At 58.6% G+C, this 115343-nt stretch carries 97 protein-coding genes, 8 pseudogenes and 2 riboswitches (1 of these 107 running past the window's edge); of the genes and pseudogenes, 51 read left to right on the forward strand and 54 right to left on the reverse strand.

Features of this window, described 5'->3' with window-relative positions; all coding sequences use genetic code 11:
* Window positions 1-20 precede the first annotated feature (20 nt).
* On the reverse strand, window positions 21-1400 hold the full coding sequence (locus IFT57_RS11400) for an MFS transporter (protein WP_122797578.1): 1380 nt from the start codon (window positions 1398-1400) through the stop codon (window positions 21-23).
* Between the two features lie 154 nt (window positions 1401-1554).
* Window positions 1555-2745 carry a mandelate racemase/muconate lactonizing enzyme family protein gene (locus tag IFT57_RS11405; RefSeq protein WP_192051345.1) on the reverse strand — a complete coding sequence of 397 codons (1191 nt, stop codon included), beginning with the start codon at window positions 2743-2745 and terminating at the stop codon, window positions 1555-1557.
* A 186-nt stretch (window positions 2746-2931) separates the two neighbouring features.
* Between IFT57_RS11405 and IFT57_RS11410 the strand changes: the two genes are divergently transcribed.
* From IFT57_RS11410 to IFT57_RS11420, 3 genes are all read left to right on the forward strand, one after another.
* Window positions 2932-3621 (forward strand): GntR family transcriptional regulator, encoded by a 690-nt coding sequence (locus IFT57_RS11410; RefSeq protein WP_192051347.1) that lies wholly within the window; start codon window positions 2932-2934, stop codon window positions 3619-3621.
* A 544-nt stretch (window positions 3622-4165) separates the two neighbouring features.
* Window positions 4166-5338: a cystathionine beta-lyase gene (metC, locus tag IFT57_RS11415; protein ID WP_122797581.1), complete on the forward strand. Its 1173-nt coding sequence runs from the start codon at window positions 4166-4168 to the stop codon at window positions 5336-5338.
* Window positions 5339-5433: 95 nt separating this feature from the next.
* The gene (locus IFT57_RS11420) at window positions 5434-6321 is read left to right on the forward strand and encodes an EamA family transporter (RefSeq protein WP_192151440.1); all 888 of its coding nucleotides are present in this window, start codon (window positions 5434-5436) and stop codon (window positions 6319-6321) included.
* A 20-nt stretch (window positions 6322-6341) separates the two neighbouring features.
* On the opposite strand, the gene IFT57_RS11425 is transcribed toward IFT57_RS11420, so the two are convergent.
* Both IFT57_RS11425 and IFT57_RS11430 read right to left on the reverse strand, forming a co-directional pair.
* Window positions 6342-6917: a TetR/AcrR family transcriptional regulator gene (locus tag IFT57_RS11425; RefSeq protein WP_192051353.1), complete on the reverse strand. Its 576-nt coding sequence runs from the start codon at window positions 6915-6917 to the stop codon at window positions 6342-6344.
* A gap of 222 nt (window positions 6918-7139) precedes the next feature.
* Window positions 7140-7727: an acyl carrier protein phosphodiesterase gene (locus IFT57_RS11430; protein ID WP_192051355.1), complete on the reverse strand. Its 588-nt coding sequence runs from the start codon at window positions 7725-7727 to the stop codon at window positions 7140-7142.
* Between the two features lie 191 nt (window positions 7728-7918).
* Here IFT57_RS11430 and IFT57_RS11435 point away from each other — a divergent pair, with 191 nt between their 5' ends.
* Window positions 7919-8167, forward strand: a complete 249-nt coding sequence (locus tag IFT57_RS11435; protein WP_192051357.1) for a CsbD family protein — start codon at window positions 7919-7921, stop codon at window positions 8165-8167.
* A 236-nt stretch (window positions 8168-8403) separates the two neighbouring features.
* Here the strand turns inward: IFT57_RS11435 and IFT57_RS11440 are convergent, their stop codons facing one another.
* The gene (locus IFT57_RS11440) at window positions 8404-8952 is read right to left on the reverse strand and encodes an SH3 domain-containing protein (protein WP_342030343.1); all 549 of its coding nucleotides are present in this window, start codon (window positions 8950-8952) and stop codon (window positions 8404-8406) included.
* Window positions 8953-9609: 657 nt separating this feature from the next.
* Here IFT57_RS11440 and IFT57_RS11445 point away from each other — a divergent pair.
* On the forward strand, window positions 9610-10419 hold the full coding sequence (locus IFT57_RS11445; protein ID WP_192151441.1) for a hypothetical protein: 810 nt from the start codon (window positions 9610-9612) through the stop codon (window positions 10417-10419).
* Between the two features lie 212 nt (window positions 10420-10631).
* Here IFT57_RS11445 and IFT57_RS11450 read toward each other — a convergent pair whose 3' ends face one another.
* Both IFT57_RS11450 and IFT57_RS11455 read right to left on the reverse strand, forming a co-directional pair.
* Window positions 10632-11597, reverse strand: a complete 966-nt coding sequence (locus IFT57_RS11450; protein ID WP_192151442.1) for an endonuclease — start codon at window positions 11595-11597, stop codon at window positions 10632-10634.
* Between the two features lie 121 nt (window positions 11598-11718).
* Window positions 11719-12015, reverse strand: a complete 297-nt coding sequence (locus IFT57_RS11455; protein ID WP_192151443.1) for a hypothetical protein — start codon at window positions 12013-12015, stop codon at window positions 11719-11721.
* 1092 nt (window positions 12016-13107) lie between these two features.
* On the opposite strand from IFT57_RS11455, the gene IFT57_RS11460 reads away from it, so the two are divergent.
* The gene (locus IFT57_RS11460; RefSeq protein ID WP_192151444.1) at window positions 13108-13476 is read left to right on the forward strand and encodes a histone-like nucleoid-structuring protein, MvaT/MvaU family; all 369 of its coding nucleotides are present in this window, start codon (window positions 13108-13110) and stop codon (window positions 13474-13476) included.
* A 56-nt stretch (window positions 13477-13532) separates the two neighbouring features.
* Here IFT57_RS11460 and IFT57_RS11465 read toward each other — a convergent pair.
* Window positions 13533-14358, reverse strand: a pseudogene (locus IFT57_RS11465) (inositol monophosphatase family protein).
* Window positions 14359-14637: 279 nt separating this feature from the next.
* Here IFT57_RS11465 and IFT57_RS11470 point away from each other — a divergent pair.
* Window positions 14638-17265, forward strand: coding sequence for an ATP-binding protein (locus IFT57_RS11470; protein WP_192151445.1), 2628 nt, complete (start codon window positions 14638-14640; stop codon window positions 17263-17265).
* A gap of 82 nt (window positions 17266-17347) precedes the next feature.
* On the opposite strand, the gene IFT57_RS11475 is transcribed toward IFT57_RS11470, so the two are convergent.
* From IFT57_RS11475 to IFT57_RS11485, 3 genes and pseudogenes are all read right to left on the reverse strand, one after another.
* Entirely contained in the window at window positions 17348-18595 is a 1248-nt protein-coding gene (locus IFT57_RS11475) for a hypothetical protein (RefSeq protein WP_192151446.1), read from the reverse strand.
* Between the two features lie 143 nt (window positions 18596-18738).
* Window positions 18739-19197, reverse strand: a pseudogene (locus tag IFT57_RS11480) (TIGR02391 family protein).
* Window positions 19145-20068, reverse strand: coding sequence for a bestrophin family protein (locus IFT57_RS11485; protein ID WP_192151447.1), 924 nt, complete (start codon window positions 20066-20068; stop codon window positions 19145-19147). The pseudogene IFT57_RS11480 and the gene IFT57_RS11485 overlap by 53 nt, the downstream one beginning before the upstream one ends.
* Window positions 20069-20329: 261 nt before the next feature.
* Between IFT57_RS11485 and IFT57_RS11490 the strand changes: the two genes are divergently transcribed.
* On the forward strand, window positions 20330-20734 hold the full coding sequence (locus IFT57_RS11490; RefSeq protein ID WP_192151448.1) for an NUDIX domain-containing protein: 405 nt from the start codon (window positions 20330-20332) through the stop codon (window positions 20732-20734).
* Between the two features lie 189 nt (window positions 20735-20923).
* On the opposite strand, the pseudogene IFT57_RS26985 reads toward IFT57_RS11490, so the two are convergent.
* Both IFT57_RS26985 and IFT57_RS11495 read right to left on the reverse strand, forming a co-directional pair.
* Window positions 20924-21181: pseudogene (locus IFT57_RS26985) on the reverse strand (hypothetical protein); the annotation flags it as partial.
* A gap of 33 nt (window positions 21182-21214) precedes the next feature.
* A complete protein-coding gene (locus IFT57_RS11495; RefSeq protein ID WP_192151449.1) occupies window positions 21215-21610 on the reverse strand; it encodes a DUF6957 family protein in 396 nt (131 codons plus the stop codon).
* Between the two features lie 159 nt (window positions 21611-21769).
* Between IFT57_RS11495 and IFT57_RS11500 the strand changes: the two genes are divergently transcribed.
* The 3 genes from IFT57_RS11500 to IFT57_RS11510 all read left to right on the forward strand — a co-directional run bounded on the left by IFT57_RS11500 (window position 21770) and on the right by IFT57_RS11510 (window position 24139).
* Entirely contained in the window at window positions 21770-22225 is a 456-nt protein-coding gene (locus IFT57_RS11500; RefSeq protein ID WP_192151450.1) for a helix-turn-helix domain-containing protein, read from the forward strand.
* 269 nt (window positions 22226-22494) lie between these two features.
* Complete coding sequence (locus IFT57_RS27260) at window positions 22495-22620, forward strand: DUF4113 domain-containing protein (protein WP_446731188.1); 126 nt, start codon at window positions 22495-22497, stop codon at window positions 22618-22620.
* 178 nt (window positions 22621-22798) lie between these two features.
* Complete coding sequence (locus IFT57_RS11510; RefSeq protein WP_192151451.1) at window positions 22799-24139, forward strand: hypothetical protein; 1341 nt, start codon at window positions 22799-22801, stop codon at window positions 24137-24139.
* A 1347-nt stretch (window positions 24140-25486) separates the two neighbouring features.
* Here IFT57_RS11510 and IFT57_RS11515 read toward each other — a convergent pair.
* The 3 genes from IFT57_RS11515 to IFT57_RS27265 all read right to left on the reverse strand — a co-directional run bounded on the left by IFT57_RS11515 (window position 25487) and on the right by IFT57_RS27265 (window position 29724).
* Entirely contained in the window at window positions 25487-27709 is a 2223-nt protein-coding gene (locus tag IFT57_RS11515) for a hypothetical protein (RefSeq protein WP_192151452.1), read from the reverse strand.
* Window position 27710: 1 nt separating this feature from the next.
* On the reverse strand, window positions 27711-28868 hold the full coding sequence (locus tag IFT57_RS11520) for an ATP-binding protein (protein ID WP_192151453.1): 1158 nt from the start codon (window positions 28866-28868) through the stop codon (window positions 27711-27713).
* 463 nt (window positions 28869-29331) lie between these two features.
* Window positions 29332-29724, reverse strand: a complete 393-nt coding sequence (locus IFT57_RS27265; RefSeq protein WP_446731189.1) for a DUF7693 family protein — start codon at window positions 29722-29724, stop codon at window positions 29332-29334.
* Window positions 29725-29774: 50 nt separating this feature from the next.
* On the opposite strand from IFT57_RS27265, the gene IFT57_RS11525 reads away from it, so the two are divergent.
* The 5 genes and pseudogenes from IFT57_RS11525 to IFT57_RS11545 all read left to right on the forward strand — a co-directional run bounded on the left by IFT57_RS11525 (window position 29775) and on the right by IFT57_RS11545 (window position 31754).
* Window positions 29775-30029 (forward strand): hypothetical protein, encoded by a 255-nt coding sequence (locus IFT57_RS11525; protein WP_192151454.1) that lies wholly within the window; start codon window positions 29775-29777, stop codon window positions 30027-30029.
* Between the two features lie 25 nt (window positions 30030-30054).
* Window positions 30055-30560: pseudogene (locus tag IFT57_RS11530) on the forward strand (hypothetical protein).
* Window positions 30550-30936 (forward strand): hypothetical protein, encoded by a 387-nt coding sequence (locus tag IFT57_RS11535; protein WP_192151455.1) that lies wholly within the window; start codon window positions 30550-30552, stop codon window positions 30934-30936. The pseudogene IFT57_RS11530 and the gene IFT57_RS11535 overlap by 11 nt, the downstream one beginning before the upstream one ends.
* A gap of 91 nt (window positions 30937-31027) precedes the next feature.
* Window positions 31028-31396 (forward strand): histone-like nucleoid-structuring protein, MvaT/MvaU family, encoded by a 369-nt coding sequence (locus IFT57_RS11540; protein WP_192151456.1) that lies wholly within the window; start codon window positions 31028-31030, stop codon window positions 31394-31396.
* 142 nt (window positions 31397-31538) lie between these two features.
* Window positions 31539-31754 carry a hypothetical protein gene (locus IFT57_RS11545; protein WP_192151457.1) on the forward strand — a complete coding sequence of 72 codons (216 nt, stop codon included), beginning with the start codon at window positions 31539-31541 and terminating at the stop codon, window positions 31752-31754.
* Window positions 31755-32104: 350 nt separating this feature from the next.
* On the opposite strand, the gene herA is transcribed toward IFT57_RS11545, so the two are convergent.
* The 4 genes from herA to IFT57_RS11565 form a co-directional block, all read right to left on the reverse strand.
* Window positions 32105-33868: an anti-phage-associated helicase HerA gene (herA, locus tag IFT57_RS11550; protein WP_192151458.1), complete on the reverse strand. Its 1764-nt coding sequence runs from the start codon at window positions 33866-33868 to the stop codon at window positions 32105-32107.
* Window positions 33865-35115 (reverse strand): DUF4297 family anti-phage-associated protein, encoded by a 1251-nt coding sequence (locus IFT57_RS11555; RefSeq protein WP_192151459.1) that lies wholly within the window; start codon window positions 35113-35115, stop codon window positions 33865-33867. Before IFT57_RS11555 ends, herA begins: the two co-directional genes overlap by 4 nt.
* A 343-nt stretch (window positions 35116-35458) precedes the next feature.
* Window positions 35459-36154 carry a hypothetical protein gene (locus tag IFT57_RS11560; RefSeq protein WP_192151460.1) on the reverse strand — a complete coding sequence of 232 codons (696 nt, stop codon included), beginning with the start codon at window positions 36152-36154 and terminating at the stop codon, window positions 35459-35461.
* Between the two features lie 113 nt (window positions 36155-36267).
* Complete coding sequence (locus IFT57_RS11565) at window positions 36268-36690, reverse strand: hypothetical protein (protein WP_192151461.1); 423 nt, start codon at window positions 36688-36690, stop codon at window positions 36268-36270.
* Between the two features lie 232 nt (window positions 36691-36922).
* On the opposite strand from IFT57_RS11565, the gene IFT57_RS26990 reads away from it, so the two are divergent.
* Both IFT57_RS26990 and IFT57_RS11570 read left to right on the forward strand, forming a co-directional pair.
* The gene (locus IFT57_RS26990) at window positions 36923-37141 is read left to right on the forward strand and encodes a hypothetical protein (protein ID WP_244657299.1); all 219 of its coding nucleotides are present in this window, start codon (window positions 36923-36925) and stop codon (window positions 37139-37141) included.
* Between the two features lie 269 nt (window positions 37142-37410).
* Window positions 37411-37980, forward strand: coding sequence for a hypothetical protein (locus tag IFT57_RS11570; protein WP_244657300.1), 570 nt, complete (start codon window positions 37411-37413; stop codon window positions 37978-37980).
* Between the two features lie 158 nt (window positions 37981-38138).
* Here the strand turns inward: IFT57_RS11570 and IFT57_RS11575 are convergent, their stop codons facing one another.
* From IFT57_RS11575 to IFT57_RS11615, 9 genes and pseudogenes are all read right to left on the reverse strand, one after another.
* Window positions 38139-38333: a hypothetical protein gene (locus tag IFT57_RS11575; RefSeq protein ID WP_192151462.1), complete on the reverse strand. Its 195-nt coding sequence runs from the start codon at window positions 38331-38333 to the stop codon at window positions 38139-38141.
* Window positions 38334-38556: 223 nt separating this feature from the next.
* The gene (locus IFT57_RS11580; protein WP_192151463.1) at window positions 38557-39159 is read right to left on the reverse strand and encodes a hypothetical protein; all 603 of its coding nucleotides are present in this window, start codon (window positions 39157-39159) and stop codon (window positions 38557-38559) included.
* Window positions 39160-39174: 15 nt separating this feature from the next.
* Window positions 39175-39468, reverse strand: a complete 294-nt coding sequence (locus IFT57_RS11585; RefSeq protein ID WP_192151464.1) for a hypothetical protein — start codon at window positions 39466-39468, stop codon at window positions 39175-39177.
* Window positions 39469-41052: 1584 nt separating this feature from the next.
* On the reverse strand, window positions 41053-41610 hold the full coding sequence (locus IFT57_RS11590; RefSeq protein WP_192151465.1) for a hypothetical protein: 558 nt from the start codon (window positions 41608-41610) through the stop codon (window positions 41053-41055).
* Entirely contained in the window at window positions 41610-43493 is a 1884-nt protein-coding gene (locus tag IFT57_RS11595) for a site-specific integrase (RefSeq protein WP_192151466.1), read from the reverse strand. Before IFT57_RS11595 ends, IFT57_RS11590 begins: the two co-directional genes overlap by 1 nt.
* A 25-nt stretch (window positions 43494-43518) precedes the next feature.
* Window positions 43519-45681 carry a hypothetical protein gene (locus IFT57_RS11600; protein ID WP_192151467.1) on the reverse strand — a complete coding sequence of 721 codons (2163 nt, stop codon included), beginning with the start codon at window positions 45679-45681 and terminating at the stop codon, window positions 43519-43521.
* On the reverse strand, window positions 45681-46850 hold the full coding sequence (locus IFT57_RS11605) for a tyrosine-type recombinase/integrase (RefSeq protein WP_192151468.1): 1170 nt from the start codon (window positions 46848-46850) through the stop codon (window positions 45681-45683). Before IFT57_RS11605 ends, IFT57_RS11600 begins: the two co-directional genes overlap by 1 nt.
* 1042 nt (window positions 46851-47892) lie before the next feature.
* A pseudogene (locus IFT57_RS11610) lies at window positions 47893-48261 on the reverse strand (endonuclease); the annotation flags it as partial.
* A gap of 4 nt (window positions 48262-48265) precedes the next feature.
* Window positions 48266-48508: a DUF1654 domain-containing protein gene (locus tag IFT57_RS11615; protein WP_122478175.1), complete on the reverse strand. Its 243-nt coding sequence runs from the start codon at window positions 48506-48508 to the stop codon at window positions 48266-48268.
* Window positions 48509-48787: 279 nt separating this feature from the next.
* Between IFT57_RS11615 and IFT57_RS11620 the strand changes: the two genes are divergently transcribed.
* Genes IFT57_RS11620 through IFT57_RS11635 form a run of 4 tightly spaced genes read left to right on the forward strand, consistent with a single transcriptional unit; the run spans window position 48788 to window position 52487 of the window.
* Entirely contained in the window at window positions 48788-49669 is an 882-nt protein-coding gene (locus IFT57_RS11620) for a TauD/TfdA dioxygenase family protein (protein WP_192151469.1), read from the forward strand.
* 13 nt (window positions 49670-49682) lie between these two features.
* On the forward strand, window positions 49683-50564 hold the full coding sequence (locus tag IFT57_RS11625) for an ABC transporter ATP-binding protein (RefSeq protein WP_192151470.1): 882 nt from the start codon (window positions 49683-49685) through the stop codon (window positions 50562-50564).
* Window positions 50565-50588: 24 nt separating this feature from the next.
* Window positions 50589-51455 carry an ABC transporter permease gene (locus IFT57_RS11630; protein WP_192151471.1) on the forward strand — a complete coding sequence of 289 codons (867 nt, stop codon included), beginning with the start codon at window positions 50589-50591 and terminating at the stop codon, window positions 51453-51455.
* 30 nt (window positions 51456-51485) lie between these two features.
* A complete protein-coding gene (locus IFT57_RS11635; protein ID WP_122797667.1) occupies window positions 51486-52487 on the forward strand; it encodes an ABC transporter substrate-binding protein in 1002 nt (333 codons plus the stop codon).
* A gap of 65 nt (window positions 52488-52552) precedes the next feature.
* On the opposite strand, the pseudogene IFT57_RS11640 reads toward IFT57_RS11635, so the two are convergent.
* A pseudogene (locus IFT57_RS11640) lies at window positions 52553-54491 on the reverse strand (mechanosensitive ion channel family protein); the annotation flags it as partial.
* A 202-nt stretch (window positions 54492-54693) separates the two neighbouring features.
* Here IFT57_RS11640 and IFT57_RS11645 point away from each other — a divergent pair.
* The 7 genes and pseudogenes from IFT57_RS11645 to IFT57_RS11675 all read left to right on the forward strand — a co-directional run bounded on the left by IFT57_RS11645 (window position 54694) and on the right by IFT57_RS11675 (window position 60216).
* Window positions 54694-55845, forward strand: a complete 1152-nt coding sequence (locus IFT57_RS11645) for an MFS transporter (RefSeq protein ID WP_192151472.1) — start codon at window positions 54694-54696, stop codon at window positions 55843-55845.
* A 72-nt stretch (window positions 55846-55917) separates the two neighbouring features.
* Window positions 55918-56417, forward strand: a pseudogene (locus IFT57_RS11650) (GFA family protein).
* 128 nt (window positions 56418-56545) lie between these two features.
* Window positions 56546-56878 (forward strand): hypothetical protein, encoded by a 333-nt coding sequence (locus tag IFT57_RS11655; protein ID WP_446731190.1) that lies wholly within the window; start codon window positions 56546-56548, stop codon window positions 56876-56878.
* A 29-nt stretch (window positions 56879-56907) separates the two neighbouring features.
* Window positions 56908-58053: a PQQ-dependent sugar dehydrogenase gene (locus tag IFT57_RS11660; RefSeq protein ID WP_192151473.1), complete on the forward strand. Its 1146-nt coding sequence runs from the start codon at window positions 56908-56910 to the stop codon at window positions 58051-58053.
* 107 nt (window positions 58054-58160) lie between these two features.
* Window positions 58161-58811, forward strand: coding sequence for a glycosyltransferase (locus IFT57_RS11665; RefSeq protein ID WP_192151474.1), 651 nt, complete (start codon window positions 58161-58163; stop codon window positions 58809-58811).
* 15 nt (window positions 58812-58826) lie between these two features.
* Window positions 58827-59672 (forward strand): glycosyltransferase family 2 protein, encoded by an 846-nt coding sequence (locus IFT57_RS11670; protein WP_199868835.1) that lies wholly within the window; start codon window positions 58827-58829, stop codon window positions 59670-59672.
* Between the two features lie 85 nt (window positions 59673-59757).
* Complete coding sequence (locus tag IFT57_RS11675; RefSeq protein ID WP_192151475.1) at window positions 59758-60216, forward strand: REP-associated tyrosine transposase; 459 nt, start codon at window positions 59758-59760, stop codon at window positions 60214-60216.
* Window positions 60217-60472: 256 nt separating this feature from the next.
* Here IFT57_RS11675 and IFT57_RS11680 read toward each other — a convergent pair whose 3' ends face one another.
* The 7 genes from IFT57_RS11680 to IFT57_RS11710 form a co-directional block, all read right to left on the reverse strand.
* On the reverse strand, window positions 60473-62452 hold the full coding sequence (locus IFT57_RS11680) for a response regulator (RefSeq protein ID WP_192151476.1): 1980 nt from the start codon (window positions 62450-62452) through the stop codon (window positions 60473-60475).
* Window positions 62442-63317 (reverse strand): sensor histidine kinase, encoded by an 876-nt coding sequence (locus tag IFT57_RS11685; RefSeq protein WP_192151477.1) that lies wholly within the window; start codon window positions 63315-63317, stop codon window positions 62442-62444. Before IFT57_RS11685 ends, IFT57_RS11680 begins: the two co-directional genes overlap by 11 nt.
* Entirely contained in the window at window positions 63310-64326 is a 1017-nt protein-coding gene (locus tag IFT57_RS11690; RefSeq protein WP_192151478.1) for an ATP-binding protein, read from the reverse strand. Before IFT57_RS11690 ends, IFT57_RS11685 begins: the two co-directional genes overlap by 8 nt.
* Window positions 64317-64721 (reverse strand): anti-sigma regulatory factor, encoded by a 405-nt coding sequence (locus IFT57_RS11695; protein ID WP_049859585.1) that lies wholly within the window; start codon window positions 64719-64721, stop codon window positions 64317-64319. Before IFT57_RS11695 ends, IFT57_RS11690 begins: the two co-directional genes overlap by 10 nt.
* A complete protein-coding gene (locus IFT57_RS11700; RefSeq protein WP_122478154.1) occupies window positions 64718-65080 on the reverse strand; it encodes an STAS domain-containing protein in 363 nt (120 codons plus the stop codon). The genes IFT57_RS11695 and IFT57_RS11700 overlap by 4 nt, the downstream gene beginning before the upstream one ends.
* Before the next feature lie 4 nt (window positions 65081-65084).
* Window positions 65085-65936 carry an STAS domain-containing protein gene (locus IFT57_RS11705; RefSeq protein ID WP_192151479.1) on the reverse strand — a complete coding sequence of 284 codons (852 nt, stop codon included), beginning with the start codon at window positions 65934-65936 and terminating at the stop codon, window positions 65085-65087.
* A 136-nt stretch (window positions 65937-66072) separates the two neighbouring features.
* Window positions 66073-66435 (reverse strand): YkgJ family cysteine cluster protein, encoded by a 363-nt coding sequence (locus IFT57_RS11710; RefSeq protein WP_192151480.1) that lies wholly within the window; start codon window positions 66433-66435, stop codon window positions 66073-66075.
* Between the two features lie 213 nt (window positions 66436-66648).
* Between IFT57_RS11710 and IFT57_RS11715 the strand changes: the two genes are divergently transcribed.
* The 5 genes from IFT57_RS11715 to IFT57_RS11735 all read left to right on the forward strand — a co-directional run bounded on the left by IFT57_RS11715 (window position 66649) and on the right by IFT57_RS11735 (window position 75381).
* Window positions 66649-67389, forward strand: coding sequence for a FadR/GntR family transcriptional regulator (locus IFT57_RS11715; protein ID WP_192151481.1), 741 nt, complete (start codon window positions 66649-66651; stop codon window positions 67387-67389).
* A gap of 325 nt (window positions 67390-67714) precedes the next feature.
* Window positions 67715-69076: an MFS transporter gene (locus IFT57_RS11720; protein WP_122478149.1), complete on the forward strand. Its 1362-nt coding sequence runs from the start codon at window positions 67715-67717 to the stop codon at window positions 69074-69076.
* Window positions 69077-69163: 87 nt separating this feature from the next.
* A complete protein-coding gene (gene garD / locus IFT57_RS11725; RefSeq protein WP_192057108.1) occupies window positions 69164-70717 on the forward strand; it encodes a galactarate dehydratase in 1554 nt (517 codons plus the stop codon).
* Between the two features lie 148 nt (window positions 70718-70865).
* Complete coding sequence (pgm, locus tag IFT57_RS11730) at window positions 70866-72506, forward strand: phosphoglucomutase (alpha-D-glucose-1,6-bisphosphate-dependent) (protein WP_192151482.1); 1641 nt, start codon at window positions 70866-70868, stop codon at window positions 72504-72506.
* A 484-nt stretch (window positions 72507-72990) separates the two neighbouring features.
* On the forward strand, window positions 72991-75381 hold the full coding sequence (locus tag IFT57_RS11735; RefSeq protein ID WP_342030344.1) for a UvrD-helicase domain-containing protein: 2391 nt from the start codon (window positions 72991-72993) through the stop codon (window positions 75379-75381).
* A gap of 1 nt (window position 75382) precedes the next feature.
* On the opposite strand, the gene IFT57_RS11740 is transcribed toward IFT57_RS11735, so the two are convergent.
* From IFT57_RS11740 to IFT57_RS11750, 3 genes are all read right to left on the reverse strand, one after another.
* Window positions 75383-77410, reverse strand: a complete 2028-nt coding sequence (locus IFT57_RS11740) for a response regulator (protein WP_192151483.1) — start codon at window positions 77408-77410, stop codon at window positions 75383-75385.
* A 2-nt stretch (window positions 77411-77412) separates the two neighbouring features.
* A complete protein-coding gene (locus IFT57_RS11745) occupies window positions 77413-78897 on the reverse strand; it encodes an ATPase domain-containing protein (RefSeq protein WP_192151484.1) in 1485 nt (494 codons plus the stop codon).
* A 134-nt stretch (window positions 78898-79031) separates the two neighbouring features.
* A complete protein-coding gene (locus IFT57_RS11750; RefSeq protein WP_192151485.1) occupies window positions 79032-80087 on the reverse strand; it encodes a tetratricopeptide repeat protein in 1056 nt (351 codons plus the stop codon).
* 174 nt (window positions 80088-80261) lie between these two features.
* Between IFT57_RS11750 and IFT57_RS11755 the strand changes: the two genes are divergently transcribed.
* The 9 genes from IFT57_RS11755 (at window position 80262) to IFT57_RS11795 (ending at window position 92947) form a co-directional block, all read left to right on the forward strand.
* Complete coding sequence (locus IFT57_RS11755) at window positions 80262-81923, forward strand: MFS transporter (RefSeq protein WP_192151486.1); 1662 nt, start codon at window positions 80262-80264, stop codon at window positions 81921-81923.
* A complete protein-coding gene (locus IFT57_RS11760; RefSeq protein ID WP_122715348.1) occupies window positions 81920-83092 on the forward strand; it encodes an HlyD family secretion protein in 1173 nt (390 codons plus the stop codon). Before IFT57_RS11755 ends, IFT57_RS11760 begins: the two co-directional genes overlap by 4 nt.
* 219 nt (window positions 83093-83311) lie before the next feature.
* Entirely contained in the window at window positions 83312-84340 is a 1029-nt protein-coding gene (locus IFT57_RS11765; protein ID WP_192151487.1) for an ABC transporter substrate-binding protein, read from the forward strand.
* Window positions 84337-85377 carry a FecCD family ABC transporter permease gene (locus IFT57_RS11770; RefSeq protein ID WP_122797648.1) on the forward strand — a complete coding sequence of 347 codons (1041 nt, stop codon included), beginning with the start codon at window positions 84337-84339 and terminating at the stop codon, window positions 85375-85377. Before IFT57_RS11765 ends, IFT57_RS11770 begins: the two co-directional genes overlap by 4 nt.
* Window positions 85374-86129 carry an ABC transporter ATP-binding protein gene (locus tag IFT57_RS11775; protein ID WP_122797647.1) on the forward strand — a complete coding sequence of 252 codons (756 nt, stop codon included), beginning with the start codon at window positions 85374-85376 and terminating at the stop codon, window positions 86127-86129. Before IFT57_RS11770 ends, IFT57_RS11775 begins: the two co-directional genes overlap by 4 nt.
* Window positions 86130-86160: 31 nt before the next feature.
* A riboswitch (cobalamin riboswitch) is annotated at window positions 86161-86356 on the forward strand.
* 90 nt (window positions 86357-86446) lie between these two features.
* Window positions 86447-87511: a cobalamin biosynthesis protein CobW gene (cobW, locus tag IFT57_RS11780; RefSeq protein WP_192151488.1), complete on the forward strand. Its 1065-nt coding sequence runs from the start codon at window positions 86447-86449 to the stop codon at window positions 87509-87511.
* A 3-nt stretch (window positions 87512-87514) separates the two neighbouring features.
* A complete protein-coding gene (gene cobN, locus IFT57_RS11785) occupies window positions 87515-91267 on the forward strand; it encodes a cobaltochelatase subunit CobN (protein WP_192151489.1) in 3753 nt (1250 codons plus the stop codon).
* Between the two features lie 13 nt (window positions 91268-91280).
* Complete coding sequence (locus IFT57_RS11790) at window positions 91281-92291, forward strand: ATP-binding protein (protein ID WP_192151490.1); 1011 nt, start codon at window positions 91281-91283, stop codon at window positions 92289-92291.
* Window positions 92216-92947 carry a VWA domain-containing protein gene (locus tag IFT57_RS11795; RefSeq protein ID WP_192151491.1) on the forward strand — a complete coding sequence of 244 codons (732 nt, stop codon included), beginning with the start codon at window positions 92216-92218 and terminating at the stop codon, window positions 92945-92947. The genes IFT57_RS11790 and IFT57_RS11795 overlap by 76 nt, the downstream gene beginning before the upstream one ends.
* A gap of 2 nt (window positions 92948-92949) precedes the next feature.
* On the opposite strand, the gene IFT57_RS11800 is transcribed toward IFT57_RS11795, so the two are convergent.
* Complete coding sequence (locus tag IFT57_RS11800; RefSeq protein WP_192151492.1) at window positions 92950-93642, reverse strand: DUF421 domain-containing protein; 693 nt, start codon at window positions 93640-93642, stop codon at window positions 92950-92952.
* Window positions 93643-93896: 254 nt separating this feature from the next.
* Here IFT57_RS11800 and IFT57_RS11805 point away from each other — a divergent pair.
* A pseudogene (locus tag IFT57_RS11805) lies at window positions 93897-94784 on the forward strand (sigma 54-interacting transcriptional regulator); the annotation flags it as partial.
* A gap of 7 nt (window positions 94785-94791) precedes the next feature.
* Here the strand turns inward: IFT57_RS11805 and IFT57_RS11810 are convergent.
* Both IFT57_RS11810 and pnuC read right to left on the reverse strand, forming a co-directional pair.
* Window positions 94792-95319: an AAA family ATPase gene (locus tag IFT57_RS11810; protein WP_192151494.1), complete on the reverse strand. Its 528-nt coding sequence runs from the start codon at window positions 95317-95319 to the stop codon at window positions 94792-94794.
* Complete coding sequence (gene pnuC / locus IFT57_RS11815; protein WP_192151495.1) at window positions 95316-95879, reverse strand: nicotinamide riboside transporter PnuC; 564 nt, start codon at window positions 95877-95879, stop codon at window positions 95316-95318. The genes IFT57_RS11810 and pnuC overlap by 4 nt, the downstream gene beginning before the upstream one ends.
* 242 nt (window positions 95880-96121) lie before the next feature.
* On the opposite strand from pnuC, the gene IFT57_RS11820 reads away from it, so the two are divergent.
* Window positions 96122-96952 carry an undecaprenyl-diphosphate phosphatase gene (locus tag IFT57_RS11820; RefSeq protein WP_122800918.1) on the forward strand — a complete coding sequence of 277 codons (831 nt, stop codon included), beginning with the start codon at window positions 96122-96124 and terminating at the stop codon, window positions 96950-96952.
* Between the two features lie 52 nt (window positions 96953-97004).
* Window positions 97005-97382, forward strand: coding sequence for a DUF1294 domain-containing protein (locus IFT57_RS11825; RefSeq protein ID WP_342030345.1), 378 nt, complete (start codon window positions 97005-97007; stop codon window positions 97380-97382).
* A gap of 20 nt (window positions 97383-97402) precedes the next feature.
* Here the strand turns inward: IFT57_RS11825 and IFT57_RS11830 are convergent, their stop codons facing one another.
* Window positions 97403-98176, reverse strand: coding sequence for an OBAP family protein (locus IFT57_RS11830; RefSeq protein WP_192151497.1), 774 nt, complete (start codon window positions 98174-98176; stop codon window positions 97403-97405).
* 231 nt (window positions 98177-98407) lie between these two features.
* On the opposite strand from IFT57_RS11830, the gene IFT57_RS11835 reads away from it, so the two are divergent.
* Entirely contained in the window at window positions 98408-99445 is a 1038-nt protein-coding gene (locus tag IFT57_RS11835) for an alpha/beta hydrolase family protein (RefSeq protein WP_192151498.1), read from the forward strand.
* On the opposite strand, the gene IFT57_RS11840 is transcribed toward IFT57_RS11835, so the two are convergent.
* A complete protein-coding gene (locus IFT57_RS11840) occupies window positions 99439-100620 on the reverse strand; it encodes an MFS transporter (protein WP_192151499.1) in 1182 nt (393 codons plus the stop codon). The genes IFT57_RS11835 and IFT57_RS11840 overlap by 7 nt on opposite strands.
* A 669-nt stretch (window positions 100621-101289) precedes the next feature.
* On the reverse strand, window positions 101290-101721 hold the full coding sequence (locus IFT57_RS11845) for a DUF1810 domain-containing protein (protein WP_192151500.1): 432 nt from the start codon (window positions 101719-101721) through the stop codon (window positions 101290-101292).
* 170 nt (window positions 101722-101891) lie between these two features.
* On the opposite strand from IFT57_RS11845, the gene IFT57_RS11850 reads away from it, so the two are divergent.
* Window positions 101892-102035, forward strand: a complete 144-nt coding sequence (locus IFT57_RS11850) for a hypothetical protein (RefSeq protein ID WP_192151501.1) — start codon at window positions 101892-101894, stop codon at window positions 102033-102035.
* A gap of 21 nt (window positions 102036-102056) precedes the next feature.
* Here IFT57_RS11850 and metH read toward each other — a convergent pair whose 3' ends face one another.
* A complete protein-coding gene (metH, locus tag IFT57_RS11855; RefSeq protein ID WP_192151502.1) occupies window positions 102057-105749 on the reverse strand; it encodes a methionine synthase in 3693 nt (1230 codons plus the stop codon).
* A 274-nt stretch (window positions 105750-106023) separates the two neighbouring features.
* Between metH and IFT57_RS11860 the strand changes: the two genes are divergently transcribed.
* Window positions 106024-107046: an acyltransferase family protein gene (locus IFT57_RS11860; protein ID WP_122715363.1), complete on the forward strand. Its 1023-nt coding sequence runs from the start codon at window positions 106024-106026 to the stop codon at window positions 107044-107046.
* 77 nt (window positions 107047-107123) lie between these two features.
* Entirely contained in the window at window positions 107124-107708 is a 585-nt protein-coding gene (gene nfuA, locus IFT57_RS11865) for a Fe-S biogenesis protein NfuA (RefSeq protein WP_122715364.1), read from the forward strand.
* An 89-nt stretch (window positions 107709-107797) separates the two neighbouring features.
* Here the strand turns inward: nfuA and IFT57_RS11870 are convergent, their stop codons facing one another.
* Genes IFT57_RS11870 through IFT57_RS11890 form a run of 5 tightly spaced genes read right to left on the reverse strand, consistent with a single transcriptional unit; the run spans window position 107798 to window position 110906 of the window.
* Window positions 107798-108805, reverse strand: a complete 1008-nt coding sequence (locus IFT57_RS11870; RefSeq protein ID WP_192151503.1) for a GlxA family transcriptional regulator — start codon at window positions 108803-108805, stop codon at window positions 107798-107800.
* 5 nt (window positions 108806-108810) lie between these two features.
* Window positions 108811-109557, reverse strand: a complete 747-nt coding sequence (gene cobM / locus IFT57_RS11875; protein WP_192151504.1) for a precorrin-4 C(11)-methyltransferase — start codon at window positions 109555-109557, stop codon at window positions 108811-108813.
* Window positions 109558-109591: 34 nt separating this feature from the next.
* Complete coding sequence (locus IFT57_RS11880) at window positions 109592-110017, reverse strand: cobalamin biosynthesis protein (RefSeq protein WP_192151505.1); 426 nt, start codon at window positions 110015-110017, stop codon at window positions 109592-109594.
* A gap of 5 nt (window positions 110018-110022) precedes the next feature.
* The gene (locus IFT57_RS11885) at window positions 110023-110700 is read right to left on the reverse strand and encodes a CbtA family protein (protein WP_192151506.1); all 678 of its coding nucleotides are present in this window, start codon (window positions 110698-110700) and stop codon (window positions 110023-110025) included.
* An 11-nt stretch (window positions 110701-110711) separates the two neighbouring features.
* Window positions 110712-110906 (reverse strand): CbtB domain-containing protein, encoded by a 195-nt coding sequence (locus IFT57_RS11890; RefSeq protein ID WP_122478101.1) that lies wholly within the window; start codon window positions 110904-110906, stop codon window positions 110712-110714.
* 129 nt (window positions 110907-111035) lie between these two features.
* Window positions 111036-111259: riboswitch (cobalamin riboswitch) on the reverse strand.
* A gap of 105 nt (window positions 111260-111364) precedes the next feature.
* Here IFT57_RS11890 and IFT57_RS11895 point away from each other — a divergent pair.
* Window positions 111365-113188, forward strand: a complete 1824-nt coding sequence (locus IFT57_RS11895) for a monovalent cation:proton antiporter-2 (CPA2) family protein (RefSeq protein ID WP_192151507.1) — start codon at window positions 111365-111367, stop codon at window positions 113186-113188.
* 3 nt (window positions 113189-113191) lie between these two features.
* On the opposite strand, the gene IFT57_RS11900 is transcribed toward IFT57_RS11895, so the two are convergent.
* Entirely contained in the window at window positions 113192-114316 is a 1125-nt protein-coding gene (locus IFT57_RS11900; protein ID WP_122715370.1) for a mechanosensitive ion channel family protein, read from the reverse strand.
* A gap of 77 nt (window positions 114317-114393) precedes the next feature.
* Window positions 114394-115343: the 3' portion of a GlxA family transcriptional regulator gene (locus IFT57_RS11905; protein ID WP_192151508.1), read on the reverse strand. The gene runs 73 nt beyond the window's last position; only the last 950 of its 1023 coding nucleotides appear in the window; the start codon falls outside the window, past its right edge — the gene reads right to left on this strand; the stop codon is at window positions 114394-114396.

A 115343-nucleotide genomic window follows, 5' to 3' on the forward strand; every position in this document is an offset into this window, starting at 1 on the left:
TGTCTTGGCACTGCACGATTTCAGTGGGTCTGCCCCGCGTGCAAATTTCTACCTACAGTAGCTTGAAAGTCTTTACGCGGTATCAGTGCTGCAGGAATGCCCTTCAACAAGAGAACAGCTCCGCATGCAAGTACAGCTGAGAAAATGCATAGGCCGTAGTTTATGGATCCGGTAGTGATCTTGATCCAACCGATCACAGCTGGACTGGTGAAACCGCCCAGCAAGCCAATGGAATTAATTGCGGCGATTCCACCTGCTGCCGCAGAACCGGACATGTAGGAGGTTGGAATTGTCCAGAAAACGGGCATCGCAGTGAGTATGCACGTAGCTGCTAGCGTGATCGCGCCCAAAGAAACCACCAAGCTTTGGCCGAACCACACAACCATTAAAAGCCCGATGCAACCACCGAACATACACACAGCCAAATGCCAACGGCGCTCCTGTTTCTTGTCAGAGTGTTTGCAAATCAAGATCATTCCAATTACGCCTACGATATAGGGTATTGCAGTCAGCAGGCCTATATTTACTGCGTCGGAAATTCCGTGCTCTCGAATCAGAGACGGCAACCAAAAGCTTATAATGTACAAGCTAGCCGAGATAGAGAAGTAAACAGCGCCGAGAATATAAAGTCGATAATCCTTCAGTGCTGCACCAAAATGATGAGTCTTCCCTTTATCACTTGAGTTCTCTTCCGCCAAGGCGTCAACAACAATGCTCTTCTCGCTGTTACTGAGCCAGCTGGCTTCGTTAGGACTATTCGAGAGCACAAAGAATACAGAGATACCCAATATAAGAGTGGGGATTGCCTCAATCACGAACATCCACTGCCAGCCCCGGTAGCCGAGCACACCATCCATGTGGGCTAGCAGCCAACCCGAAACGGGCCCGCCGATGATTCCTGCAACTGCGATTGCGGACATGAACATCGCAATGATTTTTCCCCTCATTGCAGACGGATACCAGAATGTCAGGTAAAGGACGATTCCTGGGAAGAACCCAGCCTCAAACGCACCTAGAAGAAATCGTGCAATATAGAATTGCATTGGTGTCTGGATAAACGCAAAGCTGCCCGAGATTAGTCCCCAAACAATCATGATGCGCATTAGCGTAAGCCGGGCGCCAATTTTCTCCAGAATCAGATTGCTAGGTATTTCGAACAGAAAATAGCCTAGGAAGAAAATTCCAGCACCCAACCCGTATACAGCGTCTGAAAAATTCAAATCCTGTTTTATATGAATGGCCGCAAATCCGATGTTCACACGATCAAGATAGGCGAAGACGTAACATATAAAAAGAAACGGAATTAGGCGGAGCGTGATTTTTCTGTAGATATCGGGCGCCTGCACGCAGCCATCCGCGTTACATTTCTCTTGGCCGCTCACAGCATTTGATTTATTCATGATGATGCCCACCTGAACCGAAAGGCATCAAAGAAGAGTGCGGTTTTGAGTTCGTAGGCTTGAAGATTCTTGTCGCTGTAAATTGAGAGGTTGTCATTTTTATTCTCCCGTTAGTTTGATTGCGAGGAGTGATCCCCCTCGCTTTAATTAGCTGTTACAAGCCTAGGTATCCTTTAAAAGCTCGAGCAGGGCGGGCTCGCATCATGTCTTCGATTGGATCACATCCCCAACCTGGAGTGTCAGGCACAACCATTGCGCCATTTTTGATCTCCGGTATATAACTAAAAAGATCCTTGTCCCACGCCAAGCGATCAATATCATGCTCCATGATCCTGAGGTTCGGAACCGCAGCCGCGAAGTGCACGTTCATCATTGTTGCTTGATGGCTATAAAAATTATGAGGCGCGACATTTACGTCTAGTGCATCGGCCACATGCGCAATCTTCATGGATTGCCACACTCCATTCCAAACTGCATCAATGATCGCAACGTCAACGGCTTGAGCTTGTAGATACGGTAGGAACTGACGTATGCCGAACAGCGTTTCGCAGGCTGCGACTGGTGCGTGGCTTTGCGAGCGTATGTATGCGAGGGCTTGGGGATTATAACTGTCCAGTTCTATCCAAAAAAAATCATAGTCACGCAGCGCTTTGATGATCTTCACGAACCCTTCAGTTTTGAAGTTGAAGTTTAAGTCGATCAAGAGCTCCGTGTCTGGGCCCGCACCTGCTATCAAGGCATCAAGGTGGGAGCGCACACTCGTGACCAGCTTCTTATCCAGGTTCAGGGAAGGCTCGTACGGGGCCGCGAATCCTGGCATCCACTGCCGAATACCGCGCTCGTCATGGACGAACAAATTTGTCTTAACCGCCGGGACTCCCAGCTCGCGTGCGTCCACGCCAGCCTGCGTAACCCCACTCAGATCGGTGATGACCGGACTGTAAAATTTTGGATGGTTGATGCGCCAGGTAGCGCAATGCGACCAGTACACAGGGATGCTATCTCTGTGCTTTCCGCCCAGAAGCTCGTAGCACGGTACTCCCAGCGCCTTCCCTTTGAGATCAAGAAGCGCATTCTCGAAAGCCCCGAGAGCTTCTGCCGCCAGTCCGTGGGGAGCTGGTCTCAAGGTCGCAGCAAGTGGGCCAATCACCGCTTCGTGACCCAAAACTGACTGCCCTATAAGTCTGGGCGCAATTTTTTCGATCACGCCAGTGAGGCCAGCGGGCCCGAATGCTTCATCGTACTCGGCCCACCCTACAGTCCCATCGTCAGCAACGATCTTGAGGTAATGGTAATTCCGCCAACCTGCGTCACAAGCAATAGTTTCGATCTGTTCAATACGCATTTTTATTGTTCTCCAAGGCCATATCGTCCAACAGTTAATTGTTAACAATCGACGAAATCGATCCTAGGCCCAAAGCTTTGGCTCGTCAACACCCTCTCGATGATCCCCATTCCCAGCGGGGACGGATGCTAGAAAAGCGAATTGTTAACTGTTGACAGCCACCACCTCGGTTGCCACTATCGTGGCATGAACCAGAAAAATGCCCTGTCCATTTCCGGCGAAAATATCGACCGCCGCAGCCTCGACCGTAAAGCAGCAGACTGCATCCGGGATGCCATAATTTCTGGACAGCTTCCCCTTGGGTCTCGTCTTACCGAGATCGGCTTGGCGACACAGGTCGGCCTATCCCGCTCGACGATACGAGCGGCTTTGCACCGGTTAAGCGGAGAAGGATTGGTGGTTCAGCACGCGTATACGGGGTGGGAGGTGTTTTCGCTCTCATCTCACGATGCGCGCGAACTGTACACCCTGCGGAGCTGCCTCGAAGGTCTGGCTGCCAGGCTTGCTGCGGAAACTATCGATGCGGTCGGTAAGACCACCTTGCTGGCAGCACTCAAGACTCTTGAGGTCGCAATTGAAGTCAAAGACTGGCGCGGGATTGCTGAGGCAGATCTGGCGGTGCACAAGCTGATCGTATCGATTGCCGGCCATCGTCGGCTTCTCGAACAGTACGCGCTGATCATTGATACAGTGTTACTCTATATCCTCCACACCAACAGGATGGTCGAGAGTGCAGAGTCGATCTACCCAGAACACAGGGCTTTAGTAGACGCAATTGTGTCTGGTGACAGCATTTTGGCTGAGCGCTTAGCGGCAGACCACGTCACTTCCCACGGACAAAGGCTTGCGAAATCCTTGGAGGCTACCGGGCATTGAGCTTGCCCTGCGTAGCTCTGAAGATCGAAATGTAACTGTGGCTTCTGGCCCTCTAACCGGTTTCATGCTGCGAGCGGAACTCACTGTCACCATAGACCGACCATCAGACTAAAAGCGCCAGCAGATCTCCGTTCAGGATTGCGTAACCAGCAACGCCTTATTGGATTGGCATCGAATCACGTGTAAAAGCTCACGGCCCCCTAGGCGAATCCTCGACTTCCTCTAGCCACCCCATCGTAATTTCAGATCGATCCTCCGCTCCCTCATTCCCTGACATCGAGTCAGGAATACCCGAGTTCATATCCAGTTCCGCCGTGTGGGCTACGTTCATCACGAACCAACCTGCCCAATCCGCCGAAGCATGCTCCACATCACCGCGTGCCCACCAACCCATCGCCGAAGCGCTGCCGAGGATGAACTTAGTCAAAAGGCGCTAAAAGACTACCTAATGGTAGACATTTAAAAAATGTAGATTAGTATGCGAAGGAAGCGATAGGAATCTCAGCCGACACTCACCCACAATCGTGGTCATCCGGAAGCTCGTATGAATACCTACAAGAATGCATCAACCCTTTTGGCCCACGCGTCAATTGACCCGGAGCAGCATCACGGTTTTGTGAATACACCTGTCTACCGAGGCTCCACCGTCGCGTTTCCCACATGTGAATCGATGCGTGAAGGGCGTCAGAAATACGCCTACGGACGCTGGAACAATCCCTCTACCGAGGCTCTCACCCAAGCCATCCAGCTTTTGGAAGGGGCAGAAGGCACTGTTCTATGCCCTTCAGGGCTCTCGGCTTGTACAACTGCCATACTTTCAGTAGTGGGAATGGGTGATCATATTTTGATCGCTGACAACGTGTATGCTCCTATCAGAGCCTTTTGTAAGCAGGTGGGTGAGCGTATGGGGATCGAAGTGTCGTTTTACGACCCCACGATAGGGTCAGGCATCAATGATCTCCTTCGATTCAATACTAGAGCCATCTACCTTGAATCGCCAGGCTCACTGACGTTAGAAATACAGGATATCCCAGCGATAGCCAAAGTTGCTCATGACAATGACATTCTCGTCATTGCAGATAATACATGGGGCACGCCGCTTTACTGCCAATCGTTAGAGCTTGGCGTAGACCTATCAATCATGGCAGCAACCAAATACATCGTTGGCCACTCAGACGCAGTTCTTGGCACCGTGTCCGCATCCAAACGTGCATGGGAGAGTCTTAAGCAATACCATTTCAGCATGGGTTTATTTGCTAGCCCTGACGATGTGACGCTAGCTCTTCGGGGAATGAGGACGCTTGATGTGCGACTGGAGCGACACTATATAAATGCAACAATAGTAGCCAAGTGGCTGGAGAGCCGAGAGGAAGTAACCGGGGTCTATTATCCTGCATTGGAGTCTCATCCCCAACACGAATTGTGGAAGCGAGATTTTAAAGGGGCATCTGGTTTGCTGTCGTTTACGACAACGCCTTCTTCGCAGTTAGCTGCTGACGCTATCCTGGACAGCCTATCGCTGTTTTCAATTGGTTACTCCTGGGGTGGCTTTGAAAGCTTGGCAATGATGGCAGATCCAAAGCCTGTCAGAAGCGCTACACGCTGGGAAATTGATGGTCATTTGATCCGACTCCACATTGGCCTTGAGGATCCATACGACCTTATCGCGGATCTTGAGAATGGCTTTGCGCAATTTAACAAGTTGCGTAATCAGTAGTAGCTGATATTTCTTGAAAAGTGCATCAGGCACAGTTTCAACCGGACTGCGCTCCAAGACAGGTAATACCGTATTCGTTCAGTTAGGAGCGTTTGGTGCCGCAGCAAACAATTAAGAAGTTTTCTTTCAATGGCACCAGAAAAGTAATTCCCCTTACGATTCTGGCCATGCTAGCCTTTGCAGCCAACTCGCTACTATGCCGACTTGCACTCCGTCACACTGAAATAGATCCTACATCTTTTACACTGATACGGTTATTAAGCGGGGCTGTTATGCTCTGGGTCATTGTAGCAATTAAAGGTGTTCGCGCCCGCCGCTCTGGAACTTGGCTTGGTGCCTTCACATTATTTGTCTACGCTTTCGCTTTTTCATACGCGTACGTACATTTGGAAACTGGAGCAGGCGCACTCCTGCTGTTCGGTGCAGTACAACTCACCATGCTAGGATACGGGTACTACAAAGGCGAAAGGATGCAAGCCGTAGCGATTCTGGGCCTCGTACTCGCCATAGGAGGGCTGGTTGCCTTACTGCTCCCAGGAGCGACATCGCCTGCACCGGCTAGTGCTGCACTAATGGCGCTTTCAGGTGTTGCATGGGCCATCTACTCCTTAATTGGCAGGCAATCGAATGACGCGCTCGCTTCAAGCGCATGGAACTTCCTGAGATCCATCCCCTTCATGCTTTTGGCCTCAACACCTTTCCTAGGTCACCTGTCCATCGATCTTACAGGTGTTCTTTGTGCGATTGGTTCAGGCGCGATTGCTTCGGGACTAGGTTATGCGATTTGGTACGCAGCCTTGCGTACGCTTTCCTCATTCCAGGCCGCCTCCATCCAGCTGAGCGTTCCTGTATTAGCATCGCTGGCGGGAGCTCTAGTTTTAAACGAAAGCCTCACCTCTCGTTTAGTGATCACATCACTTGCCGTACTGGGAGGCATCGGTCTAATACTGAGCGGTAAACGTTCAGCGGAATCACGCCGGTGAAGAGCCTGCCAATAAGGCTCTCAATGCTTAGATTGAGGAGCTAAAAGCCCGGCCAGAATCAAATCAAACCCAGAAGACTTCTGATAATCATCGTTCATGGCCCACGAGACAAAGCTTGCACCCTCAAGAGTGTTCAGCATGAACCTCGACACCTTCGTAACATCCAGATCGGCTTTGAACTCACCCAACGCTTGGCCATGAGCAAGGTTCCCTTGGAGCCAGGTGAGATGGATTTCAAAAAAATCCTTGGTCAATGTCCGTAGACTTTCCGGCAGGGCCAAAAGCTCTGCGGCCAAAGCACCACAGAGGGGAAGCATTCCATTCTCACTGCTATTCGAGAACATCAAGGCAAAGGCTTTAAGTCGGTCGACGACGCAGGTATTTTCGTCATTGATAGCGTCTAGCTGATTTTTGAAACGAAACAGGTAGCTTTCGACGATGGCAACCGCCATGCCTTCCTTGGTAGGAAAGTGGTGGTGAATACTTGCCTTCTTGATACCGATGTCTTCTGCCAGATCGGCATAGCTGAAGGCCGCATAGCCCTTTGTGCGCAACAGGATTTCAGCGCTGGTCAAAAGGTCTGAACGTGTACTCATGATGCGGCATCCGAATTTGTCATCCGGACATCATAAATTAGTCACTCCTCATAAGACAGCTTTCGCAATGAGCAGCACCGCGCTACCTGATGTGTGAAGCGCTCTGAAATGCCAGCCACAACAGGTTAGCGGCTGTGAGCGTTCATTGCTGGCCGAGATCATCAAGCGATGTCGGTCGCCCAAGCTCCGCTTTGAAGAGACTGCTCGCTGCCCCCAGCGTCCTCACATGACTTTTGCGTCTCCAGGCACACGCGTAAAAGCTTGGAGTGCTGGGTAAAAATCGCTGAAGTCTGCGCTCAGCAGCTCATAGTTACCTTCTAGATGTTCGAACAACCCATCAAGGCCCTCTGGTCTGGAGAGGCGCTTCGAGATTACGCCCAGGCCATATCCAATCATTTCAATGTCTCTGTAGGCGCACAGCCAGTCCTCCGAGATCATCAAGGGCTCGACCTGCGCCAGTGACGAAGGAAGGTTAGGCTCTGCCTCCAAGATCCCGTAGATCTGCTGCGCGAAGTCATCCAGCGGGACGTTAGAGTATTGCTCCCAATCGCGCGCGAGGCAGTGGTCAAAAAACATATCGAGAGCGATCCCGGCATAGCGCCTTTTCTCGCTGGGAAATCGTGACAGCGCTCGCTTGACGACCCGGTGGGCGTCAGTGAATGCATCAATCGTGCGATGCAGCTGAATCGCCGCCTCAATTTTAGGAGAAAAGCGCCCTGCGAGTGGGCCTTTAACAAAGTCCCCGTAAAGGCTACCCAGGAGCTCGTCAGACGACTGCCCCCCAAGGTGCAGATGAGCCAAATAATTCATCCAATGCCCCTCCATGCAGGTAGCGGTCGACAGTCAAGATAGCAGACTCGCAAATGTCCTATCTACTAGATGGGTACGTCCCAGGGCTTTATCAACTTTGAACGTATTTTGAAGCTCATCCCCCTAAAGCTCTGCACATCGCCGCTAGCTCAGCTGAATCTGAGCTGCTCACTCACGAAGGTATTGAAATCATGAAAAGCGAACAGGTTGAAGGCGTTATAGAGAAGGTTGCCGGCAAAGCTCAAAGCGCAGTGGGAAAACTACTGGGTGATTCGAAGATTGAAGCCGAAGGTGCGGGACGCCAAGCTGCTGGCCAGCTGACTCAAACCTATGGCGATGCGCTTGATAGCGTGTCCAAATTCGCGAAAGAAAAACCAGTGGCTGCAATCGCGATTGGTGCAGTAGCCCTGCTGGTACTTAACCGGCTCCTGCGCCGCTGATCCAGGTTGATTCAGGCAGAAAGGACTCTCCAATAGAGAGCTGCCTCCTGCGCTCATCCTCCCGCCCGTTGATCCTGCCCATCGGTCGGCAACGGGGGCGGTTGTACCGATCCAAAGCCAATACCCCGTGATCGGCAGGGAAGTTTATCGTGACGTTACAGCATGATCTATTGGGCGCTCTGCCAACGGGTCTGCGAAATCACTGATCTTCGTGAAGACCGTCATCAGATAATGGCTCAAACGCCGTAGCGTTTGTTTCCTCCCGACGTTATGCAGTACCGACCACCGCGAGGCCCGATGCACACGTTGCCCGATGAACAAGGACAGGACGAGCCGTACGCGGGAATCTTTTGGCGAGAAGGCTGTACTGGCTGAGTCACTGGTTTGGGTTTCGAAACTACGTAGCAGCCCGACCCGCTGCAAAGGCTTTTCAACGAAAGCCATTGGGAAGACTGACTATCAGTGCTGATGCGCGCCCATTCATTCCGGGTCTCGAAGACCTGAACCTTTTCCCCACGCTTCAGCTTCGAGACGACCTTACCGCCTGGTTGATCCCGGACATTGAGATTATCAGCACTTACAAAGTGCTCAGTCGCAGAGGCAAGAGCCGGCGCAGAGGACTGAGCTGGCGAAATTGACGTTAGCGTATTTGGCGTGCTTGGGACGCTCGGTTGTACCGGCGCAGGAGGGGCGTCTTTCTTCCCCATTCCCCACAGAACCGCAAAAAGAATCAGAAGCGGGACAAACCATGGTTGGGACTTCTTGCGCATATCCATTGCTCTCATTCAGCACGTGTTACACAGCTGTCTTCCTGACCAACCTGACGTCATCAGCTATTGCGAGCTTAGCCAAGCTTCCACTTTTTGCAGCCTGTCCAGTTCCGAAAGCTTGGGCTTGCCAAGATCCAGTAATTCAAGTAGCCGACTTCTCGCCTCAAGGGATGGAAACCATTCGACGACCTCCACGTTGCGGTGCCTTGAATCACTGATCGCCCGTTTCACTACCGTGTCTGCTGCGCGGACAATGTCTCGGTCGAGATAGATGTGGTGAGCGCTCTAACTGGCGATATGACTGTCTGGCGCTATTACGGGACGAAAGGGATTGGGAACCCTCGAAGGTCACAGCTGCAGAATTTCCTACGGGAGCCGGTAGCAGGATTTCTGGCATCGGTCTTATCGCTTGGCACCTGGTGTTATGGGGGCATCGGCACAACGCCTGTCGGCTATATGGCCGCAGGTCGTGATTTCGGAGTATGGCTCACTGGTTAGAAAGTCAGCCCCCCATTTGACCCGGATCTTCATAAACATCTCTTTCACAGTGAGCGATATCTAGACAATGATCTTGGCAACTGGACACATTACGGCATAGCCGGTTTGGCCGTTCGCGACTCAAGCTCTAGCTGTCTGCGCCGATACCTACGTAAACATCATGGTTTTTAAAGCATGCCGAAACGTACCCGTTTGTTAGTGAGCCTCCTTGGCCTGAGCCTGTTGCTTTACCTGTCGCTCAAGGTTGATTGGTCAGCCCCCGGTCGTTACTACCGCGATTATCAGAAACTGAACGCTTTGGCGAGTAGGAAGGATCAAATTGACCTTGCAGTGTCTAGATTGCAGGAACGCTATGGTAAAAATGCCGGCATGACCTACAGCGTTAGTAGCAATTTCAATGGTAGCTTTAGTCAAACTTTGCAGGTGACGCGCAATTGCGGGCCGCTAGACAGTGGAAAGCTTTTGGACGATGCGAAGCAGTTTTTTCGCGAGGTTGGACTCGGCAAAGTCGACCGCATCGAATACCTCTACGCGTGTGATTCTCCGCTTCCATTTGGAATGGTCGTGGATGCTTTCAATCAGGCGTTCAATGACGCACTTCATGAGCATCCTTGGTGTCGAAAGGTTGCTACTACATCTAGCATCGACATACCTGGTTCGGTGACTCAAATATGGGCAGACCGGGCCGCTGGGGCATCCGCTAAGTTGAGCCTTGACGAAGAGGGCCTCATTACCAAAGGCAGATGGCTCGACGCATCCCTAGCTTCGGCAGAGAAAAAGTATCAGTACCAGATAATGGTCTGCATGACTCGCAGCGCAATTCGGGTTCTTGAGCCATCGATAAGCAGCGACGAGATGAAGTCATTAATGAGGAAGATCTGGTTCAGCCCCACGAAAAGTGCTACGACGGACGTCGGCCGCTATACCTTCGACAGCCAGAAAAACCCTCTGAGCCTTTCGGTTACTCGGGTGCGCAAAGATTAAATTTGCCCGATAACCGCTCTGCTGAGGGTGACTGAGCAATCAGCTGCAAGCGGAGCGCGCATGCTGAAGGCCGACAGACAGGAGGATGGACGCCCGCAGAGCCAAGACAACGGCGCTACCGTTGACTTGAATCACGACAGCCGTTCCCGCACGTCGCCTTCAGATAGCCCCAGACACCTAGATCAAGAACTGCATGTACAGTTAGCCTCTGTCTACTTGCAATTACCCGCCTTCCGGAACCCAGCAACCTCTGCTTCTGACTCCGACCTGAACGTCACTCTGTTCTTAGCAGACACTTTGTCATAGCTGGGGCATCCGCTAGGTAGGTGGTACACAAGGCTATCGCTGTTGCCAATGATTACCCCTGCCGAAGCCGTACTGGTGATCTGAGACACTGGCGGCAATTTCGCAGCCCTCTGCGGGATCGGACTCACTATCCCATCACCAGAAGGCTTGTATCCGGGAGTCCATGAACGCTGTCCGGTCACGAACGGGTTCGCATGCCCCATGATGGCCGCAATACGCTTGTTCCGCTCAGACTCCCAAGGCGTTACCGGAAACTGTTTGTTCCATGCCATGAGCAGCTGTTGCTGCTGTCGCGACATGTTGAGTCGATACCGATCGAACATGTAGAAGGTCGTTCGGGCGACAAGGCCTTTGACCTCATCTCGAGGTTCGGCAGCACGCTGATCGAAATCTACCTTCGTCTTGCATTGGCCATACTGTGGCGCCACACCCGAAGCCATGCCGTAGTTAAAGTTGCTTCGATCACCGTTCACCTCACCCACAGACGGATAGAGATTGAATAGGTCTGCTTCCATGGCGCGAAATACAGGATCGTCGTCTACACAGTGTTTTCGACCGCCGTTCTGCCAGCACTGACGCTGGTGTCCAAACGTCCATGCTGGAACGATGTGCTCCCACTCTGTCCGCTCAGCACGTGTCTCCTGTTTTCTAGCCTGGAGGCCGCAAGAGTCCGCATCGATACGGCCACCTGATTTGCCGACCCATTTCCACTTGCAGCCGCAATACAGCTCGCCCATCGAGCTGTTGGCTTGGTCGAGATAAACCTGTTGTTTGGCGACGACTTTGGCTTCAGAGAAGGTTGCGGGCGGTGAGGCGAAGGCGGGCAGGGTGATAGAAGAAAAGAGGGCTAAAGCGGCGAGTATTTTTTTCATGTGGAGTGGCAGTGGCAAAGGAAGCGGCAGATTGTACCGATGCCGGCTACCATTGCCGAACCCTTAAGGTGGATGAATCTGTATATTTTCCGTGGCGCATACATGTCAAAGGAGAACAAGGCTACTCCAGCCTGATCTCGCTGTTGACCCGTCGATCGGCATCGGGATTGCCAATAACGTTTTTGCCATCCCAGTAGGAGCGGGCTGCCCATTCCTGGGTGAAGCGCTTTGACGCGCGTGCCTTGAAATTTGAGCACTCCATTTGTGTCCACGCCATGCGGTTGGGTTCGCATTCAGGTGCCTGGATGAAGACTGACTCAAACTTCGTATGGATGATGCTGTAGTTATAGGGCGCGAGCGGGATCGCGACTGCAGGTGCCGAAGCCAGAAGTAGCAGAATAAGAGGTAGAGCTTTCATATCAGTCCCAGGAAAAATCATCAATCTGCTGCAGCTGGAGCAGGGCCACTTAGTGACGTAGATACCTCACGATCAGCTCCCACATGTATCGTCACTGGAAATGAAAGCTTAAGGTAGCAGCGGCCTTTTCGGTAGAGCTTTCATATCAGTCCCAGGAAAAATCATCAATCTGCTGCAGCTGGAGCAGGGCCACTTAGTGACGTAGATACCTCACGATCAGCTCCCACATGTATCGTCACTGGAAATGAAAGCTTAAGGTAGCAGCGGCCTTTTCAGAGGATGGCGCCTCACTGCCTTACCGGGATGGGCAGTGCCCGAATATCCATTGACTATCCGCACACATGATTCCTTGCAGACCCTATGACTGAGCTCCCACCATTCTTCATCGACTCCGAAGCCTCTGACATAGCGCCTGATAGCTACCCAATCGAAGTAGTGGTGGCTTCCCTGGGTGGGATCTACCAGTCGTTGCTTCGACCGGCGAGGTACTGGACGCTTGAGCCACAATGCTCAGGATATGCATAGCCTCACCCAGGAACAACTGCACGCCACTGGTTCTACACAGCTGGCTGTGCCTGAAAGCTTGAACGTACTGTTTTCTGGCAAATCTCTGTGCTGTGACGACTCTGCGGAATGTTTCTGGCTGAATGTGCTATTCGAGGCCGCCGGTATCGAGCCGACCTTCACTCTGTCGCCGCTTGAGTCTTTCGTAGGGCGAAGCACCCACCGCGATTCTGTGCAAGATGCCGGCACGAAAAGATCATCAAGCGATCGCCGATGTCATAGCGCTCAAGGCTGCCGTCGATAACGCTAGGTGATTTGTCCAACCGCGTGCTGCAGCGCTTTTACCGCTGGCTATGAGTCATCAGGTCTGAGGGTTAGGCGCGAGCTGCAGTAAATGGGTGTTAATAGGTATGTATTTGGAGATCGGGCCGGTGACACTCCTATCAAATGAGGTTTAGTTGACCCGGATCTTGTGCTCCCTAGCTCGTCGAATAGGCGCTCTGACCATAAAAGGTTAGACAGCGCCGCAGAACCTTGTGGTCGTATAAGCAGTCCGAATAGTTATGTCCTTGACTCAATGGAGCGCTCATGTCACGCCTCGCGGAATATCGTCAGCTCGAAGAACGCATTGCCCAACAAGCCGCTAATCTAGAATCCCGCAGGAGCGACCCTGGCCTCAAAAGGGAAATCGAGTTTGAAACCAAATTGCAGGGGCTGCTTGCGCAATATGGGAAGAGCCTGAAAGACATCATCTCGATTATTGAGCCTGGTCGCGGGCGCGCGGCAGTCAGTTCCAAGCCTGAGAAGCGCACCAGGCGCGCGCGACAGGTGAAGGTCTACCGTAACCCTCTGACCGGCGAGATTGTTGAAAGCAAAGGCGGTAACAACAAGCTGTTAGGGGCATGGAAGGCGCAGTTTGGACATGACGAGGTTGAGTCATGGGTGAAGTCTTCCTAGGCAGCTCGGCGGTTATTTTGCTCCATGGATTGTTCGCCCTGCGCGTAAAGCGTCCGTTACTCCTCCACCTGATTGAAGACTTTGCTCCAGTGGCGCTTGGCCAACTGCTCGGAGGCGCCTGGAGCCCCTCGAAAGCAAAGTTCCGAGATCTTGAGCATATTGGCCTCAGTTAGCGTAGTGGATAGGCTTACCTTTCTCGTCGATGAGTATGCCTTTGGAGCCAATAAGTAAGGCATGGCCCGCCACGACATCGTGAGCCGACACCGGGTAAAGCGAGACGCCACAAACCCCATCACCAGCTGCGATCTTGGCCAACCGGTATGCAATCGAGGGCATTGCGTAGAATTCACTTGGTGCACACATTTGCTGATTGACCAAAGGCTTGTTTATAGCTGCCGCGCTAACCATGACCGTGTCGCCATCTGAAAGGACTCGCTTGGAAAGATCAACAGCTATGACGCTTCCATTTCGTAGCAGGTGATCCATCCCCTCAGCCCACGCTATCAGGTCTGGCGTACCGCTAGGCGTGACAGGTGCGTATACAACCTCGAGCACTGGTTGGTTATTATGAAGCAATCCCACTGACACTGCAGAGCCTTTAAGTCCGTTAAGGAAATCACTCGTACCGTCGTTGGGGTCGACGACCCAGCACCATGCATCACCGGTGAGCACATGGCCTGTCTCTTCCCCCCGCCAGTCGCAAAGCAGAATGCTCAAGAGCTATGCGCGGAGCGAGATCTCGATTTTGAGGTCGATGTCAGCTTTGTCTCCAAAGCATCGTCGGCCACCTGGGCGGACGCATTCGGCAGCGAGAAGAGCACCGGCTCGTTCGACCACGGAGGTTACGGATGAAAGGACTTTCGAGAGAGTTGGGTTATCCACTATGGCACCATCAAATTCGGGCGATGGGCTGGGTGGCGCGCAGCCCCATTCAGTCATCGTATCATCATGGCAAGCAAACAAAGGCTTCATGTGTGCGGTCACAGAGCGTATGCCATGCGTACTCTATCTTGGTAATTGGCGGATGAGATTGTCAGATTCAGGGCCTGCATCATTTTTATCCGTATCACAAAGCCACTACAGCTTTTTTCGATCTACGCTTATTGCTCGCCTGTCCGAAGAGGCAACGGGGGCAATAGTGGGTCAACATACGGAGCTGTCATGTCGAGTCTACAAGCGGAGTATCAGCGATTCCTGGTTTACCTGTCTGATCAGCCGGTGCACGACGATGTGCATCGGATGGCGAATTTGATCATGGCCAATTTACAGGGCCTGGCTGAGGTTGGTACGCAGAGGCGGGGACGCTCCAGTCGGCTGGCCCCGATTGCGCTTGAGCATCTAGAAAACTCTGCAATTCGGTGGCCGCAAGCCGCTGAGGCGATGCAGGTAGATCGTACTCAGCTGCGGTTGAGCCAACTGGAGGTCGGCCCGTTTCGCGGATTTATGCAGCCTGAAGTCTTTGACCTGAGCCACAACATAACGCTGGTGTACGGGCCGAACGGAACAGGGAAAAGTAGCTTTTTTGAAGCACTCGAAACCGCAATGCTTGGTTCGATCAGTGAAGCGGAAGCTAGGCGTTTTGCTCATAGATCATACTGCGATAACGCACGTCTTCGACGCCACGAAGTCCCACGGCTTCTTGGCTCGGTCAATGCCGGTAACATTATCCAGATCCCGGCAAGCGAAAAAGACTACCGGTTCTGTTTCGTGGAAAAAAACCGGCTCGATGACTTCGGCCGTATAGCGGCCCGAACACCAGGTAATCAGCGTCAGCTTATCGCGACGTTGTTTGGTGTTGATCAGTTCAGCGAGTTTGTCCGTGGTTTCAACGCCACGCTTGATGAGAACCTGAGCATCTCTAGCGTTAAAGCTTTGCAGCTTGAGGGGCGGCGCAACCAGGTTGCAGCATCGCAGCAGTTGATTGATACATACGAGCAGCGTCTTACCGTTCTAGCTCAGGAGGAAGAGGCGCTAGCCGCACGAATCCATCAAGGCAGCACCTATGAAGCTTGCGTCAACTGGATTCTAGGGACGCCAGAGACCCAGGGGTATTTGGTACATCTCCAAGAAGTCCTAGAATCGCCCGTACCCGTGCTACATGGATGTACAGCAGCTTACCTGCAGGAAAAGCGGAGAGAGGTCTATGAGACATATGCGGCAAGCCAAGCAGCGCAGCAGGAACTGACTGCCCGGGCTGGTGAAGTCTCATATTCGAACCTGTATGAAGCGCTCCTTCAACTGGCAGATAACGCGACAGCATGTCCAGCGTGTGGCACTCACCTGGATCAGGTCGCCCAAAACCCATTCGAGCGCGCACGCGTAGGGCTAGCGCAATTGGCTGAGCTCAAGGGGTTGCAGCAGCAATCAGAAACGGCAGCCAACAGCTTCAACGAGTCGTTCCGCTCCCTGCATGCCGAAATGCGGCGTGCATGCGGTGTCGTAGCACAGGTGTGCGCTAACGAGCTTCAAGCTGCGCAGTTGCCAGAGCTTCCACCGGCGTCTACAGGCAGTTGGTTTCAACCATGGGTGAATGAGAATGATAGGGCATGGCTGGCCCTCTTGGCTTTGGTCAATCGTGTTGCGCAGGCTGATGCCGCTACCCGTCAAATTACTGAGCAAAGGCGAACTCTGGCCCAGGAGAGGATGAGGCTTGATGGGTTCAAGACCGAGATAGAGCGATGCAAACTTCTTCGATCCCAAGCTCTCGCTGATTTCACGCAGGCTCAAGCAACGATTGCCCAGTTCGAAGCTAACAATCAGCAACTGATCGAAGAGGTCGCACATGAAGCATTGACTCTTAAACACAATAGGCGGATCAAGGCCGCCTATGATGGATACCTACCGCAATTGCAGGCCTACCTCGCCGCGTTGCCAGGCCAGCTTCTGCAGGGGCTAGGTGATAGCGCTCGCGATCTGTACAACCTGTTCAACCGTGAGGATCCTCCACCTGCTCTGATCCATGCTCTCAGGCTGCCGCTTGCCGAGAACGGAAAAATTGAAATTGAATTTGTAGGTCAGCCGGGTGAGCGCTTTGATGCGTTGATGATCTTGAGCGAGGGCCATATCCGGTGCCTGGGCCTAGCAATACTGCTGGCCAAGAATCTCGCCGAAAACTGCCCAGTAGTGATCTTCGACGACGTCGTAAATGCCATTGATGATGAGCATCGGGATGGCATCTGGCGAACGTTTTTTGAGAGCGGTTTACTCGATGCCAAGCAGGTCATCCTCACCTCACATGCCGAAGAGTTCCTGCATCGAATTCAACAGGAAATTGGTGCACAGCGAGCTGCACAGATACGTCGGTACCGCTTCCTTCCTCACCATGGTGAGCATCACCTTCGCATCGATACTGACCCACCAACCAAGAACTATGTCCTATTGGCACAAGCCTCAGTAGATGCGGAAGAGAAGCGGGATGCGCTGCGTCACTCTCGAGCAGCAATCGAGAGCCTGACTGATCGAGCATGGACGTGGTTCGGCAAGCGTCAAGATAGTCGACTTGAATTGAGGCTTGCCGGCCCGCGAGCCAAGTGGGAGCTGAACAACAAGTGCCTAAAGCTTCGAGGTGGGTTGGGTAGGATTCAAAACCCTTCCCAGGGCGTTCAGGCCATACTTTCTGGGCTTGATGCCTTGCTCCGAGTGAATGGAACATCTATTGAGTGGAGCTATCTCAACACCGGTACTCACGACTCACAGCAAGACCATGAGTTTGACCGAGCCACGGTGAGTGCGATTGTGGCCGCAGCTTCGGCCATGGATAACGGTCTTGAAGCATTGAGAAACGGCTAGGACAGGGCCACTGTGGGGCATCCTATAGGGTGCCCTACCACTCAAAGGTTGGCTCAGATCAGAGGTGATCAGAGGACTGTTTCTACTTTGGTTTCGATGACCGTTCGAACACGGCATCGAAGTCAAATACGAAATCAAGCTTTACTTTGGCCCCTTCGCCGGCCTGAAGGTCAGCAGGGACGAGCGAGCAATTCTCGATACGATGATCCCCTGATAGGAAATTTTCCATCATAGGATCTAAGCCCGATTCACCCTGCAGAAGCTTTTCACGGCCAGCTAAGACCTCTACGAGCAGGGCGGCGGGGATCTCGAGGCTCATACCATTATTTCCGGTAGTCATACGCATGCTCCCTAGCAATTTTCTACCCAGCCCCTTGCTAGGGGTCTGGTATTGATTAAGCTCAAACGAGTATTTCCAGCGATTGAAGTCAAGGCGTGTCAAGGCTTCAAGCATGCTGTCGGTCATGGGGGCCTTAGCTCTACCATTAGCATACATCCAGGGATGGGCTAGCTTGGTAAGCGGGCTGAGAGGCCGGAAAACATGTTTGATGTTTACGGTAATAACGCAGCCCACGGAGCTCGTTTCACTGAAGGCCGCACGTACTGCCTGCTTAGGGCTAATCACTCCCGGGGCCGAGCTATCAGAGAGTGCTCGGCTGGTGTCGGAGCCCACGCAGACGATGCGCAAGCCCTCCACGGAATGATGGCTGGCCTTGTTTTTTACGATTTTGAATAGCTGATGTTGCCTCACGTCTTTTGGTGCTTCTTGTACTAATGCACTTCCGCTTGCGGAGGTGGCTGAAGGGGCGTAGGTCACTTCGAAGCTGAAGACGGAATGGGCCAAGGTGAAGGACTGTAACGGCTCGGTCTTAATGCGATCAAAAAGCTCTTTGACGTAGTCTTCCCTCAGGAATTTCTTGATTTCATGAAGTCCGGGCAGACAGCGTTCGTAGCCAGCGGGCGTAGAGACTCCCGTGAACCTTAGGGAAATCTTTTCAGGTGCAACGTCCTGATTTTTCGCATGTGTGCGAAGAGCTATAGTCAGCTCGCGGGACTGCCGCTCCTGCTTCCAGTATTTGTCATAAAGGAATGCGACCTCCACCCAAGCTTGAGTCCCGTCGGGCAAAGTCACGCGAATATCGGGGCTGTTGGGAAAGGGCTCGTACTCAACCTTGCCTAGCGCCGCAAACGCCTGAATCGCAAGCAGCTCGAAAATTGCAGCGGAACGATTTTCTGACTTGGTCAGATTGCCACGGATCTGAACCAAAGGTTGATCTACTAGGCCCTCACATTCGATCAGTAACTCTCTGACTTGCTCTTCCTTCAGCATCCAAGCCACCTCAGTTTCGCTAGCTTCTGAGTGTACTCACCTCCGCACGGGAGGAGTAGGGCCCAGACGGCTGCCGAAAATGAAGGGGCACCGAGGACAATTGGCTGCTCGACCACTGCTGTGGGACGGCTCAGATTCTTTGATCAGGCCTTGCTGACATTGTCGAGTTTGCGCTGCACTAGAGAAACCAGGCTGAAAATGTCGAGCGCGTCCTGCTCGGACATTGGCCAATTGATTTTTGCAGCGTGGGTGAGAGGGTTACGCACTGCGCCGAAGAGGCCTATCAGCGGGTTCGCAAAGCCTTGCTGTTAACTCTTGGCAGAGTCTGTAACGAGCGACCCCAGCATCAGTTTTGGCTCAGGGCCCATAAATGCCTGCGTGACCAGATGCGCGCCATCGCCAGTCAATCCGGATAGGCCGGGTACCCTATCTGCTACTCCTTTAATTCCTTCGAAAACTGCGTGGAAGTAACTCTCGTCGAGAAGCTCTGCCCGACAATAGGTCATGATCGAGTCGTGGACATTACGTGCTTCAAGGGCGGCCTTCAGCCTACGCGGCGCTGGCCGTAGATCGTGAGGGCAACACCAGTTGAGTCTGGCCAGGTTTGTTGAACATCGAGCACAGGTTTTTCTCGATGTTTTTGCAGAAGTCGTCCATACGGATGCGGTGTTGGCTGTTGCCGAACGGTGCCTGCAAATCAGTGCCTATCCGCTCCATGGCCAGCAGCATACATCCCACGACCGTTGAAATAGCTGGAGTGAACCATCCCAAGGTAGGCACGAGACTCAGGGGCATGATCACGCAAAACAGCGCACTGAACAGTCGAGGAAAGTAGACGTAAGGATACGGAAGCGGCGTGTTGGCTATCCGCTCCATTCCGCCTTGGGCGTTAGAGATATCGACCATCGTCGATTCCAGCCTGGCGAGTCGGATGCTATCGAGCCGACCTGCCTGATATTCCTCGGCAATGATCGACGCCGATACGCTCAGAATGTCGTTGGGGAAGTTATTGGTATCTCTCGCTCTGCTGATTTCGGATGGGGGCAGTAATCCATCAAGACCGATGGCAACGTCACCGCCGCCTTTCAAATGCGCTCGGAGGGCTTGTAGATATGCCACATGACGTTGCAATAGCAAGGCTTTGACAGGGTTAACACTCTGCTTCCCTTCGCCGTCGATCAAGGTCATCACTTCGCGGCCATAGCTGCGAGAGGTGTTCACCATGGATCCCCATAGCGTTCTCGCTTCCCACCAGCGGTTGTAGACGCTCGTGTTCCGGAAGCTGATCAGCACGACCAGGGCGGAGCACAGTAACGTCAGCGGCATCAGGGGCAATTCAATGTCGTAGCCGGCAAACAACATGGCATCCACCGTCACGGCGACATCCCAGAGCAACAGCCAGAACAGTGCCCAGCCGACATAGTTCACCGTCCGTTTGAAACACATCCATTTTATCTCTAGTGGCCCGGCCATATGCGTACTCCTTCCCAAGGCGGCGATCACTGAATCACGAGTTCTGATCTGTTCGTAACGCGACCCTACGGGAGGGAGCTTAATGGACGCTTAATTTCGCCAGCGGCGGTGCTGCAGGCACGCAGCTAGACACGGACGACCTAGCAATCCGAACAAAGGCTAGACTCATCCCCATCCGGAAACAGCTGACCGGCGGAACTCGGAGCCCAGCAAGCTCTCTGTTATTGATATATTACATTTTGATGACAGCTAGGATGCACAGTGACGGCATCGAATGCTGGCTTACGAAAAAGTCCAAGTAAGAAGCATCGGGCGACGATTATCTTCCTACGTGGCGGCAAGATCTTGTTTGTCCGTAAGCGCCACGCCAAATGGAATCTTCCTGGTGGTCGAGTCGAAGAGGATGAAACGCCGGTAAAGGCGGCCTACCGTGAGATGACTGAGGAAACGGGGATCACGCTCGGCCACGTGTTCTACATCTCAGAATACAAGCACGACGATGTCATTCACCGCTTGTTTGAGAGCACAATCTCCCTGCCTAAAGGGCCTCAGCCACGGAACGAGATCGTGGAATGCCGCTGGCTCACATTGCAGGAGCTTAAAGGCAGTAATGTCAATTCTTCGGGGAGGCCACTGCTGAAGCGCTGGATGGATGACGCCGCGTAGCCCCATCGTGAATTCGCAGCGCAGCAGTGGCTCCATCTGTAAGTAGAGCGCGCAGGCCGGTAGGCCGGGAGGCATGAAGATGGAAGCCCAAGGGCCGAGACATCGGCGGTGGCTGATGGCTTGGTTCACAACAGCTGACCCCTTGAAGGGGCAGGCACACACCACCCTCTATGTGTGCATCGGTAGCCCCTTGTTCATCCATCCTGGGGTAACGACTTGGACTTCCTGCACCAGCACGTTCCCGTTTTGAGAGACAAGCAGCTCAACCAAACGGGGCTCGTCGCTCAACATCTTTTCGTAAGCTACGAAGCGATCTTTGTGTCGTCGTTTTAGGCTCACGTGATACCAATGGGTGACCAGAGATCGCGACACCGCGTGAAAATGAGCGAGACCGTCCCCGAACATCCCCACCGGGCCGGCCTGGTCTTGCATGCTAATCCTGAACATCGTGTAGAGCAGGCCCACGAAGCGAACTTGCGATTAACATAAGCCAAATATTGTCTTCAGCGATGCAGTCATCTCGCGTCCTTTTCCCATAAGCACGTACACCGTGTTTCGCGTCTCGAAAAAGCAAACACCGTCGAACGATTTGCACAGGGTTGAGCGCACCCAGCCGCCTGGAGGAAACCGTCCCTGCTCGTCATAGACGACGTAGTGCGCATACATGAACATCGGCTCCAAGCCTGTTGCTCGTACTTTCGCCAGTGATTCGGGAGACTCATCAACGTGAAAAATCAGCCAGCCTTCAACCAAGCAGTAGGCTTTACGGGGGAATCGCTCGGCCACCAATGCTTCTATCTCGACTCGAGTCAGGTCTGTACCGAACGACGAGGCCTGGCCCTCTCGATGCACTTCATCCTCAAAGGAATTACCCATAAATTGCAGCTCCAAAAGGCAGCGGAAAGACAATGGAGACGTCAGCGGGTGTAAATGCCCACGCGATCACGGCCAAAGGGCTATCGCAATGACTATATACATTTGTTTGGCCCCAATCAAACCCGTCATACGTCCTCCTTTTTGGAGGAGGTTGCTCTGATGTCTTTGCGGAAGGCTTACGCTGCGACGCTGCAGTTGCTGAGAGTGCGGAGTGATTTGTCGCAAGCCGATTTTCAGGGTCAGGCTGACCAGGCGCACATCAGCAGGTTGGAAGCGTCAAAAACGTCAGCTAGCGTCGACCTTACCGCTGATATAGCTAACTCCTTAGGCCTGACGCCTCTAGCCTTTCTCACGCTTGTGACTTCTGCTCATGAAGGGAAGTCAGCGCGCTCTATGCTCGATGAAGTGCTCGCAGAATTGCATGAGCTCGGTGTAGTGGATGAAGTCCTGCCTAATGAGCCAAAGACGCTCACCCCGCCCCAAACAGCGGCAGCCGCAGAGAAGTTAAAGGCGGTGCAGGAGTTGAAAAAAGCAGGACTCTCGCGAGCCGAGGTCTCTTTGCAATTAGGAATGCCCAAAACCACCGTCCGGCGATTTTGGAATGATGAAGGTTGATTAAGGCGGGCGCAAAATCAATTGATCAAGAAAGAATGTAGCTTTAGGAGAGCCACTGGGACGCTACCCGACTGACGACGTTCGGTTGATGACAGAAGCCGCTGCTGACGCTCCGGGCCATGTGTTCCGGGAGGGCTTCAGATACAGCAACGCGGAGGTGCTGCTGCTCGGTCTCTGCCAGATAGGCGAATACGCCGATGACTTGTTTGCTGCTTCACAGCCAGTGGCTACCGAGAAGGTTATGGGCTCTTGGACGCTATTAACGGTCGATGGGGTCGTGGCACTGTGAGGTTGGCCAGTGTGCCGGTCGATCCGGAATGGAGATGCGTCGGGAAATGATGAGCCAGAGCTTCACGACAAGGATTGACCAGTTATGGACGGTACAAGCGAAGTGATTTTTGCTGTCTACAGGGTCACGGCATCGTCTACAGATATCTCGACACAGAGCCATCGGTGAGGGAATTGCTCGTCTCGGAAGTGTTAGGATCGCCTTCTGGGAGGCTAGACGGACGAATACGCTCTCCCATGAGTTTGTGAGGTGTGGTTTGCTTAACGATTTATTGGCATTGGCCCGTGGAGAAAGGTTTTAACATGGCGGTGAGGCTGGAGTTTTTAACTCACGACGTTGAAGAGATCGCATTGGCGAGACGCTACTGGGCGATGGACGATGAAGGGGTGTACCTCGAACGGGTCGCGGACATGATTCCGTTTCGAGATATCCAGCAGTCTGGGCAGATCGCCAAGCGAGTTCGTGAGTTCTGCATAGCGTTTGATGAAAACCAACAGTGTCATCTGTGCGGCAATCCGGTGGAGATCAATGGCCGGACTGAGGCTAAAAAGTCTCCCCAAATCTCATCGATCCCTTGCGTGAGTTGCGCGTCGGCTCAGCGTATCAAGCTTGCTGAGCAGCAGGCCCAGGAGGAGCAAAAGGTCAGCAAGATGTTAGTGGATCTGGCTGAGCAGAATGCGTCCGTTGAACTCAATTATGCCGATCTCCCAGATGACGTCATTCTTCTACTGGTCGCTATCAACGCGTTGGTGGCGCCTCGGCTAGCAGAGGGGACTTTTGGGGTTGGCGATTGTGAGGACTTGGCGCCGCTGAATGGCTATGAACTCGTGATGCGGTTAGTCAACGACCATTACCTTCTGCAAGATTATTCCGCTGCGAGGCCTGGTACCTACTACCTCAAGAATGACCAGCTCTGGCGCAAGATATTTCAGGTCGAACTCTTCCTACCCCCTGACATCAATCATGGACGTGGGGCAGACGCATTTAATCTCCTGCAAGAGCGCGTATTTTCTGACGCTGAAGCGCTGATAAATCTTTGGTTGAATTATGCAGTTGGGGATGTCCTGCACTACCTGTTAGACCAATGCAGTACCTACAACCATGATCTGGATCAGGAAGCCGTCGATAAGGTCAAAGCCACCGTTAGGCATGCATTACACACTTACAGTGTCTCGCAGTTATGGTCTGTGATGTGGAAGGTGGTGAGGGACGCCGCGAGCCTTGCAAATCGTGAGTATTACAATCGACCAAAGGCCACTGCCACGATCCCCAACAAGATCAGAAAATTGGTGGAGTCTGCGGATCAGCAAGGTGGGGTTCTGAAATCTTGGGATCGCCCTCAAAATCATATTGCGGGTTCACTGGGGATGGTGTTTTCGAACCTTTTCGGAATCAATGAATATTCTCAAGGTAGTGCCGTGCTAGCTGGCTTCAGGCGCCTTGGTTCCTCTAATCGCCGTGGCAGCGGCGGTGATTTGCGATTGCTGGCAGAGAGCTTTATGCGTCGTGCTTTAGACGATTCAGATCCTTGGGAGGCACTGGAGCTCTTTGCCAATAATGTTCGCGCTGGATTGACGACCGAGGAGGCTATTTTGGAATTTGTGAGTCAGCACGGCGATGTGTGAGCTTGCCCCTGGAATACGTACCCCTTAACCAACTTCATAGATTAAGCGAGGAGTCCCGGCCATGGAGCGCAATGGCGTGGTGACTTGAACTGAAGGCTTCCGAATATCTGTCGGCCGTCTGAGAGGCAATCGTTGATTACCCTGAATTTCGTAAGGCCAGCATTGCGCCGAGAGAGGTCTTACTAATTCTCGGTGCATGTACCTCAGCAGATTCCCGCGATGGAGCATACTCAGGCCTAACCCTCGCTTTGGAAGCACCTCGAATGCCTCAAGCCCAACTGCTGATCCAAGTGATATCCAAGCTCGACACGAACCAGCTTGCGCTCCAAGCGGCTCTGGAGGAGGTCGCATTGTGGATCCGCCAGTGTGGCTCAGAAGACATAGCGGGCGACATTAATAGCGGGCGACATTATCAGTAGCGCTCGATACCCTGAACCAGAATGCTGAATTTATCGCCCAAGGCGTCGCCGAACTCCCTGTGAGCTTGGGAATCGAGACCTGGCGTGGTGAGTGACGTCGCGAGAGATAACCTCGTTTGCTGATTTCAACCTGTTTGCGATCAGCCAGCTCTGGGGCTTCGTCGACCACGCATGGCACATGAGCTAGCTTGAGGTGTAAACCAACTCGAGGTGTACCCCATGCGTATTTGCGAAGAAGACTGGATCTAGCTCATCTCAAAGGCGCGCAGCACCGCATCAGGGTGGCCGCACGCTTTCCCACTCCGTTATGCCTGGCCGTCGCAGGTGACGTCGACTGACTCGGAGGCCAAAGCAGTTGGAATGACCGCAATGGTTTGTCGATTTCGAGGCGTCAGGAATCGCTCCAGATAGCTAGCCCGTCGAGATCGCCGTGGTGTCCACCGACTTCTAGTACCAAGTATTGATTCGTCCTGCTCGATACTGGACGCATTAGTCTCGGGATGCGCAAGTATGCATGGTATTTCGAGGGAGACCCTGCTAGCGGAAGGCGTTGAGACGGGTGTTATTGCAGCCCAGCTTAATGCGACATTCAACGGCGCCAAACTCTGTTCAGACTCTCCGCAAGATGGCTTTTGGCTCGACACTCTCTACGAAGCTGCCGGCATCGAGCCCTCGTTCAAGTTGTTTCCCCTGGAGAGCTTCTTAGGTCGGTCAGCAGTAAATGAGATCTATCGCCTTCTACCAAGTAGGCATGCGCATAGGGCTCTTCCTGATGCTAAATCACTGATGGCCGCCACGCCGGAATACCTCAGCAAAGCAAACAAGGCGCCAACAGTGCCTAGGTAGGGCGGTCGTAGCGGGCGGTCTCACTGCATCCATAGGTAAGAGCGTCGGTCACAGGTTGAAGGTGGCCAACGCTTTAACTGACCTAGAAGGGCGATTCCTCTCCAAAGAGAATCTTGATCGCATCGGTATGACCTGGAAGAGCCAGCCTGATGTTGCGACGAAGCTTCTCGTCCACTTCTTTGTGAAGCCGGATTTTGCCGATGGCCAGTGCAGTGATGAACTCCATGGAAGCATCACCCCGCTCGAAGCCGTGGCCCTGAACAACGCGTAGGATAATGTCGGCCATAGATGCGCTGTGTGTTTCGTGGGCGCTGTAATCAAGCTCAGTGGGCAACGCAGCTCTGAGGAAAGCCCCCTGAATGATCCCGTCGTCGTAGCGAGAGAATATCTCGGGAGAGAGCAATACCTGTTGAAGTTCACCCGACTCTAGTCGCTTCGATTGATCAATTTTGGCGCCTTTCCGGGCGTTCTGCAGGATCCAAACAATCGTCAGGAAGATATCCGTGCATGCGGCCACGGTGACATCGTTATCTCCGCTGACAAACGCGAAGCCCTTTGTAAGCTTCATCTGACCCGGTTGGTAGCTGCTCGGCCAGAACGCAGACTCGGAAAGCCCGTCAGTATTAGCCTTATCGAAAGCTTCAATACGCGCTTTTACAACGTCAGATACGCCTTCCTCTCCAAATGAAAGCAACCGGTTGAGCAGCTTCTGTTCCTGGTGCCAGTGATTGTTGCAAGCGAGGCTGGCAGCCGGAATTTCGATGAAGGATTTGAAAACATACTTGCGACTCCCTTTCGGCGGCTGCGTGAGGTTCGAAGCAAGCTCATCCATCAGCTCATGCGAGCGGCCCAAAAGGGCGCCTACCAGGTAAACGCGAGTGCCAGCCTCTTGGGCAGACCTGAGGCGACGGCTGATGCTTAGGAGCAACGTGCCTCGTTCTGCTGCAGCGGCAACGATGATCACCGACCCGTTGAATTTGGTCTTAGGGTCGAAGGCTGAGGCGCTTACCACATCACAATTAAGGCCCCTTGCCTGGAGAAACGCCAGGGCGTCCATGGCCATCTTTTTACTGGCACTGTCGTCGTCATGGATTATGAGCGATGATGAGGCAGGAGACTCCTCCATGAGCATTTTCTCGAACCACTTTTCAAATTCCCCAGTGCGCACAAGCTTGTCCTTGTCTACCTGTACGGTTCTGTAGCGTTCTCTTTGGGGGATTTGGCTGAAGCACGTGAACAAACCTTTGCCCATGAACGAGAAAAACTTGGTCTGAAGCCCATCAGGCAGGTGACCCATGCCAATGTTGAGCACCCGAGTTTCGGTGTGCTGTGCAACAAATCGTTCGCCATGGATGCGAATGAGCTTACGACCTTCGGTTGACTCACTCTCCGCTACAGATTCGAAGTCCTCGGGCTTCTCAATGGCATGCAGCACGGTGCATGAATCAGATTTGCTGACGAAAGACAGGAAGATCGCCACTCGAGTGGGTGGAGCGCCGTTGACCTTAGCCCACTCTTTAGCGAGTCCACAGTTGGTGGAGGCCGAGATCAGGCATAGTGATGCGGCTGCATCGGCCAAGCTACCATCGCTCAAACCGTCGTGTGAGTGAAACGACTTGATGCTTGAGATAGTTTGGTTGCCGAATTTCGTTTGGAACAGTTGGATCGAGAGCGCTACTGGCAGGAACGCCATGGTGTCCAGGTAAATTGTCTCAGGCTTACTCATGCCGTCGCTTGAGGCATTTTTGATCACCTTGAGGCAGCAGAACGCCAAGAAATGCGAGTGCAGCGTTTCGGTAAGCAGGTTCTCAGCGCGGATGAAATAGTTGGACGCGCGTGAGGAGGGTTTCGAGAACAGAAAACCAGCAGGCGCTTTGGTCAGCACGGATGTGCATTTGACGAGTTTCCGCATTCCAGCTTGGACAAAATTCTCGGTGGCGCGGGTGATGAGCTTGCCGATACCTTTTTCGGCGCCGGCGACTTTTACATACTTCGAGATTTCTCCGTGCTCGTTGAAAAAAGAAAATCCATAAGAAGGTATTCCGCCGTTGGAACGTCGCTCCAGAGCAATCGCAATGGGTGACGTCTTGTCAGCACACTGATCCTTGATCCATGCACGATGACAATCGGGTACTAAAAACGTGACATGATCCGGCAGGATGTAGTCGTTTAGCCGATTCTGCAGGGCTTCGGTGATGTGAGCGTCCGTGATTCGCTCTGGGCCGTTGAAAAAAACCACCACATGAGCTGGTTCAGCGATAGGGGAAGGAGTCAGGGTTACTTCAAAATCGAACAACTCAGGCATCTCAGTTCACCGGAATGCAGATGGTGAATACAGTGCCTTCAGCTGCCACCAGCTCACAGTCACCGCTCCAATTTTTGGGGTTAAACTCTACGACTTGGTCTTGGCCTTGGAATGCTTGATACAAGCAAACTCTCCCAGTGCGGAGACGTACGTAGGCCTTCAGCTTGTTGAGCGCCTGAACTGCGTTGTGCAGGCCCATACCAGAGGTCACTGAATCTTTGGTCGTGACATGTTTTTTGAAGCATTCCAGGGTTGCCTCAAGCTCCACGGCCAGGGGGAGATCGTTGAGAGAATCGACTGGCGCGCCTTGCTTCGCCGAGAGCCAGCGTCGTGCTAGGCCGGGGCCGCTATCGATGACTGAAATCTCAATAAATTCGAGATACTCCGCGTCCTTAAGCATGTTTCGTATCACAAACAAGGCGAACTGCGGCTCTTTGTCCGAAACCAGGTGAATGTCTTCCCTCTTGATCCTTCCGGATTTCACTGAGGTGCCTCTGAGACCCTTCTTGTACTTCACCCCATGCACATCCGTGACTGAGTGCTGATCTGCATTGGCGATCAACTCGGCAAGCACGCTGCCCAGGGCAGGTAACCCCCCCCTGCGAAGTGACTTCTTGTCTTGCTTGCTATGCATCAGCGCGGATGACATTTCCAACAGGCTTGCAAAGGACGAGTGGGAATTTATCTGAGGGCTCGTCTCTCCGTAGTAGAAGGGCTTGATGAACTCCATCTTCGCGAAGTTAATGCTGAAAAGGTTAATGGTGGTAGGGCGCGCTCCTCGTTCGCTTGAGGTGTTACGAAGATCCCCTTCATACATCGCTTCGATCAAGGGCCTGATCACAGTAAGTGCGGCGCGCTTTTCTATCGTTTCATGCGCCTCGGTCATGATGCGAGAAGACATGATCAGAGCCGCGAGGCCAGCTGCAGTCTGGCCGAGTTGCAGAATCAGATCTGGAGCGTTTTCAGTACCCGCATAGAGATGTAGGGCACTTTGCTCGTGCGCGCGGGCCCAACTGATCACCAACTGGGCAAGCGCCGCATCGACCCCAAATAAGCCACCGTGACTCATGGTTTTTGGAAGGCGCAAAGACGCGTCCTCCTGGCAAAGCGGGTATAGGTCTTCGATTTCGTATGTGTTCAGATTCTTGGCAATTTTCATCAGCACCTCAAACAGTCCATCGTTCCGAGTGCTTAACCAGCCTTCTGGAAACACCCAGCCAAATCATATCGCTAAGCATCATGGCGAGGCGCTCGATGACCTCAAGCTCATGAAGAGTGTCCTATCCAGATCGATGATTTTCACCGTGTGTTTTCCAGTAGCTCATTAGCCCGTGGATGGTTCGCTGATATTCTACCAATGGCTACCGGCACCGGTTTCGCTCTGCTCGTTGAACACTCTGGATTCTATGGCCAACAGGTAATCGTCACCAGAATCGACATTGTACAGAAATGAGCAGGGCTTCAAGGTGGAGCAATGGCTATGCGGGGTATCTTGAGAAAGCGGAGCGCGTCAGACGTGAGGATGGAAGCCCGAAGGGCCAAGACTACGGCGAGCATCGCCGGCAGGCTTGGTTCACGACAGCCGTCCCCAAAAGGGGCACGCAATGTCCAAGCAGGCGTTCTTACAACGCTTTCAGTAGTCGCTCCATTGTCCGGTGCTCCCAAGTGCTTAACAAAGCGACGGGGTCAGTACCCAAGCGATTACCCGGGCCAAACGACCAATGCCGACCATCAGGGCTGACGCATTCTTCGCAGTAATCAAGCTCATCATAATCGTTGTACAGAGTTATACGCCATCCTTTGACGCATACTAGGAAGTGGCAGGCATAGACCTCATCCCACGTTTGGCTACCGACCTTCGTCATCGTCCGACGCTCGAAGACGACTTCACGAAGTATCTGGCACACGTCGCTAGCGGTAAGCGCGAGCAAAGGCCTGTCCAATCCTTCGGTTTCATCCATTGGATATCTCTCGCCCCGTACCGATACCTCGTCTTCGGAGAGCTGTCGCATCATTGCCCGTGTGAACGCTATGATCCATACCAACCATCAGCAAGGAGAGCCCCATGGATACGCTAGAAACACTTGGAAGCACCGAGTTCGCGATGACTCGCGCCTTAATCCGCATAGATTCCATTAGCGCAGCAGCGACCGCCCCAGACGCTATCTTTCGCTTTGCTTCCGCTGTGGGCTACGTCAATGCATGCGCGGACATCAAAGCTATCAATGAGAGTGCTTGGGCAAGGCTGCTTGATCTTGCTGACAAAGCCTACGATGCTCATCCCCTGGCCACTGGCCGGTCTGATGATTTCCAAGTGTGAGCAAGCACAGCCCCAGGAAATGACGATGAAGCTTTTTTTGGATTGCGAGTTCACTCAGCTCAACCAGAGCACAAAGCTGATCTCGTTGGCCTTGGTGTCAGAAGGCGGCGATGAATTCTACGTGGAGCTCACAGACACGTATCAAGTCGGGGACTGCAGCGACTTCGTGATCCAGAACGTCCTGCCTCAGCTCAACCTAGCTGCGCACGGGCAAACCTGCTCGAAGCCCAATCCTCACTGCTCGCTTTCCTTTGTGGTCTGGAAGGCCCCCTTGATGTCTGCTCCGATGCTCCTGAATGGGATTGGGATTTTTTCTGCGATCTGGCCTACGTCAATAACCGTTGGCCGGCTCACGTCGCCAATCGCGCAATCAACCTGATCCTGCTGTTCAGGCATCTCGAAGCGGATGATATCGGCGACGTGGTGCTGCCAGAACTTCCACACCACGCGCTGTTAGATGCTCGCATCCTGGCCGACCTTTATCGTCGGCTGGAAACGGATTCAAAACGAGGCATTGGGCATGGTCGATGATCTTAATTCGCGCGAGTCTGTCAGGCGAAAAGCGCTCTGGACACTGTCGCACCTGATACCGGGTGATCCGAAGGCTGCCGCGATTGTGGATATTCTCGACGAGATCGAAGGCCAAGAGCGCGTCGACTTGAACCGGAATCATCAAAGCCTGGGTATCGATGCTGTCCGCAAAGCAGTGCTGATTGAGCGCCACAGTACCGGTATCAGTATTGTGCGCGAAGCAGGCATTCCCCAGCCATGGCGTGAGCGCTTTCTGCAAGCGAGCATCGGATCGACGCGCCTGGTCGATGGCCCGTACGCCCATGATTGGGAAAATTTTCTGACTCAATGGCAGGCTGAGATGAAGCACTTGGATGCTCACAGGTCTGCAAGGTGAGCGCTTCAGCGTTTAGCCTCAGGCGCCCCTTCGATTGTCTACAGTTGACGGCGCTGACTATACTGCCAGCACTGAATATCTGAGGTGCTCCATGTCCCGTCTTGCTGAATTCCGCGCGCTTGAACAGCAGCTTGCTGCCCAATTGGCCGAGCTTGAAACACTGAAAAACGATGATGGTCTAAAGCGTGAGATTGAATTCGAAACGAAACTTCGTGACCTGCTAGGTGAGTATGGTTACAGCTTGCGCAATATCGTCGCCATCCTGGATCCTCAGTCCAATGGCCGCCGCGCTCCAGCTGTTGCTGAGGCTAAGAGCGCCCGCAAAGCTCGCACAGTCAAGGTTTACAAAAACCCTCATTCAGGTGAAGTGGTTGAGACCAAAGGTGGCAATCACAAAGTGCTGAAGGAATGGAAAGCCGAGCACGGTTCCGACACAGTCGAGAGCTGGCTGGCCCGGTAAAAATCTGTTGAGTGCAAATAGAGGGCCCTGCGGGGCCCTTCTTTATGGAGGGGAGAGGAAATGCTTCGTTCAGCAGCGCTTGAGCTGGCAACTAGCTTCAGGTTAGCAGTCGAGTTTGTCGTAGAGACCGGCAAACGTCCCCATGCATATTCAAGGTTTCCCACGCGGATGCTGCGGAATCATTTCTGAGCTCATGGGCGACTATTTGAACACCATGAGGATCGGCGAATTCTTCTATGTTTGCGGCATGAAGGACGGCGCCTCACATGCTTGGCTTGAAGTCGATGAACTGATCGCAGACATCACCGGTGACCGATTCTTCGACCGATTTTGTATCAACCCGGCTGAGCTAGGCTAGGGATTTATATTGCCGATCTATAAGGCTTTTAGATAAGCGATTCGGTGGACATATGACTTCAGATGGATTACCAGCCAGTGTCGCCTTCAAGACGATAATGATTCGGTACCTTTTTGATGGTGGTATGTAGATCCGTCACCACATCAATCCGTCTGATTGCTGGCTGGTTAGGGAGTGAAGAGAAGAGGGCGAATAAGCCCGTCTTGGGCTTGGCTTTTTTGAGCTTCGCCGCACGACTGTATCGAAGGCGTGAAGCATTCTGTTTCGACAGGCCCGACTATATCTGCTGTGACTGGCGGATTGTCGGGCCGCTCGCTTTATTCATCTCTAGGAATTGGTATCAGCTAACGCTATTTCAGCCATTCCTTGGTGATTTGGTCGAAGCTCAGATCCTTCCACTCTTCTTTCCACAGCTCCCAGTATGGGATGTCGGCGGATGACGGAGCTGGATCGCAGACGTCAATTTTTACAAGCGACGGCATTACCAGTGAGTCCCCAATCAAGAGCGCCTCACCGGCGCCCAGGTTTGGCATCTTCTCAATCAGCTTACCTAGCGTATCGGGGAGCAACCTGCGTACATAGTTCTGATCGCTAGGGTTGGTCAGTCGCATTGCTACGAAATTGTTGCACTGAGAGAAAATAGTTTCGGAAATTTCTGAAGGGCGTTGGCTGGAGAGAAGCAGGGTTACGCCATATTTTCGACCTTCCTTTGCGATCCGCTCAATCGACTGTTTGGCAGCCCGATACTTCACGAGCTCACTTGTAGGCACATACTTGTGAGCCTCTTCATAGACGAGCAAAATCGGCGCGTCATTATTGATCGACTCACCCTGCTTGGTTCTGAACACCTTGTAGTGGTACCCATGCTCAAATATCAGTCGAGAAATCAGAGATACCGTGATACTCAAAACCTCGAACGGAATGCCGCTAAGATCAAGGACGGTAACGTTGGCACTTTTGCTTGGGTGATAACCTATGAGATTTCGAAGAGTATCCTCGAGAGAGATTTTCTTGGCTCCGGAGCCAAAGAGAAAACCTAGCCGTTCTTGCGCGACTTTGGACTCAAATCGGGTAAAAAACTTATCCAAGGAGCCATCAGCATACCCACCGTTGCTGATGCTTTCACGCTTTGTAGGGTGAAATTCTAACTTGGTTTCGAAGTATCTATGGATGCGTTCTTGATCGTCTAATAGCAAGCCAGTGGTAGGATCCGTTTTACCTTCTTTCAGCAGCTCATAGGAGCCGTCGTTGATCATGTATATGTTTGAGTTCTTCGAGTTGACCGTCTCGTTTTTTATGTTGAAGAGGGCGTTTAATACCTCGTGGATGTCAAAAAAAACCGGACTGTCGTAAAATATCTTGGAGTAGTCTTTGTTGTGTTTCTTTTTGTTTTCCGTGACGAGGTAACGAAAAACCGATGACTGGTTGTAGTTGTCGCGCTCCCCAGTGTCAAGTAAGACTTCTTCTAGCTCTTCACTATTTAGTAGCCAGTACGGGAGGTTTAAGGTGTTGATGTCAATGTGGTTGGCATCAGGGAAGGCAGCTTTGTATTCGGAATGGATATCGAAGATTATCGCGTGGGAGTTATTTTGAGTTTTGGAGGCGGTTTTGGTTGTCGAGGTTTGTATGATCCTAGTAACCGTATTGGATTTGCCTGCGCCTGTAGACCCAACTACCGCAATATGCTTGTTAAAGAATTTGTTTCCGTCAACTGGTACCCTAATTTCAGGATCGGCGAGTAGTGACGAAAATTCGAATTTCTTTTTGTCAGGAACGGAGTCTTCGAAGATCTTTTTGATATCTTGAAGGGTGGCAGGTTCAACTCCCGTGGGGGGAATGGTTAACGCATCACCTCCCCGAATAAACTTACCATCCTTGATAACGCCGAGCGGGAGAGCTTCGATCACATGTCGACGATTTGCTCTGTCGTCTACTTCGATCAAAAAACTTTCAATAATTGCAATGAGAACGCAGTCTTCATGATCGGTTACCCGGAGATAAGAGCCAACGCGTAATAGCGGGTGGCCCTCAGTAAAGCTGCCCAGATCGTCGACACAGATCCTAACTTTATTTGGATATACTGCTATGACCTCTGCTTTCGATTTCTCTGTCATTTAATCATCTCCTTGATATCGTCTAACGTATCAACCTTGATTGCAGCGTAAAGTGCTGCCTGCGGAATATTTAAGCCCGTGGTGGGCGCGTCGTGGTAAAACTCAAAAACCTGAACTGGACGGCGATGCGTGGCGTTTAATGTGCTTTCAACGTCACATAAATCATCGATCAGTTTCAATCGCGTATCCACGTATGATGTTGGGCCTTTCAGGATAGAGTCAGCATGAAAACCAGATCCTTTGAAATCGTGACCATCTAGGAAGAGGATCGAAGCGTCCCGTAGGGCCAGCTTCAGATTTCTGTGTCCAGCCTCATCTGTGTTCGCTAGGTGGAGATAAGGACAAAAGCGGTCATTATCTGAAACTCTGGAACTTTGGCGATTTGAAAATTTTTTGCTAATTTTCAAGGCCAAGTCAAGCAAATTTGCCGCGTCTGATTGGTGGGCGGGGAGATTTATGATGAAAAACCTAGCTTTGTTCTCAATCGATGTAGCGGTACTTTGTTTGAAGTATTTGTCGCGAACTAAAGTGTTATATTTTTTAGCACCTTGGTAGTGTCTGAGCCAGCTGTTGAATAGCTGGCTCTTGTTGTTTATTTCTTTGATGAACCTGCTTTTCGTGGTCTGTCGATCGGTCAGGTTTTTCTCGATTGCCAAGGTGCGGATATTATTGATTGAGGCCGGATAGAAAAGATTCTCGACATCTTCTCTCGTGGCACCTGGTATAGTTGAAATTAATAGTTTTGTGATGTTCTCAAATTGCTCATCATAGCTCGCAGCATATACGTCGATTTCCAACAGTTCTGCAAACTGGAGTATTTCAGCGTCCGAAATATTATGTTTAGTATGAATAAGTTCGGCTGGAGCCTCTTTTTTCTGTGTGGTGAGGAAATTCGTTTTAATGAAGTCTACGGTTATATTGGTTCGTTCAGGTAGTTTATCTTGACCTTCGTTGTAGTGACCATAGAGCTTGTACTTTGGTAATGGGGTTTTCTTTGAGCCTATTTCTTTGAAATGAATAATCATCGCCGCTATGGCTGGCTTGATCACGGAGTGGTTGTAATCCGTGGCTGCATAGTATTTGCATTGAATGTATTGTTCATTGGAAACATCGTCAATGTCGACGTCCTCGATGCCCTCGACTGTGACAGTGGCATGCTCATTGGCTGCCTGGAGTAGTTGAAGGATCGCGAAGTCGAATTGGTAAAAATAACCCTTGATGGTGGCGTTCGCTGCCCGGTTTACCATTAATATTCCCTATTAAGAATGGCTTCGAGATAGGTGATGCGAATCTGGTGATGCGAATCCGTACCGTCGACCAGATCAGACCCCTACGGGGTTAGGAAGCGTATTATCAACGTACCTATCGCTCGTCTTGAGAGTTCAGTATCCCCCACGGAAGTGGCATGGTGATAGCAAATTTAGCAGGCTTTTCTTGTCTTGAATCAAATTTTTAGGGCGCATTGCGCCATTTCGATGCGCTTCCCTCTCCAGGTGGAACATGCTTGATAGCGACCTTAGGCATTTAGCTTCTGGAGAACGGTCATTGACCTGGCGATTAGAGCGACTATACGGCTCACGTAATTGACTGCTAGGTCATCGTAATGAGCTCCAGAACGTCATCACGCGTCGTGACGGAGAGGGCAATGCTTACCTGCCTGCCATTTACAACAGCAATATCACAAACGCTCGATACAGTTTCGCTGATGTAAGCAGTCTCACTCATCAAAGCGAGCATCCCTAACACCACAGACTGCCTGACTTGGTTGGCTGGCAAGGACTCGAGGGCTTCAGTAACCACAGCCTGCAGCTTGGCCTGCAATGCCTGAGCTTGCTCCATGGAGAAGCCACCCGGGAAGCACATCACTCTACCCTCGGTCAGGACGCATAACGAGTCGGCGCTGTGATACTGGTGGAAGTAGACGAAACGTGTAACGGGCTGATCATTTACCACAGTCGGGTATGTGAACATCCATGATGTCTCGGCCAGATCTGCTGCCAGGCGAGGGCTGTTAGCATGCGCCTCTGCAAATGATTTGCGGGTGTTCAAGATCCATTTCAGTACGACATCAGAACTGTCGAAACCACGATCTCTAGCGAGGGATTTGACGGGATCCAGCATCGCCAGCGAGCCGGCTCCGGTGATGACGCCAGTCTCTGTCCTGACGAGCTTTTCTTCATTGTCACCGCAAGGGACTCTTGCGCCGTTCTCAGTGATTTGGGTTACACGTTTGTCAGCCGCGATGATGACCTCATCACCTAGATGAGCAACCAGAATACAGGTCATGAATTCCCTCTCTATGAGCATTGGCCAGGCCATTAAAGCCGTAGCTAGGCGTGTGGAATCCTACAGGAGCAAGACTCGGTTCAGCTTGTGCGTTCCGTGCTTGGGGGCAACCATTATTCAACGTCAATGGTGTAGGGGTCGTAGTGACGATGTACGTACTCGCCTCCATTTTTCCAAACGATTCGGCCGATCGCGTCATCGTTTGAAATCTGCGCCACATACTTCACGCGTTCAATTTTGCCGCTGGCTGCAGCGTTTTTCACTGCTCGAATAACTCGGTTACGGACGTCCTTGATCCCATCCTCGTTGTTAGCAATTTGGCTGAACCGGACACACCAGACAGTATCGACACCACTTAGCTTGACCCACCCCTGCTCCTTGAGGCTGGCGTCGAAGTCATTTCTCTGGGCCGTCGAGGCACTCTTCAAGTCGAGGGACATCATTGCTCTGATCACTGCGCAGTCCTTTAGTAAACAGTTGAGTTGACCAGGGAATGCCTCTTGCGATCCCTGTGGCTCAAGGCCATATTCCATCATCCAGGGTTTCTAAGTCCAGTGTTACAAGCTCGTCAGGGACGGTGATGTGGTGTCTGATCTAATCCGCAAGCGGAGCCCGCAGGCGCAGCGGTAGAGGCGAGGATGGAAACCCGCAGGGCCGAGACGCCGTCAGGCGGCTTGGTGCATGACAGCCGTACCTTGTGCACCCCAGTGCCCACGAATACGATTTCCCATTACGGTGAGCTATCATCGGGAGTAAACAGGAGGCTCTATGACTCGAGACACCAAGGACACCGTCTACTGCAATGTTCAGATGCCTATAGCTAAGGAGCAAGAGCTCTCTCGTTTAGTGGCTGAGCTACGAGCATCAGGCAGCCATCCTGGACTAGACGCAGTCTTCGAAGAGATACAGTACGAGCTGGACTCGTCGATTGAATTCGTCGAAGAGCAACTCCGTGGTGAAGGCGGATTCGGCCGGCGGCCACACTGATACCTCTAAGTCGAAACCTTCCAACATCCGAGTCAGATGCAACTGGCAAGCGGAGCGCGCAGGCCGAAAGGCCGAGGCGCGAGGATGGAAGCCCACAGGGCCGAGACGCGTTGAGCGGCTCGGTTCACGACAGCCGTCCCGGAGGGCGCGCGCAGACAACTCTACAAACGCTCCTGCCATCGCGGCAGCGTTGTCATAATTAATTTTCATGTCCGCTAAAGTTTTTTGAATGACAAACCGTTTATGTTTGTATTTAGCCGAGACGGTAAATGCATATGCTTGAGGCACCTGATTTGACTAGCACTCTCTCTTTCAAGCGGGAACTTCTCTGCTGGCGGGGTCGGGAGTTCGATGATCGCTATGAATGCCGTGTTGCAGCTATCGAGGGAGGGGGCGCGAGTATTGAGTTTGAATTCGAAGGAATCGATGTCGGCTCGGAAGTAGCGGCGGATATTGCCTTTTGCTTTTCCGAAGCTCTGGCCATGACGGAGCAAACGGACGTAGAAAGCGCGACGGCAGCACTACGTTACGAGGGCATGCTCAAAAGAAAGTATCGATCATCGCATGGCGCATGGCAGTTCAGTGCTACAGGTGTTTTTCCTGTTGAGAATGCTAGCACTGAGCTTCTTGAGGGGACACAAGGCGCAGGTACCTTTGTCGCAGTACGAACCATAGAGGAGGGTGGCTTCGAATTAGAACTTGAAGAGATGGGCTACTCGTTTTCTGCGCAGGATGCACTCTGGTTGCAAGAGAAGCTCCTTGAGGTAATCCAGCAGCCTCCACAGCAATACCCCCGAGTACGCTTGCTCGAAGCGGGATACGGTGCAGGGGAACCTTAGTATTCACCTGCGTGGGCCTAGCGGGAGTTCAATGGTGGCGCAGGTGCCCGGTATCCTAGAGGTCACCTTTCAATTCTTACCGAACCTTATTCGTTAGGCCAGCACGTGTCTCGAGGCACCGGCCGGATTCGGCTACAGCGTAGGTATGACATTCAGTATCACTGTTTCTTGACCAGATCTTTGTACAGTTCTCGTGCGGCTAGGATCTGATCTCTGAGTTCTTCGGGGTCAATCCTCATGCCGCCTCCTGGTGTCACCTGCAGTGTCTTCAGGCTGTTGGCTGCTTTGATGAAATCTCGTTCCTCCGCCTGTATCCAGGCAGGGCGTTTGTCCTTCCAAAATGACCATGCCATTTCGCCTAGCCTCGCTCCACGATGGATGGAAGCTAGTATGTGGTAGCCGCAGGGAATGTCCAAGCTAGGTGGTGACTTTGATCATCATGCAAGCGGAGCGCGCAGACCATGATGGTCGGAGAGCGGAAGGATGTCAGCCCGCAGGGCCGAGACCCGTCATGGCGGGGCTCGGTTCACGACAGCCGCCCCCGAAGGGGCCGCCCGACTACTGGCAACGCAAATGTTACCGGACAGCTCGTTGATCAAATGACCGGGGCACAACGCCCTGTGCGCAAAGATCATACGTTTTTCGCAACGCTACTTCGTCGCCAGAAGACACCCTCGCGTGGCTAAAGATCGTCGACAAAAAACGCTTCCGCTCGCCATTATCAAGTTCAGACCAGACCCTCGGCTGACCCTGGGCATCTGGCACCGCAAGACGATCAAGGAAATACTCTTCAAGGCTATGAAGCCGTTGCTGGCCATCGACCAGAATCTCGCTGTTGTCCGCCAATGCCCTGCCTGTGTCAGCCGGCTCGCACCAGTCGTTCGTAAGGTAGCTCCCTAGATCAGCCCCTGACCAAACAGCAGTAAAGAAACGAGCCTGCTGGCCTACGTTCCACTCCAGCCCGCGAGACCAGGTTGGTACGGGCATGCCCATGACAAATCGTGCAGCCCATGGGTAACGGTCATGAGTGGAGGACGGATCCACCAAGTATTTTTCCAGGTGGCGCGCCAACACATCAATTGGGTAATGGCTGACGGTCGTGGAAAGAAACCGCTGCGGCATTGGGATACGCGGGTCTGATGTTTCGTCGTCGGCATAGCGTTGAAAAATAGCAGTCATGGTACTCACTGGTGGCTACAAATAGGTGGAGGTGCTGGAGTTACTGCGGGCGCATCGCCAAGCGTCGACAGTCTCGATGATCAACACATCTCGTTCGATGGAAATGTCGATCTGGTCGCTGTCGACCAGTGCATGTGCGTAGCCTTCTGCATAGGCTGCTGCTTTATCAAATGCAGACAGGGTCTCAGATGATTTGATGCTGCCGATCAAACGCTGCCAGGCTCCACGCTGCCGGTTGCCTATGATCGTCTTGGGAAATGAAATGGCGGCACTTAAACGCTGTGCGTAGTCATCGGTTCGAGGGATCAAAGCGGTTCGCTCAAAGGGAGTACATACCTATGACAAACGGTTGGTTTTGGAAAACCTTGAGCCTGACGCGAAATTTTTTGTAGGCATGGGCCATCCAAGCCAAAGTCTGATCAACCCAAGCAGGCGGAACTCGCAGACGTGAGGATGGAAGGCCGGTATCGAGAAATACACTGAGGCAGCCGTCGTGAGACGCAATCAGTTTCACCGGGGACATGGCACCACGAATGTGCGTGTGCTCCAAAGCCTTGAAGACGCGGTCATCCAAAAAGTCTCCCTACAGGAAGCAAAAGGTTTGTTTGGCGGCGTGCGGTAGTGCTTCGAGATTCGGGCGTTTCCACTGCCGACAGCTGCAGATGATGTGATTGGGAGCGTCACCGGGTTCCACAGGATCGCATTCGGGATAGAACAAAGCTGGCATACAAATTTCTCCTCTACGATTAAGGAAATGAAGCCATAGGTAGGATTTTGGTCAAGCTAGTAGGCCGCAGAAGGCGATTTTTTTGACGAAATATCAGTATCTTAGGAGCATACCGATAAGATCCATGGCAAGATTTTGCCGCATTGGTTTGCGTGGATAGTCGACCACGTTGTGAGTTGCATCAGAACAGGAATGTCGAGCAGTGTGCCCCAGTGAACGAAGCCCAGCGCGTGAGCATGTTACGCCTTGGGCGTTTCATCGATCTCGCGAATGTATTGCGATAATAGCCTAGGCCAAAAATGGCCCATTGCAACGGCCAACGCGTCTATGGTTGGGACTGAACGATGCCGGATGGCACACATGACGAACGCCTCTCGTACTGCCCGAATGGATGCCGTTTGAGGATCAAGTTGAGCTTCCAACAACTAGGGCCGCAGAATCCACTTGAGCTCAAATTGAGTCATTGGATGATCCTGACTCTCTGGGGGGGAACAGGTAGTCCCCCTTTTGAAAGCCCGCTTTCTTTCACGTACTGAGACAGCACTGATGCATTCATTTCAGGCAGCCTGCGCGCTATTCGGGTGGGTCGGGAAGTCGAGGCCATATGACTATGAACAACGAAACCGTCATTTTGAATGTCTCCTGCTGTGATATGTAAGATCTCAGTTTGCTGAACCCCTGAAAGCGCGGCGACACACAATGCAAGATCGCGAAGGTTTGCGAGGCGACCTACTGCTGCTGCGAGGGCCCTGAAGTATTCTTTGCTCAAAGGCGTAATGGGCGAGGAATGGGGCAGGTCATGCAAGTCCGCGTGATCAAGGCGATCTGATTTGGAATACGCGGCCGCTGAGCTTGCAATTGCTTCCTGCTTCCTGCTTCCTGCGAAAGCTCTCAAAGGCCAAAAGCTCGTGCAGTGGCAATGCCGTCACCAACGAATTGATTGCCCCCATTATTAATCTCGACGATTTCGTGGGATTTTACGGGCAGGAAGATGGCCGTACTGACGGAATCCCGTACCTGTGCTATTGAGAGAACGGGGGCGTCGGGCAAAGTACCCTATAGGGTGTACTTTGCGCTTCGATCCAGGCGGGCCAGACGTATAGGATCTACAGGATTTATATTAAATAATGAAAAGTTGCGTTGCTAAATTGATTCCCTTAAACTATTTATTCCACAGTTCTGAAAGTGCGCTGTAGCTGAATCGCTTGCCTTTCTATAACCGCTTCAAGTTCAAATATCTTAGACTTAAGCTTTGCAATTGTAGCGGCCTGATCTTTTGAACGCTGTATTGCTACGCTGTTGATAGCAGTAGTCATTGCTTCTCCCAACCTTAAATTGGTAAGACGCTTTATTTCATCAGCTTGGTTTCTATACGCCCTTTCGATCTCTCTTTTAGTGCGCTTTGTACCGCCACTCTTGATTTTTGCATGAGCACTATTGTAAGTTAGTTCCAAATCATTATTTAAATCTGTAATCAGCTTGCATATCTCTGGCTGTCGTCGCTCCGAAATTATACTAGGGCTAAGACCGCAGGCTTTCGCAATCTGCCTAGCAACTATCTGGCGCTCTTTAATACTCAGGTTAGCTTCTTTGTTGATTGCCCCTAGGATCTTTTTGTGTTGGCTTATGATCTCGGTGTGCAGTTTGATTTTCGAAGGCGAGTTTGCCCATGAGGGCACCTCATCCACATGAGGCTTTATGAAATTTTCCAACGAGAAATCCATCATTTTTCCTCTAGCCGCTTCGTAATAGATTTGACAATGTCCGAGCTGAGTTTGCCAATTGCTCTGATAGGGTGGGTGTCGGAGATGTACTGGTGTTGGATCCCGATACGAGTTAGGTTTTCAGCATGCAATTTATTATGCATTCCGTTTGGACAACCGCAGCATATTGTTGGGCCACTCCCACCGTCTATATCAGGTAGGCGACTGACAGGGTCATAGCACTTAGCTGACTGCTCTGACCCATAAAAAAATACGCAAAATCCCCATTCAGTTGCTGAAAGACGGCCTATCGAGGCAGCGAAAGACTCTATTTTTTCATTAAGCTCCTCAATAGTTAAGGTCTCAATTTCGCCGATAGACTTCAGGATTCTCCTCGCCGCTGGCCCGATGAACTGATCTTCGATATCTTTTTTAGAGATCCGCTTGATTATCTCCTTTAAGTAGTCATCTTCTTGACTGTTGCGAACTGCCTCGTTTAGCTTAAGCTTTGTGTAAGCCTTAGTCATTGACGATCCCCTGCTATGCAAAAAATGCTCTCGAATGCGTTCTTCGACGTTACCATCCATTCTTCTCAATGCAAACGCGGCCCAAGTATGCCGGCATTGGTGGGCGGATAGAGTGGCGCATTCATTCTCAAGCTCTGGATATCGTTTCAGTGTAAATTTGTGATAGAAATCATTTATCCAAGGAGCCATAGTCTTGAGGGCGATCCGGGAATGGTTTGTAACCCAGTCTCGAATATCACTGACTTTATTTAGAGCTGAACTGGCAGCTCCCTCCATAAAACCCCGGTGGAAGAAAGACATTTCAAACTTAGTAGTATCAATGTAACTAATGCCTTCCAAGCAGTGAGCCGCCAAAGCTGTCAAGTCATGAAGCACTCGAGGCACGCGGAAGCCTTCATGGGTTTTAAAAACACTAGACTTAAATACCCATTCGCCAGAAATTTTCTCATAGTCACAAAACCGAAGGGAAGCAACCTCGGATATTCGAAAGCCACTTATAATAAGTAGGATTGTCAGAGATGCTTTCATCAGATCCTTACACCATTCACTTAGCTCTCCAACACTACTCCATGGCAGTTTATTAAGATGCGCTAGGCCTGCTTCTGAAAAAGATTCCCCCATATCTTTGTCAACGGCAGAAAGCTTATCCGTGTCTTTGTCTCGAAAGTACCGCTGAAGTCGGTCAAGCTTGCTTCCTGATTGCTTTTTAAAACAGTTAGATGGATGCGGTTTGTGCCGACGCCACACAGAGAAAAAAACCTTCGCTGCTTTAGCATCCTCGCTCTCGATCAGACGAATGGCGTCAGAAAGCATGATTGAAGCGATGGGCAGAGGAATCATCCCATAGGAATCACCTTCTTCCCATTCCTCATAAGTCATCCCTCGCTCATTCAGTAATGGCTCCATAATCGAACGCTTGAAGCTATTATTGAGGCTGTATTGGAAGCCATCCGGTAATGTTCCCTCAGTATGCTGGTTGCGACTTTGGTTTATGAACATGCTCAGTGTTTTGAGTTTATGACTTGCGTATAGAGGGGCGACTTCGACACTTGACACGGGCTTGGTCATTTGAGCTCGAACAAATTCGGTTATCTGCTTCCTACTCCAATCCCATAGAGCTATTTCAGGGTGATAGCGTTGCCAGTACTCACAAATGGACTGGATGTAGTCCTTGTTATTTTGTGCATTTGTTATTCTTGATACGACAATGCGATTTTTGTTGTCAGCAAAGCCATTTACATATTTGCTATTGACGAATAGCATTTGTCCATACGCGATTTTCTGGGGACTGCATTCCCAGTCAAACGAGAATGGCGTTGTAATGTTAGCTGAATGGCTGCTAACGTAGAAACAGGTGCTGCCGTACTGATTGTTCATCGTTTCCTCATGGCTATCGCCTGGATCAGTAAATTTGAGGCGTTGGGAACTGCGCACTTTGGTAAAGTTCTTTACCTTGTAACTGGCTAGCGCTGCTCATTCGAGTAATAACTTCCGAAATATATGAGCTTTTGATATTCAGTGACAATGTTAACTCAAGATTGACGCTTTCGTTTATGACGCGGGCACACTCCGTTTGGTACGAAAGCATCAGTGCGACTGTTATCGGGGAATCAATGAAGAAGCGCTTTTCGCCGTGATTTAGTGCGCCGAACGGGGTCAGCGTGTAGCCGCGACTCTCAGCTTTTTCAACAAGAGCATTAAACCCTTCGATATCATCAATTTTTTCTAATTGAGTACTCCAACCAAGCTCCAACTTGATTTTCTGATATGAAAAAACCTCGGTACGTGAAATCTGAGACGCTACTTTCCTTGCATCCATCTCCATCAATAGGCCAACATCTCGTGCAAATGCTGATCTTTTGTTTGAACGATAGGATGTATCACTTCTCGACTTGTAAGTCTCCAATTTGGTGCGCTGGGTATGTGCAGTGTTGTCGGCGTCAACAATGGACTTTGAATGACGATCATATGCAGATTCTGGATTGAATTTATCATCACTTATGATCGCCCTCGATTGGGCAAACGCCCCGAGAGGGATATTGATTCTTGGCGAAGCGATGCATTCTTCCCACCGACCTTCGGTCGTCTTTCCATCTTCGCTGGTGTTTATGTAATGCTGATATTCAAGTATTTCCTCGCGATGGGCAAGGTTTGAGTAGTTGACCTTTGCAAGTAACTCCATGAAGGGGAGCGCTTTAGGGTCTCTATCCAGTATTTCTCTTTTCATTGCCGAGTTAGGCATAACAGCTAGACACACCAGGCGATAGGGTAGAGAATTGATATTGATAAGACATTCAAAAGTAGATTTACTATTGAAGACGTGCGCAGATGCATGCTGCGGAAAGTTATTATTGAAATCAGTGCGCAGTGAGTGAAATATTTTGAGTATTTTGTATTGCCTTGTGTTTTCTCGGTGCGCGGTCGCACTTCTATCTTTTTTAGAGCTTCGATTTTTCTTGAATCTTACAGCCGCATGGCTTCGGGTGATGCCTATATCTTCCAAAGACATCTGCAGCAAGCCTGACTCTTGTACCCTGTCTGCAGCTAACAACCAACCTAAACAGACCTCTTCTTGTACGCCAGGTTGTAGCAGAAACCGGTAGTCAAGCGATTCGAAGGTAACGTGAATATTCGCGGTTTCTTTGAATTTTGGTTTGTTTCGCTTCAGCCTTCCGTCGTTCGTCATGCTGCTTTTAAGAAGCTGATTCATTATAGAAAGGTTTAAGGGGCGATTCAACGATGTCGCTACCATTCTGTAGATCTTGTCGGAGCTCAACAGCCTCTCTTTTAGCGTGAGAGATGTCGAGTCAAGAATCGCGTAATATATGGGTAGAAAAAAATCATGGTCGATTGCAGTCCGCTTCCAATCACATCGATTTAAATTTCCCAGTTTGACGGCCTCATCCACTACCGAAAGAATACCCGGGTCTTTCAGAAGTTCTACTCGGTGTTCGTTGAGTATTTTCAAATAAATGCTGCAAAATCTATTAGCCGAGTCCAGCAGAGTATGGTCATCATAGTCAGTATTTTCTAAAATGCCAGACAGTCCTTTTCTAGGTTGACTTGGTGAGTACGCAATTGACGGAATCTTCGCAAGCGTGCTGATAAGCTGCCTTTTGGCCTTCGTTGATAGCGTGCTATAGTGTTTTTGATCCTCTATAGCCCATGTAATTGAAGTTCTGAACATCCCGAGGTATGATCTAGCTGAGTTTGGATCTATATTGCTTTGGTTTACAAGGTGTCCTTTATACTCTTGAAAAATTGAGTTCGGCAGAGTGCTTGATGTGCCAAAGTATTCCTCTAAATATGAAAAAAATCTAATGAGCAGATATACAAAGCCCAGCTTCGATTTCTCTATGTTAACCGCTACGACTTCCGCCACGTAATCAATGAGTGTGTTACATAGAGGGTCGTCTTTTAAGTTTTTTGGAATACTTATCTTTATATTCTTTTGTAAACCAGTACTCTCACCAATTAATTCAATACTATTCTTCGATCTGCGTACCGATTGCACTCTACAATCCAACGCTTCACTCGCATCGACATGGTCAGTGGCACTATTCATTAATAATTCTCGTCTTGAATTGACAGCTCGGAACGTAGTAAATCTCGTGCGTGGATATTAGCCTCAAATGTGATATAAGCCTCGGTAGTCTCACGCCTTTCGTGGCCCATTTGATCTCTCACATAGACCCAAGGATCTAAGTTAAGTCTATAACACTGCCTCACACTATTAGTGGCAAAGGTGTGTCGCAGCGAGTGAAAAACAAGCTTAGATGCAGAGGCGAACGTGATCATGTAATCGTATTCTTTGTTGTTTTTGTTGTTTTTGTTGTTTTTGTATTGGCGGATAAGCTTCTTTATCTTAAGTAATCCAGCGACTTTAGCTGATTTAAAAACACGGGTGGCATGAGATTCCGATATGGTTCTTCCATCTGTCGCGCATATAAGCTGTCCGTCGGGCAGAGCAGATCGTCTACCCTCAATAAAAGAGCGAATAGCTCTGGTGATACTCGGATCAAAGTCCACATACCGGATTTTATTGCCTTTGCCTATTATTGGGAGCGTGATGGCAAGCTCGCCTCGTGCATCAGAATCGATGAGAGCAGCTTTGATTGTTGCAGTGTTTAGATTCAATGGCGACGTTACTTCGCTCGCACGAAGACCACAATGGAATCCAAGTTTAAGTGTCAGCTCATCACGTTCTCTCAAGAAAGGCGATTTCGTCGTGATTGAGCCTAACAGCTCACTGAAAATATCTTTATGAACATATTGCTTAAATAGGTCAAAGTCAGGCTTGCTAAAGCTGCTTTTTTGGCGTCTAAGCTCAGCGGCTTCGGAGTAGTCATAGCTAAGATTGACCTGCCTATCCAAAATCCCTATCTGCTCGGCGGTGAAATAGAATCCGCGTATGCTTGAGATAGCTCTTTCAATAGATAACCTGCACAACTTCTTTCTGATAAAGAGTATTTTGTAAAGGTAGCCGGACATTTGATCGTCGGTCACCTGTCTCCAGTCAATTGAGTAATCGCTCAGAGTTTGGAAGTAAGCGCATAGATCGGACGCCATGCTTCTCAAAGTTGGTAAGCTGACGCCTTCCTTCGATTTTTCCAAGAGGTGTAGAGATGGCGCTACCACTATTGATTCATCTGAGATGCGACCTTCGGTGACAATAGTGTAACTTTTTATAGGGCCACCAGACCAATCAATGTTTTCGACCAAGATCTTTTTCATCACGGATTACGCTTCCGTGTTGTTCTTGAAGTGTGCCTGTAACAGGGTGTTTGGTGCTTTTGGTTGACTTACCATCGTATGGCCATGCCCGAGTTAGATGAAATAAGACAATGTTAATAAGTCACTCTGTTTTTTTCAATCACAAATTTTGATGGTCATGGCACGAAGACTCTATGCAGATCTACGACTTTTTTTTAAAAAAATCTCTATTTTCAAGTATTGTCATGTGGCCCAACATCTAAAGGATTTTATAGCCGGCAGAGTTTGCCACTATATTGACAGTGGCTTAGGCTAGAATAGGCTCCTAACGCGTCGTACTGGCGGGCACGCACTGAGTTTTGATATATAAATTGAGTTATGGTTTGGATCTAATAAAATCCGAATATTGACAATATTCATCCGTTCTAATGAGTTATTATAAGTAAATGATATCGTTTTTTTCATAGATAATATTAATTACCATTCGCATTAGTATTTGTGACGAACGGTAGTTTAGGGGCTGCGGGTGTTGGCGTTATGAAGGTCGTAAGGTATCCATGGGCCTACTGACTGCCCAGTGATCGGAATCTATCTCCATAGGCTACGATGAAGCCTTGCGGACACGCTTCCACCCATCCTTGAACGCCCAAAACGGTTCTAGCCACTGATGCTTTAAGCGAAGCAGGCCTACGGTGCTTCTGTCGGCGCATCGACTTGGTCTCACCCGGCATCGGAGTTTCAGGGGCGGAAGGGCTTCTTCTGAAGATCCGCGCGGATTTTGGGTAGGTGATGCACAGAGGGGAAGTAGCTGTTAATGCACGCAGCCCCAATCTAAGCCGCTCAGCACTTAATAGCTGTCAATGCCCATCAGGCTACAGATGGTCATTGAGCTATGCATGTCGGTCGCAGCTTTGCTGTTGGGATCTGGCTTTAAAGGGAAGGAGTATGAGTGGAGATCGAGGACAGGACACCTGAGAACCATCATCAGCGTGTTGCACCTCAGTGTCAGCGTTAGTACCGGAGCTCTGTCAACATTTCTTAATATCTGTTACGCATGCAGATAAACCTCGCCAATGCTCGGCACCAGGTTGTGCAGGTCGGCCTCGGCGGTCTGGTAGACCTTGTCATTGCGGGTGCAGTTCTTGCGCCCGCCGTTTTGCCAGCACTGACGCTGGTGGCCGATCTGCCAGGCCGGGACGATGTGTTCCCATTCGATGCGCGCAGCGCGGTTGGCGTTCTTGCGCGGTACATAGCCGCACGCCGCAAGGTTGACCCTATTGCCGGTGTACTTGCAGCCGCAGTAAAACTCTGTGGACTGTGGGGCGTACAGCTTCCAGGCGACTTTCTTGGCTTCGCTGAAAGTGCGCGGGGCATCGGCATGGGCGGTGAAGCTGAACAACATCAAACTGATGAATAAACTGCGGACCATCATCGAATCAATCTTCCTTCGGCACGACCCAGAAAATCTGCACGCCACCGTCGTCGCGGTGGGCGAGAGTGACGTTGTCGTTCTCGGCGATTTCTTCGAGCATTTGCGCCCAATCGTCCTCGCTCTCGTGCTCGAGCCGGAAAATCAGGGCCGCACGGGACTTCTGCGCGGTGGGCGAATTGATGATCTTCTGGACGCGCACACCAAGACGTTCATAGGCGCTCGGCGCGGCGGGGGTGGCAGTGGTCACGACAGATTTCCTTATTGGCTGTACGTGCGTACAGTATTTGACTGTAGGACGTTTCGCAATAGCGCAGGTTAAATAGCGGGTTTCTGACAGCCGATCCTGTTGTTTTCTTCACGAGTTTCGAAAAAAACTTCAAGCGGATCAGAGACATCCGAAGAAACCTTGCGGGATCAAAGTTCTGCCAGTGATATCGTTATGCGATAAAGGTATTTAAAGTTATTTTCTTATAGCTCTACAGTCTGGCTATTCCCTCGTACTCAATAGCCAGAGTCGGAGCACAAAATGGCCGCCGTCCTCCCTGAAATCTCCCGTCAATCGTTCGAAGTTCGTCCGCTGGCCGGCCATGTCGGTGCTGAAATCATCGGCCTGGACTTGCGTCTTGGGTTGAGCGATGAGGACTTCGCGCGCATCCACCGCGCACACCTCGACCATCACGTCGTAGTATTTCGCGATCAGCGAATCACACCCCAGCAGCAAATCGACTTCAGTCGCCGTTTTGGCGTGCTGCAGATTCACGTGCTCAAGCAGTTTCTGCTGGCAGGGCACCCGGAAATTCTCATCGTTTCCAACATTGTCGAAAATGGCCAGCCAGTCGGGCTGGGCGACGCCGGCAAATATTGGCATTCGGACCTCTCCTATAAAGAACTGCCGAGCCTGGGCTCCATGCTGCATGCGCAGGAACTGCCCAGTGAAGGCGGTGACACCTTGTTTGCCGACATGCACAGGGCTTGGGACACCCTGCCAGCAGCGCTGCGCCAGGCCGTTGAGGGCAAGCACGCCGTGCATTCCTATACCGCGCGCTACAGCGAGGGCAAGAACGCCGCCAACTGGCGACCGACCCTGAGCGCTGAACAGCTGGCCCAGGTGGTCACCGTGACCCATCCGGTGGTTCGCACCCATCCGGAAAACGGGCGCAAGGCGTTGTTCGTCAGTGAAGGTTTCACCACGCACATCGTCGGCCTGCCAGAGGACGAAAGCCGCGACCTGCTGCAGCAGCTCTATGCCCACAGCGTGCGTGACGAGCATGTGTATCGGCATCAGTGGCAGCCCCACGACATGGTGTTCTGGGACAACCGCTCGTTGATACACCTCGCAGCCGGCTGCCCGGACCACCTGCGGCGCAAGCTGTACCGCACCACCATCCAGGGCGATGCGCCGTTTTGATAGGGAGTCTTGCATGAACGCTGCACTGCCAGGCCACACGGCCAGCGCTGATCTCGAAGGTAACCCCACGCCACTGACGACTGCAGAGCCCCTGTTGCAGGTGGACAACGTCAGCCTCGAATACCGCACCTCCGAACGGGTGGTACGCGCGACTCATCAGGTCAGCTTTGAAGTGGACCGTGCCGATCGCTTCGTCCTGTTGGGTCCCTCCGGGTGCGGGAAATCTACCCTGCTCAAGGCAGTGGCGGGCTTCATCAAGCCCAGCGAAGGGCAGATTCGCCTCGCCGGGGAGCGCATAGAAGAGCCAGGCCCGGACCGTATCGTGGTGTTCCAGGAGTTCGACCAACTGCCCGCCTGGAAAACCGTGATCGAGAACGTGATGTTTCCGCTGCTGGCGTCGCGCACCTTGAAACGCGCCGAAGCCAACGAGCGTGCTCGTCACTACCTGGAGAAGGTCGGCCTCAGTGCTTTCGCCGATGCCTACCCGCACACGCTGTCTGGCGGCATGAAGGCGCGGGTCGCAATCGCTCGCGCGCTGGCCATGCAGCCGAAGATCCTGCTGATGGACGAACCGTTCGCCGCGCTCGACGCACTGACGCGACGCAAGATGCAGGAAGAGCTGCTGGAACTGTGGCAGGAAGTGCGCTTCACCTTGCTCTTCGTCACTCACTCCATCGAGGAAGCACTGGTGGTGGGTAACCGCATCCTGCTGCTGTCGCCGCACCCGGGCCGGGTTCGGGCCGAAATCAACAGCCATCAGTTCGACCTGAGCAGCCTGGGCGGCGTCGATTTCCAGGCCAGCGCGCAACGCATCCACCGCTTGTTGTTCGACGAGGGCGAAGCGCCTGAGCTGGACCGGCCGGTGGATTTCCAGCGCCTGCGCATCGCCTACTGATCTCGCCGAATTCGGAGCAACGACATGAGCCTTTCCCCACCCGTGCGCCATGAGTATGAAGTCACTCTGGAGCCGTTCACCCAAGCCGAACTGGTGCGCGATATTTCCTGGCCGCAGCGTATCTGGCAACAGGCCTGGGTGCGCAAGGGCGTTATCCTGCTGGCCCTCGCGGTAATCTGGGAACTGGCCGCCCGTTGGCAGAACAACGACTTGCTGCTGCCCAGCTTCATGCAGACCGCCCATGCCTTCATCGACGGAGTGGCCAGTGGCGAGCTGCTGGGCAAGGTATGGATTTCGCTGACGGTACTGATCAAGGGCTACCTGATCGGCATCGTCCTGGCCTTTGGCCTGACCACGCTGGCAGTGTCGACCCAGTTGGGGCGTGACTTGCTCAGCACCTTGACGGCGATGTTCAACCCGCTGCCGGCCATCGCGTTGCTGCCGTTGTCACTGCTGTGGTTCGGCCTGGGCGAGAACAGCCTGATCTTCGTGCTGGTGCATTCGGTGCTGTGGGCGTTGGCACTGAACACCTACGCCGGCTTTCTCGGCGTCTCGGAAACCCAGCGCATGGCGGGTCGCAACTACGGCCTGCGTGGCCTGCGATTCGTCTGGTACATCCTCATTCCGGCCGCGCTGCCGTCGATCCTGGCAGGCTTGAAGATCGGCTGGGCGTTCGCCTGGCGCACGTTGATCGCCGCCGAGCTGGTGTTCGGCGCCTCGTCGGGCAAGGGCGGCCTGGGCTGGTACATCTTCCAGAATCGCAACGAGCTGTACACCGACAAGGTGTTCGCCGGCCTGGCTGCAGTGATTCTGATCGGCCTGCTGGTGGAAAACCTGCTGTTCAACACGTTCGAACGCCTCACCATCAAGCGCTGGGGCATGCAGCGCTGAGTCCATTTCCTTTAGTCCAGAGACTTCATCATGGTATTTGCAAGCAAGCTATCCCTGGCCTGCGGCCTGGCCGGCGCACTGCTGGCCAGCGGCGCCAGCGCCGAAGGCAAGATCAGCATCGCCCAGCAGTTCGGCATCGGCTATCTGATCCTCGATGTCGTGCGTGACCAGCAGCTGATCGAGAAACACGGCAAGCAGCAGGGCGTGGACATCGAAGTCGACTGGAACAGCATTTCCGGGGCCACCGCGATGAACGAGGCGTTGCTCGCCGGTGCGCTGGATGTGGTCTCGGCCGGAGTGCCGCCGATGCTCACCGTCTGGGACCGCACCAAGGGTCGGCAGAACGTCAAGGCGATCGCGTCGCTGGGCTCGATGCCCAACTACCTGCTCAGTAACAATCCCGACGTCAAGACCCTGCAGGACTTCACCGACAAGGACCGTATCGCGGTGCCGGCCGCAGGGGTCGGCTTCCAGTCGCGCACCCTGCAATTGGAGACGGCCAAACTCTATGGCGACAAGGAATTCAAGAAATTCGACAACATTTCGGTGAGCATCCCCCACCCGGACGCCACCTCGGCGTTGATGGCCGGCGGTTCGGAAATCAGCGCGCATTTCTCCAGCCCGCCGTTCCAGTACCAGGCCCTGGAAAACCCCAAGGTGCACAAGGTGCTCAGCAGCTATGACATCCTCGGCGGCCCGGCCACCTTCAATGTTCTGTACACCACGCAGAAATTCCACGACGACAACCCCAAGACGTACAAGGCGTTCTACGACGCTTTGGTGGAGGCCGCGCAGATCGTCAAGGCCGATAAGGTCGCCGCAGCCAAGACCTATATTCGCGTTGAGAAATCGACCTTGAGCGAGGCGTTCGTGGAAAAGATCGTCCAGGACCCGGAGATCGACTTCACAGTGGTGCCGCAACGTACCTTCATTTACGCCCAGCGCCTGCATGAGCTGGGTGTACTGAAGAACAAGGCAGACAGCTGGAAAGACTACTTCTTCGAAGAAGCCCACGGCGGCGACGGCAGCTGATCGGTCCGCGCCTTGAACATCGACCGCAACCTCGGCGCCGACGTTCACGCATCCTGTGAACGTCNCATGCTGGTCGACCAGCTTCTTCAAGCGCTCGTTGAAGGCCCGCCCCACACCGTACTGGCCACCGGACACGGTGCGGAACTGCGAGGTCAGGACGATGCCATTGAGGTCCATCTTGTCGACCCCGAACACCTGCAACGGGCCTTGCAGGTTGTGCTTGAGCATCACGTCATCGACGATCGATTGCCCCGCCTGCCTGATCAGGTCCAGGGCGGTGTCGATGTCGCTGTCGTAGGTGAACTGCACCGAGAAGAACGCGTAGGCGAATTGCCGGGACTGGTTGGTCACCGCCTTGATCTGGCCGAACGGCACCGAGTGCACGAAGCCCTTGCCATCGCGCAGGCGCAGAGTGCGGATGGTCAGGCTTTCCACCGTGCCGGCGTGGCCGGAGTCGAGCACCACCCAATCGCCGATGGCGATGGTGTCTTCGATGAGGATGAACAGGCCGGTGATCACGTCCTGCACCAGCTGTTGCGAACCAAAGCCGATGGCCAGGCCGACTACTCCGGCACCGGCCAGAAGCGGCGCAACGTTGATGCCCAGGTTGGCCATGGTGGTGATGGTGCAGATCACCAGCAGTATGATCTTGATGGCGTTGCGCAGCATTGGCAGGATGGTCAGCACCCGCGTGCTCGGCTGGCGCGAGGCGCGCTTGCCGACCGAGGGCTTCAGCGCTTCCTGGATGGCCGTGTCCAGCACGACCCACAACAGCCAGGTGACCAACAGGATCAGGCCGATACTGCTCAGGGAGTCGCTGATTGCCCGGCCCATGCTGTTGCTGGCGGCGAATTCGAGCATCGACACGCCCCAGATGCGTCCCAGCAGTTCGATGAAGGCGATCGCCATGACGATGCGCACCACGGCGTGGCCCAGGTTGCGCAGCAGCTCTTTATAGGGGCGCAGTCGCGGCGTTGCGGTGGCGGCAGGCTTGAACAGATGTTGCATGACGGTGCTGAGGAACACCGTGGCAATCAGCAGCACCGTGGTGAGCAGGGCGTTCTGCAAGGCCTTCTGGCTTTCTTCGCCGGCGCCGATCAGGTGCACGGCCGACACCAGGATCATCAGCAGGATGGGCAGGTACCACAACGATGAAAACAGCCGCAGCGACTCCTGCACCCCGCGGTGCTGCAGGCGCTGCGCCAGTGGCCGATTGCGGATCAGATGGGCCACCGGCCGGCGCATGCGCACCACCAGCACCGCGAAGGACAGCGTGGCGAACAGGCCCGCGACCACCGCCAGGCTGGCGGTGAAATTGGTGCCCAACTGACGGGCGATCTGCGGGCTGGTGAGGGCGTCGCTCAAGGCCGCCAGAAAGCCGATCATGAACAGCGGGCGCGGCGCATAGCGGCGCAGTGCCGTGACTGCAGCGCGTTTGTGACCGCTGTCGAACAGGGTGATCACGCACATGATCACCGAGGTGGAGAAAATGCCGCTGCTGGTGGCGTAGGCCAGCGACATGCCGATGGCTCTGGCGATGGATGCGTCGAGGGAATGACTGGCGTACAGCGTTACTGGCAGAGCAATGATCGCTGGCAAGGTGAACGGCAGGATGTAGCCCAACAGGTTGTGCAGGCGCGGACGCTCGCGGACGTAACGGCGGCGGCCGGTGCGGGCAACGATGAAGCGCCCGAGGAAATGCGCGAGCAGAAACGCTGTCATCCAGCACACCGACAGCAGAATGAAATCCGTTGCCAGGTCGAGTGCCGAGTGGGAGTGCCGGTTGATCAGGGTGTCGACCTCGCTGGCGGCGCGGTCGGTGCGCAGGCGCCAGGTATCGAGCACATGTTCGTCGAGATCGAGCTTCTTCTGCACGTCGTCGATGCCGGTGCTGATGGCGCCCAGCAGGCCGCCTTGCACCAGCGGCGCTGGTTCTTCGACCGGCGCATCGGCCGCCGGTGCTTCAGCGGCTTGCAGAGAAAAACTCAGCATCAGGAACAGCATGGGAAGGATGGTTTTTACCGGGGAACTGAACACAATGCGGGTCGCTCTATTGATCGGTACACCAGTCGTTGAGTGAATTTTTACCGGCAAGTTCGCCGATCCACGGCATTTGTCGCGATTGTTCATCTTGCATTGAAGGCTGTCGTGTTCTATCCAAGTGGTCCGCATACCTGCACGCAACTTTCTCTCCAAGGCTTTGATCATGTCGTCGAGCAGCACCTTCGCCACCACCACACCGGGTCGGCAAGAGCAGTTTTCCACCCGCATCGCTTTCTTCATCGCCGGCTTCGCCATGGCGGCCTGGGCGCCGCTGGTGCCGCTGGCCAAGGCGCGGGCACAGCTCAGCGACGGCAGCCTGGGCCTGCTGTTGCTTGGGCTGGGCGCAGGTTCCATCCTGGCCATGCCGTTGGCGGGTTATTTCTGCGCGCGCTGGGGCTGCCGACGCGTCATCGTCGGCGCAGCCTTGCTCATCTGTCTGACGTTGCCGCTGCTGGCCAGCGTGGCGACCCTGCCGCTGTTGATTGCCGCAATCCTGGTGTTCGGCGCGGGAATGGGCGCCATCGACTGCGCCATGAACATCCAGGCGGTGCTGGTCGAGAAGGCCAGTGGCCGGCCGATGATGTCCGGCTTTCACGGTCTGTTCAGCGTGGGTGGCATCCTCGGGGCGGGCGGCATGACCGCTTTGCTTGCGCTCGGCCTGACGCCGCTGCTGGCGGTGGCCTGCGTGGTATTGCTGACCCTTGTCGCGGTGTTCAAGGCGGCGCCGCATCTGCTGCCCTATGGCAATGAAAGCGACGGCCCGCTGTTCGCCGTACCACGTGGGATCGTGCTGTTCCTCGGGGCGCTGTGTTTCATCGTCTTTCTCACCGAGGGGGCGATGCTCGACTGGAGTGCTGTATTCCTGGTTTCCGAGCGCGACATGCAACCCGCCTATGCAGGCCTTGGCTATGCTGCCTTCGCCACGACCATGACCATTGGCCGCCTGACCGGCGATGCCATCGTCTCGCGCTTCGGTGGGGCCCGTGTCACGTTGTACGGGGGGCTTTGCGCGGCAATCGGGCTGGCCTTGTCGCTCGCCGTTCCGGCATGGCCGGCGGCTTTGCTGGGCTATGCCTTGATCGGCGCAGGCTGCTCGAACATCGTCCCGGTGCTGTTCACCGCAGTCGGGCGCCAGACCACCATGCCGCAGAGCGCCGCCATTCCTGCCATGACCTCCCTGGGCTATGCGGGCATCCTGGTAGGGCCGGCCTTCATCGGCTTCGTGGCCCACGCCAGCAGCCTGTCGATTGCCTTGGGCGTGCTGATCGTGCTGCTCCTGTTCGTCGCGGCCAGCGGGCGATACCTGCGAAACTGAAAGAGCCTGGCAGGGTCTACGCTGAACGTTCATCAACCGCTCACTGATTGTCACTCGATACGGAGCTCAGCCATGCAACTGCACGGATCCTGTCACTGCGGTGCCGTCACTTTCAGCCTGCACAGCGCCCATCCTTGCCCCTATCAGCGGTGCTACTGTTCGATCTGCCGCAAGACCCAGGGCGGCGGCGGTTATGCCATCAACCTGGGCGGCGAGGCGGCCAGTCTCAATGTGCAGGGTCGCAGTCATATCACCGTCTACCATGCCCGGCTGCCCGGCTGCCCGACGAGAGCGGCAGTGGCACCCACCCCAGTACTGCCGAGCGGCATTTCTGCCATCTGTGCGGCAGCGCGCTGTGGTTGTTCGATCCGGCCTGGTCGGAGCTGGTGCATCCATTCGCCAGTGCCATCGACAGCGAGTTGCCGGTGCCACCTGAACACACCCACCTGCTGCTCGATTCCAAGGCGAGCTGGGTCGAGGTGGAGGCCGGCAAGCACGACCGACAGTTCCAGCAGTACCCGGACGAGTCGCTTGCGCAGTGGCACGAGCGGCTTGGCCTGACCCAGCCTTGAGTGGTGCAGGCGGCTCCTCGAAACATGGTGAATCACCTCGATGAGGTCGTCGGGCCATGCCGCAGCGAACCTCAGGGGTAATTCATCCTCAAACCCTTGAATCCACCGTGATCGAGGGCGAGATATCCATGAAGTTGTTCCTACTGCCGTCCCTGGTGTTTGGCGCGATGCTGTCTCATTCGGCGATGGCCCAGGCGTCGAGCACCATCGAGCAACCGCTTGGGCCAGTCATCCTGGCCGCCAACGATACGTCCAACCCCTACAACAGCCCCATTCGACGGATCAATCCGAACAGCCGGCAGGGCACGACGGCGCCCAACCCGCAACTCCGCCAGCCGACGCCGCGCACCGACAATCCGCGGCCGCCGACGCTTGAAAACCGCGGCATCGGCAACGGTGAAAACCTGCGCCGTCCGGCCAACGGCACCCAACAACCCCGCACCGCCCCTGGCACGCGTTGATTACTCCATTCTTGCTGAAGGATAAGCCCATGTTGCAGAAAACCCTTTTGGCTTCGGCTTGCGCCGGCCTTGCGTTGTACGGACTGGCCGCTTCGGCGGCGACCGTGACCACCTACCCGAGCGAACTGGGCCAGATCACCGTGACGACCGTAGCCGAAGGCCTCAAATACCCTTGGGGCCTGGCGTTCCTGCCGGACAACAAGGGCATGCTGGTCACGGAAAAACCGGGTGACCTGCGCGTGGTGAGCGCTGAGGGCAAGATCTCGTCACCCATCAGCGGGGTACCGCAGGTATGGGCGAAAAACCAGGGCGGTTTGCTTGACGTGGTGCTGTCGCCCGACTTCAAGGCCGACCGTATGGTCTACCTGTCGTATGCCGAACAGGGCAAGGATGGCAAAGGCGGCACGGCTGTCGGTCGCGGGCGGTTGTCCGAAGACCTGACCCACCTGGAAAATTTCACTACGATTTTTCGCCAGGAACCGAAGCTGTCGGTCGGCAATCACTTCGGTTCCCGTCTGGTGTTCGACCGCGACGGTTACCTGTTCATCGCCCTGGGCGAGAACAACGAGCGTGCCACTTCTCAGGACCTGGACAAGCTGCAGGGCAAGGTCGTGCGCATCTTCGCCGATGGCAAGGTGCCCAAGGACAACCCGTTCGTGGGGCAGAAGGGCGTGCGTCCGGAAATCTGGTCGTTCGGGCACCGCAACCAGCAGGGCGCTGCGCTGAACCCATGGACCGGCACCCTGTGGACTCATGAGCACGGCGCCCGTGGCGGCGACGAGCTGAACATCATCGAGCGCGGCGCCAACTACGGCTGGCCGCTCTATACCCACGGAATCAACTACTCCGGGGAGCCGATTCCCGAGGCCCGCGGCAAGACCGGCCCGGGCATCACCGATCCGTATCATGTGTGGGAAAAATCACCGGCCATCAGCGGCATGGCGTTCTATGACAACGACAAATTCAAGCGCTGGAACCACAATCTGTTCATCGGTGCACTGGCCTCTGAAGACCTGATACGCCTGCAGTTCGAGGGCGACAAGGTGGTTCATGAGGAACGTCTGCTGGGCGAGCGTGGCGAACGAATCCGCGACGTGCGCCAAGGCCCGGATGGCTATCTGTATGTGTTGACCGACGACGACGACGGGGAATTGCTCAAGATCGGTCTTGAATGAATCGCACCGTTTCATCGTTTATCTGAAACCTCTCGTTCATCTTCGAGTCGATTGCTGGTCAATGGCCAGCATGGCCTCGACGATTTCGTGTCCTCAAGAGGTTCAGCATGATTGGCGTCATCATTCCTGTGCAAAACGAGCAGGCCAGCCTGGACCGATGCCTGCAGTCGGTCATGCTGGCTGCCGAGCACGGTACCTTGTGTACCGAACTGGTGCGTATCGTTGTGGTACTGGATGGCTGCAGTGACAGGTCGCGTGATATCGCCCAGCGCTATCCGGTGAGGTTGATCGACATCAATGTCGCGGACAAAGTGGCCTCCCGGGCCGCCGGCGCTGCCCATTTGGTGCAGGCTGGCGCACGATGGCTGGCTTGCACCGAAGCCGATGTTCAGGTGCCTGATGATTGGCTGGCGGCGCAACTGGCCTATGGTGTCGACGCCGTTTGTGGGCGGGTGGATGCCGAGCCGGGGACCAGTCCTTTCGTGCACGGTCGGCGGCGGCGGTCGGTGGCTATGGACGAGCGGCGCTCGAACGTGCATGTGGCGAATCTGGGGATCAGTACCTTGGCTTACCTGGACGCAGGGGGGCTGAATGCCACGCTGGGTCATGACGAGCGGCATCTGATCGAGCAGGTGGAAGCCCGTGGCCGGCGCATTGCCTGGAGCGGCTCGGTGCGCGTCAGCCGATGTGCGCCGGCAGGTGGCGGTTACGGCGAGCCGGCGCGGCTGCCGGGGTTGTGCAAGGTAAGTGGATTCTGACAGGGTGAATGTGACATGGTGAATGTGATCACGCTGGTGCATGGCCGCGAGCGACAGCTGGACAATGTCATCCGCGGACTGGAGCAGGGCAGCCTGATGCCCGAGGCGTTCTGGGTGGTGTTCATGAACCAGCCGGCGCGTGAACTGCGCAGCGACTGCTTTCCCATCCACTGCCTTGTGGTCGATGATGCGTCCCATGGCCTGCCGCTGGCGCGGGCGCGCAATGCCGTGCGCCAATGCGAGGGTGAGCAGTGGGTATTCCTCGACGTGGACTGCATTCCGAGCCAAAGCCTGCTGTCCGATTACACGGCGGCGCTGCGCGAAAGACCTGAAGCCCTGCACCTGGGCGAGGTCCGTTACTTGCCCAGTAGCGCTCGGATGGCACACTGGACTCAAGCCACGCTGATGCGCGACGGCGTTGCCCACCCGCTCAGCCAATACCGCGGAAAGCCGGGTTCGCTACTTGCGCATCATCTGTTCTGGTCGCTGAATTTCGCTTGCACCCGTGAGGTATTCGAACGCATCGGTGGATTCGACGAGGGGTATCTGGGCTACGGCGCCGAAGACACCGATTTCGCCTTCAGCGCGCGTCACCATGGCGTTGAGCTACGAACGGCAGCGGCCTTGGCCTTCCATCAATACCATCCGACCTGGCGTCCGCCGCTTAACCATTTCTCGGCGATCGTGGCCAACGCACAGCGGTTTTACCAGCGCTGGGCGCAATGGCCCATGGAGGGCTGGCTTGGCGAGTTTGCCGAGCTGGGCCTGGTGAGCTGGACGCCCGACTCGCTGGAGATCCTGCGTCATCCCACTGATGCCGAGGTCGATGCTTGCCTCGACCAGGCCGGCTCGGGGTTCTGAAAACGCCGTCAGATCCGGCAATGATTGTGCGCTTGCTCTGAGGCCGTGTGTTTTTTAGGTTGACGGCTTTTTCGGTGGGCAGGGAATGTCGGCGTGCAGGAAAGCCTATGTATTGCGCAAGGGGCGCTTGAGCGAGGTAGGCCAGGTTTACTCGATCACCTGTGTGACGGCTGATCGTGGGCCCGTGTTTGCGTGTTGGCAAAGCGCCCGGGCGCTGGTTGCTCAGTTGCGCGCCTTGCATGACGCAGGTGACGTAGAGTCGTTGGCCTGGGTGGTGATGCCGGATCATTTGCACTGGTTGTTTCAACTGTGCAGGGGCGACCTGGCTACGATCGTTTGCCGTATGAAAGCGCGCAGCAGCCTGGCCATCAATCGCCGCAACGGGACCTGTGGCCGGCTCTGGCAGAAAGGGTATTACGACCGTGCCCTGCGCCGCGAAGAGGATCTCAGAAGCGCAGCGCGCTACATCATCATGAACCCGGTCCGCGCCGGGTTGGTTCAGAAGGTTGGCGATTATCCATTCTGGGACGCGATCTGGCTGTGATCAGCGATCGCGTGCACCGCCGACGCGGCTCGCGCCGCTGCTACAGGCACCGCGATCCCCTGTAGCAGCGGCGCAAGCCGCGTCCGGAAACACCGCCCTTGTAGCAGCGGCGCAAGCCGCGTCCGGGAGCACCGCCCCTGTAGCAGCGGCGCAAGCCGCGTCCGGGAGCGCTGTGGTGGGTCAGGCAGGACGCGGACACCGCCGACGCGGTGTGTCAGATGGAACGCATACACCGCCGACGCGGCTCGCGCCGCTGCTACGAAGGGGTGTGGCCGGGGTCGAGGAGGTGGGTGATGCGGCCGACCAGGTCGCCCATGCGGAAGGGCTTGATGACCATGTCCATACCTTCGGCGAGGAAGGTCTGCAAGTCCAAGGCGTTTTCCGCATAGCCGGTCATGAACAACACCGGCAGCTCGGGGCGCAAGGCGCGGGCGCCGTCGGCGAGCACGCGGCCGTTCATTTGCGGCAGCCCTACATCGGTCAACAGCAGCTGGATCGACGGGTCATCGCGCAGTAGATCCAATGCATCCAGGGCACTGTCCACCTCGGTGCAGCGGTACCCTGCGTCGATCAGCGCCTCGACCACGAACATCCGTACCGATGCCATGTCCTCCACCACCAACAGATGCTCACCCTTACCGCGGTTCTCCAGCTGTACCGGCTCGCTGGGCTGCGGCATCAGCGCCAGGCCGGCCGGCAGCATCAGGGTCACCTCGGTGCCGTGGCCAAGCAGGCTGCGGATCCGTACATCGCCACCGGACTGCCGGGCGAAGCCGTAGATCGTCGACAGACCCAATCCCGTACCCTTGCCGACGGCCTTGGTGGTGAAGAACGGATCGAACACCTTGTCGATGATGCTGTGATCGATCCCGGTACCGTCGTCACGCACCGACAGCACCACGTAGTCGCCATCGGCCAGGCGCGTGTCGCCCCGCGAATAGGCGGCGAAGGTCGAAAGGCGAATGTTGCCGCCCTCGGGCAGCGCGTCGCGGGCATTGATCACCAGGTTGAGCACCGCATTCTCGAATTGGATCGGATCGACCATGGCGATGGCTGCGCTGTCGGTCAGGTCCAGGCTCAGGGTGATCCGTTCACCGATGGTGCGCCGCAACAGGTCTTCCAGCGAATGCACATGCTGGTTGATCGCGATCGGCCGCGTGTCGAGCGGCTGCTGGCGGGCGAAGGCCAGCATTCGATGGGTGAGGGCGGCCGCGTTGGTCGCCGATTGCAGGGCGGCATCGGCATAGCGTGACACGGCTTTGTCGACGCTGCCGGTGGCACCTTGCACAGCGGCGGGCTCGACCCGCTTCTTGATCAGCTCCAGCGCCGTGATGATGCCGGTCAGCAGGTTGTTGAAATCGTGTGCGATACCGCCGGTGAGCTTGCCCAGCGCGTCCATTTTCTGCACTTGCAGCAGCTGCGTCTCGGTGCGCGCTCGCTCGGCCACTTCCTGCGCCAACAACGTCTGCGCGTCGGCCAGCTGGATCTGCTGCTGACGCTCGCGCTGACGGTGCTCGGTCACATCCTCGATGAACACCAAGCTGTGCCCGGGCGCGCGATAGGGTGAGACCTGCCATTCGGTTTCACGCAGTTGATCGTCGACCCTGATGGTCAGGTTGCCGCGCCAGCGTTCGCCCTTGCTCAAGCGCACCTGCAGATCGTCCAGCACGGTTTCCTGTCCGGCCGCCAGTTGCGCTTGCAGGCTGGTCAGGGACACCGGGGTTGGCAGCAGTTGCGAGAACGCATGATTGCACTCGATCACCTGCAACTGCTCGTCGATCACCGCAATGGGCGCGGCGATGTTGGCGAAAATCTCGCGAAAGCGTGCCTCGCTTTCGCGCAACGCGTTCTCGGTATCGCGCACGCGCAGCAGGGTGCGCAGGGTTGCCAGGAGCACGTCGGCGTCCACCGGATGGATCAGGTAAGCGTCCGCGCCGGCTTCCAGGCCTGTGATGATGTCGCCGGTCTGGATCGACGCCGCCGACACATGGATGATCGGCAGCAAGGCTGTAGCCGGTTTGGCGCGCAGCAGTCGGACGATGTCGAAACCGCTCATGTCCGGCAGGTTGACGTCCAGAATCAACGCGTCCAGTTGCTCGCTGGCGATCAGCGCCAGGCCATCGCCGCCGGTGCCGGCCTCCAGAATGACGATGCCGTGGCGTTCCAGTCGACGCCGCAGCGCGTAGCGAGTGGCGCTGTTGTCATCGACGATGAGTACGCGCACTTCAGGCGTCATGGCCAGGCTCCGGCGCAATGGCCAACGGAATGATCACAAAGAATGTCGAACCCACCCCCGGGCTGCTTTGCACGCCAACCGTACCGCCCAGCAGCTCGGCGAAACGCTTGCACAGCGACAGGCCCAGGCCGGTGCCGCGCAGGCGTTTCTGCACCGGCGAATCGATCTGGGCGAAGTCCTCGAACAACGTACCGTGCAGCTCGGCGGGAATGCCGATACCGGTATCGCTCACGGCGAAGCGGATCTGCGACGGCGATTCCAGCCTGGCCGACACTCGCACCTCACCTGCCAGGGTGAACTTCAACGAATTGGAAATGAAGTTGCGCAGGATCTGCGCAAGCTTCTTGTCATCGGTATAGAGGCGTGGCAAGCCAACGGGCTCTTCGAAAATGAGGTCGACCGCGCTGGCATTGACGATCGGCCGGAACATGCCGCGCAACGCCGAGAACAGATCGAACATGTCGAACCACGCCGGCGAGATGCTGATCCTTCCCGCCTCGATCTTGGCCAGGTCGAGCAGGTCGTCGACCATGTCGCTGAGTTCCTGGGCGGCATGGGTGATGAAACTCACCTGCTTCTGCTGCTCCGGCGCCAAAGGTCCGTCCAGTTCATCGGCAAGCAGACCGGTAATGCTCAGGATCGAGCCCAGCGGAGTCCGGAATTCATGGCTCATGTAGGACAGAAAGCGGCTCTTGAGGTCCGAGGCCTGGCGCAGTTCTTCAGCTTGGCCGTCAAGTTCGCCATACAGTGCCAGCACGCCCTGGTTGGTCTCATCCAGTTCGTCGCGCAGGGCCTGGGCATCGGCGCGCAGTTGGGCGATCAATGCCGCACTGGCCTCGGCATCCAGATCGAGGGGTTCAGACATGAGGTGGCTCCAGAGCGATGACCAATACGGTGATGTCGTCGCGACCGCGACAGAAGTCGCGGTACAGCACCGACGCAATGATGGCGGGATGAAGATGGACCAGGCCCGGGTAGTCGGCCATGTTCCAGCGTGACTGCAGGCCATCGCTGTACAGAACGAGCAACTGCTCGTTCGCCTCATCGAACGTGAAGGCTTGCGTGCGACGGAACTGTCCGCCGACGATCCCCGGATGAGAGGCCAGTCCGCGGCTCTTGCCCGGCGATATCAGCGTGGCGCCGATGTTGCCGATGCCGGCGAAACGCAGTTGCCCGGCGTCGTACTCGAACTGGGCAACGGCCACTGCACCACCGCGTGTGCCGTTCATGGCCTGGTGCATGTCGTCGAGCACATGCTCGGGCCGTGCGAACGGCGCCAGACCGAACGCCTGGCAACCTGCGCGCGCGGCCTTTTCGGCCTCTTCGCCATGGCCGAGACCATCGACCACCACGGCGCTGATGCCCTCGCCGGCGAACGTCACCTGCCAGGCATCGCCACAGGCCGGGTCGTCGTGCAGCGAGCGCTGGGTCACACCCAGGCGCAGGTCGGCGCGCTTGTCGCGCTTGCGGTAGAGGCGTGCCAACACCACTGAACCGCGGGCGTCGCTGTACGCATCGAACACTTCCGATTGCCGCGCCAGCGCGCCGAGCCCGATGCCTTGAGTACCGCGGGTGGAATAGCCGTCGGCCATGCACTCGTGCAGCTCGAAACCGGTGCCGCGGTCCAGTGCCAGCAGTTCCACACCCGGTGAAACTGGATGGGGCAGGGCACGCAGGTGCAGCTCGCCGTGGCCGGCATGCTTGATGATATTGCTGGCCAGCTCGGTGGCCAGCAGCGCCACGCGGCCGCAGTCGGTTTCGTCCAGGCCCTGCGCCTGCGCCATCTTCTGCGCGGCACGGCGGGCTTCGCCGACCTGGCTGGGGTCCTGCAGTGCGATCACCTGGGTGATGACACTGCGCAAGGTCAGGTCCATCGAGTGATCGTCACGCGGGTGCCCTGGCCAGGCGCGGTGTCCAGTTCGAACTCCTCGACCAGGCGACGTGCACCGGTCAGGCCCAGGCCAAGCCCGTTGCCCGAGGTCCAGCCGTCGGTCAGCGCCAGCTTCAGATCGGGAATGCCCGGGCCTTCGTCGCGAAACGTCAGGCGCAGGCCTTTGCGCACGCCGTCATCGAGAATTTGCCAGTCCATGTCGCCGCCACCGCCATAGACCACGGTGTTGCGCGCCAGCTCGCTGACCGCCGTCACCAGCTTGGTCAGGTCGATCAGGCGCATGCCGCAGTCCTGGGCCAGCTTGCGCGCCGTCTGGCGGGCCAGCACCACGTCCTGTTCAAGGCGCACCGGTTGACTGCCGCTGCTCTCGACGTTCATGAGCCGTTCACCCGTGCCTGCAGCAGGCGCATGCCGCGCTCCACGTTCAGCGCGGTGCTCACGCCCGGCAGGTTCATGCCCAGCTCGACCAGCGTGATCGCCACGGCGGGCTGCATGCCGACCAGCACGGTTTCGGCGTCCATGATCCGCGACAGGCCGGAGATGGTGCCGATCATCCGGCCGATGAACGAATCGACCATGTCCAGTGCGGAAATGTCGATCAATACGCCCCGAGCCGAAGTCTTGCTGATTTTTTCCGACAGGTCATCCTGCAGCGCCAGCGCCAGCTGATCGTGCATGTCGACCTGGATGGTCACCAGCAGGTACGCGCCCATCTGCAATATAGGGATGCGTTCCATGGGCTCAGACCGCCTTGCTGACGGTCAGGTTCAGACGGCGCAGGGCCAGGGCCAGGGCATCGGCCAGATTGGCCTTGGTGACCACGCCTTGCAGGTCCAGGCCCAGATGGACGATGGTCTGCGCGATCTGCGGGCGCACACCACTGATGATGCAATCGGCACCCATCAGGCGAATGGCGGTGACTGTCTTGAGCAGATGCTGGGCCACCAGGGTGTCGACCGTCGGCACCCCGGTGATATCAATGATGGCAATTTCCGAACCGGTGTCGACGATGCGCTGCAGCAGTGATTCCATCACCACCTGGGTGCGCTGCGAGTCCAGCGTGCCGATCATTGGCAGGGCCAGTACGCCTTCCCACAGCTTGACGACGGGGGTGGAGAGTTCGAGCAGTTCTTCCTGCTGACGCTTGATGACCATCTCGCGGGACTTCTGGAAAGTGCGGATGGTGTGCATGCCCAGCCCGTCGAGCAAGTCCGAAACCAGCAGCACCTGCTCGGCAAGCTCGGCTGGATGGCTGGCATAGGCCGCCTGCAGCACGGCGAACAGCGGGCGCTTGAGGGCGAAGATGAAGTGCGCGGTCTGGTGCGAGTCGTGGCCCAGCAGCGCGCGGCTGTGGGACAGTTTCTCCAGTACCTGACGGACATCGGCCCATTGGCTGCCGGCAATGTTGTGGGTCTGACTGGTTTCCAGGGCGATGATCAACTGACTGAGCAGTTCGCTGCTCTGCTGCTGAAGGTCGGCTTCCTTGATGTTGCGCGTCGCTCCGCTGGCTTCAAGGCCTGCGAGCCATTGCTCGACGATGGCATTTTGCTGGGATTTGAAAGCGTCAACGGTTTGCGTGTTCAGCGCGGCCATGCAAGAACTCCTGGTACAGAGATGGGGCGAGATAGCGTAATGATGGCCGATTATCTGCTAAACGCCGAATCCCGTCGATGGCCAAACGCGCACGGCATGCGGCCGCCATCGACCCGGAGCGCGGCGCTTGAATCGGCTAGCTGGCGAGCAGGGTCATGACCGGTTCCGGCAGCGGCGCCAATCCATGGGCCGCACGCGCCTTGTCGCACGACGGATTGTGTTCGCCGTGTTCCCACGAGGCGTCGAACTCGCGGCAGGTACTGGAGCGCTGGGCATACATCGTACAACCGATTCCGACCTTGCCCACCTCGCCGGCGAGGGCGACGCAGCGCGCAGGCTTGGCGTCGGTGCCGAGCATCGCCACGCGATTGTGGGTGACTTGTATCACCTGCTCGTCAGGCACCAGGCCGCCCGCAGACTGGCATTCGCCCCAGTAGAAGGACACACGGAAATGCGCGCAGCAGGCGCCGCACTCAAGGCAGGGATTGACTTTGGACATGTTGGCTCGGGAGGGGGGCAACAGCGTTATTGGGGACCGCGACCACGCCGACATTCTAGGCCTGCCGTGGCCGTTGGGAAGGGGGGGCTCAAGGTATATTTCAGGGGCGCCGCGACGTCCGCGAGCACCCTCAAGGGCGGCATGTTCGCGCTGTCATCACACAACTCGCTGATATATGATCGGTTTTCCTTTTCCAGCCATGATCGCGCCGCCATGAGCAACGACATCGTCACCGCCGACATCACGCGTCGCAGGCCGGGCAACCTGGCCCAGAGCCTGGTGGACGATGTCTGCAGGATGATCAGCCAGGGTGTGGTCAAGCCTGGAGACAAGCTGCCTACCGAACTCGAATTGATGGCGGTAGGCGGTGTCAGCCGGGCCACCGTGCGAGAGGCGCTGTCTCGCCTGCAGGTGTCGGGCATCGTCGAGACCCGTCGCGGCATCGGCACCTTCGTGCTCAACGTCCCGGGTTCGACCGTATCGCGCCTGGACCCGGCCACCATCGTCACCCTGCAGGACGTCATCGCCATACTCGACGTGCGCATCAGTTTCGAGATCGAAGCGGCGGGGCTGGCGGCATTGCGCCGCAGCGACGAGCAACTGGCGAATATCGAAGACGCGCTCAAGCGCTTCGAGCAGGCGTCCGATACCAGTGGATCGATCGTCTCCGATTTCCAGTTCCACTTGCAGATCGCCCAGGCCTCCAACAACCGCTATTTCGCCGACATCATCACGCATTTCGGCACCAGCATGTTTCCCCGTGCACGCCTGGACACCGTGGCCATCGCACGTCTGGACCGCCAGCAGAAACACGAACGGCTGGTCCGCGAACATGCACACATCTTCGAAGCGGTCGCCCGCGGTGACTATGACGCCGCCCGCGCCGCGATGCGCATCCATCTGGCCAACAGCCGGGCGCGCGTGGTCAAGGCGCATGAAGATCTGTCCATCTGACCCTCCAAGTCAGCGCCTGCAACGTAGTACGATGACTTCCCGCCGACATCGCTACATCTTTGGAAATAATTCATCTCCGAGGTATGGATATAATCAGTGTTGTACGATAACGTAACTGCAGTACCGGCACAGACCGGTGTCCCCTAATAATTCCAACGTCCAGGGTGCTGCAACCATGATTATCCACGTGATGTCTTCCCGCTGTTGTCCGACTTCCTCCGTCCTACAGGGCCATGGCTTGCAGCCCGGCTGAGTCAGCGACACCTGAAATACCCGGCTTCATACCCTCTACCCGCATAAAAATAACTCGTGGGAGTACCTTCGCATGCCAGCGACGAAGAAGACGCATGTGCGCTACATGATCCTGTTCCTGTTGTTCGTGGTGACAACACTGAACTACGCGGATCGCGCCACCATTTCCATCGCCGGTGCCAGTCTGCAGAAAGACCTGGGCATCGACGCCGTCACCCTCGGCTATATCTTCTCCGCGTTCGGTTGGGCTTACGTCCTGCTGCAGATCCCCGGCGGCTGGTTGCTCGACCGCTTCGGCTCGAAGAAGGTGTACGCCTGGAGCATTTTCCTCTGGTCGCTGTTCACCGTGATGCAGGGTTTCGTCGGCTACTTGCCGATGGCCAACGCGGTGATCGCGCTGTTCATGCTGCGCTTTCTGGTCGGCGCAGCCGAAGCCCCGTCGTTTCCCGGTAACGCACGCATCGTAGCGGCCTGGTTTCCGACTGCCGAGCGCGGCACGGCGTCGGCGATCTTCAACTCGGCGCAGTATTTCGCCACGGTGCTGTTCGCTCCGTTGATGGGTTGGATCGTGCATTCCTGGGGCTGGGAGCATGTCTTCGTGGTCATGGGCGGCCTGGGTATCCTGTTCTCGGGCGTCTGGCTCAAGTACATCCACAATCCCAAGGAACACCCAAGCGTCAGTGCCGAAGAGCTGGAGTTCATCGAGCAGAACGGCGGGCTGGTGGACATGGACCAGGCCAAGGGCGGCAAGTCCAAGCCGAAGTGGAACTACATTCGCCAACTGCTGACCACGCGCATGATGCTCGGCGTGTACCTGGGCCAGTTCTGCATCAACGGCATCACCTACTTCTTCCTAACCTGGTTTCCGGTGTACCTGGTTCAGGAACGCGGCATGACCATCCTCAAGGCGGGCTTCATCGCCTCGCTGCCAGCGATCTGCGGATTCATCGGTGGCGTGTTGGGCGGGGTCATCTCGGACAGCCTGCTGCGTCGCGGCCATTCGCTGACCTTCGCGCGCAAGACGCCGATCGTCTGCGGCTTGATGCTGTCGACCACCATGGTGATCTGCAACTATGTGCAGGCCGAATGGATGGTGGTGGCGTTCATGGCCCTGGCGTTCTTCGGCAAGGGCGTGGGTGCGCTGGGCTGGGCCGTGGTGTCCGACACTTCGCCCAAGCAGATCGCCGGGATCAGCGGCGGCTTGTTCAACATGTTCGGCAACGTGGCATCCATCACCACGCCGATCGTGATCGGCTACATCATCAGTGCCACCGGCTCGTTCAAATACGCGCTGGTCTATGTGGGCGCCAACGCCCTGGTAGCCGTGTTCAGCTACCTGGTGATCGTCGGCCCGATCAAGCGCGTAGTACTGCGCGAAGAGAACGGCGACCCGGTCGTCGACGATGCACCGCAGCTGAACGCCGCTCGTCCCTGAAGCGTCTGCAGCCAACGACAAGACCGCGGCCGGCACTGCCGGTACGCGGCTCTCGATTCAGCCTGAGTTGATTGGAAGGGCCAAGCCATGCAATTGATCGAACATTCCGATTCTCCCCGCTACGTGCGCCTGCACGCAGACGATAACGTCGTGGTCGTGGTCAACGATCAGGGCGTGGCCGAAGGCAGCCGTTTCCCCGATGGCCTGACGGTCATCGAAGGTGTGCCGCAGAGCCACAAGGTCGCCACCGTCAACATCGCCGAGGGCGGTGCTGTGGTGCGTTACGGTCAGATCATCGGCTACGCGCTGGAGCCGATTCGCCAAGGCAGTTGGGTCAAGGAAAGCCAACTGGCGATGCCCTCGGCGCCGCCTCTGGACAGCCTGCCGATGTCCGACGCGGTACCCCCGGCGCTGCCGCCGCTGGATGGCTTTACCTTCCAGGGCTACCGCAACGCCGACGGTACCGTGGGTACCCGCAATATTCTGGGCATCACCACCACGGTGCAGTGCGTGACCGGAGTGCTGGACCATGCGGTGAAGCGCATTCGCGAAGAGCTGCTGCCCAAGTATCCCCACGTCGACGACGTGGTGGCTTTGACCCATAGCTACGGCTGCGGCGTGGCCATCAACGCCCGTGATGCCTACATTCCGATTCGCACCGTGCGCAACCTGGCACGCAACCCGAACCTGGGCGGCGAAGCCTTGGTGATCGGCCTGGGCTGCGAGAAGTTGCAGGCCGGGCAGGTGATGCACGAGGACGATCCCTCGGTAGACCTGAGCGAGCCATGGTTGTATCGCCTGCAGGATTCCGGGCATGGCTTTGGTGAAATGGTCGAGCAGATCATGGCGCTGGCCGAAACGCGCCTGGCCAAGCTGGACCGTCGGCGTCGCGAAACGGTGCCCGCCAGCGAGCTGATCCTGGGCATGCAGTGTGGCGGTAGCGATGCGTTCTCCGGGATCACCGCCAACCCGGCCCTCGGCTTCGCCTCCGACCTGCTGGTTCGCGCCGGGGCCACGGTGATGTTCTCCGAGGTCACCGAGGTGCGCGATGCCATCTATATGCTCACCTCGCGGGCCGAAACCCACGAAGTGGCCACCCAGCTCGTGCGCGAGATGGACTGGTACGACAATTACCTGGAACGCGGTGCGGCGGACCGCAGTGCCAACACCACACCGGGGAACAAGAAAGGCGGTTTGTCCAACATCGTCGAGAAGTCGCTGGGCTCGATCGTCAAATCGGGCAGCAGCGCCATCAACGGTGTGCTCGGTCCGGGCGAGCGGGTCAACCGCAAGGGCCTGATCTACTGCGCCACGCCGGCCAGCGACTTCGTATGCGGCACGCTGCAATTGGCCGCCGGGATGAACCTGCACGTGTTCACCACGGGGCGGGGCACCCCCTACGGCCTGGCGATGACGCCGGTGGTGAAGGTGTCCACCCGTACCGAGCTGGCCGAGCGCTGGCCTGACCTGATCGATATCGACGCCGGGCGCATCGCCACCGGCCGGGCGACCATCGAGGAGCTGGGCTGGGAGCTGTTCCACTACTACCTGGCCGTGGCCAGTGGTGAAAAACAGACGTGGGCCGAGCGCTATCGCCTGCACAACGACATCACCTTGTTCAACCCTGCGCCGATCACCTGATCAGGCGTTCCGAAGGGCAGCAGGCAACCTGCTGCCGGTCGGTTCGACAAAAGAAGCGTCAGAAAAGGGAATCAAATAGCTACCTTCAGTGTCGAAGTGCCACTAAACTGTCATTCTCCGTTTCGGTACCTACACTAGAGGTTTTTGCATGAAGCTCAGTCCGTTTGCGGGCAAACCTGCTCCAGCCCAATTGCTGATCGACATCCCGCGTCTGGTCACGGCCTATTACACCGGCCAGCCGGATGCAAGCGAACCCACTCAGCGTGTGGCATTCGGGACCTCGGGGCACCGTGGCAGCTCGTTCGACATGAGCTTCAACGAGGCTCATGTTCTGGCGATCAGCCAGGCAATCTGCCTCTACCGCAGCAGCAAGGGGATCGACGGCCCACTGTTCGTCGGCATCGACACCCACGCGCTGTCGACCCCGGCAGGCGCCAGCGCCCTGGAAGTGTTTGCAGCCAACGGCGTGCAGGTGATGTTGTCCAAGGACGACGAGTACACCCCGACACCGGCGGTCTCCCACGCGATCATCTGCTACAACCGTGGACGCAGCAGCGGACTGGCGGACGGTGTGGTCATCACGCCGTCGCACAACCCGCCGCAAAGCGGTGGTTTCAAGTACAACCCCCCCAATGGCGGCCCGGCCGACGGTGATGTGACCAAGTGGATCGAGGCCAAGGCCAACGAGCTGCTTGCCGATGACCTGCGCGGCGTCAAGCGCATGCCTCACGAACAGGCGCTGAAGGCCACCACGACCCATCGGCACGACTACATCGGTCACTATGTGGCCGACCTGGTTAACGTGATCGACTTCGACGTCATCCGCAAGGCCGGTCTGCGCCTGGGTGTGGATCCGCTGGGTGGGGCAGGCGTGCGCTACTGGTCGGCCATTGCCAAGCACTACCAGCTCGACCTGCAGGTGGTGAACACCGAAGTCGATTCCACTTTCCGCTTCATGTGCGTGGACTGGGACGGCCAGATCCGCATGGACCCTTCGTCCAGCTACGCCATGCAGGGGCTGATCGGCCTGAAGGATCGCTTCGACGTGGCCTTTGCCTGCGATCCCGATCACGACCGTCATGGCATCGTCACTCCAACGGGCGGGCTGCTGGCACCCAACAACTACCTGGCGGTGGCCATCGACTATCTGTTCCAGAATCGGCCGCAGTGGCGCGCCGACGCAGCCGTGGGCAAGACGGTGGTCAGCAGCGGCATGATCGACCGCGTCACTGCGCGCCTGGGGCGTCGTCTGCATGAAGTGCCGGTGGGCTTCAAGTATTTCGCCGACGGTCTGTTCGATGGCTCGCTGGGGTTCGGTGGTGAGGAAAGCGCCGGTGCGTCGTTCCTGCGCATGGACGGCAGTGTCTGGACCACCGACAAGGACGGGTTGATCCCGGCCCTGTTGGCCGCTGAGATGACCGCACGTACGGGTCGCGACCCAAGCCAGGCGTATGAAGCGCTGACGCAGAGCCTGGGCGAGCCGTTCTCCACGCGCGTGGAGGCCAAGGCCAATCCGCAGCAGAAAGCGGCCTTGAGCAAGCTGTCGCCCGAGCAGGTGAAGTCGACCGAACTGGCCGGTGAGCCGATCGAGCAGATCCTCAGCCATGCGCCCGGCAATGGACAGGCCATCGGCGGTTTGAAAGTCATCACGGCCAATGGCTGGTTTGCCGCGCGTCCATCGGGTACCGAAGACATCTACAAGATCTACGCCGAAAGCTTCATCGACGAAGCGCACCTGCAGCGTCTGGTGGCCGAAGCGCAGGTGCTGGTGGATTCCGCCATCGGTTGATCTCAAACCTGTCCCGTGGGAGCGGTCATTGGCCGCGAAGGGGGCGCTGCGGAGTATCTGCCATACCGCGTTGCCCGTTTCGCGGCCGCGGACCGCTCCTACAGGAAATTAGGTATCGCGTAGGAGCGGTCATTGGCCGCGAAGGGGACGTTGCGGAGTATCTGCTACACCGCGTCGCCCGTTTCGCGGCCGCGGACCGCTCCTACAGGAAATTAGGTATCGCGTAGGAGCGGTCATCGGCCGCGAAGGGGGCGCTGGGGAGTGCCTGATACACTGCGGTGCCCGTTTCGCGGCCGCGGACCGCTCCTACAGGGAATTCGGTATCGCGTAGGAGCGGTCATTGGCCGCGAAGGGGGCGCTGCGGTGGATCGGGTACACCGCATGGCCGTTGACGCGGCTTGCGCCGCTGCTACAGAGGGTGTGCAGCGTTCGTAGGTTGGATCTTTGGTATATTGCGTTCCCCGCGATATGCCCAGGAGTTTTCGTGTCATCGCAACCTACCGACAAAGACCGTCAAGCCCAGGGCTTGATCGCCCGGGGCTGGCGTTGGCTGCGTTCGCAGCAGCGTGATGCCTGGTTTCACACGCCGCTCACGGAAGCCACCGCGCCAACCCCGTCTTCCGAGCCATCTCCCGAATCACAGTCGAAGTCGAAACGGCCAGCGCGCACGGCGAAAAAAACCGCCACGTCGCAAGCCCCGCAGCCGCTGCTGTTCGCACCCTGGCAGCTCGAACTGACGCCCGCGTTGAAGAAGTCCATCAAAGCCGACGTCGCTGCGCGCCTGCCCGAACATGCCCAACCCAGCCCTGCGCAGTGGAAAATGATCTTCAGCACAACGCCCGCCACGTGCGTGGTGGCTGGCGCAGGTGCGGGCAAATCCACATCGCTGGTACTGCGCGTGCTGGTGCTGCACCACTATATGGGCTTTGAACTCGACAGCCTCAGCGTGGTGACCTTTACCCGGGAATCACGTCGAGACTTTATCAAGAAGCTGTGTCAAGTATTTGATATCTGGCAAGTAAATTACGTATTCGAGAAAGTACGCGAAGTTGTCAGAACCTACCATTCGCTGGTGCTGCCGCTGATCCACGCGCTGCCCGGCCTGAGTGAAGTGCGCGCCTTTGAAAACTTGGGTGCGGCCGCGGCCGGTAGCGAAGAAGCCAATCCCTTTCAGCTGCGACTCAACGACACCCAGCGTCAATTGATGAACGAGTGCTATCGCAGCCTGATGAGCAGTGATCCATCCTTCGGTGAGCATATCCGCGCATTGCGCAAAAGCGCGGCGCAATTGCGCAAGTTGGACCCGCAGGACGCTGACGTGCAGAAGCGCTTGAAAGCGCTGAGCTTGGCCAGCGCTCGCGATACCGAGCTGTGCGATCTCATCGAGGAACACTGGCGCGCCCTAGATGCCTGGCCTATAAAGGGGATTAAGTTAGATAGGCAAACCATTGATATAAAAGGCTTTAAGTTTCATACGCATGGCTACATAGCGAAGCTGGACACGTGGGTCGTGCTAGGGTTCGAACCCGGTACTGATACCCAGTTGACTCGACCCACGGCCAAGATCCCGGTTTGGGGTGAATGGGCAGTCAAGCGCACCCTGTTTCAAGCTTTCTGTGATAAACCTCTGATTTGGTTAGATAATCCATCCGATGCCAAGCAGGTTCTGGCGGGTTTGAACAGCAAGGCATTGACCGGGCCGGGTTTCGAATACCAGCTGCCCGGCGATCTCGCCTCCGCGCCGCTGCTGGACTGCTTCGTGTCTGCGGCTACCTTTATCGAGAACCTTGGGCTGCAGGTCGTGGACGCCATCGACAGGATGAGCTGGAACGCCGAAGACTCCCAAGCGGACTTTTTCGCGGCCTTGCGCTTGTTCTGGCCCGCACTCGAAGCGCATCTGCAAAACCAGACACCCCCAGTCATGCTGTTCAACCGCATGTTCGCCTTGCTCGGAGAAGGGCCGGGCTCGCGGGTCAGCGAACTGCCTGACGACGCACTGCGCCCCATGTCTCATCTGCTCGTCGATGAATTCCAGGACATCTCCGCGCAGATCGTCGGCTGGTTGAGGGCAAGCCTCGCGGAAATCCTGCGCCGGGGTCCTGCGTTGGCCGGTGAGCGAGGCGCGCAGCACAGCTCGCTCATGTGCGTCGGCGACGACTGGCAGTCGATCTATGGCTGGCGTGGCAGTAACCCGAGCTACTTCATGCAGTTCAACCGTACCTTCAGCGCTCACAAGCACACGCGTGTACTGCTGATCGACAACTATCGCAGCCATCAGGTGATCATCGACGCTGCCGAGCATATCGTGGCGTCGGCACCGGCCATACCCGGCAAGAAAGCCCTGGCTCGCCGCGTGTTCGATCGCGAGCCATCGCCTGTGACCCTCTTGAGTCGAGATCTGGCCGATCTGGCGCGCCGGGCCGCCGAGCATCACGCTGCAGGCGACTCGATTCTGGTGCTCTATCGCCGCAACAGTGACCGCCAGGCCTTGGCCGAGCATATCCAGGGCCTATTGCAGGCAGATCAAGCGCTGCCAGCCGAGCAGCGCCGTTTGCGCCAGCTCACGTTCCACAGCGCCAAGGGGCTGCAGGCCGATGCGGTCATCCTGCTGGGTGACTGCCAGTACACCAGTCGCTCGCCCTACAAGAACCAGGTCTATGCCCTGGCGGGCCTGGCTCAGGCGGCGCAGGTGGATGGTTACGACAGTGCCCAGCACGAGGAAGCGCTGCGCCTGGCCTATGTCGGGATCACCCGGGCCATTCACAGCTGCTATTGGTATGTGGAAACCGCTGCCAAGCCAGGCGCCCGCGCCTCGGATCGAGTGGACGCCAGGATGCCGTGCTTCAGCGACGTGCGGACCAGGCCCAAGCGCTGATTCAGGCTTGGGACATTTCCCGCACCTTGGCCGTGAGCACGTCAAAGGCGAACGGCTTGGTTATCATCTGCATGCCGTCATCCAGGAACCCGGCGCGCACTTCGGCGTGCTGGGCATAGCCGGTGATGAACAGCACCTTGAGTCCCGGCCGCAGATGGCGCGCGACTTCGGCCAGTTGCCGACCGTTCATGCCGGGCAGGCCAACGTCGCTGATCAACAGGTCGATGCGCTGGCCCGATGCCAGGATCGGCTGCGCGGCGTTGGCATCGGCCGCTTCGAGGTAGCAGTAACCCAGCTCGCGCAGCACTTCGCACACCAGGCTGCGCACGGCGTGGTCATCCTCGACGATCAGAACCGTCTCGCCATTGGTGGCCATGGGTGATTCGATCACCGGCACATTGGCCTGTGGCAGTTGCGAGGCATAGCAGCGCGGCAGATAGAGCTGCACCGTGGTGCCCAGGCCGGGCGTGCTCTGGATCGCGACATGGCCTCGCGACTGCTTGCTGAAGCCGTAGATCATCGACAGGCCCAGGCCAGTGCCCTGGCCAATGGGCTTGGTGGTGAAGAAAGGGTCGAACGCGCGATTGATCACGGCCTGGTCCATCCCCAACCCGGTGTCGCTCACACTGAGCATGATGTAGTCGCCCGGTTCCAGATTCTGCTGGGCGCTGGTGAAGCTTTCATCGAGGTGCCGATTGGCCGTTTCGACGATCACTTCGCCAACCCCGGGCATGGCGTCGCGGGCGTTGATGACCAGGTTGAGCAGGGCGCTTTCCAGCTGATGCGGATCGGCCTCGGCGATCCAGAGTTGCGGATCCAGGCGCAAGTGCAGCGCGATGCTTTCGTTGAGGCTGCGGTGCAGCAGCTCTTCCATCGAGTGCACCAGCCCATTCACCTGAACCGGCTTGGAGTCCAGTGACTGCCGGCGGGAAAACGCCAGCAGGCGGTGAGTGAGGGATGCCGCGCGGTTGGCTGAACTGATACCCATGTCGATCAGCTTCGGCAGATCGTCGAGTTGACTGCGGCTCAGGCGGCGACGCATCAGCTCCAGGCTGCCAATGATGCCAGTGAGCATGTTGTTGAAGTCGTGGGCGATGCCGCCGGTCAACTGGCCGACCGCTTCCATTTTCTGCGCCTGGCGCAGGGCTTCCTCGTTGATCCGTACCTGAGCTGTGCGTTCCTCGACCTGCTGTTCCAGATTGCCGTTGAGTTCACGCAACTGTTGCTCGGCAGCTTTCTGTTCGGTGATGTCGGTGGTAACGCCGACCATCGCCTGGATCCGTCCCTGTTTGTCGGGAATGGCGCGGGCGCGCATGTCGATCCAATGCACCGAGCCGTCGGGCCAGATGTTGCGGAACTGCAGCGCAAAATCGGCGCCCAGTTGCAGGCTGTTGATCAGCGCCTCTTGCATCATGGCCTGATCGCCCGGATGCACGCACAGCAGCCAGTCGGAATAATCGAAACAGGCACTGGCGTCGATGCCGTAATGAGTGCGGGTCCTGTCCGAGCAGTTCAATTGCAACGGGTCGCAGGTCAGCTCCCACGCACCCAGGCGCCCGGCACTCATGGCGTGCTGCAAACGCTGTTCGCTTTCACTGAGGTCGAGCAGGCGATCGCGGGCTTCGTATTGACGGCGTCGACCACGAATGGCCGTCTTGGCCAGGCTGATCAACGTCAGCGGGTGAAAAGGGCGCTCAACGAACGTGACGTTGCCCAGACGCGCTGCCAGCAACATGGATTGCGCCTGATCGGCCGCACGTTGATGCGTCATCAGCACGATCGGCAAATCGGACCAGGCCGGCTGCTGGCTCAGGTACACCAGCAGCGGCTGCATTCTGGTTTCGGACAGCGCCTCGTTGGCAACGATGCAGACCCCGGCGCCCTCACGCTGCAGGTGCACGCAGAGATCATCGACGTCGGCCACTGCGCTGCCCTGGATACCCGCCTGGCCCAGGATCTGCAGGGCCACCTGGCTGTCGCGGCCCATAGGGGCCAGGACCAGTACTCGTTCCGATGTGGGTATCGACATCTTCACTGATCATCTGCTTCGAGCAGGGGACGGGCTTCGCCGACATAGGTCGGGACACCGCGCAATACCCCCTGGAAGGCACTCAGTGGCTCACCGACTTTCATGCCCTGGCTGCTGATCTGGTATTCGCGAATGGTGTTCTCGTGACCGCCGAAGCGCTTCTTGATCACTGACACCGCGCGCCGCACGTTGCCCAGCGCCTCGAAGTAGCGCAGGAGGATGACGGTATCAGCCAGATAGGTGATGTCCACCGGCGCCTTCATGTCGCCAACCAGCCCCTGTTGGGCCACAGTCATGAAGGTCGAGGCGCCGAGGCGGTTGAGGTACAGCAGCAGCTCATGAATGTGCAGCACCGGCGTGCTTTCGCCCATCATCGCAGCGTGGTAACCGTTGATGCTGTCGATCACCACGGTCTTGATGTCGTGCAGGACGACGCTGGTGCGGACCATGTGGGCAAATTCGCCCGGCGACTGTTCAGCGGCGTCCACTTGCTGGATGACCATCTTGCCACTGCGCTCGTAGGCTTCCAGATCGATGCCCAGGTTTTTCATGCGCTCGAACAGCAAGCTGAGCTCTTCGTCGAAGATGAACAGCGCGACTTTTTCGCCGCGGGCCACGGCCGCAGCGGCGAAAACCATGGAAATGAGGGATTTGCCGGTACCCGCGGGGCCAATGATCAAGGTGCTGGAACCGTTCTCGACGCCGCCGCCCAGCAGTGCATCCAACTCCGGGATGCCCGAAGTCAGCTGGGTACGCTCGTAGCGGGCGCGGTGCTCCGCCGCCACCAGGCGCGGATAGACGTGAATACCGTCGGCCTGAATGGTGAAGTCGTGATAGCCGCCCCGGTATTTCTGCCCGCGGTACTTCATGATGCGCAAGCGACGGCGCTCGGCGCCGTAGTCGGGTGCGGTTTCTTCCAGGCGAATCACGCCGTGGGCGATGCTGTGCAGGGTCTTGTCCAGCGGCTCGCTGGTCATGTCGTCGAGCAGCAGGACGGTCGCATTGAAGCGCGCAAAATAATGTTTGATGGCGAGAATCTGCCGCCGATAGCGCAGCGACCCCTGGGCCAGTAGCCGCACCTCGGACAAGCTGTCCAGCACCACCCGGGAAGGCTTCACCCGTTCGACTTCATCGAAGATCTGCCGGGTCGCTTCGCCCAGTTCAAGATCGCTGCTGTAGAGCAGGCTTTGCTGCTGTTGCAGGTCGAGCACCAATTCCGGCGGCGTCAGCTCGAACACCGTGACCCGTTCGTCCAATTCCCAGCCGTGGGAGCGAGCGCCTTCGCGCAGTTCCTTGGTCGTTTCGGACAAGGTGATGTAGAGACAGGTTTCGTTCTGCGCAACGCCTTCGAGCAGGAACTGCAGGGCTACTGTCGTCTTGCCCGCACCCGGTTGACCCTCGAGCAGAAAGATGTGGCTGCGAGTCAGACCTCCACCAAGAATGTCGTCCAGCCCGGCAATACCGGTGGCTGCTTTGGCCGTCGTCAAAAAGGTGTCCTCGGGTAGCGGAAGGGGTGCAGCGCAGAACGCGACGCAGCATGATACTGGACACCGGGCCTATGCGGGGGTTCCGAGGTGATTTCGGCAAAACGGGCGAGGGCGGCGCTGGAAAAGCCGCGACTTCACAGTCCCTGCTGCAGGCTGGGGTCGTCGGCATTCTGCTGTTCGAGTTCGGCCAGCAGGACCTGCACGTTCTGCAACTGACCGGTTTCTTTCCAATACTGGATCAGCAACACCCGTGCGCGGCGGTTGGCCGGGTCACGACGCAGGATCTCTTCGAGCTGCTTCTGCGCCGCTTCCACCTGCTGCAGGTCGTGCAGGTTGGTGGCCAGTACATAACGGTAGTCGTTGTTGTCAGGCGCCAGTTCCACCGCCCGCGCGAGGGCGAGCAGGGCGTATTCATCCTCGTCGTGGGCCATTAGCCACGAGCCCAGTTGCTGCTGCAACAAGGCTGACTGTGGATGGACCAGCAACTGTTCGGCCAGCAGGCGACGCGCCTGGTCGCTTTTGCCCTGGCGCTCGAACACCTCGACCTGCACGGCTATGGCTTCCAGGTCATCGGGCTGGAGCACGCGATAGCGCGTCAGCGCCTGCTCGGCCCGAGCGTGGTCGCCGTCGTGCAGGTACAGCCGGGCCAGTGCCAGCTGAGCGGCGGCGCTGTCGGTCTGGCTTTGCAGGGTGGCAATGCAGGCGTTCACCACCTTGTCCAGATGGGCGAAATAAAGGCCCAGCTCGTCGGCTGGCAAGCCGAGCAACCCCCGCGCGGCGTGGAAGCGGATCGACTCGTCAGGGTCTTCAAGCAAGGGCCCCAGCAGTACGCTGCGCTGGCTCTCGGGCACCAGGCCGATGACGGCATCGATTGCCGCGTGGCGCACGTCGGCAAGGTCGCTCTGCAAATCGGCAGTGGCGAGTTTGAGGGCCTGTGGGCTGGGATAGTTGGGCAGTTCGGCGTACAGCGCTGCGCGCCGCTCGGCGCTGAGGTCGGTGCGGGCCAACTGCTGATAGAGCACTCGTGCGGCGCCCGGCTGACCATGGCGAGCCTGGCTCAGGGCTTTGCTGTAGCCCTGCTGCGGCGCTGCCGGAGCCGTATGGGCCGCCGGGCGCCAGGCGTACCACAGCGCTATCAGCAGCAATGCCACGAGGAGCAGGGTCAGCGGAAGGCGAACGCGTTTGAACATGCGGGTATCCGAAAGGGCGCAGGCTTGGCCGGGGCATTCAGCTTGGGTCACTGTCGGGATGCAGTCAAATCGAGGCAGCGACGAGCATTGGCAAGCCCCCTGCAGGTGAGGTTTACTAGCGCCCAATCTTCGTCGTTTCTTCGTCGTTTCAACGCTCCCCGCCAAGGCCACCGCATGTCCCGCTACACGAGCCGCGATTGGCTGCCCCATGAAAAGCCGAACTTGCCGGGCTCTCCGTCGACGCCTCTGCATTCGACGCGCAAGCGTCTGGCGTTTGGTATCGTCGGCCTGCTGGTGGCACTGACCGGCGGCCTCGGCAATTCCCTGGTGGTGGCGAACCTGCAATTCCTGCAGGGCGCGCTTGGCGCCACGGCGGCGGAGATGGCCTGGCTGCCTGCGGCCTACGTGATGACCAACGTGTCGATGAACCTGCTGTTGGTGAAGTTTCGCCAGCAGTTCGGTCTGCGCACGTTCACCGAACTGTTTCTGATGCTGTATGCGCTGGTCACCTTCGGCCATCTGTTCGTCAATGATCTGGGCTCGGCCATTGCCGTCCGCGCTGCCCACGGCATGGTCGGCGCGGCACTGAGTTCCCTGGGCCTGTACTACATGATCCAGGCGTTCCCCGCCAAGTGGCGCCTCAAGGCCCTGGTGCTGGGCCTGGGCACCTCGCAGCTGGCCTTGCCACTGGCGCGGGTGTTTTCCGAGGACCTGCTGCAGATCGCCGAATGGCGTGGCCTGTACCTGTTCGAACTGGGCATGGCGCTGCTGACCCTGGGTTGCGTGTTCCTGCTCAAACTGCCACCGGGCGACCGCTTCAAGACCTTCGAGCCGCTTGATTTCCTCATTTTCGCGATTCTTGCGTCCGGCATTGCGCTGCTCTGCGCGGTGCTGTCCCTGGGCCGGATCGACTGGTGGCTGGAGGCACCCTGGATAGGCTGGGCCTCGGCAGGGGCCATCGTGCTGATCCTCGGTGGCCTGGCGGTGGAACACAATCGCAGCAACCCGATGTTGATGACCCGCTGGCTGGGCAGCGGTGTCGCCATCCGCCTGGCCCTGGCAGTGATCCTGACGCGCATGGTGCTGTCGGAGCAGTCCACCGGCGCGGTCGGTCTGTTGCAAGCGTTGAACATGGGCCAGGAGCAGATGCGCACCCTTTATTGCGTGATGCTCTTTGGCGCGGTGGCGGGGCTGGCGGTGAGTGCCTGGACCATCAACCCCGAGCATCTGTTCATGCCGCTGATCATTGCCCTGGCGCTGATGGCGGTGGGTTCGGCGATGGACAGCTTCTCCAGCAACCTCACTCGTCCGGCCAATATGTACGTCAGCCAGTTCCTGCTGGGCTTCGGTGGCACGTTTTTCCTGGGCCCGACCATGGTGCTGGGCATGCGCCACGTGCTCACCAACCCGCGCAACCTGGTCAGCTTCTCGGTGCTGTTCGGTATCTGCAACAATTTGGGCGGTTTGATCGGCGCGGCGTTGCTGGGCACGTTCCAGATCGTCCGCGAGAAGTATCATTCGAGCATGATCGTCGAGCACCTGACCCTCATGGACCCGCTGGTCCAGGCGCGGGTCAGCAATGCCGCCGCCAGCTACCTGGCCCACATCGCCGACCCGGCCCTGCGGGCCACTTTGGGCACCCGTGCGCTGGCTACGGCCGCCACGCGAGAGGCGAACGTCATGGCCTACAACGATGTCTTCATGCTGATCTGCATCATTGCCGTGTTGACCATGCTGTGGATCTTCGTCCGCAGCCTGTGGCTGATGAGCACTACCCGGGCGGTGACCACCGCCGCGACACCTACCGTATCCACCAGCGGCGCCAGCACTTCATGACCGAACCGACGTCCACGACCACCAATGCCATTGCCGCCACCCCCGAGGGCCAGACCCCACCGCCCAATCCAGCGGCCACCGAACCGCGTTCGCGGCGGGTGCGGGTACTGTCCAGCCTGATTTTCGCCAGCATCGCTTTGGTGGGAGTGGCGATCGTGCTGTACGCCTGGCAATTGCCCCCGTTCAGCAGCCACATCGAAAGCACCGAAAATGCCCTGGTGCGTGGCCAGGTGACGATCATCGGGCCGCAACTGGCAGGCTATGTGTTCGAAGTGCCGGTACAGGACTTCCAGTTCGTCAAGGCAGGCGACCTGCTGGTACGCCTGGACGACCGGATCTACCGCCAGCGCCTGAACCAGGCACTGGCGCAGGTCCAGGTGCAGAAAACCGCCCTGGCCAACAACCTGCAACAGCGCCGCAGCGCCGAGGCGACCATCACCCAGCGCCAGGCGGCGGTGGCAGACAGCGAAGCGCAGGCGCGCAAGGGCGCCGCCGACCTGGGGCGCAACCAGAACCTGATCAGCGACGGCTCGGTGTCGCGCCGCGAGCTGGATGTGACCCGCGCCGCCAACGCCCAGGCGCTGGCCTCGGTGGCACAGGCGAAGGCAGCGCTGGCAATCGCCCGCGAAGATTTGCAGACGGTGATCGTCAACCGTGACTCGCTGGCTGCCAACGTCGCCAACGCCGAAGCTGCAGTGGAACTGGCCCGCATCGATCTGGACAACACACGCATCCTGGCGCCGCGCGACGGCCAGTTGGGTCAGGTCGGCGTGCGCCTGGGCGCCTATGTGAATTCCGGCGCACAACTGATGGCGCTGGTGCCCGACACGCTGTGGGTCATGGCCAACATGAAGGAAACCCAGATGGCCGATGTGCGCATCGGCCAACCGGTGACCTTCACCGTCGATGCGCTCAATCACCTGCGCCTGCGCGGGCACGTACAGCGCATCTCACCTGCCACCGGCTCGGAATTCAGCCTGTTGCAAGCCGACAATGCCACTGGCAATTTCGTCAAGATCGCCCAGCGCATTCCGGTGCGCATCACCGTGGACCCGGATCAGGACGGGGCGCATCGGCTGCGCCCCGGCATGTCGGTGGTGGTCAGCATAGACACGGGCTATGTGGTCGAGCAGGACCGTACCGACCGGCCCCGCGACAGCGCGCCCTAGGCGGGTACTCAGGGTGCCCGCAGCCCAAGGCCCTGGCTAAACCATTTGATCTTTGCCGACGGGTCGCCTACCGTCTGCGCCGCTTGTCTTCGCCCAGAGCAGGAAGCCGGTTCGAATCCGGCGCGGTCGCGCCACTGTGATCGACATGTTGCATGTCGTCAGCCAGACCTTGCTTGGGGATTTCTTCGATCTGTTGGACGCGCCATCCAAGGAGTTGCAATGAGTCTTCCTGCCGTATTCGTCCGCGCCAGCGTCGCTGCCGTCGGTCTCTTCGCTGCCGTCGCCAGCCACGCCGCCACCCACTATCCACTGACGCTGCCCAACTGCGGCGCGCCCTTGACCATCCAGGCCGCGCCGCAGCGTGCCGTCAGCCTGGGCCAGGCCAGCACCGAGATTCTCCTGTCGCTTGGCCTGGCGCCACGCATGGTGGGCACCGGGGTCTGGTTCGGGCCGCTGCCCGAACCTCTGCGCGCGGCCAATGCCGACGTGCCACGGCTGGCCGACAACGCGCCCAGCTTCGAGGCGGTGGCCAAGACCGCGCCCGACATCGTGGTGGCGCAGTACACCTACCACGTCGGCCCCAACGGCGAAGTCGCCAAGCCCGAGCAACTGGCCAGCCTGGGTATTCCTTCCTATGTGTCGCCCAGTGACTGCGACGGCAAGGAAGTCACCGCCACCTCCAACGCCGACGGCAGCCGCAGCCAGGTGTTTTCCATGGCACTGGTGGACAAGGAAATCCGCGAGCTGGCGAGCATCTTCGATGTCGAGCCGGCCGGTGAGCGCCTGGCCGCCCAGTTGCACGCGCGCATCCAGAAGGCCAGCGAGCGCGCTGGCAGTGCCGGGCACACACCGCTGTCGGTGGTGTACTGGTTTTCCAGCACGCGCCTGGAAGGTGACCCCTGGGTGGCCGGCAAAAGCGGCGCGCCCGGCTATATCAACCGCCTGCTGGGCCTGCGCAACATCGTCGACAGTGACGACGAATGGCCTGGGGTAAGCTGGGAAAGCATCGCTGCGAGCAATCCCGATGTCATCATCGTCGCGCGCATGCAGCGGCGCCTGTATCCGGCCGACGATGTCGAGAAAAAACTGGCGTTTCTGCGCAGCGACCCGGTGACCCGTGAGCTGGATGCCGTGCGCAATGGCCGCATCATCGTGGTCGATGCGCAGTCGTTGAACCCCTCCATGGATGTCGTGCGCGCGGTGGAAGACATCGCCGCCGGCCTCGAGCGTACACGGGTCAAGCCTTGATTCAGCGCCTGGCGCGTGAAGACGGCTGGGTCTGGCGCGGGCTGTTGGCGCTGCTCGCCCTGGCCACCTTGAGCGTGTCGATCGCCTTGGCGGTGTCGGTCGGGGAGATGGGCATTGCCCTGACCACGGTCGGTCAGGCGCTGCTCAACGGCCTCGGCCTGGCCGACTACCCGGTACCGCGGATCATCCAGGGCATCATCTGGGAGTACCGCCTGAGTCGCGCACTGGTCGCCGCCTGCTGTGGCGCCGGCCTGGCTATCTGCGGCGCGGTGCTGCAGGCGCTGCTGCGCAACGTGCTGGCCGAACCCTATGTGCTGGGTATCTCGGCCGGGGCGTCGACCGGCGCGGTGGTGGTGATGCTGCTTGGGCTGGGCGGCGGCGTGATCGGCATTTCCATGGGTGCGTTTCTCGGCGCGGCCCTGGCGTTCGGTCTGGTGCTATTGCTGGCTGCGGGCACCCGCAGCGGCCCGGCGCAGGTGATCCTCGCCGGTGTCGCCGGATCGCAACTGTTCAACGCGCTGACAGCCTATATCGTTTCGACCTCGGCCAATGCCGAGCAGGCGCGCAGCGTGATGTTCTGGCTGCTCGGCAGCCTGGGCGGGGTACGCTGGCCCGACGTGGGCCTGGCGGCGGCAGTGGTCGGCGCAGGCCTGCTGCTGTGCCTGTACTTCGCACGGGCGCTGGACGCCTTCGTGTTCGGCGAAGACGCTGCCGCCACCCTTGGCGTGCCGGTGGTCACGGTGCGCCTGGTGTTGTTCGCCACCACCGCACTGATCACCGCGACCATGGTCAGCATCGTCGGCGCAGTGGGTTTCGTCGGTTTGGTAGTGCCCCACATTGCGCGGTTCCTGGTGGGGCCCAGCCATGTCCGGCTGCTACTCGCCTCAGTGCTGATCGGCGCCAACTTCATGGTGCTGGCCGACATCGTCGCGCGCATCATCGTACCCGGCCAGGTCCTGCCCATCGGCGTGGTCACGGCCCTGGTCGGCGCCCCGGCATTTGCCTTGATCCTCTACCGCGCGAGGCGTCGAGCATGAGCCTGCAACTGCACAAGGTCAGCTGGAAAGCCGGTGGGCAGCTGATTCTCGACGAGGTGAGCCTGGCGATCACGCCCGGCAGCATGGTCGGCCTGATCGGCCCCAATGGCTCGGGCAAGTCCTCGCTGCTGCGCCTGCTGGCCGGGTTGGACCATCCCAGCCAGGGGCAGGTCACCCTCGACGATCAGCCCATGACGGATCTGGCACGGCGAGCGGTTGCACGGCAGGTGGCGATGGTGGAGCAACACGCCAGTACCGAGGTGGACATTCGCGTGCAGGAGGTGGTGCGCCTGGGACGTACGCCGCATCGCTCGCCGTTCGCGCCGTGGCTGCGCGAAGACGACCTGGCGATTGCCCAGGCCCTGGCCCAGGTCAACCTGGGCGGTCATGCGCAGCGGCGCTGGCACACCTTGTCCGGCGGTGAGCGGCAACGGGTGCAGATCGCTCGTGCCCTGGCCCAGCAGCCCAGCGAGCTGCTGCTCGACGAGCCCACCAATCACCTCGACATCCAGCACCAGCTGGAACTGCTGCAACTGATTCAGGACCTGCCGTTGACCTGCGTGATGGCGATTCACGATCTCAATCTGGCGGCGATGTTCTGCGATGTATTGGTCGTGCTCAAGGACGGCCGCCTGGTCGCCAGCGGCGCGCCGGCGACGGTCCTGACCGAGCGCCTGATCGCCGAGGTCTATGGGGTACACGCCGAGGTCAGCCTGGCAGGCGGCCGTCCCCATGTGCGCTACCGGGTCTGAGCCGTATCACTGACACGTCCCGTGCCCTGTGGTAGCCTTGCGCGTTCGAGGTTCTCTGCCCTGCAGAGCTAAGACGGGAACGCGGTCCAAGCCGCGGCTGCCCCCGCAACTGTAAGTGATGAAGGCTGCGCCAAGGCCACTGCGGATGCTCGCGGGAAGGCGCCGCAGCCTGGGCCAGCACGGCCGGCATCGCGAGCCAGGAGACCTGCCTCGACTGTTATTTCCTATTCAACCGGGCGGGGTGATCCGGTGGCGAATGCTGGCGCCTGCCGTTGCGGCGCTCGTCTCGTGCCCTGCCGCGCAATCAGGGCGACCCGATGAAAACGCTGTCCAAACTACCCGTCACCATCGTCACCGGCTTTCTCGGCTCGGGCAAGACCACCTTGCTGCGTCACATGCTCGACAACGCGCAGGGCCGGCGCATCGCCGTGATCGTCAACGAATTCGGCGAACTGGGCATCGACGGCGAGATCCTCAAGCAGTGCACCATCGGCTGTACCGAAGAAGAAGCCAATGGCCGGGTCTACGAGCTGGCCAACGGCTGCCTGTGCTGCACCGTGCAGGAAGAGTTCTTCCCGGTCATGCGCGAGCTGGTGGCACGGCGCGCCGACCTTGATCACATCCTCATCGAAACCAGCGGCCTGGCCTTGCCCAAGCCGCTGGTCCAGGCCTTCCAGTGGCCGGAAATCCGCAGCGCCTGCACGGTCGATGCGGTCATCACCGTGGTCGACAGCCCGGCCGTGGCGGCCGGTACCTTCGCGGCCTTCCCCGAGCAGGTCGATGCCCAGCGCAAGCTCGATCCCAACCTGGACCATGAATCGCCACTGCACGAGCTGTTCGCCGACCAGTTGGCCAGCGCCGACCTGGTCATTTTGAACAAGGCCGACCTGATCGATGCAGACGCCCTGGCCGCGGTGCGCGCCGAGGTGGCCGAGGAACTGCCGGCCGCGGTCAAGGTGGTCGAGGCCAGCAGTGGCCGTTTGCCGCTGGCGGTGTTGCTGGGCCTGGGCGCCGAGTCCGAGCAGCACATCGACGGCCGCAAGACCCATCATGACCACCACGAGGGCGACGACCACGACGATCACGATCACGATGCCTTCGATTCGATCTCCATCGAGCTGCCGCAGGCCGAAGAAGCCAAGCTGCTGAAGGCGCTCAACGCCGCAGTGGTCCAGCACGGCATCTTGCGTGTCAAAGGCTTTGCGGCCATTCCGGGCAAGCCGATGCGCCTGCTGATCCAGGGCGTCGGCACGCGCTTCGACAAGCACTTCGATCGCGCCTGGGGCGCAGACGAAGCGCGCAGCACGCGCCTGGTGCTGATCGGTCAGGAACTGGATGCAGCGTCGCTGCAAGCGCAACTGCGCGCTGCGCTGGAAGCCTGACCGATGCACCTGCTGAGGACCCAACCCGGCGGCTTCGTACCGGACGACAGCATCGCCGACCTCGGGCAGACGCCCGCCGAACTGGTCATCCTCTGCAGCGGCGATTCGCATCTGGCATTGCTCGCCGAAGCCTGCGGGCAGCTGCCGGCCGATTACCCGAGTTTGCGCCTGGCCAACCCCATGCAGGTGCAGAACCACTCTTCGGTCGACCTCTACGTCGACCAGGTGCTGCGCCACGCCAAGGTCATCCTGATTTCCCTGCACGGCGGCATCGGCTACTGGCGCTACGGCGTCGAGCAGTTGATGCAGCTGGCCGAGCGGGGCGTGCAGGTCATTCTGGTGCCAGGCTGCGATCGCCCCGATCCCGAACTGGCCGAGCTCTGTACGGTGCCTGCCGAGCAAGCCGATCGCCTGTGGCAGTACCTGCGCCAGGGCGGTATGCAAAACGCACGCAACCTGTTCGGCTACCTCGGCAATACCTGGTTCGGACGCACCGAACCGTGCGAAGCGCCTCAGGCCCTGCCGCGCACGGTCATCTACCATCCGGCGCGACCGACCGCCGAGCTGGCCGACTGGCAGGCACAATGGACATCGGATTGGCCTGTGGTGCCGTTGCTGTTCTATCGCTCGCACCTGCAAGCGGCCAACACCGGTTTCGTCGACACCTTCTGTGCCAGGCTGCAGGCAGCGGGGCTCAACCCGTTGCCGATCGCCGTGGCCAGCCTCAAGGAAGCAGCGTGCCTGGCGCAGGTGCAGGACTGGATGGACGAGGCGGGTGCCGCGATCATCCTCAATACCACTGGCTTTGCCCAGTCCAGCCCCGAAACCCCGCACTTGCGCCCGTTTCGCCGTGACATTCCGGTGATCCAGGCCATCTGCGCCCAAGACAACCAGGCCTTGTGGCAGGCGAGCGAGCAGGGTCTGGGCGCGCGCGACCTGGCCATGCACATTGCCCTGCCGGAACTGGACGGGCGCATCATCAGCCGGGCCATCAGCTTCAAGGACCTGGCCTGGCACAACGAGCGCAGCCAGAGCGATGTGGTGTGCTACACGGCGCATGCCGAGCGCATGGACTTCGTCGCCGAGCTGGCGCGCAAATGGGCCGCTCTGGCGCACCTGCCCAATGCCGACAAGCGTGTCGCCCTGGTGCTGGCGAACTATCCGACCCGCGATGGCCGAATCGGCAACGGCGTCGGCCTCGACACGCCGGCTGCGGCGCTGAACATCCTGCGCGCGATGCAGCAGCAGGGGTATCCGGTGGCCGATCTGCCCGCCAGCGGTACGGCGCTGATTCACCTCCTGCTCGGCGGCGTGACCAACGACCTGGAGCAACTGGACCTGCGCCCCTGTGCCCAGAGCATGGCCATGGACGATTACCTTGCCGCTTTTGCCTTGCTGCCCCTGGCCAATCAGGCCGCCGTGCGCGAACGCTGGGGCGAGCCGGGAGCCGATCCCATGTGCCGCAACGGCCGCATGATGATCGCCGGCCTGCGCATGGGCCTGACCTTCGTCGGCATCCAGCCGGCGCGGGGTTACCAGGTGGACGTCAGCGCGGTCTACCACGACCCGGACCTGGTGCCGCCCCATGGTTACCTGGCGTTCTACTTCTGGCTGCGCCACACCTACGGCGCCGACGCGTTGATCCACGTGGGCAAGCACGGAAACCTGGAATGGTTGCCGGGCAAGGGCGTCGGGCTTTCCGAACAGTGCTGGCCCGATGCGGTACTGGGGCCGATGCCGAATATCTACCCGTTCATCGTCAACGATCCGGGCGAGGGCGCCCAGGCCAAGCGCCGGACCCAGGCGGTGATCATCGACCACCTGATGCCGCCGCTGACCCGCGCCGAAACCTACGGGCCGCTGCGCGACCTGGAGTTGCTTGCCGACGAGTACTACGACGCGCAGATGCTCGATCCGCGCCGTGCCCAGGCCTTGGAAAAGGACATTCTGGCGCTGGTGCGCGAGACCCGTATCGACCACGAGCTGCAGATGGCCGAGGGTGCCGAGGCGGCGGCGTGGCTGCCGCGCCTGGACACCTACCTGTGCGACTTGAAGGAGTCGCAGATCCGCGACGGGCTGCACGTGTTCGGCGAGTCGCCGCAGGGGCGCCTGCGTGCCGATACCCTGCTGGCACTGTTGCGCATTCCCCGGGGTGACGGTCGTGGCCCTCAGGCCAGTGTGCTGCGGGCATTGGCCAATGCTTTCGAGCTGGGCTTCGATCCGCTGGACTGCGACCTCGGCGCACCCTGGAACGGACCACGGCCGGCAGCCCTGGCCGCGATCAGCGACGAGCCCTGGCGCAGTGCCGGCGACAGCCGCGAACGCCTCGAGCTGTATGCCGCCCAACTGATCGAGCAAACGCTGGAAGGCCCGTTGCAGCTGGGTGAAGGCTTCGATGACGTGCAACTCGTTCTGGGCCACCTGCGCGACACCGTGGCGCCGCGACTGGACGCCTGCGGACCGGCCGAAATGCACGGGCTGCTCGTCGCCTTGGCGGGCCGCTTCGTACCCGCCGGGCCAAGCGGGGCGCCCAGCCGCGGGCGCCTTGACGTGTTGCCCACCGGCCGCAACTTTTTTTCCGTGGACGTGCGCAACCTGCCCACCACCACCGCCTGGCGCATCGGCTTCGCCTCGGCCAACCTGATTCTCGAGCGACACCTGCAGGACCATGGCGATCACCTGCGCCAACTGGGCCTGTCGGTCTGGGGTACGGCGACCATGCGCACCGGCGGCGACGACATCGCTCAGGCAATGGGGCTGATGGGCGTGCGCCCGGTGTGGGCCACCGGCAGCCAGCGGGTGGACGATTTCGAAATTCTGCCGTTGAGCTTGCTCGATCGCCCGCGGGTGGACGTGACCCTGCGGGTGTCCGGATTCTTCCGTGATGCCTTCGCCAACCTGTTGCGCCTGTTCGATGCCGCCGTGCAGGCCGTGGCGGCCCTCGACGAGCCCGATGATCTCAATCCGCTGGCAGCCAAGGTCCGCGCCGAGCAGGCGCAGCTGCTGGCCGAGGGCGTACCTGCCGAGCAGGCCGCCCGCGAGGCTGGCTGGCGCATCTTCGGCGCCAAGCCCGGTGCCTATGGCGCCGGCGTGCAAGGCGCCATAGACGGCCGCCTGTGGCAGACTCGCGAAGACCTGGCGGAGGCCTACCTGAACTGGGGCGCCTATGCCTATGGTGCGGATGACGAGGGTACCGCCGCACGCGCGCCCTTCGCCCGGCGCCTGGGCCAGGTCCAGGCCGTGCTGCAGAACCAGGACAACCGCGAGCACGACCTGCTCGATTCCAACGATTACTACCAGTTCCAGGGCGGCATGCTGGCCGCTGCGGAAACCCTGAGTGGGCAGAAAACCGCCAGTTACCACGGCGACCACAGCCAGCCAGACGTGCCGCGCGTGCGTACCCTGAAAGAAGAGCTCAACCGCGTGGTGCGCGCCCGCGCGGCCAATCCCAAGTGGATAGAAGGGGTCAAGCGGCACGGCTACAAGGGCGCTTTCGAACTGGCCGCGACGGTCGACAACCTGTTTGCCTTCGATGCGACCACGCACCTGATCGACGATCACCAGTACGCGTTGCTCACCGACGCATACCTGCTGGACCCCTCCACCCGCAGCTTTCTGCAGGAGCACAATCCGGCGGCGCTGCGCGATATGGCCGAACGCCTGCTCGAGGCTCAGCAACGGGGCCTGTGGGCTGAGCCGGGCGACTACCGTCAAGCCGTGGAAGACCTGCTGCTGGATACCGAAGAAGATGGCTGAAGAGATCCCTGCAATGACCGACACCCTGCACTTTCCCCTGGCCGCCGTGGTCGCCGCCGATTCGCTGAAACTGGCGTTGTGCCTGGCCGCCATCGACCCGCGCATCGGTGGCGTGTTGATCGAAGGCCCACGGGGCATGGCCAAGAGCACCCTGGCCCGCGGGCTCGCCGATCTGCTCGCCGGCGGCCAATTGGTGACCTTGCCGCTGGGGGCCAGCGAGGACCGCCTGGTCGGCACGCTGGATCTGGAAGCGGCGCTGGGCGAGGGGCGGGCACGCTTCTCGCCCGGTGTGCTGGCCAGGGCCGACGGCGGCGTGCTGTACGTGGATGAGGTGAACCTGCTCGCCGATCACCTTGTCGACCTGTTGCTCGACGTCGCTGCCAGCGGCGTCAACCGCGTTGAGCGCGACGGCATCTCCCACGCCCATCCGGCGCGCTTCGTGCTCATTGGTACCATGAACCCCGAGGAAGGGGAGTTGCGTCCGCAACTGCTCGACCGCTTCGGCTTGAACATTGCCCTGGATGGCCAGCCTGCCCCGGCCGAGCGCAGCCAGATCATTCGCCGTCGCCTGGCATTCGACAGTGATCCCCAGGCGTTCTGCGAGCACTGGGCTGCCGCGCAGGCGGCGCTGCGAGTGCGTTGCCAGCAGGCACGCGAGCGTCTCGAGTCGATTCCGTTGAGCGACCAGGCGCTGGAGTCGATCACCACACGCTGTTTCGCCGAAGGCGTGGACGGCCTGCGTGCCGACCTGGTCTGGCTGCGCGCGGCGCGCGCCCATGCCGCCTGGCGCGGCGGCGATGCAATCCTCGACGAGGACGTCGACGCGGTTGCCGAGTTTGCCCTGCGCCATCGCCGCCAGGCGAGCCGGCCGCCAGAGTCCGGCGCGATGCCAGCGCCACCGCCAACCGCAGCCAGCACCGCGCAAGCCTCCGAGCCGGGGCAGGGCCAGTGGGGCGACATGCCGGCCCAGGCCGTTCCGGTGGGCGAACGGCGCACGGTGCCGAGCTGGCCAAAAAAGCCCTGAGCATCCGTTCGCGCCCAGCGGATGCTCGGCCCGGCAAGGGCAACCTCGAACAAGGGCGACAAGGCGCGGCGCGCGCGTCGGCGGCCGGCACCGTCGACTGGCCGGCTACCCTGCTGCAGGGCCGGCCGCGTCAACGTGACGACCTGCGTTGGCAACAGCGCCGCAGTGCCGCCCAGCAGCTATGGCTGGTGGTTGTGGATGCATCGGCTTCGACGCGCCGGCACGGTGCCCTGGCCGAAGCCAAAGGCGTACTGGCACAGGTGTTCGACGACGCCTACCGGCAACGCGCCCGGCTGGCGCTGCTCACCGCCAGCGGCAGCGGGCCGGCCTGGCAATGCCACGGCTTGAAGGCTTCGACGGCCTTGCAGCCCTGGCTTGCCGAGCTGGGCGCAGGCGGCGGCACGCCACTGCTGGCAGCACTGGCCCAGGCGCGTGAATGGCTGGTACAGCGCGTCCGCCAGTATCCCCAGGAAGCACAACGCTGCCTGGTGTTCACCGACGGGCGCCTGAAATCGCTTGAAGGCGTCGTGCCTCTGGCCTGTCCGGCATTGCTGGTGGACATGGAGAAGGGCCCGATTCGGCTGGGTCGCGCCCGCGCCCTGGCCTCGGCGCTGAACGCCGAGTACCAGCACTTGGACGACTTGCCGCGCCTGTAGCCTCAGGCCGCCCGTGGATTGCAGAGCGCCTTGCTCCACACTGGGTTGTCGCAGCGTGGGCAAGGCAGCGCCTGCTGGTGACCCAGGTTTTCCAGGTGGCCACAGTACTCGCAGGCGTACAGGTCTTCGCGATCGGCCGTGGTCAGTGACACCCGATGCTCGGGCGGCAGGATCGACAGCCCCGGCTTGACATCTTCTCGCTCGTGGAAGTACAGGCTCACGTCACCGTTCACCTCGAGGATGCCCAGCCGCACTTGACCCAGATGTTCGACGCCGCGCAGGCGCAGTTCCATCAGGAACTCGGCATGGGTAATGTTGCCGCTCTGCAGGGCCTTGAGTTCGAACACACCGTCGCGAATGATCAGGAACGGCTTGCCCTCCAACCATTCGCCAAAGCGGCCGCTGCGCTCGGTTAGAAAGGTGGTCAGGCGATACAAGATGATCATCGCCATGAACACCACCAGCACCGGCAGTATGGGTACATCCTCGTAGAAGGTCACATCACCAGCCGCCGAGCCCAGGGTCAGGATGACCACCAGCTCGAACAGCGACAGCTGACGCACCCCGCGCCGTCCGGCGATCTTCAGAAACAGGAAGACCACCACGTAGGCCATGAGCGTACGGGCCACCACCTCGCCGAGAAACCCCGTGTCGACATCACCCAGCAGCACACGGTGCCAATCGAATGCGTTCATGCTCATCCCTGCGAATGCCAAAAAGGCAGCGATTGTACACCGCTGCCGTGCAAGCCCCGCGAGACGTATCGCTGACGCGTCAATGTGGCGCGACGAAGTTCGCTGACGGGTCCGAACGGGTTAAACGTCAAATTTCCGTTGCCTTTTTAACGCAACTTGCAACCCGCTGTTTTTGATGTATTTTCCCGATCACGTCCCAGCAAGGAAAGGCCATGCCTGTGAATTCGAATGCCTACCCCTGCGAGCCTTGCGGACTGTTGGGCGATAGTCAGCCCATGCGCGACTTGTACAAGCTCATCAACAAGTTCTCGACCACCGATTCCCCGGTGTTGATTCGGGGTGAAGCCGGTACCGGCAAGCAGTTGATTGCCCGCGCACTGCATCAGCAGTCAGCGCGCCGCCAGCAGCCCTTCATCGTGTTCGACTGCCAGGCCCGCGCGCACCGCCCAGGCCAGACGCCGCTGTTCGCGCCTGGTTGTGGCGAGACCAATGTGCACCCGTTGTCCGGCAGCGTGCTGCAAGCCGCCCACCGCGGCACCTTGCTGCTCGAACAGGTGCAAGGCTTGCCGCTGGACATCCAGGAGCAACTGCTGCGGTTCCTGCAACGCAAGGGGTCGGGCGAGGTGGACGTGCGCGTGGTGGCCACCAGTGACAGCGACCTGGCGGGCGCCATGCGTAAAGGTCAGTTGCGCGAAGACCTCTACTACCGGCTTAACGTGCTGGAGATCGTTGCGGTGCCGTTGCGCGAACGCTATGGCGATCTGGCCATGCTGGCCAATCATTTCGCGCAACGTTACAGCCGCGAGAACGGCCGGCGCCATCGCCCGTTCAGCCAGGAGGCGCTGATCACCATGGGCGAGCACGACTGGCCGGGCAATGTCCGCGAGTTGTCCAACCGGGTTCGCCAGGCCCAGGCACTGGCCCACGGTAACCAGATCGAAGCCGTGGACCTGGGGCTGGGCAGCGAGACTCTGGTCGCCGCGCCCTTGGGGACGCTGCAGGATTACAAGCACCGCGCCGAGCGGCAGGCGCTGGGCGACGTGCTGCTGCGCCATGCTGGCAACCTGAGCACGGCGGCCAGGGTGCTTGGCGTGTCACGCCCGACGCTGTATCGCCTGTTGCACAAACACCACATGCGCTGAGCGCACGCTAGGGTTGATCCAGAACATGCCGAATGCTCGCCAGCACCTGTGTTTCACGCGCTCGCCAGTCACCGCTGATGACGGTGCAGGGCAGCGCGTGGGCCAGCAGCCAGGCCTGGCTTTGGGCGAAGAAGGCCTGGCGCTCGGACAGTTCGGGTTGGCAGCGCTGGCCATCGGCAGTCCACTCCACACCTTCGGGCGAAAGCAACAGGTGCGAGTCGTAGTGCCGCTGCAGCAGCGCCGTTTCCAGCCACGCGGGGCAGTCGCCGAACAGGGTGCGACTCCACAGCATGTTGCTCAGCAAGTGGGTGTCGAGCAGCAGCAATCTCGGCTGCGCGCGGCGGGCGGCATCTTCCCAGGCCAGTTGTCCCCGGGCGATGGCGTCGATGTCGGCATAGCAGGTGTCGCGCTGCTCGCGGTCGATGAAATGGCGCACGTACTCGCCCACCACCACGGCGCCCAATCGCACACGCATGCGCTCGGCCAGCCAGCTCTTGCCCGACGATTCCGGCCCGCACAGCGCGACGACTTTCATGCGGCCACCGCCGCACTCTTGCGCCACTGGTGCCAGCCGTGAATGGCCAGTATCAGGAACAGTGCATACAGCCCGGCCGTCAGGTACAGCGCCTGATGCATGAACAGGCCGACGAAAATCGCATCGAGGACGATCCACAGCGGCCAGCATTGCTCGCGCTTGGTGGCCATCCACCACTGCGCGACCAGGCTGAAGCCGGTCAGCAGGGCGTCCAACCACGGCTGGCTGGCGTCGCTCCAAGTGGCCATCGCGGCACCCAGCGCAAGGCCTGCGAGCAGACCGATGAGCAAGCCACCCAGCAGCGGCGCCGGCGTCAGGCGCGTGACCGGTCGCCCGCTGGCCGTCGCCGCACCACGGGTCCAGTGCCACCAGCCGTAGACCTGCACGCCCGCGTACACCACCTGCAAAAGCATGTTGGAGTACAGCTTGTAGTCATAAAACACATACGAATAGATCAGTACCATGACCAGGCCGATTGGCCAGCACAGCCAATTCTGCTTCACGGTCAACCACACCGCGATCACGCCCAGCGTGGCGGCGAACAATTCCAAAGGCGACATGGACAATCCCTGGCAGGTGCATGTAATGCATCGAAGGCGCGGATTGTAACCTGCGCCACCGCTGCGGCGCGCATGCCGTGCCGCAGACCTGCTGTAAAGATGAAACTTCAACTCAATCAACGCTCACCGGTGCCTGCGTGCGGATTTGCACGACCTGCTCTGATAGCATCGCGGGGCCCGACGGCAATGAGTTCTATTAAACAGACAGGACCGCGCCAGGCGCGGGTCCAATTGGGGGAATGATGGATTTTTGGACCGCCATGCAGGCGTTGATTCTGGGCATCGTGGAAGGCTTGACCGAGTTCCTGCCCATCTCCAGCACTGGCCACCAGATCATCGTGGCCGACTTGATCGGCTTCGGAGGCGAGCGGGCGATGGCCTTCAATATCATCATCCAGCTGGGTGCGATATTGGCCGTGGTGTGGGAATTCCGCCGCAAGATCCTCGAAGTGGTCACCGGCTTGCCGACCCAGCGCAATGCACAGCGCTTCACCATCAACCTGCTGATCGGCTTCCTGCCTGCGGTGGTGCTGGGTGTGATATTCGCCGACAAGATCCACGAATACCTGTTCAACCCCATCACCGTGGCGGTGGCGCTGGTGCTGGGCGGCTTCGTCATGCTCTGGGCCGAGAAGCGCGAGCACGCCGTACGCGTGCACCACGTCGACGACATGCACTGGAGCGATGCGCTCAAGGTCGGCTTTGCCCAGTGCCTGGCGATGATCCCCGGCACCTCGCGCTCGGGCTCGACCATCATCGGCGGCCTGCTGTTCGGTTTGTCGCGCAAGACGGCCACCGAGTTCTCGTTTTTCCTGGCCATGCCAACCATGGTGGGTGCTGCGGTGTACTCGGGCTACAAGTTCCACCACCTGTTCCAGCCAGCGGATTTCCCGGTGTTTGCGCTGGGCTTCGTGGTCTCGTTCATTTTCGCGATGATCGCGGTGCGCGGCCTGCTCAAGTTCATCGCCACTCACAGCTATGCCGTATTCGCCTGGTACCGCATCGCCTTCGGTCTGCTCATTCTGGCGACCTGGCAGTTCGGCTGGATCGACTGGTCCAGTGCGCAAGGCTGAAACGGCGCCCAGCCGGGCGCCGTCACCGCCTCGAGGAGGGCAGCAGCGGCCAGTGCAATTCCTGGCGCTGAAACTCACGGCATTCATCCTGCTGTGCCTGTTGCCGTTCCTGGGCGTATTGCGCCTGGCGATGGCTGGACACCCAGCGGTGCTGGCGGTCTATGCACTGATGAGTCTGCTTGCGGCCGGGCTGTACTGGCATGACAAGCGGCGTGCGAAATTGCAGGGCCAACGCATTCCGGAAAAGCTCCTGCACGGGGTCGAGCTGCTCGGTGGCTGGCCAGGTGCGTTGCTCGCCCAGCAGCTGTTCCGGCACAAGACGCGCAAGGTGTCCTATCAACTGGTGTTCTGGCTGATCGTCGCGCTTCATCAGGCATTCTGGTTCGATCAGGTCATCTTCGCCGGCCAGCACCTGGGTATAACGTTCTGAGGCTACGGCTCAGTACAGGCTCAATGCGCGTGACGGCTACCCGTGGGGTCCTGGATCTGTATAACGCGGCCCTTGCTCCAGGCGTCGGCGCCTGGGTCTATCGCCGGCGCGGGGATATCGGCTCGGGCTTTCTTCCTGCTGTCGCTGTCGACGCCGAAGCGCTTGTCGCGCTCACGCACCAGCGCCGGATCGATCTGCCCATCCGCGGTGAAACCCATCATCAGTTGCGGTACGCCCAGGGGCAGCTGCTTGTCCAGGTCGGTATGCCAGGTGTGCCAGGTCTTGCCGTAGGTATTCACCAGTTTTTCCATCAAGGCATGCTCCGCTGGCGCCGGAATACCGGGGGCGATGAGCTGCCCCGACTTCACCTCATGGACGTGGCTGTGCCACAGCGCCTTCTCGGCCTGGGGCAATGTGCTGTAGAGGTTGGCGCTGATGATGTATTCGACGCCCATCAGTTTTGCATCCTTGACGTTGCCGTTATAAATGACGCACTGAATCACTTCTTCATTGAGGATGGCGCAATAGTGATGGGCTTCCATCTGCGCGCCGGGGTGCCCATTGTAGAAATGAAAGCCGTCCAGGTAGGCGTTCAACTCGTTGATCGGTGGACGCGACTGCAGCGCGTTGGCACCCGCGTCGAGGGTCTTGGTCAGGGCCGTGGTCGGCGCACCCGGCGCGTCCACCTTGGACGCGCTGTTGCTGCCGGCGCACCCTGCAATGGCCAATGCGGCAAGACACAGCAGCGGAGTGCGCGCAGCGTGACGAGTTTTGAAGAAAGGGCGAAAGCTCATGCTGGAATCCTTTTCAGTGAGGTGAGCGCGGTGATGGCCCAGGATCGGACTGGCGGAGCCGCGCAGGGCACTTCCATAGAGCGGTCAACCCGGCGAGGGTTCAGCCGGTCAGGGCACGGCAAGGGCCGTGAAGCCGCCTGTACAATATTTCACGGAACCGGCGTGTGACTTGGCCCATCCTATGCTGTGTCAGAACCTACCCCCGAGGTTTTGCCAAGGAAGAGCGCCGCGATGGTCCGTCGTTGTGCAGTATTCATTTCGCTGCTGCTGTTGAGCCTGCTTTCGGTGCAGGCTCAAGCGCTTCCCCATGCCCGCTGGAATGTGGGCTACCACCTGCTGACCTTCAACGATCCGCTCGACGACCAGCCCATGCACGCCTATGCCTTCTATCCCACGCAAGGACATACGCATCCCGCGCGTTTGGGCGGCTACAGCATCGACGCGCAGCAGGATGCTCCGATCGCCATCGGTCGCTTCCCGCTCTTGATGCTGTCCCACGGCAACACTGGAACCCCCTTGGCCTTGCACGACCTCATCACTGCGCTGACGCGCAAGGGCTTCGTGGTGGTGGCGGTGGTCCATCCGGGTGACAACGCCCAGGATCACAGCCGTTTGGGCAAGCTCAGCAATCTGTATGGGCGGCCGTTGCAGATATCCCAGGCCATCACCGCAGCGTTGGGCGATTCGATGTTGTCGCCTTTCGTCAATGCCAACGCGGTTGGGGTGATCGGCTATTCCGCGGGCGGCGAGACGGCGTTGATTCTCTCCGGCGCGCGTCCCGACCTGCAGCGCTTGCGCAAGTATTGCGAAGAGCGGCCCTACGACGCCGATGCCTGCCAGACCCGCGGTGAGCTGGAAGCCGATCGGGACGACCTGAACCCCGAAGCCGATCCGCGCGTACGCGCGCTGTTGTTGATGGCGCCGTTGAGCCTGATGTTCGGCCGCCAGACCCTGGCTGAAGTCCATCTGCCGACGCTTATCTACAGCGGCGATAACGACCAACTGGTGGCCATCGACAAGAATGCCGAGGCGCTGGCGCGCAAGCTGCCGGGAAACACGGACTATCGACTGCTGCCCGGCGCCGGTCACTTTGTTTTCATGGCACCGTGCACGGACGAGCAACGCGACGCCTCGCCGGCCCTGTGCACCGATGCCGACGGCGTCGACCGCGAAGGCATCCACCGCGATCTGATCCACGAAGCCGGCAAGTTCTTCACGCATACCTTGGGTCGACCTTCACGCGCGGGCCTGCAGACTGCCGATCACTGATCCTGGCGCGACAGCCACGCGGTCAGCCCCAATGCGGCCAGGGACAGCCCGGCGGCCAGAGCGAAAATCGATCCATAGCCGAACCCGGCCGCTACTGCCCCCATCACCGGTCCGGCGATCGCCAGCGCCAGGTCGAAGAACACCGCGAAGGCACTCAAGCCTGCGCCCCGGCTGGTACCCGGTACCTTGTGGATGGCCAGTACGCCCAGCGCGGGATAGACCAGCGACAGGCCCAACCCGGCCAGCGCTGCACCCGCGAGCGTGAAGGTCGGCGAGGGCGCCAGCCAGAGCAGGCTCAAGCCGACGACCTCCGTGGCGATACAGGCCATGGCCACCGTCGACCCGCCCAGATGATTGATGCTGTTGATGAACACCAGGCGCGCCACGATGAAGCTGATGCCAAAGGCGGTCAGGCACCACGCCGCCCCCTCCCAGCCGCGCTCCACGTAGTAAAGCGTGATGAAGGTGGTAAGCGTGCCGTAGCCGATCGATGCCAGCATCAGGCTCATGCCGTGCGGTGCGACCCGGCCGAAAGCGGCCCAGAACGGCATGCGTTCGCCGCGCACCACGGGAGAAGCGGGCGTATCGTGGATCATCCACAACGCCAGCGCGCTCAACAGCATCAGGGCAATACCCAAGGTCCAGAAACCGGCGAACGCCACCATCAATACCCCCAGAGGTGCGCCAATTGCGATTGCGCCATAGGAGGCGATGCCATTCCAGGAAATCACCTTGGCCATGTGCTCGGCGCCGACCCGGCTGATGCCCCAGCTACTAGTGCCCACGCCGATGGCGCCCTGAGACAGACCAAGGACCACACGCCCGGCGATCAACACCCCCAAGCTCCACTGCGGCATGCTGTGCAGGAACACCGAGGCGAACGTCAGCGCGCCGCTGATACCGATACCGATCAGACCGTAGACGATGGTGCGCTTGGTGCCCAAGGCATCGGCCATGCGCCCGGCGCTGGGCCGGCTGAGTAGGGTGGCCAGGTATTGCGCGGCGATCACCACGCCGGCGGCCACGGCGCTGAAGCCCAATTGATCGTGAACGTAGCCGGGCAGCACGGCAATCGGCAGCCCGATGGAGATGAAGGCGATGAAGGTGTAGAAAACGATGGAGATGATTTGCAGGCTGATGGACGACGAAGGGGTAGGGTGGGCAGACTCGGTCATGGGCTCGTTCGCAGGCGTGCGGTTGAGGTCCCCTCGGACAGGGAACGTTAGTTAAAGCAAAGCAGGCTATCGATTATTTGCAACTCTTCGACACAACGCGCCGCTGCTACAACCACGACGCAAGCCGCGTTATCGCCGGTGGCGCGGCTTGCATCAATCCCTGTAGCAGCGGCGCAAGCCGCGTCCGGATTCCCCGCGATGCATCAGGCACACCGCCTCGCCGGTGGCGCGGCTTGCATCAATCCCTGTAGCAGCGGGGCAAGCCGCGTCCGGATTCCCCGCGATGCATCAGGCACACCGCCTCGCCGGTGGCGCGGCTTGCATCAATCCCTGTAGCAGCGGCGCAAGCCGCGTCCGGATTCCCCGCGATGCATCAGGCACACCGCCTCGCCGGTGGCGCGGCTTGCATCAATCCCTGTAGCAGCGGCGCAAGCCGCGTCGGGATTCCCCGCGATGCATCAGGCACACCGCCTCGCCGGTGGCGCGGCTTGCATCAATCCCTGTAGCAGCGGGGCAAGCCGCGTCCGGATTCCCCGCGATGCATCAGGCACACCGCCTCGCCGGTGGCGCGGCTTGCATCAATCCCTGTAGCAGCGGCGCAAGCCGCGTCCGGATTCCCCGCGATGCATCAGGCACACCGCACTGGCCATGACGCGGCTCGAGCCGCTGCTACAAGGGCTGTTCCAGCAACGCAACGGTTTTCTCATCCTTCTCACCGTCGAAAAACCGGTCCAGCACCTGCTGGAAGCACACCTGCTCCGGTGCGACGCTGGCGAACAAGGTCATGCAGGAGCGCAGTTTCATGTCGTCCGGGCTGCCGAACATGGCGACCGCGCTTTTGCCCGAATGCACGAGTACGGTTCGCGTGCACTCAAGAAGCCGGGCGCCCAGCAATGGATCGTGCAGGTAGGCCACTGCTTCGGCGGCGCCACTGATCGCGTAGAAACGCGCCGTTTCGCTCCGACCCAGGCCGGCCAGTTGGGGAAAGACGAACCACATCCAGTGAGTGCGCTTGCGGCCGCTGCGCAGCTCTTCGAGGACATCGGGGTACACCACACGCTGGGCACCTGTAAAACGGTTCAGATCGAAGGTGTCGTTCATGGCAAAGCTCCACACGTTGCTCTTTGCATGTCTGGCCGCTGCGCCTGCACCGAGTTCCATCGGATGCCTGCTGGTTTATCCTTACTTGTAGAAAGGGCTTTTCTGGGCTTTACTCAAGCCAGCGTTCTACTGAGTTCAGCGTCCAACAACAATCACAAGAGACGATGTCCATGAATCATTCACGCTTGAATCCCTCGCCCTTGAACCCCTCCGGGAAGACGCGCAAAGGCGACGCGCACGTCGATGCCTGGGCGATTTTCTTCATGATCGTGGTGGTCGTAGCGACCGCCGCCTACTGGTTCACCCGTGGTTGAACCAGCAAAGGCAGATCCGTATCAGTTGTCGTAGCCCAGATTCGGCGCCAGCCAACGCTCGCTGACGGCCAGGTCCTGTCCCTTGCGCGCGGTGTAGCTGTGCACCTGATCGCGATCGACCTTGCCCACGGCAAAGTACTGCGCCTGTGGGTGGGCGAAGTACCAGCCGCTGACCGCAGCCGCGGGGAACATCGCGTAGTGCTCGGTCAAGGTCACGCCGCTTTGCCCGTTGTCATCGAGCAGGTCGAACAGCGTGCCTTTCTCGGTATGGTCCGGGCAGGCGGGGTAGCCGGGGGCAGGGCGGATGCCTTTGTACTGCTCCTTGATCAACGCCTCGTTGTCGAGAGTCTCCTCGGGGTCGTAGCCCCAATGCTCCTTGCGCACCTGCTGGTGCAACCACTCGGCGCAGGCCTCGGCCAGGCGGTCGGCCAAGGCCTTGACCATGATCGAATTGTAGTCGTCGCCGTTGTCCTGATAGGCCTTGGCGACTTCTTCGGCTCCGATGCCAGCGGTGGTGATGAAGCCCCCCACGTAGTCGGTCACGCCACTGTCCCTGGGTGCGACGAAGTCGGCCAGGGAGAAATTCGGTTTGCCATCGGTCTTGATGGTCTGTTGGCGCAGGTGGTGCAGGCGCGCCAGCGGCTGGCCATCGTCGCCATACACTTCGATATCGTCATGTTCCACCTGGTTGGCGGGCCAGAAACCGAACACTGCGCGGGCGCGGATGAGTTTCTCGTCGATCAGCTTGCGCAGCATCACCTTCGCGTCCTCGAACAACGCGGTGGCCGCTTCGCCGACCACCTCGTCGGTGAGAATGCGCGGGTACTTGCCGGCCAGGTCCCAGGAGATGAAGAACGGTGTCCAGTCGATGTACTCGGCCAGTACGTTCAGGTCGATGTCATCCAGCACCCTGGCGCCGGTAAAGGTCGGCTGCACGGGGTGGTAGGTACTCCAGTCGAAGGTCGCCTTGGCCGCGATGGCGTTGGCATAGCTCAGGCGCTCGGTGCGGGCACTGCGGTTGGCGGTACGCTCGCGAACCTCGATGTATTCCAGGCGCGTCTTCTCGACGAACGCCGGCTTGAGTTCCTTGGACAGCAACTGGGTGGCAACCCCCACCGCCCGCGAGGCGTCGGTCACATAGATGACCGCGTCATTGCTGTACTTGGGCTCGATCTTCACCGCCGTGTGCGCCTTGGAGGTGGTGGCACCGCCGATCATCAGCGGCAGGTGAAAGTCCTGGCGCTGCATTTCCCGCGCGACGTGAACCATCTCGTCGAGCGAAGGCGTGATCAGGCCGGACAGGCCGATGATGTCGCACTTCTGCTCGCGGGCGACCTGCAGGATCTTGTCGGCGGGCACCATCACACCCAGGTCGACGATGTCGTAGCCGTTGCAGCCCAGGACCACGCCAACGATGTTCTTGCCGATATCGTGCACGTCGCCTTTCACCGTCGCCATCAGGATCTTGCCCTTGGCCTCGGGCTTGTCGCCTTTTTCCAGCTCGATGAACGGAATCAGGTGGGCTACAGCCTGCTTCATCACGCGCGCCGACTTGACCACCTGGGGCAGGAACATCTTGCCCGAGCCGAACAGGTCGCCAACGATGTTCATGCCCGACATCAACGGGCCCTCGATGACCTCGATCGGGCGCTTGAACGACTGTCGCGACTCCTCGGTGTCTTCGACGATGTGCGTGGTGATGCCCTTGACCAACGCATGTTCCAGACGCTGGTTGACCGGCCAGCCGCGCCATTCTTCGGTCTCGGCTTCCTTGACGCTGCCGTCGCCCTTGAACTTGTCGGCGATGGCGAGCAGCGCATCGGTGCCTTCCGGAGTGCGGTTGAGCACCACATCCTCGACCCGTTCACGCAGCTCGGCCGGGATCTGGTCATAGATCTCCAACTGGCCGGCGTTGACGATACCCATGGTCAGGCCGTTACGGATGGCATGCAGCAGGAACACCGAGTGGATCGCCTCGCGCACCGGATTGTTGCCACGGAACGAGAACGACACGTTCGACACGCCGCCACTGGTCAACGCATGGGGCAGCTCATCGCGGATGTAGGCGCAGGCATTGATGAAGTCGACGGCATAGTTGTTGTGTTCTTCGATGCCGGTGGCCACGGCAAAGATGTTCGGGTCGAAAATGATGTCTTCCGGGGGGAAGCCCACCTGTTCGACCAGAATGTCGTAGGAGCGCTTGCAGATCTCCTTCTTGCGCGCCTCGGTGTCGGCCTGGCCGGCTTCGTCGAAGGCCATGACCACCACCGCTGCGCCGTAGCGCTTGCACAGCTTGGCGTGATGGATGAAGGCATCCACGCCTTCCTTCATGCTGATCGAGTTGACGATGCCCTTGCCCTGGATGCACTTGAGCCCGGCTTCGATCACTTCCCACTTGGAGGAGTCGATCATGATCGGCACCCGCGAGATGTCCGGCTCGCCAGCGATCAGGTTGAGGAAGGTAACCATCGCCTTCTGCGAGTCGAGCATGCCCTCGTCCATGTTGATGTCGATCACCTGCGCGCCGGCTTCCACCTGCTGCAGGGCGACTTCCAGAGCTTCGGTGTAGTTGTCTTCGCGGATCAGCCGGGCGAAGCGCGCCGAACCGGTGATGTTGGTGCGCTCGCCGACGTTGACGAACAACGACTGGCGGTCGATGGTGAACGGCTCCAGACCCGACAGGCGGCAAGCCTTGGGAATGTCCGGGATCGCTCGGGGCGCATAGCCGGCCACCGCCTTGGCGATGGCTTCGATATGCCCCGGGGTGGTGCCGCAGCAGCCACCGACGATGTTGAGAAAGCCGCTCTGGGCAAACTCTTCGATGATCTTCGCGGTTTCCGAAGGCAGCTCGTCGTATTCACCGAAGGCGTTTGGCAAGCCGGCGTTGGGGTGCGCTGAAACGTAGGTCCCGGCCTTGTTCGACAGCTCTTCCAGGTAGGGACGCAGCTCGCTGGCACCCAGCGCGCAGTTCAGGCCCACCGAGATCGGCCTGGCATGGCTCACCGAGTTCCAGAAGGCCTCGGTGGTCTGCCCGGAGAGGGTGCGGCCGGACGCATCGGTGATGGTCCCGGAAATCATGATCGGCAATTCGAAGCCCAGTTCCTCGTACACACCCTGCACGGCGAAGATGGCCGCCTTGGCGTTGAGCGTGTCGAAGATGGTCTCGATCAGGATCAGGTCGGCGCCGCCCTCGATCAGGCCTTTGGTGGCTTCGGTGTAGTTTTCCACCAACTCGTCGAAGGTGACGTTGCGGTAGCCGGGGTTGTTGACGTCGGGAGACAGCGAGCAGGTGCGGCTGGTCGGGCCCAGCACGCCGGCGACGAAGCGCGGTTTGTCCGGGGTTTCCAGGGTCTTGGCGTCGGCGACGCGACGTGCCACCCGCGCACCTTCGACGTTGAGCTCGTACACCAGCGACTCCATGCCGTAGTCGGCCTGGGACACCTGGGTGGCATTGAAGGTGTTGGTTTCCAGAATGTCGGCGCCCGCGTCCAGATAGGCCTTCTCGATAGCGGCGATCACATCCGGGCGGCTGAGCAGCAACAGGTCGTTGTTGCCCTTGACGTCGCTTGGCCAATCGACGAAGCGCTCACCCCGGTAATCCTCTTCCTCGAGCTTGTAGCTCTGGATCATCGTGCCCATGCCGCCGTCGAGAATCAGGATGCGCTCTTTGAGGGCTTGCTGGAGGGCTTGAAGGCGAGCACTGCGGTCGGACATGGGAACCACTCTTTCAGAAAATTCGGACACTGTGACAGGTGGCGGATGATAGCAAACCTGTGCGCTATTTGATCACCAAGGGCATGTCCATGAATTTCACTCATGTTGAGGATGTCGGGCTCGCGGTGCCCCAACCTCATGAACAAGGCCTCGGAAGAAACTTGCAGCCGGTCAGTCATTGACGCGTATCGCGACCTTTTCGAGATTTTTGCAGTCCCACCCCTCGGAATGCCCTGAAAAGGGGCGCGAATTCTCGTTTCAAAAGGCGGTACGCATGCTGATTTCGCTTCAAGCTTTAAGGGCCCTGGCCGCCTGGATCGTGGTCTGCCATCACTTCATGCAGATATTCTTCGACTTCCATGCCGCAGGCCCCATCGGTCAGTTCTTCACTGACCGGGGCGCGGTGGGCGTCGATATCTTTTTCGTCATCAGTGGGTTGGTCATCTACCTATCGACCCAGGACAAGCAGATGCCCGCAGGACGCTTCCTGCTCAACCGCGTGATTCGGATCGTCCCGGCCTATTGGCTGTACACCGCCCTGATGGGGCTGATGCTGGTCAGCCTCGGCCAATGGCTGCCCCACGCCGCGATCGACCTGCCGCATTTCATTCTGTCGCTGCTGTTCATTCCTTCGGAAAATCCCGGTGGCTACGGCTTGTACCCGACGCTGAACGTGGGCTGGACACTCAACTACGAGATGTTCTTCTACCTGCTGTTCTCGCTGGTGTTCACCGTGCCCCAGCGCTACCGCCCGCTGATCATCGCCGCCGCCCTGGTCGCGGTCAGCGAAGTACTCGGCCGCTATGGGGTGGTCAGCCGCTTCTATCAGAACAACATCATCTACGAGTTCCTGCTGGGCATCGGTATCGGCATGCTCTACCGCCGCGGCTGGATCGCCCAGGGCTTGTGGCTACCTTTGGCCGTGATCATCGTGTCGGCGGTGCTGATCTATCACCTGGACTCCAGCGACCGCCTGCTGCACTGGGGCTTGCCCAGCGCGCTGATCGTCCTGGCCTGCGTGGCCATGGAGCCGCACTTCCGTGGCAGCCGCCTGCTCAAGACCCTGGGCGATTGTTCGTATTCGGTGTATCTGGTGCACGTGCTGGTGCTCTACGCCGGTTGGCTGGCCAGCGTCCACTGGCATCTGAACCCGTATTGGGTGTTTGCGTTCTGCGTGCCCACTATCGCCCTGGTGTCGTGGGCCAGCTACGTGTGGATCGAAAAGCGTCTGTACCAACGGGTCAAGCACTGGACCGACGCTCGCCTGGATTCGACCTCGATGGCCCGTACGGGGTGATTCCCGACCAAAACAGTCAGGCTTTGTCAGCGTCGCCGGATTCGCGTAAACTGCTGGCAAGTCTGTGAGGAACCACTATGAGCGCTATAACGATTACCGACGCTGCGCACGATTACCTGGCCGATTTGCTGAGCAAGCAGAACACGCCCGGAATCGGCATTCGCGTGTTCATCACCCAGCCAGGCACCCAGTACGCAGAGACGTGCATTGCCTACTGCAAGCCGGGTGAAGAAAAGCCGGAAGACACCGCCCTGGGCCTGAAAAGCTTCACCGCCTGGATCGACGCCGTCAGCGAAGCCTTCCTCGACGACGCCGTGGTCGACTACGCCACCGACCGCATGGGCGGGCAGCTCACCATCAAGGCGCCCAACGCCAAGGTGCCGATGGTCAACGGGGACAGCCCCGTCAACGAGCGCATCAACTACTATCTGCAAACCGAGATCAACCCCGGCCTGGCCAGCCACGGCGGGCAGGTCAGCCTGATCGACGTGGTCGAGGACGGCATTGCCGTGCTGCAGTTCGGCGGCGGTTGCCAGGGTTGCGGTCAGGCGGACGTCACGCTCAAGGAAGGCATCGAGCGCACTCTGCTCGAGCGCATTCCGGAGCTCAAGGGCGTTCGCGATGTCACCGACCACACCCAGAAAGAAAACGCCTACTACTAGGTAGGCAAGCTAGGTAGGCAAGCCGCCCCCGCGCCAAGACGCGGGGCCCGCACCCGATTCGCTGCGCCCAAGCAGCACGGTGCGGGTGGCTACTGGCCGAAGCGCTGTGCGTATCCCTGCGGACTCACTCCAAGCACCTTCTGAAAACTGCGCCGCAGGTTTTCCGCATGGCCATAGCCGCACAGGCGCGCCACGCTTTGCAACGACAATTGCCCGCCCTGGATCATCGCCCGGGCCGCTTCCAGGCGGACCCGCTCGATATGCCGCGCCGGCGTGATGTTCAGTTCGGCAAAGAAAACCCGGTACAACGTCCGCGGCGTCATGTTGGCCTTGTGTGCCAGCGCTTCCAGGGACAGATCGGCGCTCAGGTTCATTGCGATCCATTCCAGCAGCTCGGTCAGCCTCGACGTCGGTCCGTTGCAGCGCGCTAGGTGCGGGCTGAATTGCGTCTGTCCACCCGAACGCTTGAGAAACAGCACCAGGCGGCGGGCGACGGCAAGGGCCAGGGGTCTGCCCAGGTCGGCCTCGATCAACGCCAGCGCCAGGTCGATCCCGGCGGTGACGCCGGCCGAGGTGAAAATATGGCTGTGCCCGTTCTTGTCCGAGGGGTCGTAGGTGTGCAGCCGATCGCCTTGTACTTCAACGTTGGCGAAAGCCTGCAGGGCTTCGACATCGTCCCAGTGGGTGGTGGCGATCAAGCCGTCCAGCAAGCCGGCGCTGGCCAGCATCAACGCGCCCGAGCACACCGAACCCAAGCGTCGCACCACGGGCGCGGCGCTGCGCAACCAGGCGAGCAGGGCGACGTTCGCGCATTGTTCGGCATCGCTGCTGCCGCCGGGCAGCAGCACCGTGTCCAGCATGCTGCAGTCTACCGACAGCCAACTGGCGTCGGCATGCAGTTTCAATCCGGCGGAGGTCGCCACGGCGCCCGCCGCCTCACCCAGCAGTCGCAATTCGTAGTGTGGCGCCAGGCCTTGGCGGGCCAGCTCGACGTTAGCCGAGGCGAACACCTGCATCGGGCCGGTCACATCCAGGCTCATCACTCCGGGATAGACCAGGCAGGCGATCACTTTTCTCGAATCAGCCGTACCTTGCATGGCGTTCAAGAACGGTACAGGTGGGCATGCCCCGCACGGTACAGTGCCGAGTCGGCGAAACTGTCCGTGTGCAGCACGTGCCCCACGAGAATCAGCGCGCTGCGCCGGAAGTCCTTGGCTGCGACCTTGAGCTGGATATCCGCCAGGGTGCCCAGCACGAAGTCCTGATCCGGCCAGCTGGCCTTGTGAATCACGGCAACCGGACACTCCGCGCCGTAGCTGGGCAGCAGCTCGGCGACGATTCGATGCAGATTTTTCACCCCCAGGTGAATGGCCAACGTCGCGCCGTGCCGGGCCAGGCTGCCCAGGCTTTCACCCGGCGGCATCGGCGACTTGTCGCCATAGCGGGTGAGAATCACCGTCTGCGCCACATCGGGCAGGGTCAGTTCCACGCCCAGCAGCGCTGCGCAAGCGGCCGTAGCGGTCACGCCAGGAATGATCTGGTAGTCGATACCGTGCTCGCGCAGGCAGCGAATCTGCTCGCCGATCGCGCCATACAGACCGGGATCGCCGCTGTGTACCCGCGCCACGTCTTCGCCGCGGTCATGGGCCTGGCGCATGAGCTCGATGATCTGTTGCAGGTGCAGCTCGGCGCTGTTGTGCACATGGTGCGCGGTGTGCCCTTCGAGCACCGCGTCGGGTACCAGCGATCCGGCGTAGATGATCACCGGGCAACGCCGGATCAGACGCTGGCCCTTGACGGTGATCAGCTCCGGATCGCCCGGTCCGGCGCCGATGAAATAAACGGTCATGGAAATTCCTGACAGGCGGAGGGGTGAATGATATTCAAGTTGAACGCACAGCGCAGCCGGTCTGCTCCATCATGCTGGCGATGGCCAGGGTCGCCACCGCCGTTTGCCGCCGTTTGACACGCAGTATCGACGCAGCCCCCATGCCGTGCTCGGCCATGGCCATGGCGGCGCTTTCAGCAACACCCTGGCAACCGGTCGCTGCGAATGAGCGTGCGGAACGATGGCTGAGTCGATCCTCAAAGGGCGCCAGCGCCTGCGCGCTGTAGGTGGAGAAGGGCAAGCCAAGGCGTTCGGCCAGCAGCAGCAGCCCTGGCTCGTGTGCCTTGAGGTCGATGCTGGCCAGCCCCTGCAAATCCGCCCAGTCAAGCCGGTGTTCGAGCAGGGTTTGTTGCAGCAGTTCGTGCAGCGCCTGCGCGCTGCAACCCTGGCGACAACCGAACCCTACCCACAGCGCCGTCATCGGATTCAGCCACGGGCTCGGCGAAACAACCAGGTACTGATCAGGCCCAGGGCCAGCCAGAACACCGCATTGGTTACCAGTGAAGCAATCACGAACTGCTGTTCCAGTGCTTCGGGCGCCAGGCTCGCATGCTGTTCGGGTTGGGGCGCGCCGATGATGTGGGGTACCAGCACGATGGCCAGGCCCAGCGCCTTGAGCAGCATGCCGCGGCCGAACACCAGCAACGCCAGGCCCGCAGCTGTCGACGCCGCCGTGCCGATCCACCAGGTTTGCCGCAATGCCAGGTCCGCCGCCTGCGTGCCGGGCAGTTCCGGCGGCAGGCCCAGGTTCGGCGCCAGGCAGAACACCGCGAATCCACCCAGCCCCCACAGCAGTCCCTGGGCATTGCGACCAGGTGCCCGCAGCGTATAGAGCGCGACCAGCATCAGGGCGAAGCCGACGGCCACTACCAGATTGCCCCCGGCCGTGGACAGCACGCGCTGCCAGCCGTTTTCGGGTTCCCAAGCCTCGGCTTGCTCGTGCGCGGGGCCTGCGGCATCGGCATGCTCATGCTGCGCGGCAGGTGTTTCGTAGGTTTCACCCTGAAGGATCAGCGGGGCGACCCAGAGGGCTTGCAGAAGCGTCAACAACAAAGCGCCCAGCAGCCCGCTGAACCCGGCGGTACGTACGATGTGCCTGATCATCTCGGTATTCCTCAATGGCACGGAAAGGCGGCGCTGTGCCGGGTGTCGTGAGCGGCGTTGTGCACGGCTTCGATATGCGAGAAACCGGCGAAGCCGACCAGGCAGCAGCCCAGCAGGAACGTACCAGTCGCCAGCGCAATGCGCTGGGCGAGGGTGGCGGTATGCGTTTGGGCGTGTTCGGGGCTGGTTGAGACGGTGCTGGACATGGCGTTCCCTCTGGTGGTCCCGACGGTGGCGGCTCCACGGTATGTGGTGCCGGCAATCGGGCACGCGCACGCAGAAAGCCGGCGCAGGCGCGCCATGCTCGCAACAGCGCCCGCCCACCGCGGGTTTGTCGATCACAGACAGTCTGGGCCGGTCTCCGGGCTTGCGAGGGGCGGCGTGAGCCAGCCTGCAAAGCGTCGCCTTCCCACACCCATGACAGGCGCAGTGGATCTGACACTTCTCTCGCTTACCGTTGCGGGGGCAGCACCGGACTTGCGCCAGCATCCAATCGAAGCTGGCACTCACCGGTTTCCCGTTTCACCCTGTGAAGGGCACCCAAACGAAGCGCCTAGCAAATCATGTCGACGCGGGGCCGTCAATCCGCGCCCATGCCAGCGAGCGCCGGCGCCTGTAGAATGCAGCCGCGGTCCGCACTTTCCCATCCGACAAGGAGTTCCCCATGCCCGAAGAAGGCAACATGCTACAAGCCGCCGTGGTGTTCCTGCTGGCCGCAGTGATTGCCGTGCCATTGGCCAAGCGCCTGCAATTGGGCGCGGTGCTGGGCTATCTGTTCGCCGGGGTGGTCATTGGCCCGCAAGTGCTGGGCTGGGTCGGCGATCCACAGAGCGTCAGCCACATCTCGGAACTGGGCGTGGTTCTGCTGCTGTTCATCATTGGCCTGGAGCTGTCGCCCAAGCGTCTGTGGGTCATGCGCAAGGCGGTGTTCGGGGTTGGTCTGGCACAGGTGCTGTTGACCGCAGTGGTGATCGGCGCGGTGGCATTGCTCGGCTTCGGCCAGCCGTTGAACAGCGCCGTGGTGCTGGGTCTGGGCCTGGCCTTGTCGTCCACTGCATTCGGCCTGCAAAGCCTGGCCGAACGCAGGGAACTCAACGCTCCCCACGGCCGCCTGGCCTTCGCCATCCTGCTGTTCCAGGACATCGCCGCGATCCCACTGATTGCCATGGTGCCGTTGCTGGCCGGCAGTGGCAGCGATGCAGGCGAGGGCAGTACGCTGGATCACAGCCTGCGGGTGCTGGGCAGCATCGCTGTGGTGGTGGTCGGCGGGCGTTATCTGTTGCGTCCGGTGTTTCGCATCGTCGCCCGCACTGGCCTGCAGGAGGTGTCCACCGCCACAGCCTTGCTGGTAGTGATCGGCACCGCCTGGCTGATGGAGCTGGCCGGTGTCTCCATGGCCCTGGGCGCCTTTCTCGCTGGCTTGCTGCTGGCCGATTCGGAATACCGGCACGAGCTGGAGTCGCAGATCGAGCCATTCAAGGGGCTGCTGCTGGGGCTGTTCTTCATCAGTGTCGGCATGGGCGCCAATCTGGGCCTGCTGCTCGAAAGCCCGGCGCTGGTGTTGGGGCTGACGGTCCTGCTGATCGGCATCAAGCTGCCGCTGCTGGTGTTGATCGGGCGTCTGGCCGGCGGCCTGGGCCGGCTCAGCGCCGTACGCCTGGGTATCGTGCTGGCCGCCGGCGGCGAGTTCGCCTTCGTGGTGTTCAAGATAGGCCGCGAGCAGGGCCTGTTCGACGCGCGCCTGTACGACACCTTGCTGCTGACTATCACCCTGTCGATGGCGCTCACGCCATTGCTGTTGCTGCTGTGCGCACGCCTGCTGCGGGTCAAGACCCCGCCGGTGGAAGTGCCGGACGAATATCGCGAGATCGAAAGCGACGCGCCGCGCGTGGTGATTGCCGGCATGGGCCGGATGGGGCAGATCGTTGCGCGGATCCTGCGTGCGCAGAAGATCAGCTTCGTGGCGTTGGACACCTCGGTGGAGTCCATCGAGTTCTCGCGCAGCTTCGGCCACCTGCCGGTGTTCTATGGCGACCCGCTGCGGCCGGAGATCCTGCGCGCAGCCAAGGTCGAGCAGGCCGAGTATTTCGTCATCGCCACCGACGATCCGGAAATCAACATCAAGACCGCCGAACTGGTCAACCGCCTGTACCCGCACGTGAAGATCATCGCCCGCGCGCGCAACCGCCAGCACGTGCACCGGCTGGTCGACCATGGCGCCCAGGCGGTTCGCGAAACCTACTATTCAAGCCTGGAAATCACCCGTCGAACGCTGGTCGGCCTGGGCTTGAGCCAATCCCAGGCCGACGCGCGCATCAACCGTTTCAAGCGCCACGATGAACAGGTGCTGCAGGCCCAGCATGCGATCTACGACGATGAAGCCAAGGTCATGCAGACCGCCCAGGAAGCGCGTGCCGAGTTGGCCCGGCTGTTCGAATCCGATCGCCAGGACGAGAAGGCTGCCGCCAAGAGCGCGCCGCGGCGCTGAGATTCAAACCGGCGGCTGGCGGGCGACGTCGGCCGGTCCTTCTTCGTTGGCCGGGTGCAGCGTGCGGGTCGACATTTCGGCGCGCAGCTGCGGCAGGCACTCGGGGTAGCGGTTGTTGACGAAGGTGATCAGCCGCTCGCGCACATGGCAGCGCGCATCCCAGTTGCGCGACGAATCCAGCGAGCTGAGCAGGATGCGCAACTGCATCGCCTTGTCGCTGGTGTCGGTGACCTGCAGGACCACCACACGGCCGTCCCACAGGTGCGGAATTTCCTCGCACAGACGCTTGGTCTCGGCGCGCAGCGCTTCCAGCGGCACCGAGTAGTCGACCCAGAGAAACACCGAGCCGATGATGCTGGACGTACTGCGGGTCCAGTTCTGGAACGGCTTCTCGATGAAGTACTGCAGCGGCACGACCATGCGCCGCTCGTCCCAGATCTTCACCACCACGTAGGTGCCGGTGATCTCTTCGATACGCCCCCATTCGCCCTCGACGATGACCACGTCGTCGATGCGGATCGGCTGCGAAATGGCGATCTGCAGGCCGGCGATCAGGTTGCCCAGCACCGGTTTGGCAGCGAAGCCGGCAGCCAGTCCCGCAAGGCCTGCGGACGCCAGCAGGCTGGTGCCGATCTGGCGCACCGCTGGAAACGTCATCAGGATCAGGGCGATGCCGAAAATCAGCACCAGCACGTTGAGGCACTGCACCAGCACCCGTACCTGGGTCTGGATGCGCCGGGCGGCGAGGTTGTCCTCGATGTCCAGCGGGTGCTTGATGGTCATGGTGGTCGCCACGGCCTTGACACAGCGCAGGCCGAGCCAGGTCAGGCATGCGGTGACCAGCATGCCGTTGAGGTGGCGCACGGTATTGATCATCAGCAGGTCGTCGGGCGCCGAGGTCCACACCGCCTGCAGGGCCATCAACGGCATCAGCCACAGGGTCGGCTGCTCGGCGCGGGCGACCAGTTGCTGCGCCAGCACGAAGGACTTGGAGACGCGTCGCAGGATGATCAGGCCGACCCAGCGGATCAGCAGAATGACGCATACGGCCAGCGCGGCGGCGATCAGCGTACTGAGCCAAGGCATCGACACGCGGGCCAGCAAGGAATCGGGAAGGGCGTATTCCATGGGTCGGGTGCTCGCTTGAGGCATGAACTGGAGTCGACCGGCAAAGCTCGGCACGGTTCCCCGGCATCCGCCGCCGATCAGTCTGCCAAGCGGGTTTCACGCGATGGCGAGTGGCCAAAATAGCCGCTGTAGCACTTGCTGAAATGGCTCACCGAGACGAAGCCGCAGGCAATCGCCACGTCCATGATCGACAGCGTCGAATGCTGCAGCAGACGCCGTGCTTCGGTGACCCGCAATTCCATGTAGTAGCGGTGCGGCGAGGTGCCGAGCTGGTCCTGGAACAGCCGGTCGATCTGGCGCCGCGAGCGGCCGACGAACTCGGCCAGTTGGTCCAGCGACAGCGGTTCCTCCAGATTGCTCTCCATCAGGTCGATGATGTTGCGCAACGGCTGGCTGAGCTTGCCGGTCGCCTGGCCGCCGGTGCGCTTGAAGCGCAGCCCTTCGAAGGCAAGAATGTGTTCCACCCCACTGGCCAGGGTCTCGCCGCGCTGCTGGCGGATCATTTCCATCATCATGCCGAAGCCGCCGTTGGGGCTGGCGGCAGTGGCGCGGTCGCGGTCGATAACCTGGCTGGCGGGGGTGACGGTGATCTGCGGGCTGAGTTCTGCCAGCGAAGCGCGGTTCTCCGGATGCACCGCGCAGCGATAGCCATCGAGCAGGCCTGCCTGGCCGAGAAACCAGGCGCCGTTCCACAACCCACCCAAGGCAATGCCCCGACGCGCGCAGTCCGCCAGTATTCGACTGAGCAGCAGGGAAGGGCGCAGCGGCGTGCGAAAGCCGCCACAGATGATCAACAGGTCTACTTCGTCGTGCGTGCCTGGCATCAGTGGCGCATCCGGCTGCAGCAGTATGCCCAGATCACTGATGACCTGGCCGGGCGCCAGCCCATAGGAGCGAATGGCGTAGGCCGCCGGGCTGATCAGGTTGGCCGTCACCAAGGTGTCCAGGCTGGCGGTGAAGGCGGCCAGGGAAAAATGCTCCAGCAGTACGAACCCCACGCGCAGGCTTGCCTGGTCGGTGCTGCGCA

The sequence above is a fragment of the Pseudomonas sp. CFBP 13719 genome (assembly GCF_014842095.1).
Lineage (GTDB): Bacteria > Pseudomonadota > Gammaproteobacteria > Pseudomonadales > Pseudomonadaceae > Aquipseudomonas.

Excerpts from the sequence above, each read along its gene's own strand:
- IFT57_RS11400 (WP_122797578.1), bottom strand. The coding sequence starts at position 1,400 with ATGAATAAATCAAATGCTGTGAGCGGCCAAGAGAAATGTAACGCGGAT.
- IFT57_RS11405 (WP_192051345.1), bottom strand. The coding sequence starts at position 2,745 with ATGCGTATTGAACAGATCGAAACTATTGCTTGTGACGCAGGTTGGCGG.
- IFT57_RS11410 (WP_192051347.1), top strand. The coding sequence starts at position 2,932 with ATGAACCAGAAAAATGCCCTGTCCATTTCCGGCGAAAATATCGACCGC.
- metC (WP_122797581.1), top strand. The coding sequence starts at position 4,166 with ATGAATACCTACAAGAATGCATCAACCCTTTTGGCCCACGCGTCAATT.
- IFT57_RS11425 (WP_192051353.1), bottom strand. The coding sequence starts at position 6,917 with ATGAGTACACGTTCAGACCTTTTGACCAGCGCTGAAATCCTGTTGCGC.
- IFT57_RS11430 (WP_192051355.1), bottom strand. The coding sequence starts at position 7,727 with ATGAATTATTTGGCTCATCTGCACCTTGGGGGGCAGTCGTCTGACGAG.
- IFT57_RS11435 (WP_192051357.1), top strand. The coding sequence starts at position 7,919 with ATGAAAAGCGAACAGGTTGAAGGCGTTATAGAGAAGGTTGCCGGCAAA.
- IFT57_RS11440 (WP_342030343.1), bottom strand. The coding sequence starts at position 8,952 with ATGAGAGCAATGGATATGCGCAAGAAGTCCCAACCATGGTTTGTCCCG.
- IFT57_RS11445 (WP_192151441.1), top strand. The coding sequence starts at position 9,610 with ATGCCGAAACGTACCCGTTTGTTAGTGAGCCTCCTTGGCCTGAGCCTG.
- IFT57_RS11450 (WP_192151442.1), bottom strand. The coding sequence starts at position 11,597 with ATGAAAAAAATACTCGCCGCTTTAGCCCTCTTTTCTTCTATCACCCTG.
- IFT57_RS11455 (WP_192151443.1), bottom strand. The coding sequence starts at position 12,015 with ATGAAAGCTCTACCTCTTATTCTGCTACTTCTGGCTTCGGCACCTGCA.
- IFT57_RS11460 (WP_192151444.1), top strand. The coding sequence starts at position 13,108 with ATGTCACGCCTCGCGGAATATCGTCAGCTCGAAGAACGCATTGCCCAA.
- IFT57_RS11470 (WP_192151445.1), top strand. The coding sequence starts at position 14,638 with ATGTCGAGTCTACAAGCGGAGTATCAGCGATTCCTGGTTTACCTGTCT.
- IFT57_RS11475 (WP_192151446.1), bottom strand. The coding sequence starts at position 18,595 with ATGCTGAAGGAAGAGCAAGTCAGAGAGTTACTGATCGAATGTGAGGGC.
- IFT57_RS11485 (WP_192151447.1), bottom strand. The coding sequence starts at position 20,068 with ATGGCCGGGCCACTAGAGATAAAATGGATGTGTTTCAAACGGACGGTG.
- IFT57_RS11495 (WP_192151449.1), bottom strand. The coding sequence starts at position 21,610 with ATGGGTAATTCCTTTGAGGATGAAGTGCATCGAGAGGGCCAGGCCTCG.
- IFT57_RS11500 (WP_192151450.1), top strand. The coding sequence starts at position 21,770 with ATGTCTTTGCGGAAGGCTTACGCTGCGACGCTGCAGTTGCTGAGAGTG.
- IFT57_RS27260 (WP_446731188.1), top strand. The coding sequence starts at position 22,495 with ATGGGGTCGTGGCACTGTGAGGTTGGCCAGTGTGCCGGTCGATCCGGA.
- IFT57_RS11515 (WP_192151452.1), bottom strand. The coding sequence starts at position 27,709 with ATGCCTGAGTTGTTCGATTTTGAAGTAACCCTGACTCCTTCCCCTATC.
- IFT57_RS11520 (WP_192151453.1), bottom strand. The coding sequence starts at position 28,868 with ATGAAAATTGCCAAGAATCTGAACACATACGAAATCGAAGACCTATAC.
- IFT57_RS27265 (WP_446731189.1), bottom strand. The coding sequence starts at position 29,724 with ATGATGCGACAGCTCTCCGAAGACGAGGTATCGGTACGGGGCGAGAGA.
- IFT57_RS11525 (WP_192151454.1), top strand. The coding sequence starts at position 29,775 with ATGGATACGCTAGAAACACTTGGAAGCACCGAGTTCGCGATGACTCGC.
- IFT57_RS11535 (WP_192151455.1), top strand. The coding sequence starts at position 30,550 with ATGGTCGATGATCTTAATTCGCGCGAGTCTGTCAGGCGAAAAGCGCTC.
- IFT57_RS11540 (WP_192151456.1), top strand. The coding sequence starts at position 31,028 with ATGTCCCGTCTTGCTGAATTCCGCGCGCTTGAACAGCAGCTTGCTGCC.
- IFT57_RS11545 (WP_192151457.1), top strand. The coding sequence starts at position 31,539 with ATGCATATTCAAGGTTTCCCACGCGGATGCTGCGGAATCATTTCTGAG.
- herA (WP_192151458.1), bottom strand. The coding sequence starts at position 33,868 with ATGACAGAGAAATCGAAAGCAGAGGTCATAGCAGTATATCCAAATAAA.
- IFT57_RS11555 (WP_192151459.1), bottom strand. The coding sequence starts at position 35,115 with ATGGTAAACCGGGCAGCGAACGCCACCATCAAGGGTTATTTTTACCAA.
- IFT57_RS11560 (WP_192151460.1), bottom strand. The coding sequence starts at position 36,154 with ATGACCTGTATTCTGGTTGCTCATCTAGGTGATGAGGTCATCATCGCG.
- IFT57_RS11565 (WP_192151461.1), bottom strand. The coding sequence starts at position 36,690 with ATGATGGAATATGGCCTTGAGCCACAGGGATCGCAAGAGGCATTCCCT.
- IFT57_RS26990 (WP_244657299.1), top strand. The coding sequence starts at position 36,923 with ATGACTCGAGACACCAAGGACACCGTCTACTGCAATGTTCAGATGCCT.
- IFT57_RS11570 (WP_244657300.1), top strand. The coding sequence starts at position 37,411 with ATGCATATGCTTGAGGCACCTGATTTGACTAGCACTCTCTCTTTCAAG.
- IFT57_RS11575 (WP_192151462.1), bottom strand. The coding sequence starts at position 38,333 with ATGGCATGGTCATTTTGGAAGGACAAACGCCCTGCCTGGATACAGGCG.
- IFT57_RS11580 (WP_192151463.1), bottom strand. The coding sequence starts at position 39,159 with ATGACTGCTATTTTTCAACGCTATGCCGACGACGAAACATCAGACCCG.
- IFT57_RS11590 (WP_192151465.1), bottom strand. The coding sequence starts at position 41,610 with ATGGATTTCTCGTTGGAAAATTTCATAAAGCCTCATGTGGATGAGGTG.
- IFT57_RS11595 (WP_192151466.1), bottom strand. The coding sequence starts at position 43,493 with ATGAACAATCAGTACGGCAGCACCTGTTTCTACGTTAGCAGCCATTCA.
- IFT57_RS11600 (WP_192151467.1), bottom strand. The coding sequence starts at position 45,681 with ATGAATAGTGCCACTGACCATGTCGATGCGAGTGAAGCGTTGGATTGT.
- IFT57_RS11605 (WP_192151468.1), bottom strand. The coding sequence starts at position 46,850 with ATGAAAAAGATCTTGGTCGAAAACATTGATTGGTCTGGTGGCCCTATA.
- IFT57_RS11620 (WP_192151469.1), top strand. The coding sequence starts at position 48,788 with ATGGCCGCCGTCCTCCCTGAAATCTCCCGTCAATCGTTCGAAGTTCGT.
- IFT57_RS11625 (WP_192151470.1), top strand. The coding sequence starts at position 49,683 with ATGAACGCTGCACTGCCAGGCCACACGGCCAGCGCTGATCTCGAAGGT.
- IFT57_RS11630 (WP_192151471.1), top strand. The coding sequence starts at position 50,589 with ATGAGCCTTTCCCCACCCGTGCGCCATGAGTATGAAGTCACTCTGGAG.
- IFT57_RS11635 (WP_122797667.1), top strand. The coding sequence starts at position 51,486 with ATGGTATTTGCAAGCAAGCTATCCCTGGCCTGCGGCCTGGCCGGCGCA.
- IFT57_RS11645 (WP_192151472.1), top strand. The coding sequence starts at position 54,694 with ATGTCGTCGAGCAGCACCTTCGCCACCACCACACCGGGTCGGCAAGAG.
- IFT57_RS11655 (WP_446731190.1), top strand. The coding sequence starts at position 56,546 with ATGAAGTTGTTCCTACTGCCGTCCCTGGTGTTTGGCGCGATGCTGTCT.
- IFT57_RS11660 (WP_192151473.1), top strand. The coding sequence starts at position 56,908 with ATGTTGCAGAAAACCCTTTTGGCTTCGGCTTGCGCCGGCCTTGCGTTG.
- IFT57_RS11665 (WP_192151474.1), top strand. The coding sequence starts at position 58,161 with ATGATTGGCGTCATCATTCCTGTGCAAAACGAGCAGGCCAGCCTGGAC.
- IFT57_RS11670 (WP_199868835.1), top strand. The coding sequence starts at position 58,827 with ATGGTGAATGTGATCACGCTGGTGCATGGCCGCGAGCGACAGCTGGAC.
- IFT57_RS11675 (WP_192151475.1), top strand. The coding sequence starts at position 59,758 with ATGTCGGCGTGCAGGAAAGCCTATGTATTGCGCAAGGGGCGCTTGAGC.
- IFT57_RS11680 (WP_192151476.1), bottom strand. The coding sequence starts at position 62,452 with ATGACGCCTGAAGTGCGCGTACTCATCGTCGATGACAACAGCGCCACT.
- IFT57_RS11685 (WP_192151477.1), bottom strand. The coding sequence starts at position 63,317 with ATGTCTGAACCCCTCGATCTGGATGCCGAGGCCAGTGCGGCATTGATC.
- IFT57_RS11690 (WP_192151478.1), bottom strand. The coding sequence starts at position 64,326 with ATGGACCTGACCTTGCGCAGTGTCATCACCCAGGTGATCGCACTGCAG.
- IFT57_RS11695 (WP_049859585.1), bottom strand. The coding sequence starts at position 64,721 with ATGAACGTCGAGAGCAGCGGCAGTCAACCGGTGCGCCTTGAACAGGAC.
- IFT57_RS11700 (WP_122478154.1), bottom strand. The coding sequence starts at position 65,080 with ATGGAACGCATCCCTATATTGCAGATGGGCGCGTACCTGCTGGTGACC.
- IFT57_RS11705 (WP_192151479.1), bottom strand. The coding sequence starts at position 65,936 with ATGGCCGCGCTGAACACGCAAACCGTTGACGCTTTCAAATCCCAGCAA.
- IFT57_RS11710 (WP_192151480.1), bottom strand. The coding sequence starts at position 66,435 with ATGTCCAAAGTCAATCCCTGCCTTGAGTGCGGCGCCTGCTGCGCGCAT.
- IFT57_RS11715 (WP_192151481.1), top strand. The coding sequence starts at position 66,649 with ATGAGCAACGACATCGTCACCGCCGACATCACGCGTCGCAGGCCGGGC.
- IFT57_RS11720 (WP_122478149.1), top strand. The coding sequence starts at position 67,715 with ATGCCAGCGACGAAGAAGACGCATGTGCGCTACATGATCCTGTTCCTG.
- garD (WP_192057108.1), top strand. The coding sequence starts at position 69,164 with ATGCAATTGATCGAACATTCCGATTCTCCCCGCTACGTGCGCCTGCAC.
- pgm (WP_192151482.1), top strand. The coding sequence starts at position 70,866 with ATGAAGCTCAGTCCGTTTGCGGGCAAACCTGCTCCAGCCCAATTGCTG.
- IFT57_RS11740 (WP_192151483.1), bottom strand. The coding sequence starts at position 77,410 with ATGTCGATACCCACATCGGAACGAGTACTGGTCCTGGCCCCTATGGGC.
- IFT57_RS11750 (WP_192151485.1), bottom strand. The coding sequence starts at position 80,087 with ATGTTCAAACGCGTTCGCCTTCCGCTGACCCTGCTCCTCGTGGCATTG.
- IFT57_RS11755 (WP_192151486.1), top strand. The coding sequence starts at position 80,262 with ATGTCCCGCTACACGAGCCGCGATTGGCTGCCCCATGAAAAGCCGAAC.
- IFT57_RS11760 (WP_122715348.1), top strand. The coding sequence starts at position 81,920 with ATGACCGAACCGACGTCCACGACCACCAATGCCATTGCCGCCACCCCC.
- IFT57_RS11765 (WP_192151487.1), top strand. The coding sequence starts at position 83,312 with ATGAGTCTTCCTGCCGTATTCGTCCGCGCCAGCGTCGCTGCCGTCGGT.
- IFT57_RS11775 (WP_122797647.1), top strand. The coding sequence starts at position 85,374 with ATGAGCCTGCAACTGCACAAGGTCAGCTGGAAAGCCGGTGGGCAGCTG.
- cobW (WP_192151488.1), top strand. The coding sequence starts at position 86,447 with ATGAAAACGCTGTCCAAACTACCCGTCACCATCGTCACCGGCTTTCTC.
- cobN (WP_192151489.1), top strand. The coding sequence starts at position 87,515 with ATGCACCTGCTGAGGACCCAACCCGGCGGCTTCGTACCGGACGACAGC.
- IFT57_RS11790 (WP_192151490.1), top strand. The coding sequence starts at position 91,281 with ATGACCGACACCCTGCACTTTCCCCTGGCCGCCGTGGTCGCCGCCGAT.
- IFT57_RS11800 (WP_192151492.1), bottom strand. The coding sequence starts at position 93,642 with ATGAACGCATTCGATTGGCACCGTGTGCTGCTGGGTGATGTCGACACG.
- IFT57_RS11810 (WP_192151494.1), bottom strand. The coding sequence starts at position 95,319 with ATGAAAGTCGTCGCGCTGTGCGGGCCGGAATCGTCGGGCAAGAGCTGG.
- pnuC (WP_192151495.1), bottom strand. The coding sequence starts at position 95,879 with ATGTCGCCTTTGGAATTGTTCGCCGCCACGCTGGGCGTGATCGCGGTG.
- IFT57_RS11820 (WP_122800918.1), top strand. The coding sequence starts at position 96,122 with ATGGATTTTTGGACCGCCATGCAGGCGTTGATTCTGGGCATCGTGGAA.
- IFT57_RS11830 (WP_192151497.1), bottom strand. The coding sequence starts at position 98,176 with ATGAGCTTTCGCCCTTTCTTCAAAACTCGTCACGCTGCGCGCACTCCG.
- IFT57_RS11835 (WP_192151498.1), top strand. The coding sequence starts at position 98,408 with ATGGTCCGTCGTTGTGCAGTATTCATTTCGCTGCTGCTGTTGAGCCTG.
- IFT57_RS11840 (WP_192151499.1), bottom strand. The coding sequence starts at position 100,620 with ATGACCGAGTCTGCCCACCCTACCCCTTCGTCGTCCATCAGCCTGCAA.
- IFT57_RS11845 (WP_192151500.1), bottom strand. The coding sequence starts at position 101,721 with ATGAACGACACCTTCGATCTGAACCGTTTTACAGGTGCCCAGCGTGTG.
- IFT57_RS11850 (WP_192151501.1), top strand. The coding sequence starts at position 101,892 with ATGAATCATTCACGCTTGAATCCCTCGCCCTTGAACCCCTCCGGGAAG.
- metH (WP_192151502.1), bottom strand. The coding sequence starts at position 105,749 with ATGTCCGACCGCAGTGCTCGCCTTCAAGCCCTCCAGCAAGCCCTCAAA.
- IFT57_RS11860 (WP_122715363.1), top strand. The coding sequence starts at position 106,024 with ATGCTGATTTCGCTTCAAGCTTTAAGGGCCCTGGCCGCCTGGATCGTG.
- nfuA (WP_122715364.1), top strand. The coding sequence starts at position 107,124 with ATGAGCGCTATAACGATTACCGACGCTGCGCACGATTACCTGGCCGAT.
- IFT57_RS11870 (WP_192151503.1), bottom strand. The coding sequence starts at position 108,805 with ATGCAAGGTACGGCTGATTCGAGAAAAGTGATCGCCTGCCTGGTCTAT.
- cobM (WP_192151504.1), bottom strand. The coding sequence starts at position 109,557 with ATGACCGTTTATTTCATCGGCGCCGGACCGGGCGATCCGGAGCTGATC.
- IFT57_RS11880 (WP_192151505.1), bottom strand. The coding sequence starts at position 110,017 with ATGACGGCGCTGTGGGTAGGGTTCGGTTGTCGCCAGGGTTGCAGCGCG.
- IFT57_RS11885 (WP_192151506.1), bottom strand. The coding sequence starts at position 110,700 with ATGATCAGGCACATCGTACGTACCGCCGGGTTCAGCGGGCTGCTGGGC.
- IFT57_RS11890 (WP_122478101.1), bottom strand. The coding sequence starts at position 110,906 with ATGTCCAGCACCGTCTCAACCAGCCCCGAACACGCCCAAACGCATACC.
- IFT57_RS11895 (WP_192151507.1), top strand. The coding sequence starts at position 111,365 with ATGCCCGAAGAAGGCAACATGCTACAAGCCGCCGTGGTGTTCCTGCTG.
- IFT57_RS11900 (WP_122715370.1), bottom strand. The coding sequence starts at position 114,316 with ATGGAATACGCCCTTCCCGATTCCTTGCTGGCCCGCGTGTCGATGCCT.